The sequence below is a fragment of the Stutzerimonas sp. Brlt_14 genome, from assembly GCF_051948915.1.
GTDB lineage: Bacteria > Pseudomonadota > Gammaproteobacteria > Pseudomonadales > Pseudomonadaceae > Stutzerimonas > Stutzerimonas stutzeri.
Window position 1 is genome coordinate 225,055 of the sequence record NZ_JAYJLM010000007.1, and the last position, 112,041, is coordinate 337,095.

General features: G+C 65.1%; 111 protein-coding genes and 1 pseudogene (2 of these 112 cut by a window edge). 53 read left to right on the forward strand and 59 right to left on the reverse strand.

What is annotated here, in order from left to right; genetic code table 11:
- The 6 genes from cra to VF716_RS18185 all read left to right on the forward strand — a co-directional run.
- Positions 1-275: the 3' end of a catabolite repressor/activator gene (gene cra, locus VF716_RS18160; protein WP_125459596.1), read on the forward strand. The gene continues 715 nt to the left of window position 1, outside the view; 275 of the gene's 990 nt are visible here — the last part of the coding sequence; its start codon lies off the left edge, out of view; the stop codon is at positions 273-275.
- A gap of 66 nt (positions 276-341) precedes the next feature.
- Positions 342-647, forward strand: a complete 306-nt coding sequence (locus tag VF716_RS18165) for a nucleotide pyrophosphohydrolase (RefSeq protein WP_013981886.1) — start codon at positions 342-344, stop codon at positions 645-647.
- On the forward strand, positions 644-1,393 hold the full coding sequence (locus VF716_RS18170; protein ID WP_440552831.1) for a methyltransferase domain-containing protein: 750 nt from the start codon (positions 644-646) through the stop codon (positions 1,391-1,393). Before VF716_RS18165 ends, VF716_RS18170 begins: the two co-directional genes overlap by 4 nt.
- An 18-nt stretch (positions 1,394-1,411) precedes the next feature.
- Positions 1,412-2,020, forward strand: a complete 609-nt coding sequence (locus tag VF716_RS18175) for a DUF4136 domain-containing protein (protein WP_440552832.1) — start codon at positions 1,412-1,414, stop codon at positions 2,018-2,020.
- Positions 2,021-2,093: 73 nt separating this feature from the next.
- Positions 2,094-2,651 (forward strand): DUF4136 domain-containing protein, encoded by a 558-nt coding sequence (locus VF716_RS18180; RefSeq protein ID WP_125865162.1) that lies wholly within the window; start codon positions 2,094-2,096, stop codon positions 2,649-2,651.
- Positions 2,652-2,736: 85 nt separating this feature from the next.
- Positions 2,737-3,186, forward strand: coding sequence for a DMT family transporter (locus VF716_RS18185; RefSeq protein WP_013981882.1), 450 nt, complete (start codon positions 2,737-2,739; stop codon positions 3,184-3,186).
- Between the two features lie 21 nt (positions 3,187-3,207).
- On the opposite strand, the gene VF716_RS18190 is transcribed toward VF716_RS18185, so the two are convergent.
- Complete coding sequence (locus VF716_RS18190) at positions 3,208-4,143, reverse strand: SdiA-regulated domain-containing protein (RefSeq protein WP_440552833.1); 936 nt, start codon at positions 4,141-4,143, stop codon at positions 3,208-3,210.
- Between the two features lie 222 nt (positions 4,144-4,365).
- On the opposite strand from VF716_RS18190, the gene VF716_RS18195 reads away from it, so the two are divergent.
- The 3 genes from VF716_RS18195 to VF716_RS18205 all read left to right on the forward strand — a co-directional run bounded on the left by VF716_RS18195 (position 4,366) and on the right by VF716_RS18205 (position 6,590).
- On the forward strand, positions 4,366-4,659 hold the full coding sequence (locus VF716_RS18195; RefSeq protein ID WP_011912169.1) for a hypothetical protein: 294 nt from the start codon (positions 4,366-4,368) through the stop codon (positions 4,657-4,659).
- A gap of 96 nt (positions 4,660-4,755) precedes the next feature.
- Entirely contained in the window at positions 4,756-6,129 is a 1,374-nt protein-coding gene (locus tag VF716_RS18200) for an MATE family efflux transporter (protein WP_440552834.1), read from the forward strand.
- 2 nt (positions 6,130-6,131) lie between these two features.
- Positions 6,132-6,590 carry a DUF2214 family protein gene (locus tag VF716_RS18205; protein WP_011912167.1) on the forward strand — a complete coding sequence of 153 codons (459 nt, stop codon included), beginning with the start codon at positions 6,132-6,134 and terminating at the stop codon, positions 6,588-6,590.
- A gap of 13 nt (positions 6,591-6,603) precedes the next feature.
- Here the strand turns inward: VF716_RS18205 and speA are convergent, their stop codons facing one another.
- From speA to thiO, 3 genes are all read right to left on the reverse strand, one after another.
- Positions 6,604-8,517, reverse strand: a complete 1,914-nt coding sequence (speA, locus tag VF716_RS18210) for an arginine decarboxylase (protein WP_014595915.1) — start codon at positions 8,515-8,517, stop codon at positions 6,604-6,606.
- Positions 8,518-8,639: 122 nt separating this feature from the next.
- On the reverse strand, positions 8,640-9,011 hold the full coding sequence (locus tag VF716_RS18215; RefSeq protein WP_125865159.1) for a translation initiation factor Sui1: 372 nt from the start codon (positions 9,009-9,011) through the stop codon (positions 8,640-8,642).
- An 81-nt stretch (positions 9,012-9,092) separates the two neighbouring features.
- Positions 9,093-10,214, reverse strand: a complete 1,122-nt coding sequence (thiO, locus tag VF716_RS18220) for a glycine oxidase ThiO (protein WP_125865158.1) — start codon at positions 10,212-10,214, stop codon at positions 9,093-9,095.
- Positions 10,215-10,309: 95 nt separating this feature from the next.
- Here thiO and VF716_RS18225 point away from each other — a divergent pair, with 95 nt between their 5' ends.
- The 8 genes from VF716_RS18225 (at position 10,310) to VF716_RS18260 (ending at position 19,092) form a co-directional block, all read left to right on the forward strand.
- The gene (locus VF716_RS18225; protein ID WP_125865157.1) at positions 10,310-10,816 is read left to right on the forward strand and encodes a GspH/FimT family pseudopilin; all 507 of its coding nucleotides are present in this window, start codon (positions 10,310-10,312) and stop codon (positions 10,814-10,816) included.
- 120 nt (positions 10,817-10,936) lie between these two features.
- The gene (locus VF716_RS18230; protein ID WP_125865156.1) at positions 10,937-11,428 is read left to right on the forward strand and encodes a GspH/FimT family pseudopilin; all 492 of its coding nucleotides are present in this window, start codon (positions 10,937-10,939) and stop codon (positions 11,426-11,428) included.
- A gap of 32 nt (positions 11,429-11,460) precedes the next feature.
- Positions 11,461-11,946 (forward strand): type IV pilus modification protein PilV, encoded by a 486-nt coding sequence (gene pilV, locus VF716_RS18235; protein WP_125865155.1) that lies wholly within the window; start codon positions 11,461-11,463, stop codon positions 11,944-11,946.
- 9 nt (positions 11,947-11,955) lie between these two features.
- Positions 11,956-12,792, forward strand: coding sequence for a PilW family protein (locus tag VF716_RS18240; protein WP_125865154.1), 837 nt, complete (start codon positions 11,956-11,958; stop codon positions 12,790-12,792).
- Positions 12,789-13,307, forward strand: a complete 519-nt coding sequence (locus tag VF716_RS18245; RefSeq protein ID WP_125865153.1) for a pilus assembly PilX family protein — start codon at positions 12,789-12,791, stop codon at positions 13,305-13,307. Before VF716_RS18240 ends, VF716_RS18245 begins: the two co-directional genes overlap by 4 nt.
- A gap of 268 nt (positions 13,308-13,575) precedes the next feature.
- Entirely contained in the window at positions 13,576-14,898 is a 1,323-nt protein-coding gene (locus VF716_RS18250; protein ID WP_125865152.1) for an IS110 family transposase, read from the forward strand.
- Positions 14,899-14,938: 40 nt separating this feature from the next.
- Complete coding sequence (locus VF716_RS18255; protein WP_125865151.1) at positions 14,939-18,685, forward strand: pilus assembly protein; 3,747 nt, start codon at positions 14,939-14,941, stop codon at positions 18,683-18,685.
- Between the two features lie 5 nt (positions 18,686-18,690).
- Entirely contained in the window at positions 18,691-19,092 is a 402-nt protein-coding gene (locus VF716_RS18260) for a type IV pilin protein (RefSeq protein ID WP_125865267.1), read from the forward strand.
- Between the two features lie 205 nt (positions 19,093-19,297).
- Here VF716_RS18260 and ispH read toward each other — a convergent pair whose 3' ends face one another.
- The 6 genes from ispH to murJ all read right to left on the reverse strand — a co-directional run bounded on the left by ispH (position 19,298) and on the right by murJ (position 26,821).
- Entirely contained in the window at positions 19,298-20,242 is a 945-nt protein-coding gene (ispH, locus tag VF716_RS18265) for a 4-hydroxy-3-methylbut-2-enyl diphosphate reductase (protein ID WP_440552835.1), read from the reverse strand.
- A gap of 118 nt (positions 20,243-20,360) precedes the next feature.
- On the reverse strand, positions 20,361-20,798 hold the full coding sequence (locus VF716_RS18270; protein ID WP_125842183.1) for an FKBP-type peptidyl-prolyl cis-trans isomerase: 438 nt from the start codon (positions 20,796-20,798) through the stop codon (positions 20,361-20,363).
- Positions 20,791-21,294 carry a signal peptidase II gene (gene lspA / locus VF716_RS18275; protein WP_014595905.1) on the reverse strand — a complete coding sequence of 168 codons (504 nt, stop codon included), beginning with the start codon at positions 21,292-21,294 and terminating at the stop codon, positions 20,791-20,793. The genes VF716_RS18270 and lspA overlap by 8 nt, the downstream gene beginning before the upstream one ends.
- Before the next feature lie 111 nt (positions 21,295-21,405).
- Positions 21,406-24,237: an isoleucine--tRNA ligase gene (ileS, locus tag VF716_RS18280; protein ID WP_440552836.1), complete on the reverse strand. Its 2,832-nt coding sequence runs from the start codon at positions 24,235-24,237 to the stop codon at positions 21,406-21,408.
- A gap of 1 nt (position 24,238) precedes the next feature.
- The gene (gene ribF, locus VF716_RS18285; RefSeq protein ID WP_003281562.1) at positions 24,239-25,189 is read right to left on the reverse strand and encodes a bifunctional riboflavin kinase/FAD synthetase; all 951 of its coding nucleotides are present in this window, start codon (positions 25,187-25,189) and stop codon (positions 24,239-24,241) included.
- 84 nt (positions 25,190-25,273) lie between these two features.
- A complete protein-coding gene (gene murJ, locus VF716_RS18290; RefSeq protein WP_440552837.1) occupies positions 25,274-26,821 on the reverse strand; it encodes a murein biosynthesis integral membrane protein MurJ in 1,548 nt (515 codons plus the stop codon).
- Positions 26,822-27,043: 222 nt separating this feature from the next.
- On the opposite strand from murJ, the gene rpsT reads away from it, so the two are divergent.
- Entirely contained in the window at positions 27,044-27,322 is a 279-nt protein-coding gene (rpsT, locus tag VF716_RS18295) for a 30S ribosomal protein S20 (RefSeq protein WP_003281567.1), read from the forward strand.
- 87 nt (positions 27,323-27,409) lie between these two features.
- Here rpsT and VF716_RS18300 read toward each other — a convergent pair whose 3' ends face one another.
- From VF716_RS18300 to rplU, 5 genes are all read right to left on the reverse strand, one after another.
- Complete coding sequence (locus tag VF716_RS18300) at positions 27,410-27,874, reverse strand: CreA family protein (RefSeq protein ID WP_440552838.1); 465 nt, start codon at positions 27,872-27,874, stop codon at positions 27,410-27,412.
- Positions 27,875-27,881: 7 nt separating this feature from the next.
- Entirely contained in the window at positions 27,882-29,000 is a 1,119-nt protein-coding gene (gene proB, locus VF716_RS18305) for a glutamate 5-kinase (protein WP_102820552.1), read from the reverse strand.
- 105 nt (positions 29,001-29,105) lie between these two features.
- Positions 29,106-30,320: an Obg family GTPase CgtA gene (gene cgtA, locus VF716_RS18310; RefSeq protein ID WP_440552839.1), complete on the reverse strand. Its 1,215-nt coding sequence runs from the start codon at positions 30,318-30,320 to the stop codon at positions 29,106-29,108.
- 157 nt (positions 30,321-30,477) lie between these two features.
- Positions 30,478-30,735 carry a 50S ribosomal protein L27 gene (gene rpmA / locus VF716_RS18315; protein WP_011912146.1) on the reverse strand — a complete coding sequence of 86 codons (258 nt, stop codon included), beginning with the start codon at positions 30,733-30,735 and terminating at the stop codon, positions 30,478-30,480.
- A gap of 35 nt (positions 30,736-30,770) precedes the next feature.
- On the reverse strand, positions 30,771-31,082 hold the full coding sequence (gene rplU / locus VF716_RS18320; RefSeq protein ID WP_013981863.1) for a 50S ribosomal protein L21: 312 nt from the start codon (positions 31,080-31,082) through the stop codon (positions 30,771-30,773).
- 241 nt (positions 31,083-31,323) lie between these two features.
- Here rplU and VF716_RS18325 point away from each other — a divergent pair, with 241 nt between their 5' ends.
- Positions 31,324-32,292, forward strand: a complete 969-nt coding sequence (locus tag VF716_RS18325; protein WP_061374029.1) for a polyprenyl synthetase family protein — start codon at positions 31,324-31,326, stop codon at positions 32,290-32,292.
- 143 nt (positions 32,293-32,435) lie between these two features.
- Positions 32,436-32,663 (forward strand): PA4570 family protein, encoded by a 228-nt coding sequence (locus VF716_RS18330; RefSeq protein ID WP_053527279.1) that lies wholly within the window; start codon positions 32,436-32,438, stop codon positions 32,661-32,663.
- Between the two features lie 109 nt (positions 32,664-32,772).
- Here VF716_RS18330 and VF716_RS18335 read toward each other — a convergent pair whose 3' ends face one another.
- From VF716_RS18335 to VF716_RS18365, 7 genes are all read right to left on the reverse strand, one after another.
- Entirely contained in the window at positions 32,773-33,390 is a 618-nt protein-coding gene (locus VF716_RS18335; protein WP_013981861.1) for an FKBP-type peptidyl-prolyl cis-trans isomerase, read from the reverse strand.
- A 73-nt stretch (positions 33,391-33,463) separates the two neighbouring features.
- Positions 33,464-33,592 carry a DUF2256 domain-containing protein gene (locus tag VF716_RS18340; RefSeq protein WP_020306566.1) on the reverse strand — a complete coding sequence of 43 codons (129 nt, stop codon included), beginning with the start codon at positions 33,590-33,592 and terminating at the stop codon, positions 33,464-33,466.
- On the reverse strand, positions 33,589-35,121 hold the full coding sequence (locus VF716_RS18345) for a cryptochrome/photolyase family protein (RefSeq protein ID WP_440552840.1): 1,533 nt from the start codon (positions 35,119-35,121) through the stop codon (positions 33,589-33,591). Before VF716_RS18345 ends, VF716_RS18340 begins: the two co-directional genes overlap by 4 nt.
- A gap of 34 nt (positions 35,122-35,155) precedes the next feature.
- Positions 35,156-35,461 (reverse strand): DUF6482 family protein, encoded by a 306-nt coding sequence (locus VF716_RS18350; RefSeq protein WP_440552841.1) that lies wholly within the window; start codon positions 35,459-35,461, stop codon positions 35,156-35,158.
- Positions 35,462-35,548: 87 nt separating this feature from the next.
- The gene (locus VF716_RS18355; protein ID WP_011912140.1) at positions 35,549-36,037 is read right to left on the reverse strand and encodes a TIGR00645 family protein; all 489 of its coding nucleotides are present in this window, start codon (positions 36,035-36,037) and stop codon (positions 35,549-35,551) included.
- A gap of 154 nt (positions 36,038-36,191) precedes the next feature.
- A complete protein-coding gene (locus VF716_RS18360; protein WP_013981858.1) occupies positions 36,192-36,518 on the reverse strand; it encodes a PA4575 family protein in 327 nt (108 codons plus the stop codon).
- Positions 36,519-36,693: 175 nt separating this feature from the next.
- Positions 36,694-39,135, reverse strand: coding sequence for a Lon protease family protein (locus VF716_RS18365; protein ID WP_256045614.1), 2,442 nt, complete (start codon positions 39,133-39,135; stop codon positions 36,694-36,696).
- Between the two features lie 260 nt (positions 39,136-39,395).
- Here VF716_RS18365 and VF716_RS18370 point away from each other — a divergent pair, with 260 nt between their 5' ends.
- On the forward strand, positions 39,396-40,424 hold the full coding sequence (locus VF716_RS18370) for a cytochrome-c peroxidase (protein WP_014595899.1): 1,029 nt from the start codon (positions 39,396-39,398) through the stop codon (positions 40,422-40,424).
- Positions 40,425-40,472: 48 nt separating this feature from the next.
- Here VF716_RS18370 and mscL read toward each other — a convergent pair whose 3' ends face one another.
- Complete coding sequence (gene mscL / locus VF716_RS18375; protein ID WP_014595898.1) at positions 40,473-40,883, reverse strand: large-conductance mechanosensitive channel protein MscL; 411 nt, start codon at positions 40,881-40,883, stop codon at positions 40,473-40,475.
- Between the two features lie 219 nt (positions 40,884-41,102).
- Between mscL and VF716_RS18380 the strand changes: the two genes are divergently transcribed.
- Positions 41,103-41,372 carry a YdcH family protein gene (locus VF716_RS18380; RefSeq protein WP_125842175.1) on the forward strand — a complete coding sequence of 90 codons (270 nt, stop codon included), beginning with the start codon at positions 41,103-41,105 and terminating at the stop codon, positions 41,370-41,372.
- A 57-nt stretch (positions 41,373-41,429) separates the two neighbouring features.
- Here VF716_RS18380 and VF716_RS18385 read toward each other — a convergent pair whose 3' ends face one another.
- Positions 41,430-41,864 carry a CopD family protein gene (locus VF716_RS18385; RefSeq protein WP_011912134.1) on the reverse strand — a complete coding sequence of 145 codons (435 nt, stop codon included), beginning with the start codon at positions 41,862-41,864 and terminating at the stop codon, positions 41,430-41,432.
- A 116-nt stretch (positions 41,865-41,980) separates the two neighbouring features.
- On the opposite strand from VF716_RS18385, the gene radA reads away from it, so the two are divergent.
- Positions 41,981-43,342 (forward strand): DNA repair protein RadA, encoded by a 1,362-nt coding sequence (radA, locus tag VF716_RS18390; protein WP_011912133.1) that lies wholly within the window; start codon positions 41,981-41,983, stop codon positions 43,340-43,342.
- A 3-nt stretch (positions 43,343-43,345) separates the two neighbouring features.
- On the opposite strand, the gene VF716_RS18395 is transcribed toward radA, so the two are convergent.
- From VF716_RS18395 to glyA, 3 genes are all read right to left on the reverse strand, one after another.
- A complete protein-coding gene (locus tag VF716_RS18395) occupies positions 43,346-43,714 on the reverse strand; it encodes a PilZ domain-containing protein (protein WP_013981844.1) in 369 nt (122 codons plus the stop codon).
- A 56-nt stretch (positions 43,715-43,770) separates the two neighbouring features.
- Positions 43,771-44,232, reverse strand: a complete 462-nt coding sequence (locus VF716_RS18400; protein ID WP_279641295.1) for a methyltransferase family protein — start codon at positions 44,230-44,232, stop codon at positions 43,771-43,773.
- Between the two features lie 141 nt (positions 44,233-44,373).
- Positions 44,374-45,627 (reverse strand): serine hydroxymethyltransferase, encoded by a 1,254-nt coding sequence (glyA, locus tag VF716_RS18405; protein ID WP_013981842.1) that lies wholly within the window; start codon positions 45,625-45,627, stop codon positions 44,374-44,376.
- 255 nt (positions 45,628-45,882) lie between these two features.
- On the opposite strand from glyA, the gene ettA reads away from it, so the two are divergent.
- The 6 genes from ettA to gdhA all read left to right on the forward strand — a co-directional run bounded on the left by ettA (position 45,883) and on the right by gdhA (position 53,074).
- Entirely contained in the window at positions 45,883-47,550 is a 1,668-nt protein-coding gene (ettA, locus tag VF716_RS18410; protein WP_017245363.1) for an energy-dependent translational throttle protein EttA, read from the forward strand.
- Between the two features lie 165 nt (positions 47,551-47,715).
- A complete protein-coding gene (gene siaA / locus VF716_RS18415) occupies positions 47,716-49,707 on the forward strand; it encodes a biofilm regulation protein phosphatase SiaA (protein WP_125866560.1) in 1,992 nt (663 codons plus the stop codon).
- Positions 49,708-49,722: 15 nt separating this feature from the next.
- Complete coding sequence (gene siaB / locus VF716_RS18420; RefSeq protein WP_014595876.1) at positions 49,723-50,265, forward strand: biofilm regulation protein kinase SiaB; 543 nt, start codon at positions 49,723-49,725, stop codon at positions 50,263-50,265.
- Positions 50,266-50,282: 17 nt separating this feature from the next.
- Positions 50,283-50,660: a biofilm regulation phosphoprotein SiaC gene (gene siaC / locus VF716_RS18425; RefSeq protein WP_014595875.1), complete on the forward strand. Its 378-nt coding sequence runs from the start codon at positions 50,283-50,285 to the stop codon at positions 50,658-50,660.
- A gap of 12 nt (positions 50,661-50,672) precedes the next feature.
- On the forward strand, positions 50,673-51,458 hold the full coding sequence (gene siaD, locus VF716_RS18430) for a biofilm regulation diguanylate cyclase SiaD (RefSeq protein ID WP_014595874.1): 786 nt from the start codon (positions 50,673-50,675) through the stop codon (positions 51,456-51,458).
- A 278-nt stretch (positions 51,459-51,736) separates the two neighbouring features.
- Complete coding sequence (gene gdhA, locus VF716_RS18435) at positions 51,737-53,074, forward strand: NADP-specific glutamate dehydrogenase (protein WP_043942112.1); 1,338 nt, start codon at positions 51,737-51,739, stop codon at positions 53,072-53,074.
- A gap of 97 nt (positions 53,075-53,171) precedes the next feature.
- Here the strand turns inward: gdhA and VF716_RS18440 are convergent, their stop codons facing one another.
- A complete protein-coding gene (locus tag VF716_RS18440; RefSeq protein WP_014595872.1) occupies positions 53,172-53,948 on the reverse strand; it encodes a ferredoxin--NADP reductase in 777 nt (258 codons plus the stop codon).
- A 93-nt stretch (positions 53,949-54,041) separates the two neighbouring features.
- Between VF716_RS18440 and VF716_RS18445 the strand changes: the two genes are divergently transcribed.
- The 3 genes from VF716_RS18445 to VF716_RS18455 are packed head-to-tail and all read left to right on the forward strand — an operon-like array spanning position 54,042 to position 56,004.
- The gene (locus tag VF716_RS18445) at positions 54,042-55,169 is read left to right on the forward strand and encodes a methyltransferase (RefSeq protein WP_014595871.1); all 1,128 of its coding nucleotides are present in this window, start codon (positions 54,042-54,044) and stop codon (positions 55,167-55,169) included.
- On the forward strand, positions 55,166-55,543 hold the full coding sequence (locus VF716_RS18450) for a MerR family transcriptional regulator (protein ID WP_014595870.1): 378 nt from the start codon (positions 55,166-55,168) through the stop codon (positions 55,541-55,543). The genes VF716_RS18445 and VF716_RS18450 overlap by 4 nt, the downstream gene beginning before the upstream one ends.
- A 56-nt stretch (positions 55,544-55,599) precedes the next feature.
- Positions 55,600-56,004: a carboxymuconolactone decarboxylase family protein gene (locus VF716_RS18455; protein WP_014595869.1), complete on the forward strand. Its 405-nt coding sequence runs from the start codon at positions 55,600-55,602 to the stop codon at positions 56,002-56,004.
- A gap of 35 nt (positions 56,005-56,039) precedes the next feature.
- On the opposite strand, the gene VF716_RS18460 is transcribed toward VF716_RS18455, so the two are convergent.
- Both VF716_RS18460 and VF716_RS18465 read right to left on the reverse strand, forming a co-directional pair.
- Positions 56,040-57,095: a serine hydrolase gene (locus tag VF716_RS18460; protein ID WP_026006582.1), complete on the reverse strand. Its 1,056-nt coding sequence runs from the start codon at positions 57,093-57,095 to the stop codon at positions 56,040-56,042.
- Positions 57,092-58,171 (reverse strand): serine hydrolase, encoded by a 1,080-nt coding sequence (locus VF716_RS18465; RefSeq protein ID WP_014595867.1) that lies wholly within the window; start codon positions 58,169-58,171, stop codon positions 57,092-57,094. Before VF716_RS18465 ends, VF716_RS18460 begins: the two co-directional genes overlap by 4 nt.
- Before the next feature lie 142 nt (positions 58,172-58,313).
- Here VF716_RS18465 and VF716_RS18470 point away from each other — a divergent pair, with 142 nt between their 5' ends.
- Positions 58,314-59,552, forward strand: a complete 1,239-nt coding sequence (locus tag VF716_RS18470) for an acyltransferase family protein (protein WP_239330134.1) — start codon at positions 58,314-58,316, stop codon at positions 59,550-59,552.
- Positions 59,553-59,962: 410 nt separating this feature from the next.
- On the opposite strand, the gene VF716_RS18475 is transcribed toward VF716_RS18470, so the two are convergent.
- The 6 genes from VF716_RS18475 to VF716_RS18500 form a co-directional block, all read right to left on the reverse strand.
- On the reverse strand, positions 59,963-62,164 hold the full coding sequence (locus VF716_RS18475) for a xanthine dehydrogenase family protein molybdopterin-binding subunit (protein WP_440552842.1): 2,202 nt from the start codon (positions 62,162-62,164) through the stop codon (positions 59,963-59,965).
- The gene (locus VF716_RS18480) at positions 62,161-63,147 is read right to left on the reverse strand and encodes an FAD binding domain-containing protein (protein WP_017245375.1); all 987 of its coding nucleotides are present in this window, start codon (positions 63,145-63,147) and stop codon (positions 62,161-62,163) included. The genes VF716_RS18475 and VF716_RS18480 overlap by 4 nt, the downstream gene beginning before the upstream one ends.
- Complete coding sequence (locus VF716_RS18485; RefSeq protein WP_013981825.1) at positions 63,144-63,656, reverse strand: (2Fe-2S)-binding protein; 513 nt, start codon at positions 63,654-63,656, stop codon at positions 63,144-63,146. Before VF716_RS18485 ends, VF716_RS18480 begins: the two co-directional genes overlap by 4 nt.
- Positions 63,657-63,780: 124 nt before the next feature.
- A complete protein-coding gene (locus tag VF716_RS18490; RefSeq protein ID WP_037004528.1) occupies positions 63,781-64,371 on the reverse strand; it encodes an NTP transferase domain-containing protein in 591 nt (196 codons plus the stop codon).
- A 7-nt stretch (positions 64,372-64,378) separates the two neighbouring features.
- Complete coding sequence (locus tag VF716_RS18495) at positions 64,379-65,353, reverse strand: XdhC family protein (protein WP_011912112.1); 975 nt, start codon at positions 65,351-65,353, stop codon at positions 64,379-64,381.
- A 68-nt stretch (positions 65,354-65,421) separates the two neighbouring features.
- A complete protein-coding gene (locus VF716_RS18500; RefSeq protein WP_017245379.1) occupies positions 65,422-65,985 on the reverse strand; it encodes a DJ-1 family glyoxalase III in 564 nt (187 codons plus the stop codon).
- 130 nt (positions 65,986-66,115) lie between these two features.
- Here VF716_RS18500 and VF716_RS18505 point away from each other — a divergent pair, with 130 nt between their 5' ends.
- Both VF716_RS18505 and trmA read left to right on the forward strand, forming a co-directional pair.
- Positions 66,116-67,411, forward strand: a complete 1,296-nt coding sequence (locus tag VF716_RS18505) for an NCS2 family permease (protein WP_011912110.1) — start codon at positions 66,116-66,118, stop codon at positions 67,409-67,411.
- Between the two features lie 93 nt (positions 67,412-67,504).
- Positions 67,505-68,593: a tRNA (uridine(54)-C5)-methyltransferase TrmA gene (trmA, locus tag VF716_RS18510; protein WP_192476034.1), complete on the forward strand. Its 1,089-nt coding sequence runs from the start codon at positions 67,505-67,507 to the stop codon at positions 68,591-68,593.
- A gap of 99 nt (positions 68,594-68,692) precedes the next feature.
- Here the strand turns inward: trmA and VF716_RS18515 are convergent, their stop codons facing one another.
- The 6 genes from VF716_RS18515 to VF716_RS18540 all read right to left on the reverse strand — a co-directional run bounded on the left by VF716_RS18515 (position 68,693) and on the right by VF716_RS18540 (position 74,694).
- Positions 68,693-70,846, reverse strand: a complete 2,154-nt coding sequence (locus VF716_RS18515; protein WP_108241493.1) for an LTA synthase family protein — start codon at positions 70,844-70,846, stop codon at positions 68,693-68,695.
- 28 nt (positions 70,847-70,874) lie between these two features.
- Positions 70,875-71,282, reverse strand: a complete 408-nt coding sequence (locus VF716_RS18520) for a diacylglycerol kinase (protein WP_108241492.1) — start codon at positions 71,280-71,282, stop codon at positions 70,875-70,877.
- Positions 71,272-71,991 carry a lipopolysaccharide kinase InaA family protein gene (locus VF716_RS18525; protein ID WP_440552843.1) on the reverse strand — a complete coding sequence of 240 codons (720 nt, stop codon included), beginning with the start codon at positions 71,989-71,991 and terminating at the stop codon, positions 71,272-71,274. The genes VF716_RS18520 and VF716_RS18525 overlap by 11 nt, the downstream gene beginning before the upstream one ends.
- 2 nt (positions 71,992-71,993) lie before the next feature.
- Positions 71,994-72,671, reverse strand: coding sequence for a class I SAM-dependent methyltransferase (locus tag VF716_RS18530; protein ID WP_011912105.1), 678 nt, complete (start codon positions 72,669-72,671; stop codon positions 71,994-71,996).
- 81 nt (positions 72,672-72,752) lie between these two features.
- Positions 72,753-74,021: a sensor histidine kinase gene (locus VF716_RS18535; RefSeq protein ID WP_125842155.1), complete on the reverse strand. Its 1,269-nt coding sequence runs from the start codon at positions 74,019-74,021 to the stop codon at positions 72,753-72,755.
- Positions 74,011-74,694, reverse strand: coding sequence for a response regulator transcription factor (locus VF716_RS18540; RefSeq protein WP_440552844.1), 684 nt, complete (start codon positions 74,692-74,694; stop codon positions 74,011-74,013). The genes VF716_RS18535 and VF716_RS18540 overlap by 11 nt, the downstream gene beginning before the upstream one ends.
- 102 nt (positions 74,695-74,796) lie before the next feature.
- On the opposite strand from VF716_RS18540, the gene VF716_RS18545 reads away from it, so the two are divergent.
- On the forward strand, positions 74,797-76,755 hold the full coding sequence (locus VF716_RS18545; protein ID WP_394389932.1) for an LTA synthase family protein: 1,959 nt from the start codon (positions 74,797-74,799) through the stop codon (positions 76,753-76,755).
- A gap of 25 nt (positions 76,756-76,780) precedes the next feature.
- Positions 76,781-77,515, forward strand: a complete 735-nt coding sequence (locus VF716_RS18550; protein WP_106442816.1) for a phosphatase PAP2 family protein — start codon at positions 76,781-76,783, stop codon at positions 77,513-77,515.
- An 89-nt stretch (positions 77,516-77,604) separates the two neighbouring features.
- Here the strand turns inward: VF716_RS18550 and VF716_RS18555 are convergent, their stop codons facing one another.
- Complete coding sequence (locus VF716_RS18555; RefSeq protein ID WP_239061214.1) at positions 77,605-78,015, reverse strand: hypothetical protein; 411 nt, start codon at positions 78,013-78,015, stop codon at positions 77,605-77,607.
- A gap of 169 nt (positions 78,016-78,184) precedes the next feature.
- The gene (locus VF716_RS18560) at positions 78,185-79,135 is read right to left on the reverse strand and encodes an SdiA-regulated domain-containing protein (RefSeq protein WP_440552845.1); all 951 of its coding nucleotides are present in this window, start codon (positions 79,133-79,135) and stop codon (positions 78,185-78,187) included.
- 237 nt (positions 79,136-79,372) lie between these two features.
- Here VF716_RS18560 and VF716_RS18565 point away from each other — a divergent pair, with 237 nt between their 5' ends.
- From VF716_RS18565 to VF716_RS18600, 8 genes are read left to right on the forward strand one after another with little or no spacing between them, the layout of a single operon-like run.
- The gene (locus VF716_RS18565) at positions 79,373-80,062 is read left to right on the forward strand and encodes a thermostable hemolysin (RefSeq protein ID WP_394389927.1); all 690 of its coding nucleotides are present in this window, start codon (positions 79,373-79,375) and stop codon (positions 80,060-80,062) included.
- On the forward strand, positions 80,046-81,491 hold the full coding sequence (locus VF716_RS18570; RefSeq protein ID WP_218422260.1) for an AMP-binding protein: 1,446 nt from the start codon (positions 80,046-80,048) through the stop codon (positions 81,489-81,491). The genes VF716_RS18565 and VF716_RS18570 overlap by 17 nt, the downstream gene beginning before the upstream one ends.
- A gap of 15 nt (positions 81,492-81,506) precedes the next feature.
- A complete protein-coding gene (locus VF716_RS18575; protein ID WP_013981810.1) occupies positions 81,507-82,178 on the forward strand; it encodes a TenA family transcriptional regulator in 672 nt (223 codons plus the stop codon).
- On the forward strand, positions 82,165-82,995 hold the full coding sequence (locus VF716_RS18580; RefSeq protein WP_125919585.1) for an SDR family oxidoreductase: 831 nt from the start codon (positions 82,165-82,167) through the stop codon (positions 82,993-82,995). Before VF716_RS18575 ends, VF716_RS18580 begins: the two co-directional genes overlap by 14 nt.
- Positions 82,992-83,642 carry a tetratricopeptide repeat protein gene (locus VF716_RS18585; RefSeq protein ID WP_125912642.1) on the forward strand — a complete coding sequence of 217 codons (651 nt, stop codon included), beginning with the start codon at positions 82,992-82,994 and terminating at the stop codon, positions 83,640-83,642. The genes VF716_RS18580 and VF716_RS18585 overlap by 4 nt, the downstream gene beginning before the upstream one ends.
- Before the next feature lie 60 nt (positions 83,643-83,702).
- Entirely contained in the window at positions 83,703-84,362 is a 660-nt protein-coding gene (locus VF716_RS18590; RefSeq protein WP_045631807.1) for a response regulator, read from the forward strand.
- Positions 84,356-85,828: an ATP-binding protein gene (locus VF716_RS18595; RefSeq protein WP_239330144.1), complete on the forward strand. Its 1,473-nt coding sequence runs from the start codon at positions 84,356-84,358 to the stop codon at positions 85,826-85,828. The genes VF716_RS18590 and VF716_RS18595 overlap by 7 nt, the downstream gene beginning before the upstream one ends.
- A 58-nt stretch (positions 85,829-85,886) precedes the next feature.
- On the forward strand, positions 85,887-86,438 hold the full coding sequence (locus tag VF716_RS18600) for a cytochrome b (RefSeq protein WP_014595849.1): 552 nt from the start codon (positions 85,887-85,889) through the stop codon (positions 86,436-86,438).
- Positions 86,439-86,492: 54 nt separating this feature from the next.
- Here the strand turns inward: VF716_RS18600 and VF716_RS18605 are convergent, their stop codons facing one another.
- The 11 genes from VF716_RS18605 to VF716_RS18655 form a co-directional block, all read right to left on the reverse strand.
- Positions 86,493-87,725: a molybdopterin molybdotransferase MoeA gene (locus VF716_RS18605; protein WP_125872816.1), complete on the reverse strand. Its 1,233-nt coding sequence runs from the start codon at positions 87,723-87,725 to the stop codon at positions 86,493-86,495.
- On the reverse strand, positions 87,722-88,267 hold the full coding sequence (gene moaB / locus VF716_RS18610) for a molybdenum cofactor biosynthesis protein B (RefSeq protein WP_019406546.1): 546 nt from the start codon (positions 88,265-88,267) through the stop codon (positions 87,722-87,724). The genes VF716_RS18605 and moaB overlap by 4 nt, the downstream gene beginning before the upstream one ends.
- 240 nt (positions 88,268-88,507) lie before the next feature.
- Positions 88,508-89,497 (reverse strand): GTP 3',8-cyclase MoaA, encoded by a 990-nt coding sequence (moaA, locus tag VF716_RS18615; RefSeq protein WP_234493275.1) that lies wholly within the window; start codon positions 89,495-89,497, stop codon positions 88,508-88,510.
- Positions 89,498-89,606: 109 nt separating this feature from the next.
- On the reverse strand, positions 89,607-90,563 hold the full coding sequence (locus tag VF716_RS18620) for a peptidylprolyl isomerase (protein ID WP_340066605.1): 957 nt from the start codon (positions 90,561-90,563) through the stop codon (positions 89,607-89,609).
- Between the two features lie 81 nt (positions 90,564-90,644).
- A complete protein-coding gene (gene narI / locus VF716_RS18625; protein ID WP_011912089.1) occupies positions 90,645-91,436 on the reverse strand; it encodes a respiratory nitrate reductase subunit gamma in 792 nt (263 codons plus the stop codon).
- Positions 91,429-92,184 carry a nitrate reductase molybdenum cofactor assembly chaperone gene (gene narJ, locus VF716_RS18630; RefSeq protein ID WP_135265924.1) on the reverse strand — a complete coding sequence of 252 codons (756 nt, stop codon included), beginning with the start codon at positions 92,182-92,184 and terminating at the stop codon, positions 91,429-91,431. Before narJ ends, narI begins: the two co-directional genes overlap by 8 nt.
- Before the next feature lie 3 nt (positions 92,185-92,187).
- Positions 92,188-93,726: a nitrate reductase subunit beta gene (gene narH, locus VF716_RS18635; protein ID WP_013981798.1), complete on the reverse strand. Its 1,539-nt coding sequence runs from the start codon at positions 93,724-93,726 to the stop codon at positions 92,188-92,190.
- Positions 93,727-93,737: 11 nt separating this feature from the next.
- On the reverse strand, positions 93,738-97,496 hold the full coding sequence (locus VF716_RS18640; protein ID WP_011912086.1) for a nitrate reductase subunit alpha: 3,759 nt from the start codon (positions 97,494-97,496) through the stop codon (positions 93,738-93,740).
- A 105-nt stretch (positions 97,497-97,601) separates the two neighbouring features.
- Positions 97,602-99,089 carry an MFS transporter gene (locus VF716_RS18645; protein WP_011912085.1) on the reverse strand — a complete coding sequence of 496 codons (1,488 nt, stop codon included), beginning with the start codon at positions 99,087-99,089 and terminating at the stop codon, positions 97,602-97,604.
- A gap of 14 nt (positions 99,090-99,103) precedes the next feature.
- The gene (locus VF716_RS18650) at positions 99,104-99,562 is read right to left on the reverse strand and encodes a universal stress protein (RefSeq protein WP_011912084.1); all 459 of its coding nucleotides are present in this window, start codon (positions 99,560-99,562) and stop codon (positions 99,104-99,106) included.
- Between the two features lie 15 nt (positions 99,563-99,577).
- Positions 99,578-101,179 carry an MFS transporter gene (locus tag VF716_RS18655; RefSeq protein WP_011912083.1) on the reverse strand — a complete coding sequence of 534 codons (1,602 nt, stop codon included), beginning with the start codon at positions 101,177-101,179 and terminating at the stop codon, positions 99,578-99,580.
- Between the two features lie 267 nt (positions 101,180-101,446).
- On the opposite strand from VF716_RS18655, the pseudogene VF716_RS18660 reads away from it, so the two are divergent.
- The 4 genes and pseudogenes from VF716_RS18660 (at position 101,447) to VF716_RS18675 (ending at position 105,753) form a co-directional block, all read left to right on the forward strand.
- A pseudogene (locus tag VF716_RS18660) lies at positions 101,447-103,423 on the forward strand (ATP-binding protein).
- Positions 103,401-104,009 carry a two-component system response regulator NarL gene (gene narL / locus VF716_RS18665; protein WP_011912081.1) on the forward strand — a complete coding sequence of 203 codons (609 nt, stop codon included), beginning with the start codon at positions 103,401-103,403 and terminating at the stop codon, positions 104,007-104,009. Before VF716_RS18660 ends, narL begins: the two are co-directional and overlap by 23 nt.
- Before the next feature lie 166 nt (positions 104,010-104,175).
- Positions 104,176-104,961: a type IV pili methyl-accepting chemotaxis transducer N-terminal domain-containing protein gene (locus VF716_RS18670; protein ID WP_011912080.1), complete on the forward strand. Its 786-nt coding sequence runs from the start codon at positions 104,176-104,178 to the stop codon at positions 104,959-104,961.
- A 96-nt stretch (positions 104,962-105,057) separates the two neighbouring features.
- Positions 105,058-105,753, forward strand: coding sequence for a Crp/Fnr family transcriptional regulator (locus VF716_RS18675; protein WP_080505040.1), 696 nt, complete (start codon positions 105,058-105,060; stop codon positions 105,751-105,753).
- 3 nt (positions 105,754-105,756) lie between these two features.
- Here the strand turns inward: VF716_RS18675 and VF716_RS18680 are convergent, their stop codons facing one another.
- Entirely contained in the window at positions 105,757-106,296 is a 540-nt protein-coding gene (locus VF716_RS18680; RefSeq protein WP_011912078.1) for a DUF4345 domain-containing protein, read from the reverse strand.
- A 191-nt stretch (positions 106,297-106,487) separates the two neighbouring features.
- On the opposite strand from VF716_RS18680, the gene VF716_RS18685 reads away from it, so the two are divergent.
- Together VF716_RS18685 and ypfJ are read left to right on the forward strand one after the other, a co-directional pair.
- A complete protein-coding gene (locus VF716_RS18685; RefSeq protein WP_013981790.1) occupies positions 106,488-106,922 on the forward strand; it encodes a DUF411 domain-containing protein in 435 nt (144 codons plus the stop codon).
- A gap of 118 nt (positions 106,923-107,040) precedes the next feature.
- Positions 107,041-107,898, forward strand: coding sequence for a KPN_02809 family neutral zinc metallopeptidase (gene ypfJ, locus VF716_RS18690; protein WP_011912076.1), 858 nt, complete (start codon positions 107,041-107,043; stop codon positions 107,896-107,898).
- 102 nt (positions 107,899-108,000) lie between these two features.
- Here the strand turns inward: ypfJ and VF716_RS18695 are convergent, their stop codons facing one another.
- The 3 genes from VF716_RS18695 to VF716_RS18705 all read right to left on the reverse strand — a co-directional run bounded on the left by VF716_RS18695 (position 108,001) and on the right by VF716_RS18705 (position 110,088).
- A complete protein-coding gene (locus VF716_RS18695) occupies positions 108,001-108,591 on the reverse strand; it encodes an HAD family hydrolase (protein WP_041755371.1) in 591 nt (196 codons plus the stop codon).
- Positions 108,588-109,457 (reverse strand): acyl-CoA thioesterase II, encoded by an 870-nt coding sequence (gene tesB / locus VF716_RS18700; RefSeq protein ID WP_013981787.1) that lies wholly within the window; start codon positions 109,455-109,457, stop codon positions 108,588-108,590. Before tesB ends, VF716_RS18695 begins: the two co-directional genes overlap by 4 nt.
- A gap of 76 nt (positions 109,458-109,533) precedes the next feature.
- Positions 109,534-110,088 carry a GNAT family N-acetyltransferase gene (locus VF716_RS18705; protein WP_011912073.1) on the reverse strand — a complete coding sequence of 185 codons (555 nt, stop codon included), beginning with the start codon at positions 110,086-110,088 and terminating at the stop codon, positions 109,534-109,536.
- Between the two features lie 70 nt (positions 110,089-110,158).
- Between VF716_RS18705 and VF716_RS18710 the strand changes: the two genes are divergently transcribed.
- Both VF716_RS18710 and VF716_RS18715 read left to right on the forward strand, forming a co-directional pair.
- Entirely contained in the window at positions 110,159-111,079 is a 921-nt protein-coding gene (locus VF716_RS18710; protein ID WP_011912072.1) for a histone deacetylase family protein, read from the forward strand.
- A 19-nt stretch (positions 111,080-111,098) separates the two neighbouring features.
- On the forward strand, positions 111,099-112,041 hold the 5' portion of the coding sequence (locus tag VF716_RS18715; RefSeq protein ID WP_011912071.1) for a TIGR03862 family flavoprotein. It continues 341 nt past the right edge of the window; only the first 943 of its 1,284 coding nucleotides appear in the window; the start codon lies at positions 111,099-111,101; its stop codon lies off the right edge, out of view.

Below are 112,041 nucleotides of genomic sequence, written 5' to 3' on the forward strand. Positions count from 1 at the left end.
CCGATGCGCTGATCACCACCGCCTATGTGTTGCTGGAAGGCGTGTTCGACGCGCTGCACGAGCGCGACCTGCTCTGGCCCGAACAGCTGCGGCTGGGCACCTTCGGTGATGCGCAGTTGCTGGATTTCCTGCCGATCCGGGTCAACGCGATTTCCCAGCAGCACGCACAGATCGCCGAGCAGGTGCTGGAGCAGGCCATTCGCGCCATCGAACAGGGCGACTACCGCCCCGGCGTGATCGCCATCGAGCGCGAGCTGAAGGTCCGCCGCGGCTGACGCCCTCTTGCGGGCGCCGACGCACTGGCGGAAGCTTGTCGTCTTTCGAACAGCCCGCCTCCCCTGATGAACATCGAACAGATCACCCAGCGCCTGCATGCGATCCGCGATCGCAACGACTGGCAGCGCTTTCACAGCCCGAAGAACCTCGCCATGGCCGCCAGTGTGGAAATGGCCGAGCTGGTGGAAATCTTCCAGTGGCAGACCGAGGACGAGTCGCGCCAGCTATCGGCCGACAAGCTCGAGCACGCGGGCCAGGAGGTCGGCGACATCCTCATGTACCTGCTGCTGATGTGCAGCGAGCTGGGGATCGACATGGAACAGGCGCTGCTGGACAAGCTGGCCGACAACGAGCGGCGCTTCGTCCGATGAGCGACCGCCATTTCGACGAGCTGGCGACGCGTTTCGCCGAGAAGATCTACGGCGGTGCCAAGGGCGCGATCCGCCTGGCCGTGCTGCAGGCCGACCTGGCCGAGATCCTGCCGCCGCGCCCGCTGCGGGTGCTGGACATCGGCGCCGGGCTCGGCCATATGAGCCTCTGGCTGGCGCAGCAGGGCCATGCGGTCACCCTCGCCGAGCCCGCCGAACCGATGCTGCAAGGCGCCCGCCAGCAGTTCGCCGACGCCGGTCAGCAGGCCACCTTCATCCAGGCGCCCTGGCAGGAGGTAGAAACGCATGTCGACGGCCGCTTCGACCTGGTCATCTGCCACGCCGTGCTGGAGTGGCTCGCCGAGCCCCAGGCGATCCTGCCGGTGCTGCACCGCCTGACCGCGGCCGATGGCTGGCTGTCGCTGGCCTTCTACAACCGCGATGCGCTGATCTATCGCAACCTGCTCAAGGGCCACTTCAAGAAGCTGCGCAGCCAGACCTATGCCGGCGAACGGCAGAGCCTGACCCCGCAGCAACCGCTGGACCCACGCGAACTGGCCGCGCAACTCGCGCCGCGCTGGCAGGTCGAATCCAGCAGTGGCGTGCGCGTTTTCCATGACTACATGCCCGCCGATTTCCAGGCCCGCACCGAGCCGGCCGACCTCATCGAGATGGAACTGGCCTACCGCCGCCATCCCACCTTCGCCGACCTCGGGCGCTATCTGCACTGGTTGTGCCGGCCACGCTGAGCCGGCCGGGAGGTTTCCATGTCGACCCGCGCGTTCTTGCCCTTGCTCTGCCTTACCCTCGCGGCCTGCCAGAGCCAGAACCCCTATACCGATGAATCGGCGCCGATCCCGCCCGCCCCTCCGGTGGAACAGATCCAGGCGCCCACCTACCCGGCCGCGCCCCGGGACTTCTCCAGTTACCAGAACTGGAGCTGGCGCAGCCCGCCAGCGGGCACGGCCTCGATCAGCGGTGAAGAACTGCAGGAAATGGTCGCCGGCGCCCTCGATCAACATGGCCTGCGCCCGGCACCGGGCAATGCTCCGGGCGATGTACGGATCAGCGCCAGCGCCAGCAAGGAAACCCGAGTACGCCAGACCTACGACAACTACGGCTACGGCCCGCATGTCGGCGTAGGCCGTTATGGCGGTGGCTACGGCACCGGGTACGGCGTCGGCACCAGCGTGCCCATCGTGCGCAACTACGAGGAGGAAGTCGTCTCGGTGCGCATCGAGATGTTCGATGCGGCTTCCGGGCAATCGGTCTGGAGCAATCGTGCCGAAGCGCGCCTGAGCGGCAGCCGGGCCAAGCAGCAAGATGCGGTGCGCCAGGCCGTCGAGCGGGCGCTGGCCGATTATCCGCCGCGCTGAGTGCGGCAAGTGGCTACGCGCCGAACGAAGGCGCCGGGCCTAGACTGAGCAGACCCTTCCCTGGAGAACGATCATGTTCCGCCGCCTGTTGCTGATTCCCCTACTCCTCGCCCTCGTCGCCTGCCAGGGCCCGCAGGTGCAGCGTGATTTCGATCCGACACGGGATTTCTCCGCCTATCGCGCCTGGAGCTGGAAGGAGCCGGCGCTGCAGTACCGGCCGGATGACCCGCGCATACAGAGCGACCTCACCGAGCAGCGCATCCGCGACGCCATTGCCGAGCAACTGGACCAGCGCGGCCTGCGGCCCGCCACGGAGAGTGCCGCGGCCGGCGTGCAGGTGCAGGCCTGGTACATCGTCGACCAGCGCACCCAGCAATACACGACCACTTCCGGCGCCTGGGGCAACCCCTGGTACGGCTACTGGGGCGGACCGATGTTCACCGATACCCGCACCATCGACTATCAGGTCGGCACCTTGCAGATCGATCTGTATGACGCCGCCGACGGCAAGCTGGTCTGGCGTGGCAGTGCCGAACAGGTACTGCGCAGCCGCCAGGGCACGCCCGACGAGCGCGCTGGCAGCATGCGCGAGCTGGTGGCGCGGGTGCTGTCGCAATACCCACCGCACTGAGCCAAGCGCCTGAACCTGCCGCGGTGCTGGCGAGCGACTGCCGCGCTCGCCATACTGTCGCGCCGCTGATCCTTGGAGACCTGAAATGCCTGCTGTTGCCTGGTGGTTGCTCACCCTGCCGTTCATTGCCGGAGCCATGCTGCCTTTGCAGGCCGGAATCAACGGTCAGGTGGCTCGCCAGCTCGGCAACGTCATGGGCGCGGCGCTGCTTTCCTTCGCTGTCGGCACTCTGGCCCTGTTCCTCATCGTGCTGACCCAGCGCGACCTGCCGGCGCTGCAGTCCCTCAAGGCACTGAGCTGGTGGCAATGGACCGGCGGCCTGCTGGGCGCCTTCTTTATCGCCACCGCCGCCTTCGCCGCACCGCGTACCGGCGCACTGCTGTTCATGGCGTTGCTGCTGGCCGGGCAGCTGTTCGTCGCGCTGCTGCTGGACCACTTCGGCTGGGCCGGTTTCCGCCAGTCGCCCATCAGCCTCGGCAAGGTGGCCGGCCTGTTGCTGATCTTCGGCGGTGTCTGGCTGATCCAGCGTGGCTAGGTTTGCACAGCCAGGTCATTCTCACTGATGCTCGAAGGCGTAGAACAGGTTCGGCTCGCTGACCAGATAAAGATTGCCCTGAGCGTCGAAAGTCATGCCCTCGGCCTGCGGCACGCTGCGCTCGAGGCCGGCGAAACCGCGCCATAGCGAGCGGAAACTGACCAGCTCGCCCTCGGCATCCAGCTCCAGCATCATCTTCGCCTCGTCGCTGAGCAACACGAGGTGACCGGTCTGCTCGTCGAAATGCACCGACGACAGGTCGCTGGCCATGTCCAGCTTGTCGATCCAGCCCTGGCGGTCGATGATCTTGATGTCCATGTCGCCGGCCAGGCTGCGCTTGATGCCGTGGATTTCATAGAGCTTGCGCGGCGAATGCTCCTTGACCACGAACAGACGATCGCCCGCTCGGTCGTAACCGACGCCTTCGAAACCGGTGTTGTCCGCCTCGTTCAGCGCCAGCGTGATGGAGCGTGCATCGGCGCGGCGCAGCGGGCCGGCCAGGTTCGGCACCTGCACCACCACCAGCGCCTGCTGGCGTTCCTCGGTCAGCACCAGCAGGTCGTCACCCAGATAGGTCACCCCCTCGACGTCTTCGAAGCCTTGCAGCGGGTAGCGCGCGATGAACGTCCCATCACGGCCCAGCGCCAACAGCTCCTCGGGGTTGTTGACCACGGCCCACAGGTGACCACGACGCTCGTCGTAGGTCAGCCCGGAAAGGTTGTCCTTCACCGTTGCCACGGGCAACGCATCGATTCTCGCCCGGTATTCCGGCAGCCACAGGCTGCGACGCTCCCAGCTGTTCTCATGCCAGGTGGTTTTCAGTGTGTAGAACAGCCGCTCATCCAGATGCAGCGTGACGGCAAGGTACAGCAGGCAGAACAGCAGCAGGCCACAGGCCCAGCTCAAGGGGCGCAGCGTCGCTAGTCGTCCCAGCTGCGCGATGGTGAGGGCTCGCATGGTGTCTACTCGTTGAAGTCGTGTGGGCAGGCTGCCCGGGACTTGTTGCAGTTGAATGAAGGCATGAATCGCGACGGATGCGTCACGCACTACGCAGGGACATTCCGACCCTCATCCGCCGCGCTTGTTCCCCTCTGACATTGAACTCTCGGCCCCGGCCAGCAGCCCAATGCCCAGGGCTGCGCTTGCGCACCGCAATCGAACGATCTGGGAGAGTGATAGATGCGGGTAGAAGGATTCTTCGAGTGGCTGGGTCAGGCACTCGGCACCGTCATACGTTTCATCGTCGAAGGGCTGGCCGACTTCTTCGGCCTGTTTGCCCGCGCCGGGCACAACTTTCTCGAGGGGTTGTCACGCACGCTGGGGATGGACCGCTCGCTGCTGAGCCTGGTCGCGCTGGTCATCGGCCTGCTGTTGCTGGTCGCGGCCGTTCGCTCATTCTTCCGCGGCTCGATCATCGGCGGACTGGTCTGGCTGTTCCTCGGCTTGTGGCTGCTGAGCTGGCTGATTCACTGATCACGCCGATACATCGCCCGGCATACCCCGGGCACTGCGGTTTTTCCTCTTTTCCCACTGGCCACGTATAGTGCCGGGCCGTCCCGGAGGCCCGTAATGTCCCGCATGCTTGCCGCCTGGCGCCACGCGCCCACGCATCAGAAGGTGTGGGCCCTGGCGGCGCCGATGATCCTGTCGAACCTGTCCGTGCCGCTGGTGGCGCTGGTGGACAGCAGCGTGATCGGCCATCTGCCGCACGCTCACCAGCTGGGCGCGGTGGCGGTTGGCGGCAGCCTGTACACGCTGCTGGTGTGGGTGATGGGCTTCCTGCGCATGGGTACCACCGGCTTCGCCGCGCAGGCAGCCGGCCGCCAGGATGGCGGCGCGCTGCGCCAGATATTGTTGCAGGGACTGTTGGTGGCCGTCGGCTTCGCCCTGCTGCTGGGCTTACTCGGTGTGCCGCTCAAGGGCGCCGCGCTGCAGCTGATGCAGCCCTCGGCGGAACTGAACGACCTGACCCGCGACTATTTCCACACGCGCCTGTTCGGCCTGCCTGCCGCGCTGGCCAGCTATGCACTGATCGGCTGGTTTCTCGGCACGCAGAACGCCCGCGCGCCGCTGGCCATTCTGCTGACGACCAACCTCATCAATGTCGCGCTGGACCTGTGGTTCGTGCTCGGCCTCGACTGGGGCGTGGCCGGGGCCGCGCGCGCCTCGGTGATCGCCGAATGGAGCGGCGCGCTGCTTGGCCTGGGCCTTACTCGCAAGGCGCTGACGCGTTATCCCGGCCGACTCGACACCCGTGCGCTGCGGCACTGGACAAGCTGGCGCCCGCTGATGGCGGTCAACCGCGACATTTTCCTGCGCTCGCTGGCACTGCAGCTGGTGTTCTTCCTGGTCACGGTGCAGGGCACCCGCCTGGGCGATGCCACAGTCGCCGCCAACGCCCTGCTGCTCAACGGCCTTCTGCTGACCGCGCATGCCCTCGACGGACTGGCCCATGCGGTGGAAGCCTTGAGCGGGCATGCCATCGGTGCAGGCGACCGCAACGCACTGCAACGGGTGATGGTGGTTGCCGGGGGTTGGTCATTGCTGGCCAGCACCGCCTTCGGCCTGTTCTTTCTGTTCGGCGGCCAGCTGTTCATCCAGTTGCAGACCGACATACCCGAGGTGCGCCAGACCGCGCTGACCTACTTGCCCTATCTGGCGGCATTGCCGCTGATCGCGGTCTGGAGCTATCTGCTCGATGGCCTGTTCATCGGTGCCACCCGCGCGCGGGAGATGCGCAACAGCATGCTGCTGGCAGTGGCGCTGACGTTGCCGCTGGGCTGGCTGCTGCAGGGGCTGGGCAATCACGGCTTGTGGCTGGCGTTTCTCGCCTTCATGCTGACGCGTGGCATCTGCCTGGGCGTGCTCGCCTTGCGTCTGCAGCGCCGCAGCGCCTGGTTTACCATGAGCACGCCTGGCACCACCCATTCCGAAGGACGCTGAACATGGCCTATGCCATTGCCGCCTACCTGCACTTCCTGGCGATCTTCCTGCTCTTTGCCCTGTTGCTGCTGGAGCATCAGCTGTTCCGCCAGCCGCTGACGCTGGAGCGCGCGCGCAGCCTGTTCCGCATCGACATAGCCTTTGGCATCACGGCCGCGGCTGTGCTGGCGAGCGGCATCGCCCGGGCGGTCTTCTATGGCAAGGGACTGGACTACTACCTGAAGAACAGCTTCTTTCACGCCAAGGTCGGTTTGTTCGTGGTCGTCGCCGTCCTGTCCATCTACCCGACGCTGACCTTTCTGCGCTGGCGCCCCGCTCTCGCGGCAGGCCAGGCACCGACCATCTCGAGCGGCAGCGCCAGATGGGTCAAGCTGACCATCCGCCTGGAGCTGCTGCTGCTCGCGATGATTCCCCTGCTGGCGGCGCTGATGGCACGGGGCTTCGGCGTCATGCCCGGCTGACGCCGGGCACCCATCAGGGCGTCAGGTAGGACGAACGCGTCAGTCCCAGGCGCAGCGCGTCGATGTACTGCGTGCGTTCCTTGGCGCTCAACTTGGCCCCGGCCACCTTGTCGCGGTAGTAGGTCATCAGCTCCTCGGGCGACAGATGCACATAGCGCAGCATGTCCTCGATGGTGTCATGGGTCTCGATGCCGGCGTGGTAGTAGCTACCGTCCTCGCGCTGATAGACGTTCACCGAATCGGTATCGCCGAACAGGTTGTGCATGTCGCCGAGAATCTCCTGATAGGCACCCACCAGGAACACGCCGAGGAAATACTCCTCGCCAGGCGCGACCTCGTGCACAGGCATGCTGCTCTCGATGCTCTGCTCGTCGACGTAGTGCTTGATCTTGCCGTCCGAGTCGCAGGTAAGGTCCTGCAGCACGGCGCGCCGCACCGGCTCCTCGGTCAGCCGCTGCAGCGGCACGATCGGCAGGATCTGGTCGATCGCCCAGGTATCGGGCAGGCTCTGGAACACCGAGAAATTGCAGATGTACTTGTCCGCCAGCTTGTCGTTGAGCTCGTCGAGCACCGCGCGGTGCGAGCGCTGACGGGCCTTGAGCTGGTTGTACAGGCGGCGGCAGATGGCGAAATAGCTCTGCTCGGCCAGCGCCTTCTGTGCCAGGGTCAGCTTGCCGGAGGCGTACTGCGCGCTGGACTCGCTCATGTAGTGGGTAGCACGCCAGTAGGTCTCGGTGACCATCTCCGGGTCGGTCGGCCCGAGCAGATCGGCCAGCGACTGGACGATATCCGGCAGCTCGTCGTAGTTGTCGATCTGCGGTATTTCGTCGTTGTGCCGCTCGACGTCGGTGACCTGCATGACCAGCACCGCGTGGTGCGCGGTCATAGCCCGACCGCTCTCGGAGAAGATGTTCGGATGCGGCAGGCCCTGCGCCTCGCAAAACTCCTTGAGCATGCCGACCACGGTACCGGCGTATTCGTCGATGTCATAGTTGATCGAGCTGGCGTTGCGCGAATGGGTGCCGTCGTAGTCGACCCCCAGGCCGCCGCCGACATCGATGTAATCCACCGGCAGGTTCAACGCCCGTAGCTCGGCGTAGTAACGGATAGCCTCACGGAAGCCCTGACGGTAATCCGCCAGGTTGGCGATCTGCGATCCCATGTGGAAGTGCAGCAGGCGGATGCCTTGATCCATTTCTGCGGCGCGGAAGCGTTCGATCACCGAGAGCAACTGCGCTGCGGACAAGCCGAACTTGGAACGCTCGCCACCGGTATCGGCCCACTTGGACGATGCCAGCGACGACAGGCGCACGCGCAGGCCGACCTGCGGGGTCAGCTTGAGTTCGTTGGCCTCCTCGATCACCAGGCCGACCTCGGACTCCTTCTCGATGACGATGAACACCTTGTGGCCGAGCTTCTGCCCCATCAGCGCCAGCCGAATGAACTCGCGATCCTTGTAGCCATTGCAGACGATGGTGCCGCCCTTCGGCGCCAGCGCCAGCACCGCCATCAGCTCCGGCTTGGAGCCTGCCTCCAGGCCGATGGAAACGTTCTGCGTGGCGATGATGTTCTCCACCACCGCTTCCTGCTGATTGACCTTGATCGGGTACAACGCAGTGTACTTGCCGGCGTACTCCATGCGCTCGATGTTGGCGTCGAAGGCGCCGGTCAGGCGCCGCACGCGGTCCTGCAGGATGCCGGGAAAGCGCACCAGCAGCGGCAGCGACAGCCCCGCCTCGCGCAGCTGTTCGATCAGCCCATTGAACTCGATCGGCTCGCCGCTGGGGCCCTGCGGGCGAACCTCGACGTTGCCCTGATCATTGATGGCGAAGTAACCGGCCCCCCAGTGGCGAATGCCATAGATGCTGCGGCTATCGGCAGCGGTCCACTGGCTACCGTCGTCTTTACGTGTGCGTCGTACAGGCATCGAAGCCTCCCGGAAAGAATTGTACGTTTCGCCGCAAGCAGATGTGCCCGGCGAAGGCTATGCGGCTTCGACAGCCGATATGCGCAAAAAGGTGAAAATTGGTGAGGCTGTCACAGCGGCACTCAGCCGCCGGACTTCTTGGCCTTGAAGCCGCGTTTGCCGAGTTCGTCGAGCAGCAGCTGGACATGATCGCCCTGGATCTCGATGACGCCGTCCTTGAGCGAGCCACCGGTGCCGCACCGACGCTTGAGCGCCGTCGCCAGCGCCTTGAGCTCGGCCTCGGTCAGGGGTACGCCGGTAACGGTGGTGACGGTTTTCCCGCCGCGCCCCTTGGTTTCGCGGCGCACGCGCGCAATCCCGTCGCCGGCCGGAATCACGCTCTGGCCACAGATGCATTCGGCCTGCGGCTTGCCGCAGTCGGGACAGTGCTTGCCGCCGTCGGTGGAGTACACCAGGCCACCCAGGCCTGCGAACGAGGTGGTTTTCTTCGCCACGAAGACCTCATCGAACAGAATGGTGATCGGCCCGGCATCGGGCCCGAAGGGGCGGCAATGTATCAGCAAAGTGTGTCGATGCTAATCCCCGCCCCTGGCCGTCAACGCTCCACCCAGCCGACCGCCCGGCGCGTACGGGGTGGGGTCAACGATCGGCGCCCGCCCGCACATCAGATCGGCCAGCAACTGGCAGGACGCCGGCGCCAGCACCAGGCCGTTACGGTAATGGCCGCAGTTGAGCCACAGCCCCTCGAAACCATCCACCCGTCCTATATAAGGAACGCCTTCGGGCGACCCCGGACGCAGCCCGGCCCAATGACGCACCACCTCGGCATCGGCCAGCGCGGGCAACAGCTCGATGGCGCTGGCCCTGAGGCTGTCCAGCGCGGTATCGGTGGGCCTCTTGTCGAAGCCGGCATGCTCCAGGGTACTGCCCACCAAGATATGCCCGTCGCGGCGCGGGATCGCATAGCGCGTCCTGGCCAGCACCATGCTCGGCAGGAAATCGTCGGCGCACTTGAAGAGAATCATCTGCCCTTTGACCGGCTCGACCGGCAGCTCGAGGCCAAGCGTGGCCAGGAGCTCGCCGGACCAGGCACCGGCCGCGACCACCACCTGATCCGCCAACATCTGCCCCTGCGCCGTCTCCACGCCGAGGATGCGTTCCCCCTGACGGACGAAGCCGCGCACCGGACAGTTCTCCAGCAGACGTACGTTGGGCATCCGCCGCAACGCCTCGCGCAGCGCACGGAGCAACCTGGGATTGCGCACGTTAGCCACGCCCGGCATGTGGATGGCGCTGGAGAACCCCGGCCCCAGCGGCGGAACCGCCCGATGGACCTGCTCGAGGTCCACCGACCGAAGCGGCCGGCCTCCGCGACGCGCCCACTCCAGCGCCTGCGCTTCGTCTTCCAGGTCCAGCCAGTAGAGGCCGGTCACGTGCACCTCGGGATCGACGCCCGTCTGGGCGAGCAGTTGCTCGCCCAGCTCCGGATAGAACGCCTGCGACCAATGCGCCAGGGCCGTCACGGCCGGGCTGTAGCGCCACGGATACAACGGCGAAACGATCCCACCACCGGCCCAGGATGCCTCCTGGCCGACAGCCTGCCGTTCGGCCAGCACGACCTGCGCCCCGTCCCGCGCCAACATCGCCGCGCTGAGCAGCCCGATTACACCGCCGCCCACAACCAGGAACTGCGTCACAAACTTCTCCTTCAATAAACCGTCGAGCGTTGACCTGGCCTCAGCAAAGGCTGAAAAGAGAAAGGCAACCTCATTCGAACCACAAGGACGTGGTCATGAAACGAACCAACACAGGCATGTCGTTGGCGGAGCTGCTTATCGTTGTATGCCTGCTCTGCATCGCGAGCAGCATTGCACTGCCCGCCTTCTCCCACTTTCTTCAACGCAACACGCTCGAAGCCCTCACCGAGCAGTTGCAGGGCCAGCTCGCCCATGCCCGGGCCTTGAGCGTGGCGACTCATCGCGACGTGGAGCTCTGCGGCACCGTCGATGGCAGCACTTGCACCAGCTCCTGGGAAAGAGGCTGGATACTCCGCTCGCCCGCGACCGGGCTCGTCATCAGTCACCATGCGATCGATGTTCCGCGGCAGCTGCGCTGGGCAGGCGCGTCGAAGAAGATCAGCTTCTATCCCAATGGTACGACAAAGATGGGCAATGGCCGATTCTACCTCTGCGATCGGCAGGGCGAGGTCGCCTGGCAGCTCGTCCTCAACAAACAGGGCCGGATCAAGCGCATCCGGGGCCTGGAAAAGAATCAGCAGGTCAGCAAACCTTGCGGTTGAGCACACAACCGACAGCCCGGTTACCGGTCATCGCCACTCAGCCTCCAGTCATCTGGCACTCTAGAGACAAAGACATGGCGCTTGCGCATCATCGCCTCCAGCTAATCTCAGGAGTACCGCATGGACAGCACGAGGAAACCCCAGGGTTTCACTCTGATCGAACTGATGGTCGTCATCGCCGTGCTCGGCGTATTCGCTGCGATCGCAGTTCCCAGCTTCACCCAGTTCGTCAAGAACAATCAGACCCAGTCCGCCAGCAACGAAACCCAGTCGCTGCTGCAACTCGCCCGTGCGACCGCGGTGACCAACCGGGAAATGCTGAGCGTGTGCATCGACGATCAGGTGTGGAGCCTCAAGAAGGACTGCGGCGACAACATCGCAAACGCCTTGCGCGTGGTCGAGCCCCCTAAAAATGTCCTGCTCAGTGCCGACCGAACCTCCATCGCCTTCAACGTGAACGGTACCGCCCCGGCAACCAACATCACCGTTTGCCAGGACGATGACGCGAGCAACGGTTACACCATCAGCATCAAGAGCAGCGGCCACATTCGCCAGTTCGCCCGAGGGAAGGCCAACGCCGAAGGAAACGCCATGAGTACCTGCACGCCATGAACACATCCATGAAATCGCACCTGGGCTTCAGCATGATCGAGGTCCTGATCACCCTTCTGCTGGTCTGTATCGGCGTGCTGGGCATGGTGGCCCTGCAGGGTAAGACCATTGCCTATACGCAGGACTCGGTTCAACGCAACGTGGCGGCGACGCTCGCCAACGACCTGATCGAACTGATGCGGGCCAAGCCGGACGGGCTTCCGGCCAGCTCGGGCTTCTACAAGGCCAGGACGGCCGCCTTCCCCACCACGCCGGCGGCCTGCACACCTCTTCCGGATGAGCAAAGCGCTCAGTTGGCCTGCTGGGCAGAGCGAGCCAAAGCGGCCCTGCCAGGCGCCGCGGAGCTGCTCCAGAGCGAATTCTACGTATGCCGCTCGCTGAGCTCGGGCAATTGCACCAGCAATGGATCGGCAGTGGAAATACAGCTGGCCTGGCGGGTCAAGGCGGGCGAATGCATGGACGCCAACGCCACCGGCGACAACACGATCTGCCGCTACCGGCTGCGCAGCCAGCTCTAGGGAAACGATATGACTTTCAGCAAGCACCAATCCGGGTTGTCCCTGGTCGAGCTGATGATCGCGCTGCTGATCAGCAGCTTCCTGATCCTCGGCGTAACCCAGATCTACATCGACAACAAGCGCAGCTACCTTTTCCAGCAGAACCAGGCCGAGAATATCGAGGCCAGCCGCTACACCCTGCTGGTTTTGCAACAGGAAGTCGGCAAGGCAGGCTATCGCCGCCGCCCCGACGAAACCATTGAGGCCGCATTCCCGGCGTTCAACGCGGCCGACTGCAGCTTCATCGCCGGCGAAGTCACCAAGGCGACCAACTCGCCCGCCGCGTCCCTCTGCATTCGCTACCAGCCCATGGACCCCACCGACAGGGATTGCCTCGGCAACCTGCCGGTAAGGACCTCCGAGATCAACGATCCTTACACCAGTGCCGTAGAGATCGTCGTCGAGCGCATCTACCTGGACCCGGCCGACAAGAGCCTGAAGTGCACCGTCGCCAATACCGACAAGACAGGTTCCACCCTGCGTGCGGCGCAGACCGCCGAGCTGGTTACCGGTGTGGCCGGTCTTCGGCTGGAGTCGGGAATCCCCAACGCCACCGACCCCCGGGCCATCGCTCAGTACACGACCGATCCCTCCACTCAACAGGTCCTGGCCCTGCGCTACACCGCGCTGATGCAGAGCAGTAACCCCAACATGCGCGACGCCGTCGACGTCGACACCGCTCTGGCCAACTGGAAGCAGTTCACCAATGCCTCCGATGACGAAACCAACGCGATAAAGGCCGCCGACAAGGGCGAGCTCTATCAGGTCATGCAAAGCACCATCATGCTCAGGAATCTACTGCCATGAAATCGATGCCAAGGCGCCAGGATGGAGCCACCCTGTTCATTGCACTGATCATCCTGCTGGTCGTGACGCTGCTGGCGGTATCGAGCGTTCGCGAAGTCACCCTCGAATCGCGAATGACCGGCAACTTCGTCGAGCAGCAACGTCTGCTCAACGCCTCCGAGGCAGGCCTGCGCGAAGGCGAAAGCCGTCTGACCGCGCCGATCAAACCGCTGGAGGTTGGCTGCTCCGCGGGCTACTGCCTGCGTGACATCGACCCCACGTACGAGCAGACCTTCAACACCAGCCTGGCCTACAGCCCGGCCGACGGCACGCAGAGCAACTCAGGAACCGCCGTCAGGTGGTATGCCCTGCCCGCCCCCTCGGGCAGCGCCGAAGGCGCCGCGGAAAACCCGGAATACGGAAACATGATGCAAGGCATAGGGGTGTTCCGCTACGAGGTGAACGCCGAAGCGACCAACACCAGTTCGGAGCGTACCACCAACCTGCGCACCACCACCGCCAAAGTATTCAACTGAGCATCCCATCCGCGCGTCCCGCACGCCCGGCGTTCCGGAAGAAACGAATATGGCTTACAAGGAGAACGGCAGCGCCGCGATGACCGACACGTCATTGGTGCGAGCTTGCGGCGTTGGAGGACGCTGTGGAGCAAGCCCGACTCTGAGCATGGTCCGGGAATCGTCGGCGACAGTGGTGAGCACAGCGATGTGCATCCCGTTTGAGAGATCGAGTCGAAATCGACGCTTCCCTTGGCGCTGCCGTTCTTGGACGAGAATGGAGCAGATCATGGCGATGCGCAAGCAAACAGACACGGTGTTTCCGAACGCGGCAGGGATCGATGTGGGTGCTTCGAGCCACTGGGTGGCGGTGCCGCCCGAAGCAGTAGAGGAGTCGGTGCGCGAGTTCGGCGTGATGACGGACGATCTGCACGGCTTGGCCGACTGGTTGCTGGCGTGCGAGGTGGAGATCGTCGCTTTGGAGTCGACCGGCGTGTACTGGATCCCGCTGTTCGAGATTCTGGAGCAGCGCGGACTGCAGGTCTGGCTGGTCGATGCGCGACAGATGAAGTACGTGCCCGGCCGCAAGAGTGATGTGCAGGATTGTCAGTGGCTGCAGCGTTTGATGAGCTACGGGCTGCTGCGTGCGGCATGGCGACCTGCCGGAGAGGTCTGTGAGCTACGGGCGATCGCCCGGCTGCGCGAGACCTTGCTCGCCGAGCAGGCCAGTTGGGTGCAGCGCATGCAAAAAGCCTTGGTGCAGATGAACATTCAACTCACCGAGGTGCTCAGCGACGTGATGGGGATGAGCGGTCAGGCGATCATCCGTGACATCGTCGCCGGCGAGCGCAACCCTGAAGTGCTGGCGCGTCACCGTCACCGGCGGGTCAAGGCCAGCACCGAGGAGGTCATCCGTGCGCTGACCGGGAACTGGCGCCAGGAGCATCTGTTCGTGCTGAGTCAGGCGCTGTCGATGTACGACGACATCGCCCGTCACTTGCGCGAATGCGATGCCCAGATGCAGGTGCTACTCGGGCAGCGGGCGCAGTGCACGATCAACGTAGGCGCAGTGCCTCGGGCCGGCAGCAAGGCGCGCGCTGCCTTCGATGTCCGCCAGATGCTCGCCAATTGGGCAGGGGTCGATCTGACGCGGATCAACGGGCTTGAGGTGAGCTCGGTGATGAAGATCCTGACCGAGATCGGCCCCGACCTCTCCCGCTTTGCCAACGTGAAGCACTTCTGCTCGTGGCTGGGACTGTGCCCGGGGACCAAGGTCAGCGGTGGCAAGGTGCTCTCGGCCGGTACCAAGCGTTCGGCCAACCGCGTGCGCCAGGCCCTGAAGATGGCCGCGATGACGCTATCGCACAGCAACTCCGCCCTCGGAGCGTTCTATCGGCGCCTTTGCAGCCGGATGGACAAACCCAAGGCGAACACCGCAACGGCGCATAAGCTCGCGCGCATGGTGTATTTCATGCTCACCCGCGGCGAGGCCTTCGTCGACCAGGGGCAGCAGCGATACGAAGAACTGCAACGCGAGCGCAGCATCGCTGCACTCAAACGCCGAGCCACCGCGCTCGGGTTCCAGATCAACCCCGTCGGGGCAGCCGCATGAAAACCACCTCGGCTAGTTTTGTTTCTTGAGAGACTCTGAAATGGAAATCAAGACGCGCATTAATCATGCGAAGGCCTTTGCGAGCCTGCTGACCTTCAGCCTGTTGTTTGGCGGCATCCAATCGGCCCATGCAACCCTGCTGGATATCAGCCAGAGGCCGCTTGTGCTGTCCGACAGCGTAGCGCCCAACCTGATCCTGACCCTGGACGACTCGGGCAGTATGCGCTTCGGGTTCGTTCCGGACCTTATCGGTCAAGAGTCCCAGGGACATCGGAATTATCGTCGTACCAAGTCGGCTGTATTCAACAGCATGTACTACGACCCCACTATCACCTACCAGCTTCCATTGAAGATAAACAATGACGGCTCGCAGGCCACGGTGGGGTATGGCACGAGTTTCACTGCTGCCTGGAACAATGGCTTTGATACAGGCAGAGGCTCCGTAAACCTGACCAACAACTATAGGGTATCTTGGGACGTCCCTATCACCGCCGCCCCGTCAGCCTACACCTACTCCAACTCCAGCAACTATTCTGGCAGCGGAACCATCTTCAGGCTGGCTGAGAACCCTGCGTCAGACTTCGCTATAACTACAACCTCGACCTCGGCTACAACTTTTGGCGGCATCGTTTTCTCCATCAGCCGGACCAATTCTGGCTGCACTGCCACAGCAAGTTATGCAAACGTCTTTAGCAATCTAACCGCCGACTGCACAAGAAGCGGCAGCAACTACTCTGTCTCATTGAGGCAAAGATCTGTACCAGCGTACTACTACACGCTAAAACCAAACTGCACGAACACGCTCAACGACGACTGTTACCAGCTGCGGTTCGTAGCTGGTGATGCAGAGCGTCAGAACTTCGCAATCTGGTATTCCTTTTACCGCAACCGTGCACTGGCAACGCTCAGCGCTGCAAATCTGTCGTTCAACCAGCTACCTAACTCGGTTCGCCTGACTTGGCAGACGCTCAACGGCTGCAAGACCTTGAACTCAGCCAATTGCGGCGTCAATTATTTCAGAGCCTTTTCCAATCAGCATCGTGGAAACTTCTTCTCTTGGCTGAGTGGAGTCCCCTTCGACGGGGGCACCCCGCTGCGCGAGGCACTGGGTCGTGCCGGTGAGTTCCTCAGAACCGATGACGCCTGGGCGCATACGCCCAACCCTTTCACCGCCAATGGCGGAAGAGGCACGACAAACCATAGCCTGGACAAGTACAGCTGCCGACCCAGCTACCACATCCTCATGACCGATGGCATGTGGAACGGGAACAATGCGAGCCCCTCACAACTAAAACCCGACCATACCAATACGACGCTGCCGGACGGCAAAACCTACAGCCGACAAAACCCGTTCCAGGACGCCACAACCAATACATTGGCCGACCTTGCCTTCCATTATTGGGCGACCGACCTGTCGACCCTCGCCAACGATGTAAGGCCCTTTACACCTTTTGCCGCCAGCAGCAGCAGCCTGACCAACGCCGAGTACTGGGATCCACGCAACAACCCGGCCAACTGGCAGCACATGGTCAACTTCATGGTGGGGTTAGGCCTGACCTCTTCGCTTCAACAAAGGGGCTTGGAATGGAATGACCAGCTGGGCACTTATGGCGGCACGGGTTACGAGAACCTCAAGAATAACGGGGGCTGGCCTCGCGCTGAAGCCGATAGCAGCAATAACGTCTACGACCTCTGGCACGCGGCGATCAACTCGCGCGGGGAATTCTTCAGCGTTGACGACCCGGACAGCATGGTGGGTGCATTCGACAAGATCATCGCCCGAATCGGTGACCACACCACGTCGGCAAGCCGTCCTGCCGTGACTGCCTCGCAAGTCAACGGTGCCACCTCCCGTGAAGTCTATGAAACCGAGTTTTCCAGCGAAGACTGGAGCGGCGACCTGAAAAAATATGCAATCGACACGGTGGGCGTTCGCACCCAGGCCTGGAGTGCCAAGAGCAGGCTGAACGGTGAGCGCTCGGTAAAGATGGCCGCGGCGAATGGCAGGCAGCTCCAGGAGTTCAGCTGGACCAACCTCACCACCGAACAACGCGCCTATTTCAATGTGGATCCTGACAACATCACCGGCAGGACCGATAACAAGGGCGAAGCCCGGGTGAACTACATCCGCGGTAACCGTAGTAACGAAGGAACGGCGGACGGCACCTTCCGCCTTCGCGGCAGCGTACTGGGCGATATCGTCAACTCGGCCCCGGTAGTCGTGAAGGACGCGCAATATTTGGCGTATCTCGCCGACCGTATCGATGGCTCGCCAGGCGACTACTACCAGTTCCAACAGCGAGTCGCCAACCGCAAGGAAATGATCTACGTCGGCGCAAACGACGGCATGCTGCATGGCTTCAATGCCGCCACCGGTGCCGAGGAGCTGGCATTCGTGCCTAACGCCGTGCTGCCCAACCTGTACCGGCTGACCGGACAAAGCTATCAGTCCGGCGGGCACCGCTACTATGTCGACGGCACCCCCGTGGTATCGGACGTGTACTTCAACAATGCCTGGCACACGGTGCTGATCGGTTCGCTGCGAGGCGGCGGCCGCTCCCTCTTTGCTCTTGATGTTACCGACCCCAACAATATCCGGCCGCTGTGGGAGTTCACCCATGAAAATATGGGCCATACCTTCCCGCAACCTGTCGTAGCCCGGCTGCACACGGGCAAGTGGGCGGTGGTCACCGGTAATGGCTACGGCAACCAGGAGGGCAGCATCGCCGACAAGGCTGTACTCTTCGTGATCGATGTCGAAACCGGTGAACTGGTGCGCGAAGTCGTCGTCGAGGGTGATACCACCAAGGCCAACGGCCTGTCGTCCGTGCGGCTGGCGGACAACGACAGCGACGGCATCGCCGACTATGCCTATGCAGGCGACCTGCAGGGCAACCTCTGGCGCTTCGATCTGTTCCGCGCCAGGAATAGCACCACACCGCCCGGCAACCCCTTCGCGTCCTCGGTCATCGGCACCGCTCAAGCAGAAGATATCGTGGCGTCGTATGGCGGCAAGCCCCTGTTCAAGGCCACCGATGGTACGACCGGTGCGGTTCAACCCATCACGGCGGCACCCTCCCTGGTTCGTCATCCCTCGCAATTGGGCTATCTGGTGATCTTCGGGACCGGCAAGTACTTCGAGGACAGCGACGGTAACGTCAACACCAGCCTGGGCCACAGCGTCTACGCCATCTGGGACCGCAAGACGAAGGCCGAGACCACCGCGACTCCGCCAACCATCACGCGCAACAGCCTGCTGTCCCAGACGATCCTTAGGGAGCTCAGCACGGACATCAACGGTGTCACCAGTGAAAGCCGCCTGGTCAGCCAGAACGTGCCGCAGTGGTACAAAGACAACGCCACGGGCCTCACCGATAGCGATGTCAATCACTGGGGTTGGCGCCTCGACCTGCAGGTGGACGCAACAAGGTCCGGCGAGATGATGATCAACCCGATGGCGGCCCGCGGTCAGGCGCTGATCTTCAGCACCCTCACCCCCAACGACGACCCGTGCAAAGACGGTGTGGAAGCCTGGCTCTACGGTATCAACCCGTCCTCCGGTGGTCGCACTACCTTCAGCGTGTTCGATATGGACGGCAGTGGCGACGTCAATAGCAGTGACACTTATAACAACGAGGTGGTGTCCAGCCGTAAGCTGGATTCGGCCAGCGGATTCAACCTGAACGGCGACACGCTGTTCAGCACCGACGAAAGCATTGTGGTCGATTACGGCCCAACCTCCAGCGGACGCCAGAGCTGGCAGGTCATACCCAAGAGGAACGATTAATGTCCATGCGTAAACAAGGCGGCTTTACCCTGATCGAGTTGATGGTCGTGGTCGCCATCATCGGGATCCTGTCTGCCATCGCCATCCCCAGCTATCAGGATTACGTGTTGCGCGGCAATCGGACCGAAGGCATGGCGCTGCTCAACGATGCAGCGGCCCGCCAGGAGCGCTATCAGGCGCAGAATAATACCTATGCCGACACCCCAGCCAAGCTGGGGCTTCAGGAGAGTTCGAACAACAACCTCTATACCTTGAGCATCAGCAACACCAGCAGCACTGCCTACACCCTGACGGCAACACCCAAGGGCAGCCAGACCAGGGACACCAAATGCGGAACCCTGGGTCTGAACCAGGCGGGCACGAAAACCAAGACAGGAACCGCAGCGCTGAGCGATTGCTGGAAGTAACCTGAGCGACAGCAAAAAGGCCAGGAGCCGCAGGCTCCTGGCCTTTTTTATGGTTCCCACTGTTTTTAAGGTTGCTGATGGAGTGTCGGTCAACGGCCTTGTCGCTTCAGCGGCTCTGGCCCCCGCCAACCCCTTCGCCCGGTGGCCGGCCCGATCGATCACCCAGCGTTTCAGCCCTTTCAGCAGACGAAGGGCAACGGGTCGACTATACGGCCTTAACCCGCAACTCCTTCGGCATCGAGAACGTAACGTTCTCCGGCCGCCCTTCCAGCTCGTCCATCCCAGTGGCTCCCCACTCTTTTAATTGCTCGATCACCCCACGCACCAGCACTTCAGGGGCCGATGCTCCCGCGGTGATGCCAATGCGTTCGATGTTCTCGAACCACTCACGCTTGAGATCCTCGGCCCCATCAATGAGATAGGCCGGTGTGCTCATACGCTCTGCCAGTTCGCGCAGGCGGTTGGAGTTGGAACTGTTCGGGCTGCCTACGACCAGCACCACATCGCACTCGTCAGCGAGCTGCTTGACCGCATCCTGACGGTTTTGGGTGGCGTAGCAGATGTCGTCCTTGCGTGGACCACCGATGCTCGGGAACTTGCTGCGCAATGCGTCTATGACACGGCTGGTGTCATCCATCGACAGCGTGGTCTGGGTGACGAAGGCCAGCGCCTCGGGGTTGCGTACCTGCAACTGGGCGACGTCTTCTTCGTCCTCCACCAGATAAATCGCGCCCCCGTTGCGTGGGTCGTACTGACCCATGGTGCCCTCGACCTCAGGGTGCCCCTGGTGGCCGATGAGGATGCACTCGCGCCCTTCACGACTGTACTTGGCCACCTCCAGATGCACCTTGGTTACCAGCGGACAGGTGGCGTCGAATACCTTCAGGCCGCGTTTTTCGGCTTCCTGTCGAACGGCCTGCGAAACGCCATGGGCGCTGAAGATGACGATGACGTTGTCCGGCACCTGATCCAGCTCCTCGACGAAGACCGCACCGCGGGCACGCAGGTCTTCCACGACGAACTTGTTGTGCACGACCTCATGTCGCACATAGATCGGAGGACCGAAGACTTCCAAGGCGCGGTTGACGATTTCGATGGCGCGATCTACACCCGCGCAGAAGCCGCGAGGGTTGGCGAGTTTGATTTGCATGATGGGTCTCGGCACGCGAAGGCTTGATGACGGGGGAGTGTAACGCGATACGTGCGGGCTTTCTCGGGTGCCCTTCGTCAGCCAGCGGACGCGAACGCCTCCGCCGACTGCGAGCCGGTTACACCGGTTTGACGTTGATGATTTCGACTTCGAACGTCAGGGTCTTGCCAGCCAGAGGATGGTTGAAGTCGACAGTGACCTGATTGTCATCGAAGGCCTTCACCACCCCTGGCAGCTCGGTGCGGGCCGCGTCCTGAAAGCTCACCATCAAGCCTTCGGAGAGCTCCATCCCGGCGAACTGGCTGCGCGGCATGACCTGGACGTTCTGCGGGTTGACCTGGCCGAAGCCCTGCTCCGGAGCAATCTGCAGAGTGCGCTTGTCACCAGCCTTCAGCCCATAGAGCTGCTGCTCGAAACCCGGCAGCAAGTTGCCATCGCCCACCTTGAAAGTGGCCGGTTTCTTGTCGAACGTGCTGTCGACCAGCTCGCCCGTCTCCAGGCCGAGCGCAAAATGCAGGGTGACTTCCTTGTCCGGCCCAATGCGCTGTTCAGTCATGTGCGGATTCTCCGGTCTTGTTGCCCTTGAACATATCCAGCGCCAGCATCACGGCGCCTACGGTAATGGCGCTATCGGCGATGTTGAACGCCGGGAAGTACCAGCGGTTCTGCCAATGCACCAAGATGAAGTCGACCACGTGACCAAGCACCACGCGGTCATAGAGGTTGCCCAAAGCGCCTCCCAATACCAACGCCAACGCAACGGCGAGCCAGGTTTCGCTGGCCTTCAGGCGCTTGAGCCAGACCACCAGCACGACGCTCACGCCAATGGCGATCGCCGCGAACAGCCAGCGCTGCCAACCGCTGTGGTCGGCCAGAAAGCTGAACGCCGCACCGGTGTTGTAAGCGAGGGTCCAGGCGAAGTAGTCGGGGATGACCTCGACCTTCTGGTACAGGCTGAAATTGGCCTCGAACCAGTGCTTGGTGGCCTGATCGAGGGCGATGACCAATACGCTCAGCCAGAGCCAGGCAAGCTTGCCGAAACGCGCCGTCATGCAGCGGCCTCCGCTGAAACACGGCGCGGCACGGAGCGCGCCATTCCAGCAGCAGTGAAGGCCGCATCGTGATGGCGAGCTGCAGCCCAGCCTACGATCGGATGCACGGACTCACGCATAGTGACGGACCTCACCGGCGCCTTCGATGTTTTCCACGCAGCGTCCACAGATTTCCGGGTGTTCGGCATGGCTGCCCACGTCGGGCAAATGGTGCCAGCAGCGGCCGCACTTGCTGTGCTCGGTCTTGCGGACCAGCAATTTGAGACCAGCCAACTCGCTGTCCACGGCCTCGGCGGGCGCCTGCGCCAATGGTGCGATGTCTACCGCCGAAGTGATCAGAACGAAGCGCAGTTCACTACCAAGACGAGCCAGCTCGCCGGCCAGCGACTCCTCGGCATACAGGGTGACTTCGGCCTGCAGGTTACCGCCGATGGCCTTGGCGTTGCGCTGGTTTTCCAGCTCCTTGTTCACCGCCGCCTTGACCGCCATGACCTTGTCCCAGAACGGGCGGCCCAGCTCGAAGCCTTCCGGCAGTTCGGCAAGCCCTTCGTACCAGGTATTGAGCATCACTGACTCGTTGCGCTCGCCCGGCAGGTACTGCCAGATCTCTTCGGCGGTGAATGCCAGGATCGGCGCGATCCAGCGCACCAGTGCCTCAGCGATGTGGTACAGCGCAGTCTGGCAGGAACGCCGCGGTAGACTGTCGGCGCCCGTGGTGTACTGACGGTCCTTGATGATATCCAGATAGAAGCCGCCCAGCTCCTGCACGCAGAAGTTGTGCACTTTCTGATAGACATTCCAGAACTTGTAGGTCGTGTAGGCCTCTTCGATCTCGCGCTGCAGCAACAGCGCACGGTCGATGGCCCAGCGGTCCAGCGCGATCAGCTGATCGTTCGGCGCCATGTGCTGCGCCGGGTCGAAGCCGTCGAGATTCGAGAGCAGGAAGCGCGCGGTGTTGCGGATACGCCGGTAGGCATCGGCGCTGCGCTGCAGGATCTGCTTGGAAACCGCCATCTCGCCGGAATAGTCGGTGGCCGAAACCCACAGACGCAGGATATCGGCGCCCATACTGTCGGTGATTTCCTGTGGAGCGATCACGTTGCCGAGGGACTTGGACATCTTGCGGCCGTTCTCATCCACGGTGAAGCCATGGGTGAGCAAGCCGCGGTACGGCGCGTGGCCATCGATGGCGGCGCCGGTCAGCAGCGAGGAATGGAACCAGCCGCGATGCTGGTCGGAGCCTTCCAGATAGAGATCGGCACGCGGCCCCTGCTCGTGGCCCATGGGATGCGAGCCGCGCATCACGTGCCAGTGGGTGGTACCGGAGTCGAACCAGACATCGAGGGTGTCGTTGGTCTTCTCGTATTGCGCCGCCTCGTCGCCAAGCAGATCGACCGGGTCGAGTTTGAACCAGGCTTCGATGCCCTCGCGCTCGACGCGCTGGGCGACCTGTTCCATGAGCTCGACGGTGCGTGGGTGCAGCTCGCCGCTTTCCTTGTGCAGAAAGAACGGGATCGGCACGCCCCAGTTGCGCTGGCGCGAGATGCACCAGTCAGGACGCCCAGCGATCATGCCGTGCAAACGCGCCTGCCCCCAGGCCGGGACGAACTCGGTCTGCTCGATGGCGTCCAGTGCACGACGACGCAGCGAACTGCCGTCATGGGCAACCTTGTCCATGCCGACGAACCACTGTGCCGTGGCGCGGTAGATCAGCGGTGTCTTGTGCCGCCAGCAATGCATGTAGCTGTGCTGGATCGACTCGTGCTTGAGCAGCGCACCCACCTCGGCGAGCTTTTCGACGATCGCCGGATTAGCCTTCCAGATGAACTGGCCGCCAAAGAACGGCAGATCCGAGACATAGACGCCGTTGCTCTGCACCGGGCCGAGAATGTCGTCATTCTCCATCCCGTAGTGCTTGCAGGAGCGGAAGTCGTCCTCGCCGTATGCGGGCGCCGAATGGACGATACCGGTGCCAGCGCCGGTTTCCACATAGTCGGCCAGGTAGACCGGGGCAAAGCGCTCGTAGAACGGATGGCGGAAGCGGATCAGCTCCAGCGCCTTGCCCTCGCAACGGGCAATGATTTCACCGGCCAGGCCATAGCGCTGCAGACAGGACTCGACCAGTTCTTCGGCCAGCACCAGCAGACGCTCGCCGGTGTCGACCAGCGCATAGACGAACTCGGGATGCACGTTCAGCGCCTGGTTGGCCGGAATGGTCCAGGGCGTGGTGGTCCAGATCACGATGCTGGCAGGCTTGGCCAAATTGGGCAGACCGAACGCAGCAGCCAGCCTGTCGGCATCCTCGACCGCGAACGCGACGTCGATGGCATCGGATTTCTTGTCCTGATACTCGACTTCCGCTTCGGCCAGCGCCGAACCGCAGTCGAAGCACCAGTTCACCGGCTTCAGGCCCTTGAAGACGAAGCCGCCTTCGACCAGCTTGGCCAAGGCGCGGATCTCGCCGGCTTCGTTGGCGAAGTCCATGGTCTTGTACGGGTTGTCCCAGTCACCCAGCACGCCGAGACGGATAAAGTCGGCCTTCTGCCCTTCGATCTGTTCGGCGGCATAGGCACGGCAGCGCTCGCGGGTCAGATCGGCCGGCTGGTTCTTGCCGAAGGTGGTCTCGACCTTGTGCTCGATCGGCAGACCGTGGCAATCCCAACCCGGCACATAAGGCGCGTCGAAGCCGGCCAGGGTGCGCGAGCGGACGATCATGTCCTTGATCACCTTGTTTACCGCGTGACCAATGTGAATATTGCCGTTGGCATACGGCGGGCCATCGTGCAGGACGAACTTCGGGCGACCTTCGCCGATCTGCCGCAGCTTCCGGTACAGGTCAATGCTGTTCCAGCGCTGCAGAATCTCCGGCTCGCGCTGTGGCAGACCGGCCTTCATCGGAAATGCCGTGGACGGCAGATTGAGGGTCGCTTTGTAATCGGTCATTTCAGTCCTGACTCGTCATAAGGGGTGAAGCCCGCCAGTAATCACGGGCAGCGGCGATGTCGGCATCAATCGCCGTCTTGAGCGCCTCCAGCGAGGCAAAGCGCTGCTCGTCGCGCAGCTTGCGATGAAAGGTCACCTGCACCAGACGGCCGTACAGGTCGCCCTGATAATCGAGCAGATGCACTTCCAGATGTGGTTTACCGTCACTCTCGACCGTGGGCCGCATGCCGATGTTGGCGACACCGGCAAGCGATTTTCCATCCAATTCGAGACTGACCAGGAACACGCCACTTAGCGGCGTATTGCGACGCTTGAGCTGCACATTGGCAGTCGGTGCGCCGAGCTGGCGACCTAGCTTTTGCCCATGCATGACCCGACCGGTGATACCGAACGGCCTGCCGAGCAGCGCCTCGGCGCAGGCCAGATCACCCTCTGCCAGCACCTGGCGCAGCCGCGTACTGCTGACCCGCTCGCCATCCACCTCAATGGTGGTCGCGGCCTCAACCGAGAAGCCTTCGGCCGCGCCGGCCTTGAGCAGGAAATCGAAATCGCCGGCGCGGTCGCAACCGAAACGGAAATCGTCACCCACCTCCAGGTGCTGCACTCCCAGCCCTTCCACCAGCGTGGCATGGACGAACTCGGCGGCACTCAGCTCACGCAGGCGGCGATTGAACGCCAGACACAGCACCAGATCGACCCCCTGCTCGCTCAGGAGCTGCAGCTTTTCACGCAACCGGGTGAGCCGTGCCGGCGCCTTGTCCGGCGAAAAGAACTCACGCGGTTGCGGCTCGAAGATCACCACACAACTGGGCAGCCCCAATTCGGCCGCACGCTCGCGCAGCCGCGCCAGGATGGCCTGATGCCCCCGGTGCACGCCGTCGAAATTGCCGATGGTGGCGACGCAACCCCGATGCCGGGGTCGCAGATTGTGAAGGCCTCGAACCAGCTGCATACCGCACTTCTTGCTTGAAAAGTGGCCGATTATACGCATGTGCCGAGCATCCCGGACAGGTTTGCGCCGCCCGTGAATCGTCGATCAATGCCGCAAATGCCGCGGCCGCAGTCCCGTCAGCAGCAGCCCACCGGCAAATGCCGCCAACCCTGCGCAAACGAGAATCCCCAACCGCAGCGCTCGCTGCTGCCAACCCCAGGCAAACCACTCTTGTGCCGGCACATTGAGCCACCAGACCACCGCCACCATTGCCGCGCAGGCAGCCGCCAGGCGCAATCCGAACTGCCACCAGCCAGGCGCCGGGCGATAGACCCCGACCTTGTACAAGCCCCAGAACAACAGCACCGCGTTGAGCATCGAGGATAACGATGTAGCCAATGCTAATCCCACGTGCTGCAACGGCCAGATCAGAATCAGGTTCATCACCATATTTGCGACCATGCAAATGACCGCGACGCGCACCGGAGTCTTGAGGTCCTGACGCGCGAAGAAGCCCGGCGCCAGCACCTTGATCAGCATGAACGCCAGCACGCCCAGCGAGTAAGCCTGCAGGGCCCGTGCCGACTGAACCACTGCTTCCTCACTCATGGCGCCGTAGTAAAACAGGCTGGCAATCATAGGCTCGGCGAGGATACCCAGCGCCAGCGCAGCAGGAACACCGACCAGCAGCACCATGCGCAACCCCCAATCAACCGTCGCCGAGAACGCCTTCGGGTCTTCGCCGGCGTGCTGACGCGACAGGCTCGGCAGGATCACCGTACCAATCGCGATACCGAACGCCCCCAACGGCAACTCGGACAGGCGGTCGGCGTAGTACAACCAGGAGACGCTGCCGGTTTGCAGGAAGGACGCGAGCACCGTATCGAGCAGCAGATTGATCTGACTGACAGAAACCCCAAACAACGCTGGCACCATGAGCAGCATGATACGACGCACCCCCTCATCACCCCATTTGACCCTTGGCCGGGGCAACAGGCCGAGCTTGGCAACGTACGGTAGCTGGAAGGCCAACTGGGCGAAGCCCGCGATGAACACCCCCCAGGCCAGCGCCATGATTGGCTGATCGAAATAGGGCGTAAGAAACACCGCCGAAGCGATCATGCAGACATTGAGCAGCACTGGCGTGAAGCCGGGCACCGCAAAATGCCCATAGCTGTTGAGCACGCCGGAGGTGAATGCCGTCAGCGAGATCAACATCAGGTAGGGAAAGGTGATGCGCAGCAACTCGCCGGCAAGCTGCATCTTCGCCGGATCGTCGTGAAAGCCTGGCGCGAAGACCATCACCACATAGGGCGCGAACAGCACGCCCAGCGCGGTCAGACCGGCAAGGATAAGTCCGAGCATGCCGGCGGTGCGATCCACCAACTGCTTGACGTCGGCCAGCGTGCGCTTGGTGCGATATTCCGACAGCACCGGCACGAAGGCCTGGGCAAAAGCCCCCTCGGCAAACAGCCGGCGTAAGAAGTTGGGAATCTTGAACGCAATGAAGAAGGCGTCAGCGGCAGCTCCAGAACCAAAGTAGCTGGCGACGACCATATCGCGTACCATACCCAGCACGCGCGACAGCAGGGTCATGACACTGACCACAGCGCTGGAACGCAACAATCCGCCCTTGCCGGTTTTTTCGGACATTTGTCTTCCTAGAATTGCAGCGAGATTGATCGACCGAGCGCCTGGCGCCGGCCGGATCGATGGCCAGTTACGACACGAAAAGAGGCGGCGAGTTTAGCCGCACCCCTTCTGTCCGACCAGCTTCTCAAGCCATTCGACCAGGCTTGACAAGCGACCTTCGCGTCGGCATGATTCGCGGCCTTATTTGCTTTGCAATCCCCCAAGTTTTCGAGGAGTTCGACGGTGGCCAACAGCCCTTCCGCCAAAAAACGCGCAATTCAGGCTGAGAAGCGTCGCAGCCACAATGCCAGCTTGCGCTCCATGGTTCGTACCTACATCAAGAATGTGGTCAAGGCCATTGACGCCAAAGACCTGGACAAGGCTCGCACAGCCTACACTGCTGCTGTGCCGGTCATTGACCGCATGGCTGACAAAGGCATCATCCACAAGAACAAAGCCGCTCGTCACAAGAGCCGCCTGAACGGCCACATCAAGGCCCTCGGCGAAGCTGCTGCAGCCTAACTGCAGGTTCTTGAAAAAAACCGGCCTAGCGCCGGTTTTTTTATGCCCCGCTTTTACCCGTCACCACGATGACGGGAAAGACTCAGGTTATGGCGCTATTGGCCAGGGCAGAATCGGAATGGCCGTAACCGCATTTTGCGGGCTACCTTCGATGACACGATCGCTGTAGACGAGATAGACAAGAGTATTGCGCGACTCATCGAAGAAGCGCACAACCTGCATCGTCTTGAAGACCAGCGAAGTGCGCTCCTTGAAGACCACATCACCATCCTTGAGCTTAGCGTTAATGCGAATAGGCCCAACCTGCCGACAGGCGATGGACGCCTCAGCCCGATCTTCTGCGAGACCCAAACCACCCTTTATGCCGCCGGTCTTTCCACGAGAGAGATAGCATGTCACGCCATCAACCAAGGGATCATCGAATGCCTCGACGACTATCCGATGATTCGGCCCAAGCCACTTGAATACGGTATCCACCTCGCCGATCCGCTCGGCAAGCGCGAACTGCGGAATCGTGAGCCCAAGGGCCAATGTCAGAACGGCAAGACGCATCATCACCTCAGACCAAAATCATGTTGTCGCGATGGATAAGCTCCGGCTCATCGACATAACCGAGCAGCTTCTCGATCTCGTCTGATGGCCGCCCGAGAATGCGCTGCGCCTCGGCCGCACTGTAGTTCACCAGACCGCGCGCAACCTCCAAACCTTGCGGCCCCACACAGACAACCATCTCACCACGACGGAATGCCCCCTGCACTGCGCGCACACCAACAGGTAGCAGACTGCGATTGCCCTGGCGCAAGGCATGCACCGCACCGTCATCCAGCGTCAGCGTTCCACGAGTCTGCAGGTGCCCAGCAAGCCACTGCTTGCGCGCCGCATGTCGACTGCACTCCGGCGCCAGCAGCGTCCCCAGACGCTCACCCACCTTGAGGCGCGCCAGCACCCGCTCGATGCGCCCACCGACGATCACCGTATGCGCACCAGAACGCGCCGCCAGACGAGCCGCGCGCAACTTGGTCTGCATACCGCCACGCCCAAGCGCCCCTCCCGTGCCGCCAGCCACTGCATCCAACGCAGGATCGTCGGCGCGCGCCTCACTGATGAGATTGGCTTGAGGATTGAAACGAGGATCGGCGTCGAACATGCCGTCCCGGTCGGTCAGGATGACCAGCAGATCGGCCTCGACCAGGTTGGCGACCAGTGCAGCAAGCGTGTCGTTGTCGCCAAAGCGGATTTCGTCAGTGACCACCGTGTCGTTCTCGTTGATGACCGGCACCACACCGAGATCGATGAGCGTACGCAGCGTGCTGCGCGCATTGAGATAGCGCTTGCGGTCCGAGAGATCGTCGTGGGTGACGAGAATTTGCGCCGTCTGCTGATCGCAGCGAGCGAAGCTGGATTCCCAGGCGCGAATCAAGCCCATCTGTCCGACAGCGGCGGCCGCCTGCAACTCATGCACAGCCTTCGGTCGAGAGCTCCAACCAAGACGACTCATGCCCGCAGCAACCGCACCCGACGACACCAGCACAAGCTCCACACCTGCCTCGCGCAAGGCCACCATCTGATCGACCCAGACCGCCATCGCAGCCTGATCGAGCCCGCGGCCGTCGGCGGTCAGCAGCGCACTGCCGATCTTGACCACCCAGCGCCGCGCACCGCTCACCTTGTCCCGCATCGTTCCCGCCTTCTATACGGCCAAAACACTTCCGGATCGGACTGCGCACGAGGCAGCCCACCGACCACTCGCCTGACCAGGCCGCGCAGCGGCCCGGGGCTCGACTTAGCGCACGTAGATGATCTCGGCACCACCCTCGTCGTCATCGTCGTCGAAGTCGTCATCATCCGCCTCCTCGACCGACTTGACGCCAGCACGACGCAGCGCCCGCTGATCATCGAGCTCCTGCAGCCGAGCCCGCGCCTCGTCCTCGATCTGCCGATCCAGCTCGGCAAGCGCCTCGGCATACTCTGGCTCCTCGGCGATACGCACGGCGCGCTCGTCCAGGTAACGCATGATCGCCTGACTGAGCGCCTCGGTACCCTCGCTCTCCAGCGCGGAGATGACGAACACCGGTCCTTTCCAGTCCAGCCGCTCGACCACGTGCCGGACGCGCTCTTCGCGCTCCTCTTCAAGCAGCTGATCGGCCTTGTTCAGCACCAGCCAGCGATCACGCTGCGTCAGCGCCGGACTGAACTTCTCCAGCTCGTGCAGGATCACCTCAGCGGCATCGGCAGGGTCACTGCCGTCCAGCGGAGCCATATCGACCAGATGCAGCAGCAGACGAGTACGCGCCAAGTGCTTGAGGAAGCGAATGCCGAGCCCGGCACCTTCCGAGGCACCCTCGATCAGCCCCGGGATATCGGCGATCACGAAGCTCTTGTAGCGCCCAACGCTGACCACGCCCAGATTCGGCACCAGCGTAGTAAACGGATAATCGGCAACCTTCGGCTTGGCCGCCGACACCGAACGAATAAAGGTACTCTTGCCGGCATTCGGCAGGCCCAGCAGACCAACATCAGCGAGGACCTTCAATTCCAGCTTGAGGTCACGAGCATCACCCGGCTTGCCCGGCGTGGTCTGCCTTGGTGCCCGATTGGTGCTGGACTTGAAGCGCGTATTGCCCAGCCCATGCCAGCCGCCTTGAGCCACCAGCAGGCGCTGCCCCGGCTTGGTGAGATCGCCCATGATCTCCTGGGTAGCCGCATCGATGATGGTGGTACCAACCGGCACCGGCAGGATAAGGTCTTCGCCTTTGGCGCCAGTGCAATCGGTGCTGCCGCCCTTCTGCCCGTTCTGCGCTTGGAAGCGCCGGGTATAGCGATAGTCCACCAGCGTATTGAGGTTCTCGTCAGCCTCGAGATACACCGAGCCGCCGTCACCACCATCACCGCCGTTGGGGCCACCCTTTTCGATGAACTTCTCGCGACGGAAGCTCATCATGCCGTTACCGCCGTCGCCGGCCTTTACAAAAATCGATACTTCATCGACGAATTTCATGGGAACGCCTCCCGTCGCAGGACGGGCTTAAGAAACAAGAACGTAAGGACCTTGCGAAAAACCGGACGATCGCCAAGCGGTTCTCGGCAAGAGCCTCACAGGATACAGAAACAAAAAAGCCCCGTCGCATGACAGGGCTTTTCCAGCAACGCCGCAGTTAGGCTGCGACGACGCTCACGTAGCGACGGCCAAAAGCGCCCTTCACTTCGAACTTGACCACGCCTTCGACCTTGGCGAAGAGGGTGTGGTCCTTGCCCATGCCAACGCCATAACCTGCGTGGAACTGGGTGCCGCGCTGACGCACGATGATGTTGCCGGCCTTGATGGCCTGGCCGCCGTACATCTTCACGCCAAGTCGTTTGGCTTCTGAGTCGCGACCGTTGCGGGTAGAACCGCCAGCTTTTTTGTGTGCCATGAGTTCAATACTCCTATATGGGGATTCAGGCCCGATTAGCCCTGAATACCGGTGATTTTGACCTCAGTGAACCACTGACGGTGGCCCTGACGCTTCATGTGGTGCTTACGACGGCGGAACTTGATGATGGTCACTTTGTCGTGGCGGCCCTGGGCAACCACTTCAGCGGTGACTTTGGCACCATCGACCACCGGAGCGCCGATCTTCACATCGTCGCCGTTGCCGATCAGCAGAACGCGGTCAAAGGTGACAGCTTCGCCAGTCGGAACTTCGAGTTTTTCAATCTTGAGGTATTCGCCTTCGGCAACCTTGTATTGCTTGCCGCCGGTTACGATAACTGCGTACATCTTGTATCTCCGTTGATCCTGCTCACCCAGCGCTTTGAAAGAATGATTAGTGGCTGGCATGGCTGCATGGGGCCGGAAGGTGACGCCCGTGCAATTGCGTAAGGCAGGGAAATGCCCAGGGGGAAGTTCAGGGTCCGCGATTGTACGCATGCGCCACACCCCGCGCAATAGCCAAAGGGCGTTGCCTTGACAGTGCCAGACCCGCCCCCTAGCATGCCGCGCAATCTGCGAGGAGTCCCCGATGCAACCCCAGCCTTTCTATCAAGTTGTGGCGGACGATTTTGCCGCTGTCGACGGCATCATCCGCAAGCAGCTGACTTCGCGCGTTCCTCTGGTGGAAAAGATCGGGGATTACATCACTTCGGCCGGCGGCAAACGCTTGCGCCCGCTGCTGGTGCTGCTGAGCGGCAGCGCGCTGGGCCATCAGGGCGAGCAATTGCGCCTGCTCGCCGCCATCATCGAATTCCTCCACACCTCCACGCTGCTGCATGACGACGTCGTCGATATGTCCGGCATGCGTCGTGGCCGCTCCACCGCCAATGCGCTATGGGGCAACGCGCCCAGCGTGCTGGTTGGCGACTTTCTATATGCGCGCTCGTTCGAGATGATGGTCGAGCTGGATTCGATGCCCGTCATGCGCATCATTTCCCAAGCGACCCGGGTCATCGCCGAAGGCGAAGTGCTGCAGTTGTCGAAGGTTCGCGACGCCAGCACCACCGAAGAGATCTACATGGAAGTCATCCGTGGCAAGACCGCGATGCTCTTCGAGGCCTCGACGCACAGTGCCGCCACCCTGGCCGGCGCCAGCGAGCAGCAGCGCGAGGCGCTGCGTACCTTCGGCGACCACCTCGGCATCGCGTTCCAGCTGGTGGATGATCTGCTCGACTACCAGGGCGATGCCGAAACCCTCGGCAAGAACGTTGGCGATGACCTCGCCGAAGGCAAACCCACGCTACCGCTGATCTACACGATGCGCGAAGGCTCCGCCGAACAGGCTGCCCTGGTGCGCAAGGCCATCCAGAAAGGCGGACTGGAAGATCTGGAGAGCATCCGCAGCGCAGTCGAGGCGTCCGGCGCCCTGGACTACACCGCCAAGCTCGCCCGCGACTATGCCGAACGCGCCATCGCCTGCCTCGAAGTCATTCCGGCCAATCAGTATCGCGACGCACTGGTCCAGCTTTGCCGCTTCGCGGTAGCCCGCACGCACTGATCACCCTTCTTGACGCTGCGCCAAGCGCGCAGCTCGCCCTCCTATCAAGCCCCTCCCTCCGCTCGCATGAGCGGTGAATAATTGCGCTTGCATATTTGCAAATAACAATTATTCTCATTAACAAACTGAATGGGAGGTGCCGCATGACCTATCTGATCGATGCCTGGCTGGACCGGCCGCAACCCTACCTGCGGATACTCGACCGCAACACCGGCGCGGTGTGCGTTTCACTGGAAGGAGAGGCGCTGGAGGAGCTGCGCGAGCAGGGCGATCTCGACCTGCAGGAGCTCAGCACGAACGAGCCCTGCGTGCTCAAGGAGCAGATCCGCAATCTGTTTCTGTTCAGCTATGCCCTGGCGTTGCGCCCCTGAGCCGATCGAGGCCTGAACGCACGCACCGAGGTGGGAACACGTGCGTCCCGTGGCCAGCGCCGCCGCGCATTGCGCGACAGCTGCCGAGAGACCGTCGAGCGCAACCGCGTCAGAGCACGTCCAGCAGTTCGACGTCGAACACCAGCGTACTGTGCGGCGGGATGCTACCGACGCCCTGCGCACCATAGGCCAGTTCGCTCGGCACATAGAGGCGCCATTTGCTACCGGCATTCATCAGCTGCAGCGCCTCGGTCCAGCCGGCGATGACGCCTCCGACCGGGAACTCGGCCGGCTGGCCGCGCTGGTAGGAGCTGTCAAACACGCTACCGTCGATCAGGGTGCCGTGGTAGTGGGTCCGCACGCTGTCTTCGCGGGTCGGCTTGGCCCCGTCGCCTGCGGACAGCACTTCATACTGCAGACCGGATTCCAGCACCACCACGCCGTCGCGCTTGGCGTTCTCGGCGAGGAAGGCACGGCCTTCGGCAGCGGCGGCCTCGGCCTTCTGCTGAGCTTCGACCTGCATGCGCTGGCGGATCACCGCGAAACTGGCATTCAGCGCCTCGGGGCTGACCTGGCTGGCAGCACCGGCGAACGCGTCGCGAATACCGGCGATCACCGCGTCGAGGCTGACACCCGGCGGCGGGTTGTCACGCAGCTGATCACCCAACTGACGGCCAATGCCGTAGCTGACGCGGGTTTCGTCGGTGGAGAGATTGAGTTCGGTCATGCCGGGCTCCGGTCAGGTAAAAAAGGTCGGCCAGACTAGCACAGCCGAACAGCCGGAGTCGTCGCAGCGTGGCTCACCTGCCCCGGCAGCGCTGCGAGCAGTAACGCACTTCATCCCAGCAGCGCGCCCACTTCCTGCGCCAGGTGAACGGCAGGCCGCAGCGGGCACAAACCTTCGATGGCAGGTCGGCCTTCCTTCTCACAAGGAATCCCCAGCATCCAGCCGTGCCAGCAGCGCCTCGCCACGCTGCCAGAGCGCTTGCTGCCTGGCCTCGTCCATGCGGGTCAAGTTGCGATAGACCATGGTCATTCGTGGATTGCCCTGCAGCGGCTCACGGTGGCGCATCAGGAAATGCCAGTACAGCGCGTTGAACGGACAGGCATTCTCCGTCGTGCTCTCGGCCACGCTGTATGAGCAACCCTGGCAGTAATCGGACATCCGCTTGATGTACTGGCCGCTCGCGCAGTAAGGCTTGGACCCCAGGTAACCACCGTCGGCGTGCAGCACCATGCCCAGCACGTTGGGCAGCTCCACCCACTCGAAGGCATCCATGTACACGGCCAGGTACCAGTCGCACAGCGCCGGCGGCGCGATACCCGCGAGCAGGGCGAAGTTGCCCGTCACCATCAGCCGCTGAATATGATGCGCATAAGCGAGTTCGAGCGTCTGCCCGATTACCTGGCGCATGCAGTTCATCCGCGTGCGGCCGGTCCAGTAGAACTCCGGCAGTGGCCGGTCGTTGCCGAAAGCGTTGCGCCGCGCATAGTCGGGCATCTGCAGCCAGTAGATGCCGCGCACGTACTCGCGCCAGCCGATCAGCTGACGAATGAAGCCCTCGGCCGCGTTCAGCGCCACGTGCCCCTTTCGATAGGCCGCCTCGACATCGGCGCACAGTCGCCGCAGGTCGAGCAGTCCGACGTTGAGCGCGCCGATGCGGGCATGAAAGAGGAAAGGCTCTCCGCTGGCCATGGCGTCCTGATAGTCGCCGAAGGCCGCCAGCCCGAAATCGAGGAAATTCAACCAGAGCCGCTCGGCCTCGGCGTGGGTCACCGGGTAATCGAAGCCATCCAGGCCGCCGTAGTGATGGGCGAAGCGTGAGCTCACCAGTGTCAGCACTTCACGGGTAATGTCATCGGCCGTAAAGGACAGCCTGATCGGGCCATGTAACCCGCGCGGCAGCGCCTTGCGATTGTCGGCGTCGAGATTCCAGACACCACCCTCCGGTGAGCCATCCGGATTCAGCAGCAAGCCGGTTCGACGCCGCATCTCGCGGTAGAAGAACTCCATGCGCAACTGCGATTTGCCCTGAGCCCAACGCGCGAACTCGCTGCGCGAGCAGATGAAACGCCGATCGGCATGCCAGGTGATTGGCAGGCCGCAACCGTTGAGCGTCTGCTCGACGCGCCAGTCGCCGGCCTCGGTGACATGAATCGATCGCGGCCGATGCAGCGTCGCGAAACGGAGCAGCTCGCCGGCCAGCGAGCCACTGTTGGCCGGATCGTCGAGCCGTACATAGTCCACCGCCACGCCGCGCAGGCGCAGTGCCTCGGCAAAGTGGCGCATGGCGCTGAATATGAAGGCGATCTTCTGCGGATGATGCGGAACGTGACCTGCCTCCTCCGCCACTTCCGCGAGCAGCACCCGGTCACGCGCCACATCAAGACCTTCGAGGGCGGACAGCTCGAAGCTCAGCTGGTCCCCCAGCACCAGCCGCAGCGCCGCTACGCTCACAGCGAAGCGCCTTCAGCACACGCCCTGGCGAGCCTCACCACTGCGAACGCATGCCGATGGGTACGCGCAGCGGCCCGCGAACGCCATCCGCCAGGCCGCACATCTCGTCATAAGGGGACTGCTGCACCAGATGGAACGGCAGCTCGGGAACGTCGCGCAACAGGTCGCGCGCGTGCTCGACCGAGCGCAGATGGCAAACGCTGCCGCGCTCGTCGACCAGCGCGTGTCGCTGGCCTTGCAGATAGATGTCGAGGATATAGATGCCGCCCTCAAGGGAAATCAGCTCGAGGGCATCGATACGCCCCGCATTGGCATGCCGGGCGAGGTCGCTCAGGTTCATGGCAAGTACTCAGGAAATAACGATACAGAATATTGAACAAAACAATAATTCTGTACAGCTTTTCCGATGACTGCCACAGGTGAGGTGTCAGTGCTTGGTGATCTTGTCCATGTAACCCATGGCAAAGGCCGACACCACGAAGGTGAGGTGGATGATCACGTACCACATCAGCTTTTCGCTATCGATCTGCTGTACGTCCATGAACATACGCAGCAGGTGGATAGAGGAAATCGCCACGATGGAGGCGGCGACCTTGAGCTTCAGCGAGCTGGAATCCATCTTGCCGAGCCAGTCGAGCTTTTCCTTGCCCTCGTCCACGTCCAGTTGCGAAACGAAATTCTCGTAGCCGGAGATCATCACCATCACCAGCAGCCCACCGACCAGCGCCATGTCGATCAGCGACAGCAGGGTCAGCACCAGATCCGCCTCGCTGATGGAGAGGATCATCGGCAGGATATGGAAGATCTCCTGAAAGAACTTGATCGCCAAGGCCAGCAGCGCAAATGCCAGACCGAAATAGATGGGCGCCAGCAGCCAGCGAGCGGCATACATGGCGTTCTCGAGAATGCGTTCCATGAGGTCTCACAGCGGTAATTGAACGAGGCGCGAGTATACGCAGCAGGGTCGAGCGGACCAAGGCGGGCAAAGGGTCATCGTGACGCCAGGACAGAACCGGGCCGTCACCGGCAGGTCAGCGCCAGAAGGCCGCACATCGATGACGCTGTGACGATCATTCCCAGCCGCTGAGGAAGCGCCCCTGGTTGGCGTTGACCCGCCGCAGCTCGGCCTGCATGTGCAGCTGCCAGATGGAGGGATCGTCCGATTCTCGGTAGCCCTGCCCGACGAGATTGTCGGCGATGGCCTGCAGCACCGACTCAGCCATGGCCGGCCCGTGGAAGGGCCCCTGAACCTTGATCGCGGTGGGCTGACCATCGGCCAGCCCAGCGGCGCAGAGCAGCGTCCATAGGCCATTGCCGCCAGCGAGGGGGCGGATAACGCATTCGATACGGGTAACCAGGCCCAGGCACTGGCGGTTGAGACAAAGGTTGTGCGGCATGACGGCAATCCTCGCGTCGGGCTGACGCGGGAACATCCTGCACGGATGTAGCGCGAGAGCCTGTTTATCCCCTGAAGCTGTGGATAATCCTGTGAATGAAGGGTGCATGCCCTTCTCCACTGCAGACCCGCCGCGCGCCCTATCGTTCCGTTCAAAAACCGCACAATGGCGACGTTCAGCTGCTCCCTTCGGATTTGGCAGCCTCTTGCTCCTGCGCCACCGCCGTCTCGCCCTTGCCTTCCTCTTCCAGTTCGATCTCGGCGATGTCGCGCAGCCGTTCGACTACCCTGGCGTTCACGCTGCCCTTGGGAAAGTGGCCCTGCTCATTGGCCGCGCCCACATCCTCGCCCACCAGCAGCGACAACGCCTCATCCACCTGTCTTACAGCATAGACGTGGAAGCGTTGCTGGCGTACGGCCTCCAGCACGCGCTCATCGAGCATGAGGGTGGTGACGTTGGCGAACGGGATGATCACCCCCTGCTCGCCGGTCAGGCCGCGTGCCTCGCAGAGGCGGAAGAAGCCTTCGATCTTCTCGTTGACCCCGCCGACCGCCTGCACTTCACCGAACTGGTTGATCGAGCCGGTGATGGCGAAGCACTGCTTGAGCGGTGTGCGCGACAGCGCCGAGATCAGCGCACAGCACTCGCCCAGCGAGGCGCTGTCGCCGTCGACGTAACCGTAGGACTGTTCCAGCGCGATGCTCGCGGAAATCTCCAGGGGAAACTCCTGGGCGTAGCGGCTGCCCAGGTAGCCAGTGAGGATCATCACTCCCTTGGAGTGGATCGGCTGGCCGAGGTTGACCTCACGTTCGATGTCGACGATGCCTGAACCACCCGGATAGACGGTGGCGGAGATGCGTGCCGGCATACCGAATGCCGAATCACCGACTTCCAGCACGGTCAGGCCGTTGCACTTGCCGATCGCCGCACCCTCACTGTCGATCAGGATCACGCCGGCGAGGATGTCCTCGAGAATCCGCGCCGAAACGCGGCCCGTGCGCGTGGCCTTGGCCTTCAGTGCACGCTCGATATGGCCGACGTCCGTCACCTCGTCCTTGGCCAGCTGGCGAATGAAGTCGGCCTCGCTGACCAGCTGGAACAGGTCGCCAATGCGCGCCGACAACCGCCCCTGATGCTCGGCCAGACGTGCGCTGTAGGTTGCCAGGCGCGCCACCGCTGCCGAAGTGAGAGGGGCCATGCCCTCTTCCGATGTGCGGGTTTTCATCAGCTGGGCGAACTGCTCGAGGCTGTCCTCGGCCAGCGGGATGTCCTCGTCGAAGTCCACCAGCACGCGGAACATCTCCTGGAAGTCCGGATCCAGGTCCTGCAGCGTGTAATAGAGCTGGCGCGAGCCGATGATGATCACCTTGACGTTCAGCGGGATGACCTGTGGCGTCAGCGTCACCGTGGCCAGGCGACCCAGCTCGGCCAACGGCGACTCCATCTTCAGCTTGCGCGATTGCAGGGCGCGCTTGAGCGCCTCCCAGACGAAGGGCTCGCTGAGCAGCTTCTCGGCCTCCAGCATGAGAAAGCCGCCATTGGCGCGATGCAGGGCGCCGGGGCGCAGCTGGCGGTAGCTGGTATAAAGCGCGCCCTGGTCGGTGCCGTATTCGATACGGCCGAACAGGTTGTCGAAGGTCGGGTGCGGCTCGAACACCACCGGCGCGCCGCCATCGACCGGGTGGCCGACCACCAGGCTCGGGCTGTACTGCTCCTCGAGCAGCACGCGGTTCTGTGCCTCCGGGCGGTTCTCGTCGACCAGCTGCTCGACCACGGTCTTCAGCAGGTTGACCTGCACCGCCTGCAGATAAGCCTCGATGCCGGCGTTCTCGGCATACTTTTCCGAAAGGGGCGCCAGCAGCGGCTGCAGTGCCTGACTGATGGTCTCGTCATTGAGCTGGCGCAACTGGTTGGTGGACTCGCGCTTCCACTGCGGGAGGCTGGCCAGCTCTTCGTTCAGCCGCACTTCCAGCGCGGAAATATCTTCGTGGTAACGCTCGCGCTCGGCTTCCGGCAGCTGAGCGAATTCGGTCTCGTCCAGCGCCTTGCCGTCCTTCATCGGAGTGAAGGCGATATTGGTGCTGTCGCGGTAGAGGGCGATTTCCTTCTCGAGCGCAAGCTTCTCGATGACGTCCAGCGCCTTGTCGTAGCGCTGGTTGAAGGCGCGGTCGATGGCGCTCTTCTTCTGCTGGAAACTCGGATGCTCGAACACCGCCGGAAAGGTCGCCAGCAGGTTGTCGATCAGCTGGTTGATGTCGGCGATGAACCCCGCCGCGCCACCATGGGGCAACTCGAGCACCCGCGGCTCACGGGGCTCGTCGAAGTTGTTGACGTAGACCCAGTCCGACGGCGTCTGCAGTCGCTTGCCTTCGGCCTTCAGGTAACGCCGTACGAAAGAGAAACGCCCGGTGCCCGGCTCGCCCATCACATAGACGTTGTAACCGGGTCGCGGCATGGCAACGCCGAATTGCAGCGCCTCGACGGCGCGCTCCTGACCGAGCACGCCGAGAAAGGGCTCAAGCTCGGCGGTAGTCTTGAAGTTGAATTGGCTGGGCTCGAAGGGACGGGTCAGCGCATCGGGTGCCAGGCGCAAGCCGGCAGCGACAGTTTCAGGCATCGGGAATCCTTGCTGGAGTGGCGCATGCGGCCACGATTGATGGCGTCATTCTGGCGTTGCCTCGGGCGCGCCGCAAGGCTGGCAGCCGGCCCGGGCATCCAGCGGGCGACGGTCCGGTTTCGGCGATAAAACCCGAGCGGCGGCTGTAATGGATACATTTGGCCGCAGCGGACACCGCCCCAGGGCTTGATGCAGATCAAACGGTCGCTTGACGGAAAAGCGCTTCCTAAAGCCAGCCAACACAAAAAGGAGCTTCCGTGATGCGCCCTTCTCTTCCCCTTTTGCTTAGCAGCCTATTGGTCACCGGCGCCGCGAGCGCTGACGATCTTCGCGAACGCGCCAATGCCATCTTCAAGCCGATTCCGGACAAGGTCACCGAGGTGCGTGGCCAGAAGGTCAGCGAAGATCAGGCCATGCTCGGGCACAAGCTGTGGTTCGACCCGCGCCTGTCCAGCAGCCATGTGATCAGCTGCAACACCTGTCACAACCTGAGCATCGGCGGCAGCGACAACGTGCCGACGTCCATCGGCCATGGCTGGCAGAAAGGCCCGCGCAACTCGCCCACCGTGCTGAATGCCGTGTTCAACGCCGCCCAGTTCTGGGATGGCCGCGCCAAGGATCTCCAGGAACAGGCCAAGGGCCCGGTCCAGGCGAGCGTGGAAATGAACAGCACGCCCGAACGCGTCGTCGCCACGCTCAAGAGCATTCCGGAGTACGCCGCCGAGTTCAAGAAGGCCTTCCCGAAAGACAAGGACCCGGTCAGCTTCGACAACATGGCCTATGCGCTGGAAGCCTTCGAAGTCAGCCTCACCACGCCGAACTCACCGTTCGACCGCTTCCTCAAGGGCGAGGACAAGGCCCTGGATGACAAGCAGAAGCAAGGCCTCGCGCTGTTCATGGACGCGGGCTGTTCCGCCTGCCACAACGGCGTGAACCTCGGCGGCCAGGGCTACTTCCCGTTCGGCGTCGTCAAGAAGCCGGGTGCCGAAGTGCTGCCGGCCGGCGACAAGGGCCGCTTCACGGTGACCAATACCGCCAGCGACGAATACGTCTTCCGCGCCGCGCCGCTGCGCAACGTCGCCCTGACGCCGCCGTACTTCCACAGCGGCGAGGTCTGGGAACTGGAGCAGGCGGTGGCCATCATGGGCGACAGCCAGCTGGGCCGTCAGCTCAATCAGGACGAGGTCAGCGCCATCACCGCCTTCCTGCGCAGCGTGACCGGCGATCAGCCTCAGGTAGCCTACCCGGTTCTTCCGGCGAGCACCGCCGACACACCGAAACCGCAGTAACCGAAAACCGCTCCCGACGCCTGCGCCGGGAGCGGACCTCGGCGGCGCTCAACCGCGCCGCTGCTCCTTGAGCAGGTCCCGAATCTCGCTCAGCAAGAGTTCTTCCTTGCTGGGAGCCGGCGGTGCGGATGGCGCTTCGGCCTCCTTGCGCTTGAGGTGATTGATGGCCTTGATCGCCATGAAGATGGCAAAGGCGATGATCAGAAAATCCACCACCGTCTGAATGAACGCGCCGTAGCGCAGCAGCACGGCCGGTGCATCCCCTGCCGCCTCCTTGAGCACGATCGCCAGATCGGAGAAATCCACACCTCCGATCAGCAACCCCAGCGGCGGCATCACGACGCCATCCACGAACGACGACACGATCTTGCCGAACGCGGCGCCGATGATGATCCCCACCGCCATGTCGACGACGTTACCGCGCACGGCGAACGCTTTGAATTCGCTGATCAGACTCATAATTCGCTTCATCCTTCTGGTAGTGGCGGGCTGGCCTGCAACGGTGCGCTACCTCGCGGAGCACCGTCGTAGAGCATAGGCGGGCCGGCCACGACTGACCACACCGATGCGCCTTTCATCGACCGAGGATTGCCAGTGAGGTTCGCTTGATCGCCGTCAACCGGTTCTGCCGGACGGGCGAATAAGGTAGAGCCCTTCCTGACACCCGGAGCGATTTCCATGCACGTCGAACACCATCCCCTGATCAAGGATTTCCCTGAAAAGCGCGAAGAACTGCAGCGGTTGCGCCAGGAAGACCCGCTCTTCGCCCGCAAGGCCGAGGAGTACGAAGCGCTGGACAAGCGCATCTGCCGCATCGAGGACGGCGTCGAAACCCTCGACGACGCCGCGCTCACCGCCCTCAAGCAGGAACGCGTGACCCTCAAGGACGACATCGCCCGCGACCTCCGGCGCGCCTCCGGCAGCTGCTGCGGCGGTTGCTGCGGCTAAGCTCCAGCGAAACGGAAAAAGCCCGCCATTCGGCGGGCTTTCTATTTTCACCTTCGGCTAGAACAGGCCGCCGAAACGAAAGCCCGAGCCGACCCAGACGAACGCCACCGCGGTCAGCGTGATCAGCACGATGTGCAGGCCCAGCTGCGGCAGGCGTTGCCCGTCCAGCTTCGGAATCAACGCCAGCCGCGCATGGGCGCCGAGCAGCGCGGTCAAACCGAGCAGCACCAGCTTGGCCTGCACCAGCCGAGCGATCGGTGTGGTATCGAACCACTGCCCGTGGGGTAGCCAGAGGCTCGCCAGCCAGAAGCCGGTGATGATCTGGATCAGCAGCGCCGGAATGCCGATGCGTTCGTAAAGCTGCTCGAACTGGCGTACCGGCTGCGGATCGCGCTGGCGCATGGCCCTGGGCAGCACGCCCAGCAATAGCACCAGATGGCCGCCAACCCAGACGGTCGCACCCAGCAGATGCAGAAACAACAGATGTCGCATGGCACGCACTCCTGCTCGATTTGTTTACAGTCTGGCTGCTCCGCTTCCGCTTGTGGCTGATGCCAATCAAGTCAGCCGTTATCATGCGACACCCCTTTTCCGACCCGGAGTTTCCCATGGCCAAGGCCAAGCGCATGTATGGCTGCACCGAATGCGGCTCGACCTTCCCCAAGTGGGCCGGCCAGTGCGGCGATTGCGGCGCGTGGAATACGCTGGTGGAAACCGTCGTCGAGGCCACCCCAGCCGCCTCGGGACGCGCCGGCTGGGCCGGTGACCAGGCCAACATCAAGACCCTGGCCGAAGTCAGCGTCGAGGAAGTGCCGCGCTTCTCCACCGCCTCCGGCGAGCTGGACCGCGTGCTCGGCGGTGGCCTGGTGGACGGCTCGGTGGTGCTGATCGGCGGCGACCCGGGCATCGGCAAGTCCACGATCCTCCTGCAGACGCTCTGCGCCATCGCTCAGCGCTTCCCGGCGCTGTATGTCACCGGAGAGGAATCGCAGCAACAGGTCGCCATGCGCGCCCGCCGCCTGGACCTGCCGCAGGACCGGCTCAAGGTGATGACCGAGACCTGCATCGAATCGATCATCGCCACCGCCCGCGCCGAGAAGCCCAAGGTCATGGTCATCGACTCGATCCAGACCATCTTTACCGAGCAGCTGCAGTCGGCACCTGGCGGCGTGGCCCAGGTCCGCGAGAGCGCGGCGCTGCTGGTGCGCTTTGCCAAGCAGAGCGGCACGGCGATCTTCCTCGTCGGCCACGTCACCAAGGAAGGTGCCTTGGCCGGGCCGCGCGTGCTCGAGCATATGGTCGACACGGTGCTCTATTTCGAGGGCGAGTCCGATGGCCGTCTGCGCCTGCTGCGGGCGGTGAAGAACCGCTTCGGCGCGGTCAACGAGCTGGGCGTATTCGGCATGACCGACAAGGGCCTCAAGGAGGTCACCAACCCCTCGGCGATCTTTCTCACCCGTGCTCAGGAGGCGGTGCCCGGTAGCGTGGTGATGGCCACCTGGGAAGGCACCCGGCCGATGCTGGTGGAAGTGCAGGCGTTGGTCGATACCAGCCACCTGGCCAACCCGCGGCGCGTCACCCTGGGCCTGGACCAGAACCGCCTGGCCATGCTGCTGGCCGTGCTGCATCGCCATGGCAGCATCCCGACCTATGACCAGGACGTGTTCATCAACGTGGTAGGCGGCGTGAAAGTGCTGGAAACCGCGGCGGATCTGGCGCTGATGGCTGCGGTGATCTCCAGCCTGCGCAACCGGCCCCTGGATACCGACCTTCTGGTGTTCGGCGAAGTGGGACTGTCCGGAGAGATCCGCCCGGTACCGAGCGGTCAGGAGCGCCTGAAGGAGGCCGCCAAGCATGGCTTCAAGCGCGCCATCGTGCCCAAGGGCAACGCGCCGAAAGAGGCGCCGGCGGGCCTGCAGATCATCGCGGTGACGCGTTTGGAACAGGCGCTCGACGCGCTCTTCGAATAGCCGTCAGGCCTCGCCGAGCGCGGCCAGTTCGCGCTCCAGCAGCGCTTCGTCGCCGAGATTGAGCTCCACCAGACGGCGCAAGTGGGCAATGGAGTCGAGGTCGATGTGCTGGCAGGCGAAACCGATCAGCTCGCCCTCCTCGTGGCTCATCGTCACCTCCATGCGCACCTCGGCATCGTCGGACAGCCGAACCCGCGCCTCGAACGGCTGCCCGGCGTCGGCGCTCCAGCCCGCCGGACGGCGGACCAGCAGACCTTTGAGCGACAGGTCATGCAGTTCGACCGGCCAGCGGCGCTCGCCCTGAACCAGCTCGGTGGCAGCGTCGAACTCGATGCGCTGAAAGCGCCGGCGCTCACTGGACGAATCACTCATGGCATTACTCCGCTAGGTCTGGGTTCACTATAGGACAGCGCCAGCTGAAGTCGTCGTCACAACCAGCGGCGGACGCGCGTGCAGTAGGCCCGATAGTCATCGCCGAACAGCTGCCCTAGCAATCGCTCTTCGTGCACGATCACCCCGCGCTGCATGGTCAGGATCACCAGGGGCAGCAGCAGCCATGGCCACAGCGAGCCCCAGAGCAAGGCGATGCCGCCGTAGATCAGGCTGTCGGCCAGGTAGATGGGATTGCGCGAAAAGCGGAACGGCCCCTCCTCCAGCAATTTCGCGGGCTTGCCGTAGGGATTGACCGTGGTCTTGCGCCAGAGCATCAACAACCCGGCCCAGAGCATCAACAGCACGCCGGCATCGATCAATCCCCAACCGATGTAGCGCGTCCAGAGCGTCTGCGGCATCGCGATGGGCAGCATCGCGTCGAGCAACCAGGCGGCAGCCAGGAACAACAGGTAGATAAGCGGTGGCGGGAGGATCACGCCAGTGGCGTTTTTGAACATGCCAGAACTCCGATGAGCGGTAAGCGGAGTCTAGCGCGGCACAAGCCCGCAGCGACGACCGGGATCAAGCCATCAGCAGTTGCTGGCGCCAGAAAGCAGAAAGCCCGCTTGCGCGGGCTTTCCGTTTGCATCTGGACGAGCTTAGTTGCCGTACACCGGGAACTTGGCGCAGACCGCCTCGACCTTGCCGCGGACCGCGTCGATCACCGACTCGTCGCCCATGTTATCGAGGATGTCGCAGATCCAGCCGGCCAGCTCGCGGCACTCGGTCTCGCCGAAACCGCGGGTGGTGACGGCCGGCGTACCGATACGCAGACCGGAAGTGACGAACGGCGAACGCGGATCGTTCGGCACGCTGTTCTTGTTCACGGTGATGTGGGCGCGACCCAGGGCGGCGTCCGCGTCCTTGCCAGTGATGTCCTGCTTGATCAGCGAGAGCAGGAACAGGTGGTTCTGGGTGCCGCCGGAAACCACGTCGAAACCGCGCTGGATGAATACTTCGGCCATGGCTTGGGCGTTTTTCACTACCTGCTGCTGGTAAGCCTTGAACTCGGGCTGCAGGGCTTCCTTGAAGCACACCGCCTTGGCCGCGATCACGTGCTCCAGCGGGCCGCCCTGGGCGCCCGGGAAGACTGCGGAGTTGAGCTTCTTCTCGATCTCCTCGTTCTTCTTGGCCAGGATCAGGCCGCCGCGCGGGCCGCGCAGGGTCTTGTGGGTAGTGGTGGTGACCACGTCGGCGAAGGGCACCGGGTTCGGGTAGACGCCGGCGGCGACCAGACCGGCCACGTGAGCCATGTCGACGAAGAGATAGGCACCGACCTTGTCGGCGATCTCGCGGAAGCGGGCAAAGTCCAGCTTCTGGGAATAGGCCGAGAAACCGGCGACGATCATCTTCGGCTTGTGCTCGACGGCCAGGCGCTCGACCTCGTCGTAGTCGATCAGGCCTTGATCATTGATGCCGTACTGCACGGCGTTGTACAGCTTGCCGGAGGAGGACACGCTGGCACCGTGGGTCAGGTGACCACCGTGGGCCAGGCTCATGCCGAGGATGGTGTCGCCCGCACTGAGCAGGGCCAGGTAGACCGCGGCGTTGGCCTGGGAGCCGGCGTGCGGCTGGACGTTGGCGTAGTCGGCGCCGAACAGCTGCTTGGCGCGATCGATGGCCAGCTGCTCGACCACGTCGACGTACTCGCAACCGCCGTAGTAGCGCTTGCCCGGGTAGCCTTCGGCGTACTTGTTGGTCAGCACCGAACCCTGGGCTTCCATCACCGCCGGGCTGGTGTAGTTCTCCGAGGCGATCAGCTCGATGTGGTCTTCCTGACGCTTGGCTTCCTGCTGCATGGCAGCGAAGAGATCGGCGTCGAAACGGGCGAGGGTCAAATCACGGCTGAACATGGCAGTCCTCTGAGATCAGCTGGCGGTATAAAAAGAGAGGCGCGGATTCTACCTCATCCGGCCGGCGGCGGGTATGAGCGATAGTCATGTACAAGATGAGCAGCAGGCGCCCCGGAGCCGCAGCCGCGGCGCTGCGGCGGTTTGCCCTGACCGGTGCATTCGGGTAGCTTTGCGCCCTTTACATGCCTCCCTTTTTCCTGGCCCTCGCGGGCTCCGGGGCGGCATCCATCACCACTGTCACGGGCATCTGTTTCCATGGCTCAATACGTCTACACCATGCACCGGCTGAGCAAGGTCGTTCCGCCGAAGCGTGAGATCCTCAAGAACATTTCCCTGTCGTTCTTCCCTGGCGCCAAGATCGGCGTGCTCGGCCTGAACGGCGCCGGTAAGTCCACCCTGCTGCGCATCATGGCCGGCGTCGACACCGAGTTCGACGGCGAAGCCCGCGCCATGCCGGGGATCAATGTCGGCTACCTGCCACAGGAGCCGCAGCTCGACCCGAGCAAGACCGTTCGCGATGTGGTGGAAGAAGCCGTCAGCCAGATCAAGGACGCCCAGGCGCGCCTGGATCAGGTGTACGCCGCCTACGCCGAGCCGGACGCCGATTTCGATGCCCTGGCTGCCGAGCAGGCCAAGCTGGAGGCCATCCTGCAAGCGTCCGACGGTCACAACCTGGAGCGCCAGCTGGAAGTCGCCGCCGATGCCCTGCGCCTGCCGCCGTGGGACGCCAAGGTCGAGCACCTCTCCGGCGGAGAGAAGCGTCGCGTGGCGCTGTGTCGTCTGCTGCTGTCGGCTCCCGACATGCTGCTGCTGGACGAACCGACCAACCACCTGGACGCCGACTCGGTCGCCTGGCTGGAGCGGTTCCTCCATGACTTCCCGGGCACCGTAGTGGCCATCACCCACGACCGCTACTTCCTCGACAACGTCGCCGGCTGGATTCTCGAGCTCGACCGCGGCGCCGGCATCCCGTACGAGGGTAACTACTCCGGCTGGCTGGAAGCCAAGTCCGAGCGTCTGGCCCAGGAGTCCAAGCAGCAGTCGGCCCACGAAAAAGCCATGAAGGAAGAGCTGGAGTGGGTGCGCAAGGGCGCCAAGGCCCGCCAGGCCAAGTCCAAGGCCCGCCTGCAGCGCTTCGAGGAGATGCAGTCGCAGGAATTCCAAAAGCGCGCCGAGACCAACGAAATCTACATCCCGGCCGGCCCGCGCCTGGGCGACAAGGTCATCGAGTTCAAGAACGTGACCAAGGGCTACGGCGACCGCGTGCTGATCGACGACTTGAGCTTCAGCATGCCCAAGGGCGCCATCGTCGGCGTGATCGGTGGTAACGGCGCCGGTAAGTCGACCCTGTTCCGGATGATCATGGGCAAGGAAACCCCGGATTCGGGCAGCATCGAGATCGGCGATACCGTGCAGCTGGCCTGCGTGGATCAGAGCCGCGACGACCTGGACGGCAGCAAGACCGTGTGGGAAGCGGTGTCCGACGGACTCGACATGATCAAGATCGGCAACTACGAGGTGCCGTCGCGCGGCTACGTCGGCCGCTTCAACTTCAAGGGCGGCGACCAGCAGAAGTTCGTCAAGGATCTGTCCGGTGGTGAGCGTGGCCGCCTGCACCTGGCGCTGACCCTCAAGCAGGGTGCCAACGTGCTGCTGCTCGACGAACCGTCCAACGACCTCGACGTGGAAACCCTGCGCTCGCTGGAAGAGGCACTGCTGGACTTCCCCGGCGCCGCCATCGTGATCTCCCACGACCGCTGGTTCCTCGATCGGGTCGCCACTCATATCCTCTCCTACGAGGACGATGGCAGTGTGGTGTTCTTCGAGGGCAACTACACCGAATACGAGGCCGATCGCAAGAAGCGCCTCGGCGATGCCGCGTCCCAGCCCCACCGCGTCAAGTACAAGAAACTGGCGCAGTAAGTCGGTATGCACACAGGAACGGAGCCAATCGGCTCCGTTCCTGCGTCAGAAACACGACAATCGACTAGTAGCAAAACGCCTTATGCCGGATAATTGCCGCCCACTCTGACCCACGGCCGGCAATCGTCTACCGCGCCACGACTTCGTGACAGGAAGGAATTTCGCATGGCAGCCCTGGGATTGCGCGGCAAATCACTGCTGGCCTTGTTGCTTACCTGCCTGCTGGCCTTCGTGTTCGCAGGCTTCATCGGCCGCGAGGCGCTGCTCGGCGTGCAGAACCGCTTCGGCGAAGCCTATGCACGCAACGTGGTGCAACTCAACCGCGAACGCCTGTTCGCGCCGGTGTCTCGCGAGCTCGCACTCGCCCAGCGCCTCGCCGCGTCGCAATTGACCCTTGCCTGGCTCAACGATGAGCGTAATCCGACCAAGCGCGAGACCTTTTTCAAGGAAGCTGCCGGTTACCAGCAAGCCCTGGGCGATCACGCCTACTTTGCCGCGTCGGCACGCAGCAACAGCTACTATTCCAACGGGCCCGACCAGGCGCCCAGCGAGACGCCGCGCTATGAAATGAGCCCGGACAATCCCCGCGACGAGTGGTTTTTTCAGACGCTCCAGGCCAATGCCCCCTACGCACTCAACGTCGACCGCTCGGTGGTCACCGGCGAACTCAAGGTCTGGTTCAACGTGCAGGTACGAGATGGCGATCGGCGCCTCGGGCTGGTCGGCTCGGGCATCGGTCTGCAGGCTTTCCTCGACGACTTCATCGAGTCCAACAAGGTCGGTGTCGAGTCGATGGTGCTCGACGCCTTCGGCTCCATCCTGGTCCACCCCAACCAGAACCTCGTCACCCTGAATGCCGAGACGGCACGGGGGCGCTCGCTGTCCACCAATATCCTCGGCCTGCTTGACGACCTCAGCGCAGCGTCGGCGGTACGCCAGGCCATGGCCGAAAGCCGCGACAGTCCCGGCAGCGTAGCGACCGTTCGGGTCACGCTGGATGGCGCCCCGCGGTTGCTGGCGCTGAGCTGGATTCCGGAACTGCAGTGGTTCGTCGCCAGCGCCGTCGACCTGAGCACCGCGCAGGTGGTCGAGGTGCGTCCGCTGCTGCCGGCCATCGGACTGTTCCTCGTGCTGTTCCTGCTGCTGATCGGCGGTGGCGCCTGGCTGGTGGAGAAGCGCGTGCTCAAGCCGCTGCGCCAGCTACGCCGCAGCGCCCAGGCGCTGGCGGCCGGGCAGTACGACGCGCCGCTGCCGCTGCATCGCCAGGATGAGATCGGCGAGCTCAGTGCAGCCTTCGGCGCCATGGCACAGAAGGTGCGCAGCCACACCAGCGAGCTGGAGAACCGCGTACGCGAGCGCACCCGCGACCTGGAACAGGCCAACCGGGACATGGCCGCGGCACACAAGAAGATCGACGACTCCATCGATTACGCCAGCCTCATCCAGCGCTCGATCCTGCCGAACCGGCAGCTGGTCAGCGCCATGGGCGATCGCCATGCGGTGCTGTGGCGGCCGCGCGATGTCGTTGGTGGTGACTTCTATGTCTATCGCGCCGACAACCACGGCTGTCTGTTTGGCGTGGTCGACTGCGCCGGCCATGGCGTACCCGGCGCCCTGATGACCATGCTGGCCCATGCCGCGATCGATCAGGCACTCGGCAGCACCGGCCTGGCCGATCCGGCCGCGGCGCTGGCGCGTACCGACGCCATCGTGCGCAGCATGCTCAAGGAAGAGGATGATGCCCACGCGCTGGCCACCAACATGGACATCGGCCTGGCCTATGTCGATCTCAAGCGGCGCAAGGTGCATTATTCCGGCGCGAAGATCGCTCTGTACTACTGTGACGGCGAGGACGTTCACGAGGTCAAGGCGGCACGCCGGGCGATCGGCGACAAGCGCGTCGGCGAGTACCACAACACCAGTATCGACCTGCGGTCAGGCCGGTCCTTCTACATGACCACCGACGGATTCCTCGACCAGGCCGGCGGCGACCAGGGCTACGGCTTCGGCAATAGCCGCTTCGCCAGCATGATCCGTGAGCATGCAAGGCGTCCACTGGCTGAACAGGGCGAAGCCTTCAGCCTCGCACTGGCGCGCTACCAGGGAGAATTTCCGCAGCGCGACGACATCACGATGTTATGTTTCCGTTTCGATTGAGACAGGGAGTTGGCCATGGCCCCCATTGATATGTTCGCGATGCGCGAATGCTACAACCAGCAACAGATCATGCTGTGCTTCAACGGCCCCATCTCACGCAGCCTGATCGAAGAAATCGGCAACGCGCTGCGCAACTACATGGCCGAAGAGCAGGCACATCCATCCTCGGCGATGGACGTGTTCGCCGTGTACATCGAAATGACGCAGAACATCCGCCACTACACCCGCGAGAAGAACTGGTCCGATCAGCAGGCCGGCGCCACCGTGGTGGTTTCCCGTGATGACCAGGGCCGCTATGTCGTCTCGGCAGGCAATCTCATCGAAACCGCCGACGGTCAGGTATTGCTCAACGCTGTCGCGGAACTGGCGAAGAAAGACAAAGCCGAACTGAAGGCTCTGTACAAGGAGCAACTGCGCAAGCCACGCGACGAACACGTGGCCACCGGCGCAGGGCTGGGCCTGATCGATATCGCCCGCAAGTCCAGCGAACCGCTCAAGGCTTCGCTGCAGCCGGTCTCCGGCGAACTTTCCTTCATCAGCCTGAGCGCCGTCATCTGAATCCCAAGAGCATCCCCATGAACGACTTTTCCATCCCCGGCAGCCAGTCCACTCCCGCTATCCAGTCCGACTGGGAAAAAGGCATCGTTTCGATGCAGGGCGATTCCTACCCGGAGAATTCCTACGAACTGTTCCATCAGGTCTACGAGTGGATCGAACGCTTCCTGGGCCAGGCCAGCCACCCGCTCAGCCTCGAACTGCGCCTGCTGTACCTCAATACCAGCAGCATCAAGGCGATGATGGACATCTTCGACCTGCTAGAGGCCGCCTTCCAGGATGGCCGCCAGGTGGCGGTCAACTGGTACTACGACGTCCGCAACGAGCGCGTGGTCGAGCTGGCCGAAGAGTTCAAGGAGGACTGCACCTTTCCGTTCTCCATCCTGAGTCACGACTGACAGAAGGTCGATATGCGCGGGCCATCACCGTTAGAGCAAGAAGTAGCCAGCCTTCTCGCCGATCCACAGTTCGAAGGGCATCCACTCAAGGAAGCCCTGAGCCAGCTGTGGAGCGCCCACCACGATCTGCTCGGGCGCATCGAGCGAATCGCCCGCGTCTCCGACGGCTACCAGAGCATTGCCCGCGAGCGTGAACTGAGCCTGGCGGCGCGCTTCGACAAGCAGCTGCGCCAGCTGGAGAAGGTTGCGCGCATCTCCGATCGCTACCAGGCGATGATGCAGGATCTCAACGCCTCGCTACGCGAAGCCTCGATGCTGGACTCGCTGACCGGCATCGCCAACCGCCGCCTGCTCACCGAACGCCTGCGCGAGGAAAGCGAGCGGGCCAAGCGCTACGGACGCCCGCTGGCGCTGGTCATGCTCGACATCGACCGCTTCAAGATCATCAACGATGACTACGGCCACGATGTCGGCGACCGGGTGCTGATCGAGGTGGTACGGGTGATGGAGTCGGAAATCCGCGAGCACGACCTGTGCGGCCGTTGGGGCGGCGAGGAGTTCCTGATCCTGATGCCAGAGTGCACCGCACAGATGGCGCAGACCGTCCTGGGCCGCCTGGGCGCGAGCATCGCGGCACTGGGCGTACGGGTGAACGAGGATCTGCTCGGGGTCACCGCCAGCATGGGCATCGCCGAACTGCGCCCCGAGGAAACCTATTCGAACACCATCAACCGTGCCGATCTCGCCCTGCTGCGGGCCAAGCGCAGCGGTCGCAACCGGTGCGAGCTGGCGGACTGACCGCTTCGCCCGCCACCCGCACAAAAACGATGCATTCGATGCGACATTTCGGCGCAAAGCAGGACAGCGGCAGGGAAATCTTTCTCGGACTTCCCTTGAAAGGCGCACCAGACAAGCGATACGCGCAAAGCATCACCATCCGCCGGCCGCACGCCGCGCACCGCATAAAGGCACCCTCTAGCCACATCGCACTTCCGCGGTGCAAATCAGGTTTGTTACAGTCGCCCGCCAAAAAAATTATCAATGACTGCCAACAAGCGGTCGCCGAGGGCCTACTGATGATCGAAACCGTTGATGCCTTTCTCGCCCGACTGAAGCAACGCGACCCCCACCAACCCGAATTCCACCAGGCGGTGGAAGAAGTGGTTCGCAGCCTCTGGCCATTCCTCGAAGCCCACCCGCACTACATGCAGGCCGGCATCATCGAACGCATGGTGGAGCCGGAGCGCGCCATCATCTTCCGCGTGCCGTGGGTCGACGATCAGGGTCGCGTCCAGGTCAACCGCGGTTTCCGCATCCAGATGAACAGCGCCATCGGCCCATACAAGGGCGGCCTGCGCTTCCACCCGTCGGTAAACATCGGCGTACTCAAGTTTCTCGCCTTCGAGCAGGTCTTCAAGAACTCCCTCACCTCGCTGCCCATGGGCGGCGGCAAGGGCGGCTCGGACTTCAACCCGAAGGGCAAGAGCGACAACGAAGTGATGCGCTTCTGCCAGTCCTTCATGAGCGAGCTGTACCGCCACATCGGCGCCGACCTCGACGTGCCAGCCGGTGACATCGGCGTTGGCGGCCGCGAGATCGGTTTCCTGTTCGGCCAGTACAAGCGCCTGTCCAACCAGTTCACCTCGGTACTGACCGGCAAGGGCCTGCCCTACGGCGGCAGCCTGATCCGCCCGGAAGCCACCGGCTACGGCTGCGTGTATTTCGCCGAGGAAATGCTCAAGAGCACCCACAGCAGCTTCGATGGCAAGCGCGTGGCGATCTCCGGCTCCGGCAACGTCGCGCAGTACGCCGCGCAGAAAGTCATGGAGCTGGGCGGCCGCGTCGTCTCGCTGTCGGACTCCGGCGGCACGCTGCACTTCCCGGATGGCCTGACCGCCGAGCAGTGGGCCTATCTGATGGATCTGAAGAACGTCCGTCGCGGTCGCCTGGAAGAGATGGGCACGCAGTTCGGCGTGACCTACATGGCCGACCAGCGTCCCTGGAGCCTGCCGTGCGATATCGCCCTGCCCTGCGCCACGCAGAACGAGCTGGACGGCGAAGACGCCCGCGCGCTGCTGAAGAACGGCTGCATCTGCGTGGCCGAGGGCGCCAACATGCCGTCGACCCTGGAAGCCGTGGACCTGTTCCTCGAGGCCGGCATCCTCTATGCCCCGGGCAAGGCCTCCAACGCCGGTGGTGTGGCCTGTAGCGGCCTGGAGATGAGCCAGAACGCCATGCGCCTGCACTGGACCGCTGGTGAGGTGGACACCAAGCTGCACGGCATCATGCAGTCGATCCACCACGCCTGCGTCGCCCACGGCGAGGAAAACGGCCGGATCAACTACGTCAAGGGCGCCAACATCGCCGGCTTCGTCAAGGTCGCCGACGCCATGCTGGCCCAGGGCGTCGTGTAACGGCTGCGCCGACCGGCAAGCCTCGGCCAGAAAGACAAAGCCCCCGTCGGATCGTCCGGCGGGGGCTTCTGCTTTGCGGGGCCTCCGCGGCAATCGACTACCAGTAGTTCTCCACTGCCACCTGACCGGGCCTGCGGGTCATCGCCAGGTTCAGATCACGGGCTTTCAGTACCGCACGGGTGTCCTCGATCATCTGCGGGTTGCCGCAGAGCATGATCCGCGAATGCTCAGGCGTCAGCTGCAGATCCGCGGCGCGCTCCAGTTCGCCGTTCTCGATCAGCGTGGTGATGCGCCCATGCAGCGCGCCGGGCACCCGTTCGCGCGTGACTACCGGCAGATACAGCAGCTTCTCGCCCAGACCTTCCAGGTAGTCGCGCTGAGGCAGTTCGGCGATCAGCTGCTGATAGGCCAGTTCGCGGGCTTCGCGCACGCTGTAGACGAGAATGATGCGCTCGAAGCGCTGCCAGGCCTCGAAGTCCTGCAGGATCGACAGAAACGGGGCGATCCCGGTGCCGGTGGCCAGCAGCCAGAGGTCACGACCATCGGGAAAGCGATCCAGCGTCAGGAAGCCGAAGGCCTGCTTGTCCACCAGCAACTCGTCGCCCACCTCGAGCCGGCTCAGCTCACTGGTGAATTCGCCGTCCGGCACCACGATGGAGAAGAAATCGAGAAACTCGTCGTGCGGCGCCGATACCATGGAGTAGGCACGCCAGACGATACAGCCGCTGGGCTTGCGCACGCCGAGGCGGGCGAACTGCCCGGCGGTGAAACGAAAGCCGGGGTCGCGGCTGGTGCGCAGGGTGAACAGGTTGGGCGTCAGCGTCTGCACCTCGAGCAGGCGCTGGCGGGTGAACTTCTCTTCGCTGGCGGTCATACTTCGCTCCCTCCGAGCATCAGTGGACACTTACGTGGCGCCCCGTGAACTCTTGATACTCCTTTCCGACGCCCACAAACACCGCCAGTTCTCATGCCTATTCTCGACACCCCGTACGCCAGCCTCGACCTGATCCGCCAGCCGGAGCAGCCCAACGAGCCGTTGCAGGCCTTCGACGCCGCCGACGAATACGTGCTCGCCACGTTGCATGAACAGCGTCTGCCGGCCGCCACGCGGGTGCTGATTCTCAATGACAGCTTCGGTGCGCTGGCCTGCGCGCTGGCCGCGCATGTCGAAGTGACCAGCAGCGGCGATTCGCATCTGGCCCATCTGGCCCTGCAGAAAAACCTGGCACGCAACGACCTGCCGGCCGAACGCGTGCGTTTCGTTCCCGCCAGCGAGGTCTCCGAGGGCCCGTTCGACCGGGTGCTGATTCGCGTACCGAAGACCCTAGCCCTGCTGGAAGAACAGCTGATCCGTCTGCACGACCAGCTGGCGCCCGGCGCGCAGGTGATCGCGGCGGCGATGATCAAGCACCTGCCGCGTGCCGCCGGCGATCTGCTGGAGCAGTACATCGGCCCGGTGCAGGCTTCGCTGGCGGTAAAGAAGGCCCGCCTGCTCAGCGCCACGCCAAGCGCGAAACCGGTACCGCGGTCGCCCTACCCGACCCGTTATCAGCTCGACCAGCCAAAACTGGAACTGCTAAACCACGCCAACCTGTTCTGTCGCGAAGGGCTGGACATCGGCACGCGTGCCTTTCTGCCGCATCTGCCCAAGGCGCTCGGCGCGCTACGTGTCGCCGACCTCGGCTGCGGCAACGGCGTGCTCGGCATCGTCTACGCGCTGGGTAACCCGCAGGCGGAGCTGACCCTGGTGGACGAGAGCTACATGGCGGTGCAGTCGGCGCGCGAGAACTGGCAGGCGATCCTCGGCGAGCGCCCGGCCGATATCCGCGCCGGCGACGGCCTGGCCGAACAGTCGCCCGGCTCGCTGGATCTGGTGCTGTGCAATCCGCCGTTCCACCAGCAGCAGGTGGTCGGCGATTTCCTCGCCTGGCGCATGTTCACCCAGGCCAAGGCGGCACTGACCAAGGGCGGCGAGCTGTGGATCGTCGGCAATCGCCACCTCGGCTATCACCTCAAGCTCAAGCGTCTGTTCGGCAATGCCGAGCAGGTCGCCGCCACGCCGAAATTCGTCGTTCTGCGGTCGATCAAGGCATGAACGAGGTGCCGGTCCGCCTGAGCATCCGGCAGTTCGCCGCGCGTACCGGGCTGTCCGCCGACACGCTGCGCTATTACGAGAAGATCGGCCTGCTGCGACAGGTCGCTCGGGATTCCAGCGGCTTTCGCGTCTATGGCCCACGCGACCTGGAGTGGATCGGCTTCATCCTGCGCCTGAAAGACACCGGAATGGCGCTGGACGACATCATCCGCTATGCCGATCTGCGCGAATGCGGCGATACCACGCTGGCGGCGCGCCAGGCGCTGCTCGAAGAACATGCGGCGCGGCTGCAGGAACGCATCCAGCGCGACCATGATCATCTCGACGCGTTGCGCGCGAAGATCGCCCTGTATCGCCAGCAAACTTCCGCTTGACCTGGAGCTGACTCCAACCCGCAGGCTTTCCTCTGACCTATTGAGAGGAACGCTCCATGTCTGCATCGACCCGCTACACAGACGGCCTGGCCAAGCTCGAAGAAATTGACGGCGAAGCCGGGCGCAAGGTCATCGACAGCCTGCAAGCCATCGCACCGGACCTGGCCCGCTACGTGATCGAGTTTCCCTTCGGCGACATCTATCAGCGCCCCGGCCTGGACCTCCCCCAGCGCGAGCTGGCGACCGTGGCGGCGCTCACCGCGCTCGGCCACTGCCAACCGCAGTTGGCGGTGCACGTTCACGGCGCGCTGAATGTCGGCTGCACGCCGGAGCAGATCGTCGAAGTGGTCATCCAGATGGCGGTTTATGCGGGCTTCCCGGCGGCACTCAATGGCATGCACACCGTCAAGACGGTGTTCGCCGAACGAGGTTTGCTGCCGACCGGCAACGCCAACGAATGACCAACCGCCGGGCTTGCCCTTGCTGCGGGCGCGGCTCAGTTCGGCGGCGCCTCGCTCAGCAATGCCTTGCTGATCGCCTGGCCGACCTGTTCGAACAGGCTGCCGGCTTCCTTGCCTTCGTCCAGGCCTTCGGCACAGGCCACCACGACGATCGCACGGCGCTCGTCCTGCGGCTCGATCACGCCCACATGGCAGGCGCGTTCCAGCTGCGTGCCGGTCTTCTGGATGAAGGGCACGTCCTCCGGCAGCCCGGCCTCGAGCCGGTAGTTGTCATAGGAATCGAGCTTCATGAAGCCGTACAGCAGATCGCGGCTCTCGGCCGACAGCAACTCCCCGCGCACCAGTTTTTCCAGCATCGTGCCGTAGGCCACCAGGCTGCTGGAGTTGAGCTGGCGGGCGTAGTAGCGCTCGTAGGCCTGCTCCATGCTTGCCGCCTTCAACTCGTCCTGCTGCAGATTGAGTACCCGCGCCAGCGCCTCATAACGCGGCTTGCTGAACGGCGCTGAGGCCAGCTCCACCAGCTGCATGTTGTCCAGCCGGGCGGCATCGGGATGTACCTCGCCGTATACGTCGCGCCGCACCTGGGTAAAGCTGGTGATGGCCTCGAAGTCACCGCCCATGCTCTTGCGGGTGCGCTGGTTGAGCGCATCCTCGCCGACCAGGCGGATCAGCATGTTGGCGGCCGTGTTGTCGCTTTCGATGAGCATTTCCTTGAGCAGATCGCGCAGCGAGTAATCGACGCCGTTGTCCTGCCAGACCAGATCGCCGGAGCCGTCCACCTTGTCCTCCGCCTCCAGCGTCAGCCGCTGATCGAGGCGAAACTCGTCATCGTCGACGCCCTGCAGCACGGCCAGAGCGATCGGCACCTTCACTGCCGAGCCGAGGTACCAGAAGCGCTCGGCGTCGTAGCGCAGCTCGGCGTCCTCGCCCAGATGCTTGATGTACACGCCGAGCTTGCCTGGCGACGCCTCGTCGACGCGGCGCAGCTCCTGCTCCAGCCCATCCTTCCAGGTCGCCTCGGCCTGTTCGGTGCAGGCCGTCAGGCCGGCCAGTGGCAACAGCAGTGCGCCCAACGCGATCAATCTGCTCATCTTCGAATCAACCCCGCTGCAGCGACGGCCTCGCCGGTGCCACGCAATGCCCGCTCGGCCTGGGTGGTGGAGGCCACCCCGCGCACGCAGGCGACAATGATCAGGCGCTGGGACGTCGAGTCCGCCGCGCCTGGCTGGTCCACCAGCCCGGCATCGCAGATGCGCGCGCGCTGGGTGCCGGTCTTGTGCGCGAAGCCGGTGCCGGACGGCAGGCCAGCCTTGATTCGCCGCCCGCCGGTCTCGACCCGGCGCATCACGCTCAGCAGGTACTCGGTGCTTGCCGGCCCCAGCGCGGTGCCGGCATCGAGTGCCGAGAGCAGATCGCCATAGGCCTTCAGCGTGCCGGAGTTGAACGGCGTGGCGTAGTAACGCTCGTAGGCCTCGCCGAGGCTAATGGGCACCAGCGCGCTGCGCTCCACGCCGATCAGCCGCGGCAGCAAGGCCAGGCGGCCGGCGTCGTTCGGCTGCCGCTTGAGGGCGAGAAAATCCTTACCGGACAGGGTGCGCGCCGCCGGATGCAGTTCGCCGTAGATCAGCCGTCGCACATCGGCCAGGGTGGTGATCGGCCCGAAGCCCTCGGGCACCAGCTCGCGGGTGACCGCATTGACCTGCTCGATGCCGACCAGCCTGATCAGCATGTCGCTGGCGGTGTTGTCGCTGTGGATCAGCATCTGGTCCAGCAGATAGCGCACGCTCAGCGCCTTGCCCGGCGCATGGCTGTTGGTCGGGCCGGCACCGTCGACATAGTCGCTGGCAAGCAGGGTCACCGGGCTGTCCAGCGTCAAATCGTCCTGCTCGACACGGCGCATCACCGCGATGGCAATCGGCACCTTGACCGTCGAGGCCAGGTACCAGGCGTCTTCGCCGTGGTAGGAGACCGAGATGCCGGTCTGCATGTCCTTGACGTAGACGCCCAGTTGCCCCGGTGTCTGCCTGTCCACCTGCGCCAGGCGGGCCAGGAACGGGCCGCTCCATTCGATGCTGTCCTGCGCCACGGCGCGCTGGGCGAGCGACAGCGTGATCAGCAGCAGACACAGAGCGGCGAACGGTGAACGAAGCTGGGCGGGCAACAACATGGGCCTCCGGATCGAATGGTGCATTCCCCACCTATCGACCACCGGCGCTGGCGGGCGTGCGCCGGGTCCCGATTACCGGTGCAGCGCAACCGCTGGCGTCGATGCGAGTCCGATGACTATCAACCGACGCAGGAGTGGAGCAGTGGCGCGCACCGAACATTTCATCGGACTGGAGTGGCTGCGCTTTCTGCTGGCCATCTATGTCGTGCTGTTCCATACCGTGCACGCCTACGTCGAGGACGAGCCGACCTGGCTCTCGGAGCTGGCCGGCGTCGGCTTCTTCGCCACCAGCAGCTTCTTCGTCCTCTCCGGCTTTCTGCTGGCGCACGTCTATTGTCGGCAGGGCGAACTGCGCGAGCCGGCGCGGCATTTCCTCGGCAAACGCCTGGCCAACCTCTACCCGCTGCACCTGTTCTCGCTGCTGCTGACGGCCATCGTGCTGACCATCATCGCCAAGCTAGGCATTCCGCCGGACGACGCCAAGGCGAGCCTGCGCTATGTGGTCTACGACACCAACGAGGAGCTCAGCGGCGAGGCCCGCGACGCCCTCGAGTACTTCATGAACAACCGCGAGCTGGCGTTCAACTTCATTCTGCAGCTGCTGATGCTGCATGCCTGGAACCCGCTGTACCTGACGTTCAACCCGCCGCTGTGGTCGATCTCCACGCTGTTCTTCTTCTACCTGTGCTTCCCGCTGCTGGCACCGCGCCTGATGCGCCTGCGCCACAAGGGCTGGTGGCTGCTGGCAATCGCCGCGCTCTACCTGCTGCCGCCGCTGTGGGCAATCCAGCAGGATGCCTACGGCATTCCCGTCACCGGCATGCTGCACCGCATGCCGCTGCTGCGGCTGCCGGAATTTCTAGCCGGCATTCTGCTCTGCGGGCTGTTCCGCGAATGGCGAGCGGCCGGCGGGCAACTCGGCATCGCAGCACGGCTGGCACTGGGGGCCTTCGTGCTGGCGAGCTTTCTGGCCACGGTGTGGCTGCTCAAGGGCGAACGCTACTGGTATTTCCTGTTGCACAACGGCCTGCTGCTTCCGGCGCAACTGGCGCTGGTCTGGCTCTGCGCGCTGATCGCCACGCCACGCAGTGCCGCAGTGGTCGGCTGGTCACAGCGCCTGGGCGCGGCCTCGTTGCCGCTGTTCGTGCTGCATGTGCCGGTGTTCATCCTCTTCTCGCGCTCGGAGAAGCTGCTCGGGGCGGTATCGGCCGAATGCTTCGAGGACTGGGCCGATTGCGTGGCTCAGGCGGGGGAACTGGCGCTGACGCCGGCCTTCTATCCGCTGTATCTGGGATTGTGCATCGTGGTGTGCGTGCTGGCGCAGGAGCGAGCGGTGGTGCCGGTGAGGCAGCTCCTGCTGAGGCGGGTATTGAAGGTTTGATCCCGGGGCGCGTGAAGTCGCATGGCCATGCGCGCCAGAAAAAGCGAAAGATCGCGACCGAAAACCTACAGGCCTACTCGGACCCCATTCCCCGTCAGGAGGCCGAGCGTAGGCGTTGCGTAGGGGGGCGCGAGGCAGGACGCCGAGCGAGGAGCGAAGGGACAGGGACGTCCCTTCGCGACGGCCCCCGGAGCAACGCCGGAGGGAGGGAAGTTTTGCGAAGCAAACCGGGGACGCCTAGTTCGGATGCCGGGTGGTCTTCTTTTTGGTTACTTTTTCTTGGCCAGACAAGAAAAAGTGACTCGCCCAGCAGGGCGAAAACCAAGCCGTCAGGCAACTCGTTATCCTCGTGACGACCCAGCAACCTTTTGCCGCAACGGCGGGCCGAAGCCCACCCAGCGCGCCGGCGACTACAGCAGTTTATCCAGGGTAATCGGCAGGTCCCTTACCCGCCTGCCGGTCGCGTTGTAGATCGCATTGGCCACCGCCGCCGCCACACCGACGATACCGATCTCCCCTACTCCCTTCGACCCGAGCTCGTTGACCACCTCGTCGTGTTCCTCGACGAAGATCACCTCGACCTCCGGAATGTCCGCGTTCACCGGGATGTGGTACTCGGCGAGGTTGTGGTTCATGTAGCGGCCGAGCCGGTGGTCGATCAGCGTCTCCTCGTGCAGCGCCTGGCCGATGCCCCAGACCACGCCGCCGACGATCTGGTTGCCGGCCGTCTTCGGGTTGACGATTCGTCCGGCGGCGATCGCACTGACCACGCGGCTGACCTTGATGGTGCCAAGGTCCTCGTCGACGCGCACCTCGACGAACACCGCCGAATGGGTCGCGGTCGCCCAGGCGTCGCGCTTCTCGTCGGGCTTGACGCTGGCTTCGGCGTCCAGCGCCCCGCTGACCTGGACGATGTCGCGCAGCGCCACGGCATGTTCGCCGGTTTTCAGCCGCAGCTGCCCATCGACGAACTCCACCGCGTCCAGACTCGCCCCGGTGAACGGCGAGGCCGGCGACTGCTGCACGGCGTCCAGCAGCTTCTGCCGCAGGCCGGCGCAGGCCCGCTGCACGGCGCTGCCCACCGATGACACGGTGGCCGAACCGCCTTCCAGCGGCGCCTGCGGCAGGCTGGAGTCGCCGAGACGGAATTCCACCTCGCTCATCGGCAGGCCCATCGCGTCGGCGGCGATCTGGGTCATCGCGGTGTAGGTGCCGGTGCCGATGTCGGCGGTGGCGCTGGTTACCAGCAGCCTTCCGTCCGCGTCGAGACAGGCGCGAGCGGAGGCAGGCATCTGCATCGCCTCCCAGACACCGGTGGCCATGCCCATGCCGACCAGCTGATGGCCGTCGCGCAGACTGCGTGGCTGCGTCGGGCGCCGCGACCAGCCGAAACGCTCGGCACCCTGCTGGTAGCAGGCACGCAGCTCCTTGCTGGAATAGCGCTTGCCCTCGTTACCGTTGGTCTCGGTGTAATTGCGCAAGCGCAGCTCCAGCGGATCGATACCGACTTCATACGCCAGCTCGTCCATCGCGCACTCCAGCGCATAGACGCCAATGGTCGCCCCCGGGGCGCGCATGTCCAGCGGGGTATAGACGTCCAGCGGCGCCAGACGGTAGCCGAGGCGCACGTTGTCGCAGGCGTAGAGCATGCCGGACCACTCCACCTCATGTTCGGTGAAGTCCTCGAAGCGCGAGGTCTGGCCGATGGCCCTGTGCTCGATGGCCTGCAACCGCCCTTCGCCATCGGCGGCGAGCTTGAGCTGCTGGACGGTCCGCGGGCGATAGCCGAAGGTGAACATCTGCTGGCGAGTCAGCTCGACGCGCACCGCGGCCTTGAGCTTGAGCGCGGCCATTACTGCCAGCGGCAGCTGGTACTGCGGGCGCAGGCCGGAGCCGAAGGCACCGCCGACGAAGGGTGACAGCACGCGGATCTTGCCCTCCATGTCGAACACCTGCTCCAGGTAGCGCTGGCAGTTCTGCACGCCCTGGGTCTTGTCGTAGATCAGCAGCTCCCCGCCCGGCAGGTACTGGACGATGGAAGCATGCGGCTCCATGGGGTTGTGGTGTTCCACCGGGGTCTCGTACTCACGGTCGATGCGATTTGCCGCCGCCGCGAACGCCGAGTCGAAATCACCACGCGGCTCGGGCAATTCCGCAGGTGCGTCATGGGCTTGCTCGCGTACCGCCTGCAGATCGGTCTGGTGCGTCTCGGCGTCGTACTCGACGCGCACCAGGCTCGCCGCATGGCGCGCCAGGGCCTGGGTCTCGGCCACCACCAGCGCCAGAGGCTGGCCGCTGTAGAGCACACGGTCGTTGTACAGCGGGCGGAACGGCGAGCCTTCGGCGGCATCGTCGTCCTCGTAGGGCTCGTCGTAGCTGGCCACCGGCGGTCGGTTCTGATGGGTCAGCACCAGGCGCACGCCGGGCAATGCCTCGGCCGCGGCGGCATCGATGCGCGTGACTCGGCCACGGGCGATACGGCTCGAGACCACCGCGCCGTAGAGCAGCCCCGGCACCTCGGCTTCGGCGGCATAGCAGGCCTTGCCGGTGACCTTGAGCGGGCCGTCGACGCGGTCCAGCGGCTTGCCGAGTGGAGAGTTGGCGCTGTTCATCGGACGGTTCCTCCGGCGGCTTCGGTGAGCGCGCGCACGATGGCGCGATGGGCCAGGTCGATCTTGAAGGCATTGTCGGCAAGCGGTTGCGCACCTTGCAGCAGGCGATCGGCCGCCGCAGCGAACCTCGCCGGCTCGGCGCGCTGACCACTGAGCAGGTCTTCGGCTTCCTCCAGGCGCCAGGGTTTGTGGGCCACGCCGCCCAGGGCGATGCGTGCGCGACGGATGACGTCGCCATCAACCTCCAGCGCGGCGGCAACGGAGACCAGCGCGAAAGCGTAGGACGCGCGGTCACGCACCTTGAGGTAGGCGCAGTGGCTGGCGAAGCCCTCCACCGGCAGTTCGACGGCGGTGATCAGCTCGCCTTCGGTGAGCACGTTGTCCAGCTGCGGCTGGTCGCCGGGCAGGCGGTGAAAGTCCACCAGGTCGACACGCCGCTGGCCATGCGGCCCTTCGATGTGCACCCGCGCGTCCAGCGCCGCCAGCGCGACGCACATGTCCGAGGGATGCACGGCGACGCACGCCTCGCTGGCACCGAGGATGGCGTGGATGCGGTTGCGCCCGTCGCGTGCGCCGCAGCCGGACCCCGGCTCGCGCTTGTTGCACGGGGTGGCGGTGTCATAGAAGTAGTAGCAGCGGGTGCGCTGCAGCAGATTACCGCCGGTGCTGGCCATGTTGCGCAGCTGGGGCGATGCCCCGGCAAGAATGGCCTTGCTCAGCAGCGGGTAGCGCTGCTCGATCTGCGGGTGCCAGGCCAGGTCGGCGTTGCTCACCAGAGCACCGATGCGCAGGCCACCCTCGGCTGTCTGTTCGATCTCACGCAGCGGCAGGCCGTTGATGTCGATCAGCTGGCCCGGATGCAGCACGTTTTCCTTCATCAGGTCGAGCAGGTTGGTGCCACCGGCGATATAGCGGCTGTCCGGCCCGTGCAGGGCGATGGCCTGGTCGATACGTTCGGGGCGCTGGTAGCTGAACGGCGTCATTGCGCACCCTCCTGGCCACGTAGCACCGGCAGTGCCTCCTCGATGGCGGCGAGGATGTTCGGATAGGCGCCGCAGCGGCAGAGGTTGCCGCTCATGTGTTCGCGGATCTCGTCGCGGCTGCTGGCGCGGTGCTCGGCCGCGAGCCCGGCCGCCGAGCAGATCTGCCCCGGCGTGCAATAACCACACTGGAAGGCATCGTGCTTGACGAAGGCGGCCTGCAGCGGGTGCAGCGCCTCGGTGCTGGCCAGGCCCTCGATGGTGGTCAGACGCGCGCCGTCGTGCATCACCGCCAGGGTCAGGCAACTGTTGATGCGCCGCCCGTCGAGCAGCACCGTGCAGGCGCCGCACTGGCCGTGATCGCAGCCTTTCTTGGTGCCGGTCAGGCCGAGCTGGTCGCGCAGCAGGTCGAGCAAGGTGGTCCAGGGTTGCACCTGGAGCTCACGGCGTTCGCCGTTCAGCTCCAGGCTGATGGTGCAGGTCTGGCCTGCAGCTGAAGAATGTTCGCTCATGGCAGCCTCACGGTTTGGGCATTGGTGTGCGCTGTCCGTGCGTCTTGGGGTACGACTGGCGTGGCGCCGAAATCGTTCAGCTCCCTGAGCAGGGGCCGGAGCATCGCCGTGCAGGCTTATCGGATCAGCACCGCCGGCGATCGTCCGGGTGGTCGATGTCCTGCAACACGCCGGGGTCGTCCACCTCCAGCTGCTGCACGGCATGCCGGGCGAACAGCGCCTGGGCACCGCGATCGCCATCGAGCTGCAGCAACCGTTCGCGATAAGCGCCACCAATCCCGCGCGGATGGCCGGGCTGCCCCTGATGGACAGGCACCACCAGATTGTCGTGGTCGATCGCCGCGACGATGGCCCGCAGGGTCGCTGGCTGGACATAGGGCATGTCGCCCAGCGCCACCAGCCAGCCGCGGGCCGCCGGTGCATGGGCGACCGCCTGGGCCAGGCTATGACCGAGGCCACGGGTCTCCACCAGCAGCCGCTCGCAGTCCTCGGCATGGGCGCGAAGCCAGTCGTGCAGCGGACCATTGTCGGCGCGGGTCACCACCAGCAGCCGCTCGGCGACGCCGCGCAGGTTCGCCAGCGTGGCGGCGAGCACCGGCGGCGCCGGCGCATCGCTGAGGCTCGGCGCCAGTAGCTTGTCCGCACCACCGGCCGCGCGGTAACGGCTGCCCTGCCCGGCGGCGAGCACGATGGCGCAGACACCGGCACCAGGCACCCTGCGCTCAGGCACAGCGCTGCTGCGCCGACAGGCTCGGCGCCAGGGCGCCATTCTTCAGCGCCACCACCTCGGCCATCAGCGACAGGGCGATTTCCGCCGGCGTGCGGCTGCCGATGGGCAGCCCGATGGGGCCGTGCAGGCGCTGCACCTGGCGCTCGCCAAGGCCCAGCGAGAGCAGGCGCGCCTTGCGCTTCTCGCTATTGACCCGCGAGCCCAGGGCGCCGACGTAGAAGGCTTCGGACTGCAGCGCGGTGAGCAGCGCCATGTCGTCCAGCCGCGGGTCGTGGGTCAGCGCGACGATGGCGGTGTGCGCATCCGGCTCGATGGCCAGCACGGCGTCGTCCGGCATGCCGGGCACGAAGCGCACGGCGGCCGGATTCCAGTCGTGGGCATAGCCTTCGCGTGGGTCACAGATCAGCACCTCGAAGCCGAGGCCGTGAGCCAGGTCGGCGACATAGCGCGACAGCTGCCCGGCGCCGATCATCAGCAGGCGCCAGGCGGGGCCAAATGGGGCGCGCAGGGTATGCCCGTCGAACTGCAGCACAGCCTCACGCCCGGCGGGCTGCAGGACGACCGCGCCGCTGGCCATGTCCAGCCGGCGCAGCAGCCGCTCGTGTGCGGCACAGCGCGACAGCAGCTCGTCGATCCAGCCGGCATCGCGCAATGGCTCCTGCAGCAGGCGCAGGGTGCCACCGCAGGGCAGGCCGAAACGCGCGGATTCTTCCTTGCTCACGCCATAGGTGATCAGCTGGCAGGTCGACGGTGGCTCATCGGCCATGACCCGGGCGAGCAGGTCGTCCTCGACGCAGCCACCGGACACCGAGCCCTCGACACGGCCGTCGCCGCGCAGCGCCAGCAGCGAGCCCACCGGGCGCGGCGCGCTGCCCCAGGTTTCGATCACCGTGTAGAGCACCACCGCGTGACCGTCACGCAACCAGTCGCGGGCACGCCGCAGCACTGCCAGATCGACACTGTCCATCGTTCTCCTCGAATTCACTGTTTGCACCGGCTGGCCGGCATGCAAGCAGTGACCGATGGGCTGCGTGGTTAGTTCGTCGCCGGCACCAGCATGGCGTCGGCCACCTCGCGCCGCTTGCCCCGTCCGGCCAGGCGCTCCACCAGGGTCAGGGCGAATTCCAGGGCGGTCGCTGGGCCCTGGCTGGTGATGCAGTTGCCGTCCACCACCACCGGCTGGTCGAGGAAATGCGTGCCGGTGAGGTTGTCGCTCATGCCCGGGTAGCAGGTCACCTGGCGGCCCTTGAGCACGCCGTAGGGGTGCAGCGCCACCGCCGGCGCGGCGCAGATCGCCGCGTAGTCCAGTCCGGCGCGGGCCTGCTGGCGTACGCGCTCGGCCAGTGGCTCCAGCTCGCCGAGGGTCTTCGCGCCGGGCATGCCGCCGGGCAGCACGATGAGGTCGAAGTCCTGCGCCAGCACGTCGAGCAGCATGGTGTCGGCAGTGATCCGGGTGCCGCGCGCACAGGTCAGCATGCGCCGTTCCTCGACGCTGGCCACCACCACGTCGAACTCGGCACGGCGCAGCACGTCGATCAGGGTGACGGCCTCCAGGTCTTCGGAACCGTCGGCGATCGGAATCAGGACACGTTTGCTCATGGCGTTCACCTGCTCAATGGAAATTCAACCGCGCTGCCGGCCGGTGTAAGATGCCCGGCTTTTGCGACGACAGGCCAGCCGCCCGCCAGAGGCGACGGCCCCACACTTAACCGGCACAAGAGGATCGACCATGCTGGAAAAGCTGTTTCAACTCAAGGCGCACAACACCACGCTGCGCACCGAGATCCTGGCCGGCATCACCACCTTCCTGACGATGGCCTACATCCTCTTCGTCAACCCGAGCATCCTCGCCGAGACCGGCATGGACCACGGCGCGGTGTTCGTCGCCACCTGCCTGGCGGCAGCCATCGGCTCGGCGATCATGGGTCTGGTCGCCAACTACCCGATCGCGCTGGCACCGGGCATGGGCCTGAACGCATTCTTCACCTACACCGTGGTGCTGACCATGGGTTACACCTGGCAGACCGCGCTGGGTGCGGTGTTCCTCTCCGGCCTGATCTTCTTCGGGCTGTCGATCTTCAAGATCCGTGAATGGATCATCCACAGCATTCCGCTCGCCCTGCGCGCCGGCATTGCCGCCGGTATCGGCCTGTTCCTGGCGATCATCGCCCTGAAGAACGCCGGCATCGTGGTGGACAACCCGGCCACCCTGGTCGGCCTCGGCGACCTCAGCGCCGGCGGCCCGCTGCTGGCGTGCCTGGGCTTCTTTCTGATCGCCGCGCTGGCCTACCGCAAGGTCACCGGTGCGGTGATGATCGGCATCCTGGTGGTCACCGGCCTGTCGATCCTGCTCGGCCTGTCGCAGCTCAACGGCGTGGTGTCGATGCCGCCGTCGCTGGCGCCGACCTTCATGCAGCTGGACATCATGGGCGCGCTGGATATCGGCCTGATCAGCGTGATCTTCGCCTTCCTCTTCGTCGACCTGTTCGACACTTCCGGCACCCTGATCGGCGTGGCGCAGAAAGCCGAGCTGCTGGACAAAGACGGCAAGATGCCGCGCCTGGGCCGCGCCCTGCTCGCCGACAGCACCGCCACCATGGCCGGCGCGGCGCTGGGCACCTCGACCACCACCAGCTACATCGAATCCGCCGCCGGTACCGCTGCCGGTGGCCGCACCGGCCTGACCGCCTGCGTGGTCGCCCTGCTGTTCCTGCTCAGCCTGTTCTTCGCCCCGCTGGCCGGCGCCGTGCCGGCCTATGCCACCGCCCCGGCGCTGCTGTTTGTCGCCGTGCTGATGATGAGCAGCCTGGCCGGGATCGACTGGGACGACCTCACCGTCGCCGCGCCGGTGGCCATCGCCGCGCTGGCCATGCCGCTGACCTTCTCCATCGCCAACGGCATTGCGTTCGGCTTCATCGCCTGGACCGCCATCAAGCTGCTGGCCGGCCGCTGGCGCGAGCTGAGCCCGGCGATGTGGGTGCTCTCGGCACTGTTCGTGGTCAAGCTGGGCTGGTTTACCGGCTGATCAGACCGTACACGTTCGCGGCCGCTCCCCCACTGTCCGCCCGGAAGTGGGCTTGGCCGCGAAGCTCCTGAAACCTCTGCACGAAGCCCTGCCATGCCGCTGCCCCAGCTCGACCCCGCCCAATACGACGCCCAACTCGCCGAAAAAGCCGCCCGGCTGGAGGAGCTGCTGGCACCGTTCGATGCACCGGCAGCGGAAGTCTTCGATTCGCCGCGCGAGCATTACCGCCTGCGTGCCGAGTTCCGCCTGTGGCGCGAAGACGGCCAGCGCCATTACGCGATGTTCGAGCAGGGCGACAAGCACAAGGCGATCCTGATTGACGACTTCCCTATCGCCAGCCGCCGCATCAACGAGCTGATGCCGCAACTGAAGGCCGCCTGGCAGGCCTCGGAAGTACTCAGCTTCAAACTGTTCCAGGTGGAATTTCTCACCACCCTGAGCGGCGATGCGCTGATCACCCTCGCCTACCACCGCCCATTGGACGAGGCCTGGCAGGCCGAAGCCGAGCAGCTCGCCGCAGGCCTCGGCGTCAGCCTGGTCGGCCGCTCCAAGGGCAAGCGCATCGTCATCGGGCGCGATTACGTGGAAGAACAGCTGGTGGTCGCCGGCCGCAGCTTCCGCTACCGCCAGCCGGAAGGCGCCTTCACCCAGCCCAACGGCGAGGTCTGCCAGAAGATGCTGAACTGGGCGTACGAGGCGCTCGGCGAACGCGATGACGACCTGCTGGAGCTGTACTGCGGCAACGGCAACTTCACCCTGCCGCTGGCCACCCGCGTGCGCCGCGTACTGGCCACCGAGATCAGCAAGACCTCGGTCAACGCTGCGCTGGCCAACATCGAAGACAACGGCCTCGATAACATCGAACTGGTGCGCCTCTCCGCCGAAGAACTGACCCAGGCGCTGAACGAGGTGCGCCCGTTCCGCCGCCTGGCCGGGATCGACCTGAAGAGCTACAGCTTCGGCAGCGTCTTCGTCGACCCGCCACGCGCCGGCATGGACCCGGACACCTGCGAACTGACCCGTCGCTTCGAGCGCATCCTCTACATCTCCTGCAATCCGGAGACCCTGGCGCAGAACATCGCCCAGCTCGCCGATACCCATCGCATCGAGCGCTGCGCGCTGTTCGACCAGTTCCCCTACACCCACCACATGGAAGCCGGGGTGCTGCTGGTTCGCCGCTGAGGCAGCAGCGCACTCGCCAGCCCCGGCACACCACTTGCTGCTCGGCGCTTCGCGGGCGCGGCCTGGCCGCGCGGGCGAGCGCTCGGCGCACTTGAGCCCTCAGCCCTCGCGGGGGCCGCGCTGGCCCTTCGGCGCAATCGGTGGTTCACCGTCGGCGGCAGCGCGCGCCAGCGTTTCTCCGGTTGCCGTCTCCTTCCGCTCACGATCGCCCGCGGTGTTGGCCAGCAGGCTGCCGGTGGCCACCTGCAGATAGGCCTGCAGCTGGCGCAGCATCGACGCCGCGTTGTCGGCATCCTCGATCCGCTGGGCGCTGGCATCGGCACCGAGGCGATACCGGTACAGGCGCGGCTCGAGGTCCTTGGGCTGTACCAGGATCTGCTCGCCGCGGATCATCGCCACGGTCTGGTCGCTGCCCGAGGGCTTGATGATGCCGAAGCCCGGGTCACGTTCATCCAGTGCCAGCAGGTCGCGACCCCAGCACTGATGGCGCACCTCGCCCCCGAGGCGGCCCATGATGGTCGGCACCACGTCGACCTGGGTACCCACCACTTCGCGCCGGCTGCCGAACTGCTCGGTAATGCCCGGAGCGATCAGCAGCAGCGGCACGTGGAAGCGGAACAGATCCATCTCGGTGAGCTGTTCCGGCGCGCCGAAGCCATGGTCGCCGACCACCACGAACAGGGTGTCCTTGTACCAGGGCTGGCGCTTGGCCTGCTCGAAGAAGCGGCCCAGCGCCCAGTCGGAATAGCGCATGGCGGTCAGGTGCGCATCCTGCGAGCCATGGCCGGTGACCGCCGGCACCGGCAGCGGGTCCGGCAGCGCATAGGGTGTGTGGTTGGACAGCGTCTGCAGCAGTGCATAGAAGGGCTCGCCCGGTGCCAGCGCGCCGAGCTCCTGCACGGCGCGGTCGAACATGTCCTGGTCGGAGACGCCCCAGGTCGGGTCGGCCACTACCGGGTCGACGTAGTCGTTGCGCCCGACGAAACGGGTCATGCCCTGGTTGCCGAAGAAGCCGGCCTGGTTGTCCCAGGCGAAATCGCCGTTGTAGACGTAGACGTCATTGAACGCCCGGGCGCTGAGCAGCTGCGGTAGCCCGGAGAAGCGGTTGCCGCCCTCCGGTGACTGCATCAGGTACTCGAACCCCGGCAGATTGGGAAAGCACGCCATGCTGGCGAACATGCCCTGGTGGGTGTGGGTGCCGTTGGCGAAGAAGCGCTCGAACAGCAGGCCCTCACCGGCCAGGCGGTCGAAGTGGGGTGTGATGCCGTCGCGGCTGCCCAGCGCGCCGACATAGCGCCCGGCGAAACTCTCCATCAGGATGACCACCACGTTACGCACCGGCAGGCGCCCGGCCTCCGGCGCCCGATAGTCGCGGCGCACAGCGGCCAGCTCCGGGTCGGCCAGCTGGTCGTTGCCGGTCAACAGCAGCTCGCGGGTAACCGCCAGGGCCTCGTCCTCGGGCAGCACGGCTTCCCAGGCGTTGTCGCGATGATCGGAATAGCGGTTCTTCGCCGCCTCGTAGAGGGTCAGCGCCGGGTTCAGGCCGAGCTGGTTGATGAACACCGAGTCGGTGGTGAAGGCATCGCCCCAGCGTAGCGGCGGGCCCTGACGCAGGGTGCCGCGAGCGGCGACCACGCTGATTAGGACCAGCACCAGCAGCGTGGCGCCACGCCAGTGCCAGGCCAGCGGCGGACGAGTTGGCGAGCGGCGCATTTGGCTGACGCCGCGCGGCCGGCAGCGACCGTCGAGCCAGCGGAGCAGCAGCGCCCAGACCAGCGTCAGCCCGCCCCAGACGCTCAACAACGTGACCACCGGAAAGCCGTGCCAGAGCATGCTCAACACCGTGGCCGGGTCCTCGCCGAGGTATTGGAAGACCAGCGCATTCAGCCGCTGATGAAACTCCTGATAGAAGTTCAGCTCGATCACGCCGAGCAGGATCGCCAGACTGGCGCAGGTGGTAAGCCAGATTCGCTGCAGCCCGCGCGCGGCCATTGCGTGTGGGCTAAGCACCGCCAACGACAGCGGCACGAAGATATAGACCAGCACGCGCAGGTCGAAACGCAGGCCGTTGCCGAAGCCTTCGAGCAGGATCGCCAGCGAGGCATCACCAAGCAGCTCGCGGTTGAACAGCAGCAGTGCCAGGCGCAGCAGGGCCAACAGCGTCAGCAGTGCGAGCGCACTGCCAGCCATGAACAGCAGGTGGTGGCGTAGTCCGGGCTGGACAGCCTGCGCGCGGGCGGTTGCGTCGGTCATGGGAAAGTCCTGGGTAAATGGAAGAAATTCAGAGGAGGATCACCGCCCAGATCAGCGCGATCAGCAGCATGGTCAGCATCTGCGCCGCGCTGCCCATGTCCTTGGCGCGCTTGGACAGCGGGTGCAGCTCCAGCGAAATGCGGTCGACGGTGGCCTCGATGGCCGAATTGAGCAGCTCGACGATGGGCGCCAACAGCACCACGGCGATCAGCACGGCGCGCTCGACCCGACTGACCTCGAGCAGGAATGCCAGCGGCATCAGCAGCAGGCAGAGCAGCACCACCTGGCGGAACGCCGCTTCACCGCGGTAGGCGGCCCGCAGGCCGGCCAGCGAATAGCCCCCGGCGAGCCACAGCCGCATCAGGCCGCTGCGCCCCTTGAGCGCCGCGCCATCGGCCACTGTGCTGCCGCTTTCGGATGAGCATTCAGGCGACATCGCAGCGCACCTCGCGATAGCCGGCATGGGCGGTCAGCAGCCGTTGCCAGTCCGGTTCGCTCATGGCCGCGCAATGACGCCTGAGCTGGCGCAGGTCATGCCGGGCGGCGGCGTGACGGCGCAGCCGACGCCGGCTCTTTTCCAGATCGAGCAGGCCCACCTCGACCTGCGCTCCATCGTCTTGGCCATGGACCCTGAGGAAAATGTGCTTGGGGTAACAGCAACCATGCTGCCAACGCGCGTGGTGGAGACGCCCGAGGGTGCGGCCGACCGCATCCAGCATGCGTGCCTGCACGACGCTGCCGTAGTAGCCCGGCATGCCCTCGTCGTACCAGTCCTCCAGGCTGACGAAGCCCTGCAGTTCGGCCGTTACCAGCAGGGCCTGCCACTGCCCTGCCTGCTGCCGCGTACCGCAGTAGATCAGCTCCGGCACGCGCACCCCGAGATCACGCAGGGCCTGCAGCGCGTGGCACTCGCGCAGCACCGTGGGCCGGCCGAACGGATGCAGCGGCGAGCGGTACAGATGGCCGATCTGGCGCTTGCAGTAGAGCAACGGCTGCTGCAGATCGCGCGGGCGAATCCGCTGCACGCCGCTTTCGCCGGCGCGTCGCCGGTTGGGCTCCTCGACCCACTCGCCACGCATGTCCCACCAGCGCTGAAAGGTGCTGGTCCGCGCCTCGCGGGCCGGCAGTACGAAGGCTCGGCTCATGCTCAACCCCGCTTGCGCAGTACGTAGACCCGCCACATGGCGTAGCCCGGGAGGAAATCGCTGCGGTCGAGGATGTCGAAACCGGCCTCGGCGAACTCCGCCTCGATCACCGAACGGGCGACCACGAAGCGGTTCTGGTTGTCCTTGGCCGGCCGCCGACGCTCCAGGCGCCTGCGCTTCCAGGCCTTGTAGTTGCCGTCCACCCACAGCGAGACGATCAGCGTGTCGCGCGTGACGCGGTGGAATTCGCGCAGCATCGCCAGGCGATGCGCCGGGTCGGCGATGTGATGCAGCAGGCGCATGCAGAAGATGCTGTCCACCGCGTTGTCGCCCATGTCGATGGCGAAGGCCGAGGTCTGGAAGGTCTCCACCCGCTTGACCACCTCCAGCGGCTGCGCGGCCTCGGCGATGGCCAGCATGTCGGCGGAATTGTCCGCGGCGAAGATCATCCGGCTCGGGTGCTCGGCCAAAAGGGGCCAGAAGCGCCCGGCCCCACAGGGCAGATCGAGGACCAGATCGGGCTCGCCGGCGATTTTCAGCGCGCGTCGCGCCATCTGCTCGTCACGCCAATGCGACAGCCGTCGGGCGAGGCCGTCCTGGTGCTTGTGCAGGTATTCGTAGGCGTGCTGGCGGTCGTACTTGCGCGAGAACTCAAGTTCGATGGGGCTCGATGTCGGCATGTCGGGCACTCCGGGGGAAGACGGAGCGCCAAACTAACCGGCCGGACATCAACGGGTTGTCAAAGAGATGTGAAAAAAACGTCAAGACGCCAGGCGGACGGCAAAGCAGCTGCCGCAGGGTTCGCGGCCATGCACTTCGACCGCCCAGCCCTGGTGCGCACAGATTCGCCGCACCAGCGACAGCCCCAGGCCGAGCCCTTCGCCGCGCCCCTCGGCACCCCGCACGAAGGGCTGGAACATGCGCTCCTGCTGATCTACCGGAATCCCCACGCCGGTGTCTTCGACGCGGAAGCCGCCGTGCTCGAGCACCAGCCGCACCTGCCCGTGCTCGGTGTAGTGCAAGGCGTTGCGCAGCAGGTTGGACATCACCGTGCCGAGCAGCGTGTGGTTATAGGTCTGCTGGTCATCGCCTTCGCGCACCACCTCGAACGCCAGTCCCTTTTCCCGCATCGGTGGCCCCCAGCGCTCGCTCTGCTCGCGGGCCACGTCAGCCAGGCCGGCGCTACCACCGAAGACCTCCTGCTGATCGGGTCTGGCCCGCGCCAGCAACAGGAAGGTGTCGACCAGCGCCTGCATCTCCTCGGCCGCGCGCTGGATGCGCTCGGCCTGGCGCCGCGAGCGCTCGGGCAGGTCGCCGGCGAGCAGCAGCTCGCAGGCGCCGAGCACCACCATCAGCGGCGTGCGCAGCTCGTGGCTGACGTCGGCGGTGAACAGCCGCTCGCGCTCCAGCGTCTGGCGCAGCTGGCCGAGGGTGCTGTCGAACGCAGCCGCCAGATGGCCCACCTCGTCATCCACATACTGCAGCGCCAGCGGCGGTGCCAGCGGATGCAGCTGGTCGCGGTGGCGTACCTGATTGGCCAGCCGGCTGACCGGGGCCATCACCTTGTGCGCCATCAGCCGGCCGAGCAGCCAGGCGCCCAGCACGCTCAGCAGGAAGCCGGCGAGCACTGTCTTGAACAGAGCGTTCTCGCGCTCCTCGAACTCGTTCTGGTCTTCCATCAGCACGTAGCGCTCGCCGTCCAGGTCGCGAACGTAGACGTAGTAGGCCTCGTCGCCGCGGACCACCTCGGTGAAGCCCTCGGGCAGCGTCGCGAAGCCTTCGGGCAGCGGATAGTCCGGCAGCGCGGTGCTGAAGAAGCGTGTCTGGGCGTCGAGGCGCGGTGGGCGTCCGCTGGGCAGGTCCTCGTGCAACACGATATCCAGCTCGCGACTCAGCTCCCCGGTCACCAGCTGTGACTCGACGAAGTAGACCACCGCGACGATCCCCAGCGAGAACACGCCGCTGACCACCAGGGTCATCAGCGTGAAGGCAATGACGATGCGTCGGGCGAAAGGCTGCTTAGCGAGCATCGCTCTGCTCCGCCAGGCGGAAGCCGACGCCATGCACCGTGTGCAGCAGCGGCCGCTCGAAGGGTTTGTCCAGCGCCTGGCGCAGCTGGTGGATGTGGCTGCGCAGGCTGTCGCTGTCGGGCACGTTGTCGCCCCATAGGGCTTCCTCGAGCGCCTCGCGCCGCACCACCGCCGGGCTGCGCTGCATGAGGATGGCGAGCAGCTTGTGGCCGATGGGGTTGAGCCGGATCGGCACACCGCCGCGGCTCACCGCCAGGGTGTCGAGGTCATAGACGAGGTCGCCGACCTGCAGCTGCCGGCGCCGGGAACCCTGACTGCGGCGCAGCACCGCTTCGATGCGGGCGACCAGCTCGGACAGGGCGAAGGGCTTGATCAGGTAGTCGTCGGCGCCAGCCTCGAGCCCTTTGATGCGATCGGGCAGCGCATCGCGGGCGGTGAGCATGATGATCGGCGTGTCGCGCCGCGCATCGTCGCGCAGGCGCTGGCACACCTGATAGCCATCGATGCCGGGCAGCATGATGTCCAGCACGATGAGGTCGTATTCCTGGGTCGCGGCCAGGTGCAGGCCACTCAGCCCGTCCTGCGCACAGTCCACCAGGTAGCCCTTGAGCTCGAGGTAGTCGAGCACGTTGGCCAGGATGTCACGGTTGTCTTCAATGACCAGGATGCGCATATCGATTCACGGCTATGACGTTTTTTTCACGGCTTCTTGACGAAGGGCTCACGGACTCGAACGCAGACTGCGCCGCGTTCGTCCTCAGCCGTGGATCATACGATGCCTTTTCTCCGTCATGCTCAGCTTCGCTATCTCGTCCTGCTCCTGGGCCTCTGGCTCGGGGTATTCCTGTTGACCCGCTCGGTGCTGCTGGCCGCACATTGGCAGGAAGCGACCGCCGGCCCCCTGGAGCTGCTCAGGATCTATCTCGAAGGCACAGTGTACGACCTGGCCTTCCTCGCATTCGCCGCCGTCCCGCTGGCCCTCTACATACTGCTCTGCCCTCGCCGCCTGTGGGGCAAGCGCTTCCATCGCCTCGGCCTGCACCTGCTGGTGGGGCTGAGCCTTTACCTCATGCTTTTCACGGCGCTGGCCGAATGGCTGTTCTGGGATGAGTTCGGGGTGCGCTTCAACTTTATCGCGGTGGATTACCTGGTCTACTCCGACGAGGTGCTGCACAACATCATGGAGTCCTACCCAGTCTACTTCCTGCTGAGCCTGATCGCCGTGCTGGCCCTGCTGATCGACCTGGCCCTGCAGCGCCCGGTGAGCCGGGCGCTCGATGCGCCGAGTCTGTCCTGGCGCGGTAGTGCCGTGGCGCTGGCCGGTATCGCCAGTCTGGCGCTGGTCAGCGCCATAGTCGTCGGCCAGGATTTCCCCCGTAGCAGCGGCGGCAATGCCTACCAGCGCGAGCTGGCGAGCAATGGCCCGTACCAGTTCTTCGCCGCCTTTCGCAACAACGAGCTGGACTACCCGCAGTTCTACGCAACCCTGCAGGACGACGAGATCGGCAGCCGCCTGCGCCGGGAAGTCGCCGAGCCAAATGCGCGCTTCCTTGGCAGCGACCCGCAGGACATTCGCCGGGCAATCGACAACCCCGGTCATCCACGTCGTCTAAATATCGTGCTGGTGACCATCGAGAGCCTCAGCGCCAAGTACCTGGGCAGCTTCGGCGACTCCCGCGGATTGACCCCCAACCTCGACGCACTGCGCAAGCAGAGCCTGTTCTTCACCAACTTCTACGCCACCGGCACCCGCACGGACCGCGGCCTGGAAGCGATCACTCTGTCAGTTCCGCCGACCCCGGGCCGCTCGATCGTCAAGCGCATTGGCCGCGAAAGCGGCTTCGCCAGCCTCGGTCAGCAGCTCGGCGCACAGGGTTACGACAGCGTGTTCCTATACGGTGGGCGCGGCTATTTCGACAACATGAGCGCCTTCTTCGGCGGCAACGGCTACCGGGTGATGGACCAGAGCAGCGTCAAGGAAGCCGACATCCGCTTCAAGAACGCCTGGGGCATGGCCGACGAAGACCTCTACACGCTGGCCCTGCGCGAAGCCGATGCCGACCACGCCGCGGGGACGCCCTTCCTGCTGCAGCTGATGACCACCTCCAACCACCGTCCCTACACCTACCCGGACGGCCGCATTGACATTCCCTCGGGCGAAGGCCGCGAAGGCGCAGTGAAGTACACCGACTTCGCCATCGGCCAGTTTCTCGAACAGGCTCGGCGCAAGCCCTGGTTCGCCAGCACCCTGTTCGTCTTTGTCGCCGACCACACGGCCGGCAGCGCCGGCTCGCAGGACCTGCCGGTGGCCAACTACCACATCCCGCTGTTCGTCTACGCACCGGGGCTGGTCGAGCCGGGCGAGTTTTCCGGCGTGGCCAGCCAGATCGATATCGCGCCGACCCTACTCGGCCTGCTCAACATGGACTACGTCTCGACCTTCTTCGGCCGCAACCTTCTGCGTGAGGACGCCGCGCCGGGCCGCGCGCTGATCGGCAACTACCAGCACCTGGGCCTGTTCGACGGCCGCGACCTGGCGATCTTAAGCCCGCGCCTGCGGGTACGCCGCCACGACGAGGCGCTTCGTTCGAGCCGCGAGTCCGAGGCACCGCTGAGCGATCCGCTGGTGCAGCGCGACATTGCCTACTACCAGGGCGCAAGCCATGACTACCACCAGGGCCTGCTGAGCTGGCAAGCACTGACGCCGCACCACGGCCAACTCAGCCAACGCTAGCCCGCATGGCCACTGGAGAGTCCCGATGTCTGCTCTATCCGACCACTACGGCAGTAGCCGGCCGTTCAATTTCGTTCTGGGCTTCGCTGCCCCCGCCGCCCTGATGCTGGCGCTGCTGATCGGCGACCCCAGCCAGCTCGACTTCGCCTTCTCGCGACTGTTCTACCAGCCGGGCGTCGGCTTCGTCGGCCGGCACAGCTGGCTGCTGGAAGATATGCTGCATGATCGCGTCAAGCAGGCGGTGATCTTCCTTGGCGTGCTGGCCCTGGCCAGCTTCCTGGTCAGCCTGTTGACGACGCGTCTGGCTCGCTGGCGCCGCCCACTGGGTTATCTGGTTCTCGCGCTGGGTATCTCCACCAGCATCGTCACCCCGCTGAAGGCGTTGACCGGCGTGCACTGCCCCTGGAGCCTGAGCGAGTTCGGCGGCCGCGAGACCTTCACGCCCCTGCTATCCGAGCGAGCGCCGACGCTCAAGCCCGGTCGCTGCTGGCCCGGCGGCCATGCCTCGGCCGGCTTCTCACTGCTGGCGCTGTTCTTCGTGTTGCGGGACCGTCGCCCGCGACTGGCGCGCTACGCGCTGGGAATGGCCCTCGCGCTCGGCGTGGCGATGTCGCTCGGGCGGGTGATGCAGGGTGCGCACTTTCTCTCGCACAACCTCTGGACGCTGCTGTTCGATTGGACCATCTGCCTGGCCTGCTATCGGCTACTGCTCTACCGCCCGGCACCCGAACCGGTCGCCTTGGCCGACCCGGCGATCTAGCGCTGCCAAGGCCGCTCCCACCAGGTTGAATCGCGTCCGCGGCGCCCCGAGGGAGCGGTCTCAACCGCGAACGGACACGGCAGCGCAGCTCAGCGACGCAGGGCCTGGGCCCTGGCCTGGTCGATATGACGGCGCCATTCGCGGTCGCGCTCACGCTCCAGGGCCGTGCTGCGCCAGCTATCCAGCCCACCACTGCCGGCCTGCATCGCCTGGCATTGCCGATAGCCGTCGTTCCAGCCCTCGGCATACAGCGGCTGGCTCATGTACCGCGGCACGTCCTTGCGAAACTGCGCCAGCGCACCGGCCGCCTGGCGCCCGCTGGCGCAGCCTGCGCGAAAGCCCTCGGCATACTCGGGCGGATAGTCGTCACCGGTCGACAGGTCTGGCGCGCTCTGGCAGCCATTCAGGGAAAAGGCGGCAAGCAGCGCGGCGAGCAACGCCCCGCGTTGACGTGAGGATGCACGGCGCCGGCCGGCGCGAGGATACGGTCGAGAGGACATCGAAGCACCTGACGCATGGGAAATGGAATCACCGGCGTGGCGAGGCCGCCACGCTGACAGTTGCAGTCTGCGTCGACGGTTGTCAGGGATTCGTCAAACCCGCGTGAATGATTCGTGAAGACGGGCCGGCAGTCTTCCCGCCTGTCGCGCCGACATCGTTGCGGCCTGCCTAGCCCTCCTCGCGGCGGAAGCTGTAGAACAGGTTCGGCTCGCTGACCACGTACAGCGTGCCGTCATTGTCCAGGGTCACGCCTTCAGGCTGCGGTGCCGAGCGGCCGAGGTCGCTGAACAAGCCGTTGAGGCTGCGGTAGCTGAGCATGCGGCCGTCGGCGCCGAGCTCCATCACCAGCCGCGACTCGTCGCTGAGCAGAATCAGGTGGCCGGTCTCGGCATCGAAGTGGATGTCGGAGAGGTCGGTGGCAAACACCTGACTGGCGATCCAGTCACTGCGATCGTGAACGGCCAGTTGCAGCTGACCGTCGAGGCTGGCGGCGACGCCCCGGACCTCGTAGAGCTGGCGCGGGTCGCGCTCCTTGACGATGAACAGGCGGTCGCCCACGGCATCGTAGGTCACCCCCTCGAAGCCCTTGTTGCCGTTGAGGCCGATGCCCAGGGAGAAGAACCTGGCCTCGGACACATTGATGCTGCGCGCCAGTGTCGGCAGCTGGAAGATGCTGATCCGCTGGTCACGCTCGTCGGACACCGCAACCCGGCCGCCACCCATATAGGTCAGCCCCTCGATATCGCCGAAGCCTTCCAGCGGGTAGCGCTCGAGCAGCTCGCCGCGCTTGCTCAACGCGACGATTTCCGTCGGCCCGCCATTGATCACGCCAAGCAGCCGGTCGAGATCGCTGTCGTAGGTGATCGCCGAGAGGTTGCGGCTGATGCCCTCGATCGGTCGGGCGTCGATGGCTACCCGATAGCCCGGCAGCCAACGCAGCGCCGGATCGTGCGCGCTGACGTTCCACTGATGGGTCAGGTGGAAATACAGCCGCTCGTTCCAATGCAGCGCGATGCTCGCGCCCAGGCCGATCAGCAGCAATGCGAGCAGGCCGAACAGCCGGTAATGGCGGCCCGAGCCTGTGGCCGGGCGTGGCGCGGGGTATGGATGAATCTGCATCTGCTGGCCTTCCTCTTAGCGGCTCGCTCTGCTTGCGATAGCTGCTTCGGTGGTCGGCCGGCCAGCGTTCGATGGGCCTCTGACGCAGCTGGAGCACCGGTGGCTCGACCCCGAGCGCCGCGACCATAGCCCAGCGAATGTGAAGAAAATGTCAGCGTTCTGACGGCTTCGGCGACTTAAGACTGCCTTAAGTTTGCCCACCAACAATCGGCCCAGGCTTCTAACCGAGGTTCCCCAATGGAACTGCCCTGGGTTGATCACACCGACATACTGGCCCGCATCGGCCGCGAGCCCTCGCTCTGCCTGCAACTGACACAGGCCGGCGAGGACCCGCGGCGCGTGGCCCTTGAAGACTTCATTCGCCAGCGCTTCGCCGAGCATTACAGCGCGCGGGTGCGTCACTTCATGCCCTGCCTGCTCGGCCTGCATGGCGACAACGGCCAGGTGCAGGGCGCGGTCGGCCTGCGCAGCGCGCAGCGTCGCCCGCTGTTTCTCGAACGGTACCTGGACGAACCCATCGAGCTGGCCGTTGCCCGCCGCAGCGGCCGCCCGGTGCCGCGCGAGGAGATCGTCGAGGTCGGCAACCTGGCGGCCTTCGGCAGCGCCTCAGCGCGGCTCCTGATCGTCGCGCTGACCGATCTGCTGGTCGCCCAGGGCTTTCGCTGGGTGGTGTTCACCGGCACGCCGGCCCTGCTCAACAGCTTCCAGCGCCTGGCCCTGGAGCCACTGGCGCTGGCCCCGGCCGACCCGGCGCGCATGGGCGAGGAGCTGGCCGACTGGGGCAGCTACTATGCCAGCCGCCCGCAGCTGATGGCCGGCGAGATCCTGCCCGGCCACCAGCGCCTGCTGCAGCTGGGCATCTACGCCCGACTTGGCTACCAACCGTTGTTCGACGCCTCGGAGGTGCCGCATGCAGCCTGCAGCTGAACGCTTCTGGACAGTCCTGGAACAGCACAGCGGCATCGCCCTGGGCGAAGGGCCGCGCCAACTGAGCTACGCAGAATTGCGCCACGAGGTGGCCGCACGCGCCAGTCAGCTGCAACAGCTCGGCGTGCAGCGCGTCGCCCTGGCGCTGGACAACGGCCTGGAGTGGGCGCTGTGGGATCTCGCCCTGCTGCGCGCCGGGCTGATCTGCGTGCCGCTGCCGGGCTTTTTTTCCCCGGCACAGCAGGAGCATGTGCTGAATCACGCCGGCATTGACTGCCTGATCGGCACGCCAGGCGCGCTCGCCGAGCGCTGCGACTTCCAATCCGCTGAAGCCGGCCTGCTGCTGCTCCAGCCGCAGACAGTCGCGCCGGTGCCGGCCGGCACCAGCAAGATCACCTACACCTCCGGCACCACCGGCCAGCCCAAGGGCGTCTGCCTGGATGCCGAGGCGCAGCTGGCGGTGGCCGGGAGCCTGTGGCAGGTCAGCCTGCCGTGTGATGTCCGGCAGCACCTGTGCGTGCTGCCGCTGGCCACCCTGCTGGAAAACATCGCCGGGCTCTATGCGCCGCTGCTGGCCGGTGCCCGGATCGAGTTGCGGCCGCTGACGCAGATCGGCTTCTCCGGCAGTGCCGGCTTCGACCTGCCGCGCTTTCTCGCCACGCTGAACGAAAGCCGGCCGCAAAGCCTGATCCTGCTGCCGCAGCTGTTGCTGGCGCTGGTCAGCGCCGCGGAACAGGGCGTACCGCTGCCCGCGTCGCTGCGCTTTATCGCCGTGGGTGGCGGCCGCGTGGCGCCGCAACTGCTTGAACGCGCCGAGCGACTCGGCCTGCCGGTGTTCGAAGGCTACGGGCTGTCCGAATGCGCCTCGGTGGTCTGTCTGAACACACCCGAAGCGCGGCGCATCGGCACGGTCGGCCGGGCGCTGCCGCATGTCGAACTGCGCCTGGCCGACGACGGCGAGGTTCTGGTCCGGGGCCCGCACATGCTCGGCTACGTCGGCGAGCCGCCGCCGGCCCGCGAGTGGCTAGCCACCGGCGACCTCGGCCATTTCGAGGACGGTTTTCTGGTCCTGCACGGGCGCAAGAAGCACCAGTTCGTCACCGCCTACGGGCGCAACGTCAACCCGGAATGGGTGGAGGCCGAGCTGGTCCAGCAGGCGCCGATCGCCCAGGCCTGGCTGCATGGCGAGGCGCTGGCGCAGAACGTCGCGGTGCTGGTGCCGCGGTATCCCGAGCTCAGCGATGCCGGACTGCAGGCGGCAATCGACCGGGTCAACGCCGGCCTGCCGGACTACGCCCGCGTACACCGCTGGCTGCGTGCCGACGCGCCGTTCGGCGCCAGCAACGGCCTGGCCACTGCCAACGGCCGGCTGCGCCGCAATGCGCTGTTCAACCATTACCAATCGGCGATCAACGCCATTCAGCCCTGACTTTCGAGGTTCACCATGGAATTCTTCGACCAGCTGCAACAGCAGACCAGCGCCGAGCGCGACTACCTGTTGGCCGCGCCGATCATCCATTCGGCGCTCGCCGGCACCGCGACCCGCGCGCAATACATCGCCTTCCTTACCCAGGCCTACCACCACGTCAAACACACCGTGCCGCTGCTGATGGCCTGCGGTGCGCGCCTGCCGGAGCGGCTGGAATGGCTGCGCGAGGCCATCGCCGAATACATCGAGGAAGAGATCGGCCACCAGGAATGGATCCTCAACGACATCCGCGCTTGCGGCGGCGATGCCGAGGCGGTGCGCCATGGCCAGCCGGCGCTGCCCACCGAGCTGATGGTCGCCTACGTCTACGACCGCATCGCCCGGCACAACCCGGCGAGCTTTTTCGGCATGGTCAACGTGCTCGAAGGTACCAGCATCGCCCTGGCCACCCAGGCCGCCGGCGTGCTGCAGGACAAGCTCGACCTGCCGGCCAAGGCGTTCAGCTACCTGACCTCCCACGGCAGCCTGGACCTGGAGCACATCGAGTTCTTCAAGCGCCTGATGAACCGCCTCGATAACGAGGACGACAAGGCCGCCGTGGTGCACACCGCGCGGGTGGTCTACCGCCTCTATGGCGACATTTTCCGCAGCCTTCCCGCGGCGGAGCACGACCATGCACTTGCCTGACGCGCGCCTCCTGCTCACCGGTGCCAGCGGCGGTATCGGCCAGCTGCTGGTGGAACGGCTCTGCGCCGGCGGTGCCCGGCTGCTGCTGGTGGGGCGCGACAGCATTGCGCTGGAAAGCCTGGCCCGCCGTTACCCTGGGCAGATCAGTCTGGTTGTGGCAGACCTCACCCAACGCAGCGGGCGACAGCTGGTGCTGGAGGCCGCGCGCCGCTTTGGCGGGCTCAACGGTGTGATCAACGCCGCCGGGGTCAATCAGTTCAGCCTGCTCGAACAGCAGGACGAGGACGCCATCGCCCGGCTGATCGGCGTCAACGTCACCGCCACCCTGCAGTTGACCCACCTGCTGCTGCCCTTGCTGCGCCAGCAGCCGCGAGCGCTGCTGGTCAATCTCGGCTCGACTTTCGGCTCCATCGGCTACCCCGGCTTCACCGCCTACTGCGCCAGCAAGTTCGCCTTGCGCGGCTTCTCCGAGGCGCTGCGCCGCGAGCTGGCCGACAGCCAGATCAAGGTGCTCTATATCGCGCCGCGCGCCACCCGTACGGCGATGAACAGCGCCGACGTGGTAGCGATGAACGACGAGCTGAAGGTGGAGATGGATGATCCGCAAGAGGTCGCCCGGCAGATCGTCCATGCCATCAGCGCCGAGCGAGAGGAGTTCTATCTCGGCTGGCCGGAAAAACTCTTCGTGCGCCTCAACGGCGTGCTGCCGCGGCTGGTCGACCAGGCGCTGCGCAAGCAATTGCCGGTGATCAAGCGCTTTGCCCGTGCCGAACAGCCACCCGCACCGCAACCCACCTCTCCCGGAGAACACCCATGAAGCCTCTGTTAGGCCTTTGCGCCCTGATGCTGGCCCTGGCCAGCCAGCCCTCCTTCGCTCTCAGCCCGGCCGGCGAGTCGTCGTTGCGTCAGATCCAGACGCGCTGGGCCGAGATCAACTACCAGACGCCCGAGACCCAGCGCGAAACCGCCTTCGCCAGGCTCGCCTCGGAGGCCGAAAGCGCGGTGATCGGCGAACCGCAGGCCGCCGAACTGCATATCTGGCATGGCATCGTGCTCAGCACCTGGGCCGGCGCCAAGGGCGGGCTCGGCGCGCTGGGGCTGGTCAAGCAGGCCAAGGCCGAACTGGAAAAGGCCATCGAACTCGACCCCGCGGCACTCGACGGTTCGGCCTACACCAGCCTCGCCAGTCTCTACTACCAGGTGCCCGGCTGGCCGATCGGCTTCGGCGACGAAGACAAGGCCGAGGCGCTGTTCAAACAGGCGCTGGCGCTGAACCCGGACGGCATCGACCCCAACTACTTCCACGGTGACTTTCTGCTGCGCCAGAAGCGCTATGGCGAGGCGCAGGCCGCGCTGCAGAAGGCCCTCGCCGCACCCGATCGCCCCGGCCGTGAAGTGGCCGATGCCGGCCGCCGCGAGGAAGCCCGCGCGCTGCTGGCCAGGGTCCAGGAAAAGCTGGAATAAACCGAGACGGCGGCGTTGAATGCACAGCAACGCCCAGCGGCGGAGAACGACAGGAACGACATGCGCATTCTGCTGGTGGAAGACGATCGCGCCCTTGGCGAGGGCATCCGCACCGCGCTCAAGCCGGAGGGTTATACGGTGGACTGGCTGCAGGACGGCGCCAGTGCGCTGCATGCGCTGAACCATGAAAGCTTCGAGCTGGTCATCCTCGACCTCGGCCTGCCGCGCCTGGACGGGCTGGAGCTGCTCAAGCGCCTGCGCGCTGCCGGCAAGCCGGTGCCGGTGCTGGTGCTCACCGCGCGCGATGCCACCAGCGACCGCATCGCCGGGCTGGACGCCGGCGCCGACGACTACCTGGTCAAGCCGTTCGACGTCGCCGAACTCAAGGCCCGCCTGCGTGCCCTGCTCCGGCGCAGCTTCAATCGACCGGAACCGGTGCTGGAATACCGCGGCATCCTGCTCGACCCGGTCAACCAGCAGGTCAGTTACCAGGGCACGCCGATCAACCTGCCGCGCAAGGAGTTCGTCCTGCTCCACGAGCTGCTCGCCCAGCCCGGTCGCGTGCTGACCCGCGATCGCCTGCAGCAGGTGCTCTACGGCTGGGACGAGGACGTCGAGAGCAATGCGCTGGAGGTGCACATCCACCACCTGCGCAAGAAGTTCTTTCCCGAGCTGATCCGCACCGTGCGCGGGGTCGGCTATCTGGTGGACAAATGCTGAAGCGCTCGATCCGCCAGCGCACCCTGGCGCTGCTGCTCGGCACCCTGCTGGTCTCGCTGAGCCTGATCTCCTGGCGCAGCTACCGCGACGCGCGCCACGAGATCGAGGAACTGTTCGACGCCCAGCTGGCGCAAAGCGCGCGGCTGGTGCAGGGCCTGGTGATGCGCGAGATGGAGCCGCAGGCCCGTCAGGCCCTGCAAACCGCGCTGGATGCGGCGGTGAACGCTCGCCGCGATCAGGGCGTGCCGGGGCACGACTACGAGACCAAGCTGGGTTTTCAGGTCTACGCCGAGGACGGCAGCGGCGTGCTGCAGTCGGCCGGCGCACCGAACGGCGCCCTGCAGCAGCTGGCCGCGGGTTCGGCGTCGCCGTTCAGCCACCTGGCCGGCGGCTATCACGAGGTGCTGCTCGACGGCCATGCCTGGCGCCTGTTCCTGCTGCACGACCGCGAGGACGCGCTGTGGATTCTGGTCAGCGAGCGCGGCGATGTGCGGGGCGAGCTGGTGGGCAAGATCGCCCGGCGCAGCCTGTTGCCCGACCTCGTCGGCCTGCCACTGCTGGCGTTGCTGATCTGGCTGGCGGTGGGCTGGGGCCTGCGCCCGCTGGCACGCATGGCTCAGTTGCTCAAGAGCCGCGACCCGGACAACCTCGCGCCGCTGTTGCTCGCACCGCTGCCGCAGGAGCTGGAACCGGTGGCGGCCTCGCTCAATCGCCTGCTGCAACAGGTCAATCAGCTGATCGAACGGGAGAAGCGCTTCATCGCCGACGCCGCCCACGAACTGCGCACACCGCTGGCGGTGCTGCGCATCCACGCCCAGAACGCGCTGCAGGCCGCCAGCGAGGAGGAGCGCGAACGGGCTCTCGAACAGCTGATCGCCGGCGTCGACCGCACCACCCGAGTGGTCACCCAGCTGCTGACCCTGGCGCGCCTGGAACCGAGTGCCCAGCGCCTGGGCCTGACCGACCTCGATCTGCTGCCGCTGTGTCGTGAAACCCTCGCCGAGCTGACACCCCTGGCGCTGGCCCGCGGCCAGGAGCTGACGCTGGATGTCGACGAGCTGGCCGATTTCCACCTCAGCGGCGATGCGGCGAGCCTCGCCACGCTGCTGCAGAACCTGGTCGGCAACGCCCTGCAGTACACCCCCGACGGCGGCCAGATCCAGGTCGGCCTGCAGGCCACCGCTGCCGCGATCACGCTACAGGTGGACGACAGCGGCCCCGGGGTGCCGGCGACGCAACGGGACAAGCTGTTCGAGCGCTTCTATCGACAGGGTGACGGCCAGGGTGCGGGCCTCGGCCTGGCCATCGTCGCGCGCATTGCCGAGCTGCACGGCGCCAGCATCGAGCTGGCCGACTCGCCGCTCGGCGGGCTGCAGGTCGCCGTGCACCTGCCCCGCCAGCCTCTCAGCACGACCACCGGCGCGCAGCCGCGACCGCACGCCACAGGCGCAACGGGCATTCGCTAAGGTTCGCTTAAGCCTGGCGCCCTAGACTGCCGCCATTCCCCTACACGGAGTGCGTGAAATGTCTGTGACCACCCCCCTGCCGCGTTACGGCCGGCTGAGCATCGCCCTGCACTGGCTGATGCTGCTGCTGATTGCCGCCGTCTACGCCACCATCGAACTCAAGGGCAACTTCGCCAAGGGCAGCGAGCCACGCGAGCTGCTCAAGCACTGGCATTTCATGCTCGGCATGACGGTGTTCGCGCTGGTCTGGCTGCGGCTGATCGCCCGCTGGTTGCACCCGGCGCCGCGCTCGCTTGCCGGCGCGGGATGGGAACAGGCGCTGGCCAAGCTGATGCACCTGGCGCTGTACGCGCTGATGATCGGTCTGCCGCTGCTCGGCTGGCTGACCCTGAGCGCGGCGGGCAAGCCGATCCCCTTCTTCGGCCTCGAGCTGCCGGCGCTGATCGGCGCGGACAAGGCGCTGGCCGGCGATTTCAAGGAGCTGCATGAAACGCTGGCGGTGGCCGGCTACTGGCTGATCGGCCTGCATGCCGCAGCCGCGCTGTTCCACCAGTATGTGCGCCGCGACGGCACCCTGTTGCGCATGCTGCCGCAGCGCCACCAGGCCTGAGGCGCAGACGCGACAACGCCCGGCCGATTCGCATCGACCGGGCGTTGTGGCGTTTCAGCCGAGCAGTTCGCTGAACGGCAGGTACTGCACCAGCTCGCCTTCGGCGAGGGTGCGCTGGCACTCGACGATGGCCAGGCCATCCGCCCAGGTCGCCGAGGTCAGCATGGCCGAGCCCTGGCGCGGGAACAGACGCACCTCGAGCCGGCCATCGACCGCTTCGAGCCGCGCGCGCAGGAACTGCTGGCGCACGTTGGCCTTGCGCCAGGCGAAGCCGGCAGGCAGGCGCAGCGGCGTGACCTGCACCTGCGTGCAGCCCTGGGCGCGCAGCAGGAACGGCCGAGCCACCACCAGCGAGGTGACCAGTGCCGCCGCCGGGTTGCCGGGCAGGCCGATCCACGGCGTGCCGTTGACTTCGCCGAAGGCCAGCGGCTTGCCCGGCTGGATCGCCAGACGCCACAGGTGCAGCTCGCCCAATTCGCGAATCGCCTGCTTGAGGTGATCCTCCTCACCCACCGAAACACCGCCCGAGGTGATGATCAGGTCGAAGCGGCTCGCCGCATCGGCCAGCGCGTCACGGCTGGCGCCCAGATCGTCGATCAGGATCGGGTAGTCGTGCACTTCGCAGCCGAGGCTCTGCAACACGCCGAGCAGGCTGTAGCGGTTGGAGTTGTAGATCTGCCCGGCGTCCAGCGGCTCGCCCGGCTCGCGCAGTTCGTTGCCGCTGGACAGCAGCGCCACGCGCAGACGCCGGTACACCTTCACCCGCGCCACGCCGAAGGTCGCCAGCAGGCCGAGCTCCTGCGGGCGCAGACGCTTGCCGGCGTCGATCAGACGCTCGCCAGCCGCGGTTTCCTCACCCAGGCAGCGCACGTTGTCACCGGCGTTCACCGCCGGCAGCCAGATGCGATCGCCTTCGATACGGCAGTTTTCCTGCGCCACCACGGCGTCCGCGCCCGGCGGCAACGGCGCGCCGGTGAAAATGCGCACCGCATGCCCGGCCGGCAGCTGCTGACTGGCGGCGTCGCCGGCGGCGATGCGTCCGGCCAGTGGCAGCGCACCGCCTTCGGCCGGCAGATCGGCGGCGCGCAGGGCGTAGCCGTCCATCGCGCTGTTGTCCCAGGGGGGCACCGGAAAGCTGGCATCCAGCGGCTCGGCGAGCACGCGACCGAGGGCATCGCGCAGCGTGACCTCTTCCACCGCGGGCGGCGCCGGCACCCGCGCCAGCAGCTCGGCGATGGCCTCGTCGACCGGCTTCAGCCCGCCGGTATCGCAGCCGCAAGCGCTCATGAGCGTGGCCCGCAGTTGTCCACCGCGGCCGCCTTCAGGTGCGGGACGAAGTTGCAGGGTTTGGTACGGCTATCCAACTGCTCGACGAGGATCTTGTTCCAGGCGGTGCGGCAGGCGTTGGTCGAACCCGGCAGGCAGCAGACCAGCGTGCCGTTGCTCATCCCGGCCAGCGCGCGGGACTGCACGGTGGAGGTGCCGATCTCGCCCAGCGATACATGGCGGAACAGTTCGCCGAAGCCGTCGACGTCCTTGTCCAGCAGCGGCTGTACGGCCTGCGGGGTGTTGTCGCGGGCGGTGAAACCGGTGCCGCCGGTGATCAGCACCACCTGCACGTTTTCGCTGGCGATCCAGCTGCACACCCGGGCGCGGATCTGCCAGATGTCGTCCTTGACGATGGCCCGTTCGGCCAGCGTATGGCCTGCGCTCTGCAGGCCGTCGATCAGCGCCTGGCCGGAGGTATCGGTGTCCAGGTTGCGGGTATCGCTCACCGTGAGCACGGCGATGTTCAGAGGCTGGAATTCGGTGTTGGACAGGTGAGCCATGGCTCGAAACTCCCTTGAAGATGTGTGCGCAGGCTGCACCGGCGCCGCGGGCCAGCCCATTCCTCGTTGGAGGTAGGCGCGCGGCAGGCGGTGCCGGCAGGTCGACCAACGCGCATGGCGTTGGTCAGCGAGCGTTGCGACAAGCCCGACTGCAACGCAGCGGGGCATGGGTCAGACCGGCAGTGCCGGCCGATGGTAGCGAATAAAACGGTCGGCCCGCAGCCCGTTCGGCGCGGGCAGTCAACCGCCGCTGGCGTTCATGAAGCGCAATACCTGGACCTCGCCGCCGCTGGAGAATTCGTGGCGCAGCGGTTTGCGTTGCAGCGCGGCGTGAATGGCGTCGATCACCGGCTGGTCGCTGGTCGGGTGGCGGCGCAGCAGTGCACGCAGGTCGATGGAATGCTCGTGGCCCAGGCACAGCAGCAGGCGACCTTCCACGGTCAGCCGCACGCGGTTGCAGGTGGCGCAGAAGTTGTGCGAATGCGGCGAGATGAAGCCGATGCGCGTCTGCGGGTGCTCCGGCAGGCGCACATAGCGCGCCGGGCCGCCGCTCTGCTCGGCCGAATCGATCAGCGCGTGACGCTCGGCGATCAGCGCCTTGACCTCGTCGCTGGAGCAGAAGCTCTCGCCGCGCGAACGGCCGACATCGCCCAGCGGCATTTCCTCGATGAAGCTCAAGTCCAGCCCGCCGGCGATGGCGAAGTCCACCAGGTCGGCGACTTCCTCTGCGTTGCGGCCCTTCATCACCACGGCATTGAGCTTGATCCGCTCGAAGCCGGCGGCGCGCGCCGCATCGATGCCGTCGAGCACCTGCTGCAGCTGGCCGGTGCGGGTAATGGCGTGGAATTTCTCGGCGTCCAGGCTATCCAGACTGATGTTCAGCCGCTTGACCCCGGCCCGTGCCAGCGGTGCGGCGAGCCTGACCAGCTGCGAGCCGTTGGTGGTCATCACCAGTTCACGCAGACCGGGCAAGGCCGCGATGCGCTCGCAGAGACCGACGATGCCCTGGCGTACCAGCGGCTCGCCGCCGGTGAGGCGGATCTTCTTCACGCCCAGCCCGACGAAGATGCGCGCGATGCGCTCCAGCTCCTCCAGACCTAGCACCTGCTGGCGCGGCAGGAAGGTCATGTCCTCGGCCATGCAGTAGACGCAGCGGAAGCCGCAGCGGTCGGTGACCGACATGCGCAGGTAGTCGATCTGACGGTTGTGGGCATCGCGTAGTTGAGTCATCGATAACACCTCTGAAGCCTCGTAGGGTGGATGACGCTTATTCATCCACCGTGGGCCCCGCGCGGTGGGTGGTGAAGCATCATCCACCCGACGCAGGGCCAAGCCGCCGTCATTGCATCAGTGGCGCTTCCGCGCCCTGCAGGTGGATTCCCTCGATGTTCGCCGCCCCCACCAGATTCTGCAGGTACTGGCTGACGCCGATCTGCCAGACACGCTGGTTGAGTTCGGCGCGAATCGTTCCGGCGACGATCTCATAGGGCAATTGCTCGCCCTCGATACGCTGGTCGACGAACACCAGATGGTAGCCATAGCGGCTTTCCAGCGGCTGCTGGCAGAGGCCGACCGGCAGACGGAACAGCTGGCGCTCGAACTCCGGCACGGTCTGGCCCTTGCTGATCTGCCCAAGCGCCCCGCCCTGCTCCTTGGACGGACAGGCCGAATGCTGCAACGCGAGTTCGGCGAAGCGTTGCGGCGCCGCCTGCAGTTGCCGCAACAGGCCCAGCGCCTGTTCCCGCGCCAGGCTGCGCGCTTCGGCGTCATCCGCCGGACAGGCCAGCAGGATGTGCCGCGCGGCCAGCAGCGGCGCGCTGAAGAAGCGCTGACGGTTGCCGTTGTAGTACTGCTGACAGGCCGCCTCGTCGGCCAGCGGCAGCGGCACTTCCTGTTCGATCAGCGTGCGGGTGGCCGCTTCTTCCTCGCTTTCACCGGATTCAGCACGCACCACCAGGCCGAGTTCGGCGATGCGCTGCTGCAACAGCTCGCGCACCACCAGTGCCTGGGTCGCCAGAAAGACCGCCTCGTCGCGGCTCTCGGCGGGGTGATACTGCAATTCCTGGGCGATGGCCTGGGGCGCGATCGCCACCCCGTTGACCCGCACCCGCGGCCACTCCTGCTCGCTGCTGGCGATCAGCAGCGGCTCGCCGGAGGCCTGCTCCTCGGCGGGCTGGTGTTCTTCTTCATGCGGTAGCTCCTCGAACAGAGGGGCCTCGGCCGGCACTTCGATTTCCGGGCGGGCGCCGCCACCGCAGCCGCCACCACCCGTGCTTCCACCACATCCACAACCCATGATGATTACCTCGATAAGACGCTTGAAGCTTCGATCCGATCGACCAGACCGGCTGACGCGTGGGGCGTCAGCCGGCAAGGGTCATACCGGGCTCTTGCTCTTTGCCGTGGCAGGCACGGCGGACGGCACGGCGGTTTCGCGTACCGGTGCTTCATAGGTGCGCGGGCGCTGCGGACGCGGCATGGCCGGCTTGACGCCCTTCTGCCGGACGATCTGGTAGCGCCGGCCCAGGTACCACACCGGCGCACTGACGATGTGCACCAGACGGGTGAAGGGGAACAGCACGAACAGGGTCACGCCGAGGAACACGTGCAGCTTGTAGATCACGCTGACCGACTCGATGGCGCCTGCGGCCTTGACCGGCTGCAGGGTGACCAGACTCTGCGCCCAGGTGCCCAGCAGCACCATCACCGAACCGTCCAGGTGGCCGGTGGAGGCGACGATGGTCAGCAGCCCCAGCACCAGCTGCGCCAGCAGCACGAACAGGATCATCACGTCGCTGGTGTTGGAGGTGGCCCGCACGCGCGCGTCGGTCAGCCGGCGATGGATCAGCATCACCAAGCCGATCAGGCAGAGGATGCCGAAGAAGCCACCGGACACCATCGCCACGATCTGCTTCTGACCGCTGGTGATGAAGTGGTGATACAGCGCCTCGGGCATCAGCAGGCCGACGAAGTGACCGGCCAGGATGAAGATGATGCCGACGTGGAACAGGTTGCTCGCCAGGCGCATGCGGTTGTTCGACAGCATCTGGCTCGAGCCGGCCTTCCAGCTGTATTGCGACAGGTCGAAGCGCGCCCAGCTGCCGATCAGGCAGATGGCCAGGGCGATGTAGGGGTAGACCCCGAACAGCAGGAAATTGAAGTTAGACATTGCGCACCTCCTGGGCGAGCGCGGCGGCCTGCCCGTCATGCTTGAAATCGGTCCAGTGCAGCGGCACCGGGCTTTCCTCGCGAGCCTTACCCGGCCCGCTCGGCATGGATGGGCAGCGATCCTGCTGCTCGGCCTGGAGGAAGTTGACCTGCTCCTCCTCCCAGATCTTGTCCAGCGCCTCCAGCGAGTCGTCGCGCTCTTCGGCGGCGACCTGCTCCTGCAGGCTGGCCAGGGTTTCCTGCACCGGCTCGCCGGCGATCTGCAGCAGTGCGGTGAAGCACGCGGCATGCGGGCTCTCGCGTTCCTGCAGACGCGCTGCCAGCAGAGCCAGCAGGTGCGACACGTCGGCCAGACCCTCGCGGGCCTCGAGGTCTTCGCGGGTGGCGAGGTACTCGAGGTACAGCGGGATGTAGTCCGGCAGCTCGCGTACGCCGATTTCGAAACCGGCCTCGGTGTACTGCGCCATCAGGTCGACCATGGCCTGGCCGCGATCGCGGGACTCGCCATGCACGTGCTCGAACAGCAGCAGCGACAGTGAACGGCCGCGGTCGAACAGGTCGGTGTAGCGCTCCTGCACGTCCATCAGGTCGTCTTCGGTCAGCTCGTCGAGCAGGCGGCGCAGCGCGATGCGCTGCTCCGGGCTGATCTCGCGGGCCGAACCGATGGCCTGGGCCAGTTCGGCATGGCCGTCGCGCAGGTGCTGGTCGGGATAGTCCAGCAGCAGGGAAATCACTTTAAGGATGCGCATGGCTCAGTCCTCCCACAGCTGGACGGTCTTGATGATGTCGCGGCGGTTGGCCTTCCTGGCGCCGAACATGTTGGTGTCCGAGGCGCCCGAGCAGCCGCTGCCGAAGCTGAAGCCGCAACCGGAGCGCTCGGCGAAGGCATCGCTCATGGCCTCTTCGCGGTGCGCGGTCGGGATCACGTAGCGGTCCTCGTAGTTGGCGATGGCCAGGTAGCGGTACATGTCCTCCACCTGGGCCACCGACAGGCCGACGCTCTCCAGCACCTTGAGGTCCTGCACACCATCGACCTGCTCGGCGCGCTTGTAGGCACGCATGGCGAGCATGCGCTTGAGCGCCAGCTTGACCGGCTCCTCGTCACCTGCGGTGAGCAGGTTGGCCAGATAGCGCAGCGGGATGCGCAGGCTGTCGACGTCCGGCAGCACGCCGTCCATGCTGACGTGACCGGCGCTGGCGGCGTTCTGGATCGGCGACAGCGGCGGCACGTACCACACCATCGGCAGCGTGCGGTATTCCGGGTGCAGCGGCAGGGCCAGCTTCCAGTCCACCGCCATCTTGTAGACCGGCGACTTCTGCGCGGCTTCGATCACCGACATCGGAACGCCGTCGTTGAGCGCCTGCTCGATGACCTTCGGGTCGAACGGATCGAGGAAGATCTCCAGCTGCTTGGCGTACAGGTCCTGCTCGTTGACGGTGCTGGCCACTTCATGGATGCGGTCGGCGTCGTACAGCAGCACGCCGAGGTAGCGGATGCGGCCCACGCAGGTCTCGGCACAGACGGTCGGCATGCCGGCCTCGATGCGCGGGAAGCAGAAGATGCACTTCTCGGATTTGCCGCTCTTCCAGTTGAAGTAGATCTTCTTGTACGGGCAGCCGCTGATGCACATCCGCCAGCCGCGGCACTTCTCCTGGTCGATGAGGACGATGCCATCCTCCTCGCGCTTGTAGATCGCACCGCTCGGGCAGGACGCGGCGCAGGCCGGGTTCAGGCAGTGCTCGCACAGGCGCGGCAGGTACATCATGAAGGTGTTTTCGTACTGGCCGTAGATATCGGCCTGCACCTTGTCGAAGTTCTTGTCCTTGCGCCGCTTGGCGAACTCGGTACCGAGAATCTCCTCCCAGTTCGGGCCCCACTCGATCTTTTCCATGCGCTGACCGGAGATCAGCGAGCGCGGACGCGCCACCGGCTGATGCTCGGAGATCGGCGCGGTGTGCAGGTTCTGGTAGTCGAAGTCGAACGGCTCGTAGTAGTCGTCGATCGTCGGCAGGTCCGGGTTGGCGAAGATGTTCGCCAGCACGCGGAACTTGCCGCCGATCTTCGGGTTGATGGTGCCGTCGCCGTTGCGCACCCAGCCGCCCTTCCACTTGTCCTGGTTTTCCCACTCCTTCGGGTAGCCGATGCCGGGCTTGGTCTCGACGTTGTTGAACCAGGCGTATTCCATGCCTTCGCGGCTGGTCCAGACGTTCTTGCAGGTGATCGAGCAGGTGTGGCAGCCGATGCACTTGTCCAGGTTCAGGACCATGCCTACTTGTGAACGAATCTTCATGGCCTTATTCCTCAGATGTCTTGCGGCAGGGGTTGCGGCAGGTCGTTGCCGTTCGGGCCGTCGAGCCAGTCGACCTTGGCCATCTTGCGCACCACGACGAACTCGTCACGGTTGCAACCCACGGTGCCGTAGTAGTTGAAGCCGTACGCCTGCTGGGCGTAGCCGCCGATCATGTGGGTGGGCTTGAGCACCACGCGGGTCACCGAGTTGTGGTGGCCGCCGCGGGTCTTGGTGCTCTCGGCGCCCGGCACGTTCACGATGCGTTCCTGGGCGTGGTACATCATCACCATGCCTTCCATCACGCGCTGGCTGACCACCGCGCGGGCGGTCAGAGCGCCATTGGCGTTGAAGCACTCGATCCAGTCGTTGTCCTCGATGCCGGCCTTCTTGGCGTCGACTTCGGACATCCACACGATCGGGCCGCCACGGCTGAGGGTGAGCATGATCAGGTTGTCCGAGTAGGTGCTGTGGATGCCCCACTTCTGGTGCGGGGTGATCCAGTTCAGGACGATCTCGGGGTTGCCGTTGCTCTTCTTGCCCTTCACGTAATCGATGGTGCGGGTGTTGATCGGCGGCCGGTAGCTCATCAGCTGCTCACCGAAGGCCTGCATCCAGGGGTGATCCTGGAAGAACTGCTGGCGACCGGTGATGGTGCGCCACGGGATGTACTCGTGGACGTTGGTGTAGCCGGCGTTGTACGACACATGCTCGTCTTCCAGGCCTGACCAGGTCGGGCTGGAGATGATCTTGCGCGGCTGCGCCTGGATGTCACGGAAGCGGATCGCCTCGTGCTCCTTGGGCAGCGCCAGGTGGCTGTGGTCGCGGCCGGTGAATTCCGACAGCGCGGCCCAGGCCTTCACGGCAACGTGACCGTTGGTTTCCGGTGCCAGGCTGAGGATGACCTCGGCAGCATCGATGGCCGATTCGATCTGCGGACGCCCTTGGCTGACGCCCTCGTCGCGCACCTTGTAGTTCAGCTCGCCGAGGAAATCGACTTCATCCTGGGTGTTCCAGTTGATGCCCTTGCCGCCGTTGCCGAGCTTGTCGAGCAGCGGGCCGAGGGAGGTGAACTTCTTGTAGGTGGCCGGGTAGTCGCGCTCGACCACGGCCATGTTCGGGCAGTTCTTGCCCGGCTGCGGATCGACGCCAGCGGTCTTCCAGTCGGTACCGCCGAACGGCTGCGCCAGTTCGCCGGGGCTGTCGTGCAGGAGCGGCACGGTGACCAGGTCCTTCTCCACGCCCAGCTGACCTTCGGCCATCTTCGAGAAGGCCTTGGCGATGCCCTTGTAGATCTCCCAATCGGACTTGGCTTCCCAGGCCGGGTCGATCGCCGCCGACAGCGGGTGGATGAAGGGGTGCATGTCCGAGGTGTTCATGTCGTCCTTCTCGTACCAGGTCGCGGTCGGCAGAACGATGTCGGAGTACACGCAGGTCGAGGACATGCGGAAGTCGAGGGTGGTGACCAGATCGAGCTTGCCGATGGCGCCCTCGTCCTGCCATTCGGCCTCGGTCGGCTTGAAGCCGTCGGCGCGCTTGCCCAGGTCTTCGTTCATCACGCCGTTCTTGGTGCCCAGGAGGTACTTGAGCATGTACTCGTGGCCCTTGCCCGAACTGCCCAGGAGGTTGGAGCGCCAGACGAACATGTTGCGCGGGAAGTTATCCGGATTGTCCGGCTGTTCGCAGGCGAACTTCAGCGATCCGTCCTTCAGCGACTGGGTGACGTAGTCCACCGGCGACATGCCGGCCGCTTCGGCATCACGGCAGATCTGCAGCGGGTTGCGGTTGAGCTGCGGTGCGCTCGGCAGCCAGCCGGCGCGTTCGGCGCGGATGTTGTAGTCGAGCATGTGCTCGGGGAACTGCGACTTGTCGGCCAGCGGCGAGAGCACTTCGTGGATGCTCATCTTCTCGTGGCGCCACTGCGAGCTGTGGTTGTAGAAGAAGCTGGTGCCGTTCATCTGGCGCGGCGGACGGCTCCAGTCGAGGCCGAAGGCAAGCGGCAGCCAGCCACACTGCGGACGCAGCTTTTCCTGACCCACGTAGTGCGCCCAGCCACCACCGGTCTGACCGACGCAACCGCACAACATCAGCATGTTGATCAGGCCGCGGTAGTTCATGTCCATGTGGTACCAGTGGTTCATCGCCGCACCGACGATGATCATGGACCGGCCATGGGTCTTGTCGGCGTTGTCGGCGAATTCACGGGCGATCTGGATGGCCTTCTCGCGGGAGACGCCAGTGATGACTTCCTGCCAGGCCGGGGTGCCGGGCACGCTGGCGTCGTCGTAGCTGGAAGCGACGTTGCCGCCACCCAGACCACGGTCGATACCCAGGTTGGCAGCCATCAGGTCGAACACGGTGGCGACCTTGGTGGTGCTGCCGTCGGCCAGGGTGATGGTGCGGACCGGCACGCGGCGCAGCTGGATGCTTTCGCCTTCGGCGTGCTGGAAGTGCTCGTGGAGGATGCCGCCGAAGTACGGGAAGGCGACCTCGGCCGTCTCGCCGCCCTCGATCTGGGTCAGGGAGAGGTCGACATCACGACCGTCCTTGCCTTCGCGGGCCTCGATGTTCCATTTGCCCTTCTCGCCCCAGCGGTAACCGATCGAACCCAGCGGCGAAACCAGCTCGCCGGTGCTGCCGTCGACGGCGATGGTCTTCCACTCGGGGTTGTTTTCCTGGCCGAGGTTGTCGGCCAGGTCGGAGGCGCGCAGGAAGCGGTCGGCGATGTAGCTGCCGTCCTTCTCGTTCAGGCGCACCAGCACCGGCAGGTCGGTGTAGCGCTTGGCGTAGTCGCGGAAGTACTCGCTCGGCTTCTCCAGGTGGAATTCCTTGAAGATGACGTGGGCGAAGGCCTGGGCCAGCGCGGCGTCGGTGCCCTGCTTCGGATTGAGCCAGAGGTCGGTGAGCTTGGCGACTTCGGCGTAGTCCGGGGTGATGGCGACAGTCTTGGTGCCCTTGTAGCGGACCTCGGTGAAGAAGTGAGCGTCCGGTGTACGGGTCTGCGGGACGTTGGAGCCCCAGGCGATGATGTAGTTGGAGTTGTACCAGTCGGCCGATTCCGGCACGTCGGTCTGCTCGCCCCAGATCTGCGGCGAGGCCGGCGGCAGGTCGCAGTACCAGTCGTAGAACGACAGGCACACGCCGCCGATCAGCGACAGGTAACGGCTACCGGCCGCGTAGGAAACCATGGACATGGCCGGGATCGGCGAGAAGCCGATGACGCGGTCCGGACCGTACTGCTTGACGGTGTAGACGTTGGCCGCGGCGATGATCTCGTTGACTTCGTCCCAGCTGGAGCGGATGAAGCCGCCCATGCCGCGCTTGCTCTTGTAGGACTCGGCCTTGGCCTTGTCCTCGACGATGCTGGCCCAGGCGTCCACCGGGGTCATGTTGCGCCGTGCTTCACGCCACAGCTTGAGCAGCGGCTTGCGCACCTTGGGGTACTTCAGGCGGTTGGCGCTGTAGATGTACCAGCTGTAGCTGGCACCGCGCGGGCAGCCGCGTGGCTCGTGGTTGGGCAGGTCGTTGCGGGTGCGCGGGTAGTCGGTCTGCTGGGTTTCCCAAGTGATCAGGCCGTTCTTGACGTAGATCTTCCAGGAGCAGGAACCGGTGCAGTTCACGCCGTGGGTCGAGCGCACGATCTTGTCGTACTGCCAGCGCGAGCGGTAGACGTTCTCCCAGTCGCGGGATTCGATGCGGGTTTCGCCATGACCATCGGCGAACTCGCCTTGCTTCCTGTTGAAGAAGCGCAGTTGATCGAGCAAGTGGCTCATCGTTTTCTCTCCTCACTCCGGTTGCGAACCACTGGCCCGACCGGTCGGCTTATCAATCTCGGCTTGCGCCAGCCGGCGTGGCTGGCGCATTCGTTCGGTGAAATCTCAGGACGCGAGCTTCTGGCGGGCCTCCAGCTCACGGTCGACGCTGGATACGTAGTACTCGTCGGAGAACGCGCCCTCGGGCTCCTTCAGCCAGAGCAGGCAGAGCCCGAAGCTGACGAAGGCACCGGCGGCGATCACCATGAAGAACTGCGATGGGGTCACGAAGGTGAACAGAGTCAGGTAGCAGACGGCACCGACGTTGCCGTAGGCCCCGGCCATGCCGGAGATCTGCCCGGTGACGCGGCGCTTGATCGACGGGATGATCCCGAAGGTCGCGCCCTCGGCGCCCTGGACGAACACCGAGCAGAGCACGGTGATCGCCACGGCCACGATCAGCGGCCACTTGGAGTTCATCAGGCCCATCAGCAGGAAGCCGACGGCGATGCCCAGCATGTACGCCAGCATGACGAAGCGACGGTTACCGAAGCGGTCGGAGACCAGGCCGCCCATGGGCCGCGCCACCAGGTTCACGAACGCGAAGGAGGCGGCGATGATGCCGGCGGTGGTCGGCGTCAGCCCCCAGGTCTGCTCGAAGAACATCGGCAGCATCGACACCACGGCCAGCTCGGCACCGAAGTTGGCGAAGTAGGTGGAGTTCAGCGCAGCCACGGTGTTGAAGGGGTACTTGTCGTCTTCCGGCACGCCCTTTTTCAGGATCGGTACGTTGACCCGCAGGATCTGCACGATCTGGAAGATCACCACCAGGGCGATCACCGCGTAGCAGATCATGGCGCCGGTGGAGCCCAGGTAACCCAGACCCTCGATACGCCAGACCAGGATGCCGAGCACGCCGACCATGGGGATCGTCCAGATGATCAGCTTGACCATGTCCGCCCAGGTGCTGACTTCCAGCGCGCTGGCCTTGTGCGGCTTGCGGTGCACGGTGCCGGCCGGGCCGTCGGTAAGGGCGAACCAGTAGTACACGCCGTAGACGGCCATGATGATCGCCGAACTGGCGATCGCCCAGCGCCAGCCTTCCGGACCACCGAAGGCATGGATGGCGATGGCCGGCAGGCTCATGGCGGCGGCGGCGGAACCGAAGTTGCCCCAGCCGGCATAGAAGCCTTCGGCGAAACCGATGTCCTTGGGCTTGAACCACATGGCGGTCATGTGGATGCCGACCACGAAGCTGGCGCCGATGGAGCTGAGGATCAGGCGCGAGACCAGCAGCTGGGTGCGGCTGTCACCGAAGGCGAAGAACAGGGCCGGGACCGCCATGACCACCAGCAGCACCGAGAACACCCGACGCGGCCCCCAGTGGTCGAGCGCCATGCCGACCAGGATGCGCGCCGGGATGGTCAGCGCCACGTTGGCGATGGCGAACAGCTTGAGGTCTTCGGGCGTCAGCCAGTTCACGCTTTTCAGCATGCTCGAGGCCAGCGGCGCCATGCCGAACCAGACGAAGAAACAAATGTAGAAGGCGATCCAGGTCAGGTGCAGAGCCCGGATCTCGGGGCGCTTCCATTCGAACAGCGTAGAAACTCTCATGATGAGCTCCTCACTCAGGGGCAGGCTTGAATCAGGACCGGGCAAGGCGCCCGGCGGGCCAGGAAGGCGCTGACGCTGCCGAAGGTCATGTAGTCGAGCTCGTCGACCAGCAGATTCAGCGAGCGGGAAATGAAGCCGCCGTCCGGTTCGTTTGAATGTCGCGCGATGACCAGCAGGTCCGGCTTCTTGTGCTCGGCAGCCTTGAGGATCATCTTGCGGGCGTCGCCTTCGGCGAGGATCACGTCGACGTCCAGGCCGAAGGCGCTGACCTTGGCCGCCGCCTCCTGCAGGAAGGCCTGGAATTCGCGACGCTCACGCTCGTACAGCTCGACCGCCGAATCGCTGGTGTCACGGGTCTCTTCCACCACGCCGATCAGCATGATCAGCGGCTTCAGCGGACCGAACATCTCGAGGGTGGCGTCCAACGCTTTGCGGGCGTTACGCGAGTTGTCGTAGGCAATCATGATGTTCATGGCAGCTCTCCAGACTCAGGGGTTCTTCACGTAGGCGTTGGGGCGCAGGTAGAACCACCAGTTGAGGATCAGGCACAGCGCGTAGAACACCGCGAAGCCGTACATCGCCACTTCGGGGGTACCGGCCTTGACCTGCTCGCCGATCACGATGGGGGCGACGAAGGAGCCGTAGGCGGCGACGGCGGAGGTCCAGCCGAGGACCGGGCCGGCCTTCTCGCGGTCGTAGATCACGCCGATGGTGCGGAAGGTGGAGCCGTTGCCGATGCCGCTGGCAGCGAACAGCACCAGGAACAGCACCAGGAAGAGGAAGAAGTACTCCTCGGGCTGGGCCGAGCCGTAGGCCTGGTGCATCACGTAGCCGGCGGCGACCGAGGCGATGACCATCACCACCGAGATCACCTGGGTGACGATGGAGCCGCCGACCTTGTCGGAGATCCAGCCGCCCAGCGGACGGATCAGGGCGCCGATGAAGGGGCCGATCCAGGCGTAGGTCAGGGCGCTCGGTGCGTTGGGGTTGGCGACGCGGGTGATGGTGCCGTCGGCGGCCACTTCGTTCATGAAGCCGAAGATCACCGTGATCGACAGCGGCAGCGCCATGGAGAAGCCGATGAACGAGCCGAAGGTCAGGATGTAGAGGATGCTCATCGACCAGGTGTGCTTGTCGCTGAAGATGGTGAACTGGCGCTTGATGTTCGGCTTGATGCTGCCCGGCAGCATGCGCAGCATGCCGAGGGTCAGGCCGATGGTGAGCAGCATCACGCCCCACATGTTCAGCACGCCGAGGCCGGTCGGTGCAGGCAGGTAGAGGTACAGACCGAGGGCGGCGGCGACGAAGGCCACGGCGTAGAGGCCGAGAATCTTGCCGAAGGCGTTCAGCGGGTAACCCGGTGTTGGCGAGATCACCAGCAGGTTGTTCATGCCGAACCAGCCGGCGAAGGCCAGCGGGACGAGGAACAGCAGCCAGACCCAGCCGGCGTTCTGAATCCAGGTTTCGGTACCGGCAGAGATCTTGCCGATCAGCGTGCCGCTGTCCTTGATCAGCTCCATCGGCGCACCGGCCATCGCGCCGAACACACCGGCGGTCATCACCAGCGGGATGAGGATCTGCATGGTGGTCACACCGAAGTTACCGAGGCCGGCATTCAGGCCCAGGGCCAGGCCCTGCTGGTTCTTCGGGAAGAAGGTGCTGATGTTGCTCATCGAGCAGGCGAAGTTGCCGCCACCGATGCCGGAGAGGAAGGCCAGCAGCTGGAACACCCACAGCGGGGTGTCCTGGCTCTGCAGCGCGATGCCGGCGCCGGCGGCCGGGATCATCAGCAGGGCGGTGGTCAGGAATATGGTGTTGCGCCCGCCGGCGATGCGGATCATGAACGACGCCGGGATACGCAGCGTGGCGCCGGTGAGACCGGCGATGGCGGTCAGGGTGAACAGTTCGGCCGGCTCGAAGGGAAAGCCCAGATTGAGCATCTGCACCGTGACGATGCCCCACATCAGCCAGATGGCGAAGCCCATCAGCAGACTCGGGATGGAGATCCAGAGGTTGCGATTGGCGACCCGCTTGCCGGTGGTGTCCCAGAATGTCTGGTCCTCCACGTCCCACTTTTCGATATTGCTCATGGTCGATCCTCTTGGCGCCAAGGCCCTGCTGACAAACGCAGCGGGGTCAGGAATGGCTCGCACGCTAAGCGGAGGGGACCGTCCCGAATTTGACTCAGGTCAATACACGACAGCCGGCAATTTGCTTTGGGGTACCTTTCTACCTCTTTCGGGATATTCCGATTTTCACGATAAAAATCATTACTTATCAATAAGTTAAGAATCCATCAAACAACCGGTTGTGGCACCAGGCATAACCCCGAAAGCATTGGGAGTACACCCCTCACCATGGCAAGCGAATGCCACAAGGCGCAGAATGCGTCATCGCCGCCCGACGAGCCGACCATGCCCCAATCCGAACGAGACCAGCTCTCCACGCGCCACTCGATCGTGTTCAACACGCTGGTGGCGTTCGTGGTGATCATCGGTTTTTCCCTGGTCAGCATGCTGGCCAGCCTGTACCTGGCCGACGCCCTGGAAGGTGATGCCGAAGCCATCAACCAGGCCGGCAGCCTGCGCATGCAGGCCTACCGCCTGGCCTTCACCGCCGAGCATGGTCCGCAGGCGCTGCTCGAGGAGCGCATCGACATTCTGGAGCGCACGCTGCGCTCGGCGTCGCTGCGCTCTGCCCTGCACCGCCATGGCGACACGCCTCTGCCGGGCCTGCATGGCGGCGTGCTGCAGCACTGGCAGGAGCGCATGCGCCCGCTGCTCGATGCCCAGCCGCCGCGGCTGGACGATTACCGTCGCGAGGCCCCGGAATTCGTCAGTGAGCTGGACGTGTTCGTGCGCACCCTGCAGGAAGCCTCGGAAGGCAAGCTCGGGGTGATCCGTGCGCTGCAGGCCGGCACCCTGTTCATCATCGTGCTGATCGCCTTCGTGCTGATCTACGGGCTGCACAACAACCTGGCCACCCCGCTGCGCAGCCTGACCAAGATGGCCCGCGACATCGGCAAGGGGGATTTCAGCGGCCGCGTGGAAATCCCCGGCGACACCGAACTGAGCCTGCTGGCGCGCACGCTCAACCAGATGAGCCAGGAACTCGCCGGCCTCTATGCCGAGATGGAGCAGAAGGTCGACGACAAGACCGCCGCGCTGACCCGCAGCAACGCCACCTTGCAGCTGCTGTTCAACAGTGCCCGGATGCTCTACAGCCAGCCGGACGACCCCTCGCTGATGATGGGTTCGCTGCTCACCAAGGTGCAGGAAGTCCTCGATACCGGGCCGATCTCGCTGTGCCTGAACCGCTCCGCGGAGGCCGGCAGCCACACGGCGATGACCTCCAGCGACCTGCAGCCGCCGGATTACTGCAAGCTGCCCCAGTGCGAGGTGTGCCCGGTCAACCAGAGCGGGCGACTGCCCAGCGGAGAGGAACTGGTCACCTTCGAGCTGCGCTCCGGACAGGACGATCTCGGCTCGCTGCGCGTCGCCCATCCTGCCGGCGAGCCGCTGGAGTCCTGGCAGACCCTGCTGCTGACGACATTGGCCGATCTGTTCGCCGCTTCCCTGAGCCTGGCGCAGCTGGGGCAGAAACAGGCCCGACTGGCGCTGATGGAAGAACGCGCGGTGATCGCCCGCGAGCTGCACGATTCGCTGGCCCAGGCGCTGTCCGCGCAGAAGCTGCAACTGGCGCGTCTGAAGCGGCTGATGCAGAAGGAAAGCGGTCAGGCGCAGCTGGATGACAGCGTGCAGCAGATCGACCGCGGACTGAATTCTGCCTACCGCCAGCTGCGCGAGCTGCTCACCACCTTCCGCATCAAGGTCAACGAACCGGGGCTCAAGCCTGCACTGCAGGCCACCATCGAGGAGTTCGGCGCCAACTCCGGGCTGCACATCGAGAGCGACTTCCAGCTGGACCACTGCCCACTGACGCCCAACGAGGAAGTGCACTGCCTGCAGATCATCCGCGAGGCGCTGAGCAACGTGGTCAAGCACGCCGAGGCCGAGCATTGCTGGCTGCGCCTGACCCAGGACGGCATCGGCACCATCAACGTCTAGATCGAAGACGACGGCATCGGCATCAGGCCCGAGGAGCAGCGCACCGGCCACTATGGCCTGATCATCCTGCGCGAGCGCGCCAACAGCCTGAATGGCAGCATCAGCATCGGGCTGCGCCCCGGCGGCGGCACCCGGGTACACCTGCGCTTCCCGCCCGCCTATCGCCACATTCCCCTGATACAGGAGCCTGTCACGCATGAACGAAGGGACAACCACACGAATCCTGCTGGTCGACGACCATCCCATGATGCGTCGGGGTCTGCGTGACCTGCTGGAGCTGGAAGACGACCTGGAGATGGTCGGCGAGGCCGGCAACGGTGAGGACGCCATCCGCCTGGCGCAGCAGATCGAGCCCGACCTGATTCTGATGGACCTCAACATGCCGGGCATCGACGGCCTTGAGACCACCCGACGCATGCGCGATGCCGATATCGACGCGCGCATCATCATGTTCACCGTCTCCGACGAACAGAGCCACGTGCTCGAAGCGCTGCGCAACGGCGCCGACGGCTACCTGCTCAAGGACATGGACGCCGAGGAGCTGATCGAGCAGATCCGCATCGCCGCCACCGGACGCATGGCCCTGAGCCCGGAGCTGACCCAGGTGCTCGCCGAAGCCATCCGGGTGCGCCCCAAGCCCACCGGGCAGGTGCAGTTCTCCAGCCTGACCAAGCGCGAGAAGGAAGTGCTGCGGCAGATCGCCAAGGGCCAGAGCAACAAGATGATCGCCCGCAAGCTCGGCATCACCGAGGGCACGGTGAAGGTCCATGTGAAGAACCTGCTGCACAAGCTGGGCCTGCGCTCACGGGTCGAGGCCGCGGTCTGGGTGCTGGAGAACGAGGCGAAAGGTTGAGCCACCGCCAATCGCTCGCATTCTGTGCGTGAGCGCGCAAGGCGCGATGCCGTGGCCGCCCCCTTGACGATCATCAATGTCATCCACGTGAAGCGCTCTATCGTCTCGTCCTCGTCGAACTGACCGGCTGGTCAGCATCGCGCCCGCCCGGACGTAAGGAGCGCCCATGTTCAAGATCCTGCTACCCACCTCCCTGCTGCTCGGCCTGCTCGCCGGCAGCCTTTCCTGCCAGGCTGCCATCAGCGACGCCGAAGCGGTCAACCGCGCCGGCATGCAGCGCATGCTCAGCCAGCGCATTGCCAAGAATTACCTGATGATCGGCACCGATACCCGCGTCGACCTCGCCGCCAGCCAGCTCGACAGCAGCATCGCCAGCCTCGAGGAAAACGCCCAGCTGCTGGGCGACTATGCGCCCAGCGACGGCATCCGCAAGGCCCTCGACGAGACTACCCAGACCTGGCACCAGTACCGCCAGCTGGCGTTGAGCCGTCCGGACCGCGAGCAGTCGGCCGAGCTGCTGCGCCTGGCCGAGCGCTTCCTCGCTCAGAGCGAGGCTCTGGTTCAGGAAATCGAGCGCCACAGCGGCAACCACGCGGCGCGCCTGGTCAACCGCAGCGGACGCCAGCGCATGCTCAGTCAACGCATCGCCATGCTCTACCTGGCCATGAGCTGGAAACTGCCGGAGCAACGTCTGCGGGAGGACTTCGATGCCGCGGTCGCGGAGTTCGAGCGAGGCCTGGAGGAGCTGAACAAGGCGCCGCAGAACACCGAGGCAATCAACCGCCAGCTCGAACAGATCGCCGCACAGTGGCGCTTCGCCCGGGCCGGCTTCAGCCTCGCGGACGACTCCCGCTTCGTCCCTACGGTGATCGTCACCACCAGCGATTCGCTGCTGCGCAAGATCGAGCAGCTGACCCTGGACTACGAGCGCCTCGCCGGCAGCAGCCGCTGAGCGCGACTACCTCCTTTGCCCATAAAGAGGTATGGCTTAGGGGAAATGGGATAGCGGCACCGTGCAACCTAGCATGCCCCCATCAAAAGGAGGGGGATGGCCATGCTGACAGGCTCCGCAGTGCTCAATACGTTGCGCCGTCATCATCTGTTCCGCGGGCTGTCGGAAACGGCCCTGCAGAACATCGCCACGCACACCACGGCCAGGCATCTGCCGGCCGGTTGCACGTTGTTCCATCAGGGGGATGCGGCCGAGCATTTCCATGTGCTGATCAACGGCCAGGTCAAGCTGCACCGCGTCACCTGCGATGGCCAGGAGAAGGTCATCGAGGTGATCCGTCCGGGCGAGGCCTTCGCCGAGGGGATGCTCTTCAACAAGCTCGCCGAACATCCGCTGAGCGCTACCACGCTCAAGGAGAGCCTGGTACTCAACGTGCAGAACAGCCACTACCTGCGTCTGCTGGAGACCCAGCCGCAGCTGTGCATGCAGCTGCTCAGCAGCCTGAGCGCGCGGCTCAACCAGCGCCTGCACCAGATCGACAACCTGACCTCGTCCAACGTCTGCCAGCGCGTCGTGCGCTACCTGTTTCAGGAGCGGCAGACGGCGCGCAGCGACGTCATCGACCTGGACCTGCCCAAGCGCCTGATCGCCTCGCAACTGGGCATCCAGCCGGAGACGCTGTCACGCATCCTGCACCGGCTGACCGATGCCGGGCTGATCGCCGTGCAGCGGCGACGCATCGAGATTCTCGACCAGCACAGCCTCTCCGCCTATCTCGAGGCGGCTGCCTGAGACTCACTCGGATGGATCGCCACGACGAAACGGCTGCGCAGCCGGCTCGGCCGGGGCCGGCTCGAGCGTCGGCGGCACTTCGCCGAGCTGGAAGGGTTTCGGCGGCTCGCTGACGCGCCTGCGCGCAGCCGGCTCGATGCGCTCGGGCTCCGGCTCCGGACGCTCACGAATGACGTACCAGGCGACCGCCGCCAGGGCGGCAGCGAAGATCCGGTAGACCAGCGAGGCCAGATCGAAGCCGACCAGCTCGCCGCCATCCAGCCAGAGCGACACCAGTCGCCCGAGCACCAGTGCCGTCATGGTGATCATCAGCATCATCAGGGCCGGCCGCGCCCGCTCCGGCGCCCGCGCAGCCCAGATCAGGAACAGCGCCAGGCCCAGCTGCAGGCCGCCGTAGTAGACCCGCATATGGCTGACGGACGCGCCTTCCATCAACAGCATGCCGTTCAGATTGGCCATCTCGTAGGGGCGAAACCAGTAGGCCAGGCTGAGACTGGCCATCACCAGTGCCTGCGCGAGCAGAACGAAACGGGCAAAACGCATCGAAAACTCTCCTGATGTGCGACTCGCTATCCCGGTTGGCATGGGACTGTGCTGCGCCCGTTTTGTTTCGCGACCGCGATGTCGACCGACCGTCCGAAAGCGTCTTACGGCGTGACAATTGCGCGCGGGGTGCGGCTTGGGAATGGCGTCGCCCCAGCGTATTCTGGGCCTCTCGCTCGTTGGAGATTCCCATGCGCCGTCTTCTGCTCGCCCCCCTCCTGTTCGCCGGTTTCGCCCAGGCGGCCGACCCCATCGCCATCGACGTCTACCGTGACCCCAACTGTGGCTGCTGCAAGGCATGGATCGAGCATCTGGAAGACAACGGCTTCGCCGTGGCCGATCACGTGGTCAACGACATGACCTCGGTGAAGATGGAGCATGGAGTACCGCACCGCCTCGGCTCCTGCCACACCGGTGTGATCGACGGCAAGTTCGTCGAAGGCCACGTGCCGGCGGCGGACATTCTCAAGCTGCGCGCACAGCCTGACCTGATCGGCGCCGCGGTGCCGGGCATGCCGGTCGGCTCACCCGGCATGGAAATGGGTGAGCGCAAGGACGCCTTCCAGGTGATCGGCGTCAGCAAGCAGGGCAAGGAGAGCGTGATTTCCGAGTACCCCGGCAACTGATCGGTACCCGACAGCCAACATCCGCTGCAGCGTTTTGCCCGGTGCACGGGTCTGAGAGGAAAGCGCTGGCCGCTTCGCTGCGGCCGGCGCTCCCATCCATCCACCCGAGGGGCAACTCATGCGCTGGAATCGAGCCCGACGCAGCGACAACGTAGTGGACGCCAGAGGCCGCAGCGGCATGCGGCTGGGCGGCGGCCTCGGTCTGGGCGGCATCGCCATCGTGGTGGTGATCGGTCTGCTCTCGGGCCAGGATCCGCTGCAGATTCTCGGCCAGCTGGCCAACCAGGGCGGGCCCGCAGTCTCTCAACAAAGCCAGCGCCCGGCTGGCGACGATCCGCAGGTGGAATTCGTCCGCGCCGTGCTTGGCGACACCGAAGACACCTGGCGCGCCCTGTTCCAGCAGAACGGCGTGCAGTACCGCGACCCGACCCTGGTGCTGTTTCGCGGCGGCGTGAACTCGGCCTGCGGCTTCGCCAGTTCGGCAGTCGGCCCGTTCTATTGCCCCGGCGATCAGCAGGTCTACCTCGACCTGCAGTTCTTCGACGAGATGGCCCGGCGCTTTTCCGCCGCCGGTGACTTTGCCCAGGCCTACGTAATCGCCCATGAGGTCGGTCATCACGTGCAGACGCTGCTCGGCGTTTCGCAGCAGATGCAGGCGGCCCGCCAGCGTGGCGCGCGGATGGAAGGTGACAACGGTCTGCTGGTGCGCCAGGAACTTCAGGCCGACTGCTATGCCGGCGTCTGGGCCTATCACGCCCAGCAACGCCACGACTGGCTGGAGGAAGGCGACCTGGAAGAAGCGCTGAACGCCGCCAATGCCATCGGCGACGACAACCTGCAGAAGCGCAGCCAGGGCCGCGTGGTCCCGGATGCCTTCACCCACGGCACCTCGGCGCAGCGGGTGCGCTGGTTCCGAGATGGCTTCGAACACGGTGATCCGGCGCGCTGCGACACCTTCAAGGCGGCGCGGCTGTAGGTGCTTCCGGGCGTGCCCCCACCCTGAGGGGCGGGCACGCCTGCGAGGGCCGTTGCAATGACTGGTGGGCTTGAGCCCACCTCCAGGCGCCGATGTCCGCTCTCAGCCCAGCATGCCGTGCAGCGCACGACAATCAGGCACGTACAGGTCGGCCAGCTCCGGCCATTCATTGTGCGGCACGTTGACCAGCACCCCGCGCGCGCCAGCGGCCCTGGCGCATTCCAGGTCGAAGCGGTAGTCCCCCACCATCAGCATCGACGCCGGCGCCACGCCCCAGCGCTCCGCCAAATGCAGCAGCCCGCCCGGATGCGGCTTGGGCGGTGCCTCGTCGCGACCGAGGATGTCCTCGGACAGAAAACAGTCGCCCATGCCCACCGCCTGCAGGGTCACCAGCGCCAGTTCGTGGGCATTGCGGGTCAGCACGCCGAGGCGGCAGCCGCGCTCGCGCAGCGCATGCAGCAGCTCGCGGGCGCCTACGGCCGGGCGTGCGGCGTAGGCGAGTTCGCGTTCGTGCTCCAGCAGCCAGGCGCGCTTGGCCGCCGCTTCGTCGGCCGGCAGCGCAGCCAGGTGATGGAGGATGTCGTCCTCCTCGGGAATCTCCAGGGCGCGGCGGATCGCGGCGAAATCGTGCACGGCGATGGTCAGGGTGCCGTCCATGTCGAACACCCAGTGCCGCACCTCGGCGATATTCACATCCAGTCCTCGCGCACGCGGATCAGGCCTTCCTGGGCCACCGAGGCAACCAGCTCGCCCTGGCGGTTGAAGATGCTGCCACGGGCGAAGCCGCGGGCATTGCCGGCCCAGGGGCTGTCGATGGAGTACAGCAGCCAGTCGTCCATCTTCACTTCGCGGTGGAACCAGATGGCGTGATCGAGGCTGGCCAGCTGGATGAACTTGCTCCACGAGCTGACGCCGTGGGGCTGCAACGCGGTGCCGATAAAGCTGAAATCCGAGGCGTAGGCAAGCAGGTACTTGTGCAGCGCCGGGCTGTCGGGCAGCGAGCCGTCGGCGCGGAACCACAGGTGGCGGACCGGTTCGATCGGCTGCGGGTTGGCCGGATCGACCAGGGTGACCGGGCGAATCTCGATGGGCTTGGGCCGGCGCAGCTTCTCCATCACACGTTCCGGCACCATCGGCGAAAGCTTGTGCAGCAGCTCCCACTCGTTGGGCAGGTCGTCCGGCCCGATCACATCCGGCATCGGCAACTGGTGCTCGTAGCCCGTTTCCTCGGCCTGGAACGAGGCGATGCCGGTGAAGATGGTCTGGCCCTTCTGGATCGCGCTGACCCGTCGCGTGGTGAAGCTGCCTCCATCGCGCACGCGATCGACGTCGTACACCACCGGCTGGTGCGAGTCACCGGGACGCAGGAAATAGCCGTGCAGCGAATGCACATGGCGCTCCGGCGTCACCGTCTGGCTGGCTGCGGAGATCACCTGGCCGAGCACCTGCCCGCCGAACAGCTGGGGAAAGCCGAGGTCCTGGCTGGCGCCACGGAACAGGTTTTCCTCGATGCGTTCCAGGGTCAGCAGATTGACCAGGGCGTCGAGTATCTGGGTCATTTCGGCATCCTTGATAAGGGGGGCGGACAGGCGCGCCATGTTACGGATTTCGCCGGCAACGCTCCAGCAACAGGGCTTATTGTCGCCAATCGCCCCGCTGCAGTCGGTAGAGCAGCTGCTCGTGCAACGGGTGCCCCGCCGCCAGCTCCGGGTGGGCAAAGGACGCAGCCTGATCGGCGCGCATGCCCAGCTCCGCCACCAGCTGCTTGGCCGGCTCGTTGATCTGCGCCATGCAGGCGACCACCTCGGGCAATTGCAGGGTGACGAAGGCATGCTGCAGAACCGCCCGTGCCGCCTCGAGCACCAGGCCCTGGCCCCATTGTTCACAGGCCACGCCCCAGCGCAGCTCCACCGCCGAGCCCGGCACCGACGACGGCGCCCAGACCAGCCCGCAGTAGCCGATAAAGGCACCACTGTCCTTGCGTTCCAGCGCCCACAGGCCGAAGCCGTGCCGCAGCAGATGAAGGCGACTGCGCACCATCAGCGCGGCGCACTCATCCCGCGACAGCAGGGCCGGGTCGTAGCGCATGACTTCCGGGTCGGCGCACAGCTGCGCCAATGGCTCGAGGTCGTCGTCATGCCAGCTGCGCAGCCGCAGACGCGAGGTTTCGAGGGCGATTCGATCGACCATCCTTGCTCCTTGAGCGCGTCGACGGCCAGCCTGCATACTGCGGCGCACATCTGTCGAACACGCGTGGTTCATGTCCCTCCCCCTGGTCTATCACGACGATTACAGCCCGCCGCTGCCGCCGGGCCATCGATTTCCCATGGAGAAGTTTCGTCTGCTGCGTGACCATCTGGTCACTCTCGGTATGACCACGGACGCAGCGCTATTGCGCCCGTCACTTTGCAGACGCGACATCCTGACTCTGGCCCATGACGCCGATTATGTCGCGCGCTACTGCAGCGGCGAGATGGGCCGCGACGAGCTGCGCCGGCTCGGCCTGCCCTGGAGCCCGGAGCTGGCGCAGCGCACCGTGCGGGCGGTAGGCGGCTCGCTGCTGGCGGCGGAGCAGGCGCTGCAGCACGGTCTGGCCTGCCATCTGGCTGGCGGCACGCACCATGCGCATCGCGATCACGCCTCAGGCTTCTGCATCTTCAACGACCTGGCGGTGATCGCGCTGTACCTGCTGGAAAGCGGACTTGTCGGGCGCGTGCTGATCTTCGACTGCGACGTGCACCAGGGTGACGGCACCGCGCGCATCCTGGAGAACGTGCCGGATGCGGTGACCGTCTCGCTGCACTGCGAGAAGAACTTCCCCACCCGCAAGGCCCATAGCGACTGGGACATCCCGCTGCCGCCGGGCATGGGCGACGAGGCCTACCTCCAGGTCGTGCACGACACGCTGAACTACCTGCTGCCGATCTATCAGCCGGACCTGGTGCTCTATGACGCCGGCGTCGACGTCCACCGCGACGACGCCCTGGGCCTGCTCTCGCTGACCGACGCCGGGCTCGCCGCGCGCGACAGCGCGGTGCTCGATCACTGCCTGGGTCGAGACATTCCCGTGGTAGGGCTGATCGGCGGCGGCTACGACAAGGACCGCGCCCTGCTCGCCCGTCGTCATGCGACCTTGCATGTCAGCGCCCACTCGGCCTGGCAGCGCCACGGGCTCGGCTGAGCAACCGTCAGCAGCTACAATGCCCGCCCCGCTCGCCTGCCCGGTTGCCACCATGCCCCAGCCCTCCTCTTTTCGCGTCGCCATCATCGGTGGTGGTCCGGCCGGCCTGATGGCCGCCGAGGTGCTCGGCCAGGCAGGCGTGAATGTCGACCTGTATGACGCCATGCCCTCGGTGGGGCGCAAGTTCCTGCTGGCCGGCGTCGGCGGCATGAACATCACCCATGCCGAGGACTACGCCGCGTTCGTCAGCCGCTACGGCGAGCGCGCCGGCGACCTGCGACCGCTGCTCGATGCCTTCTCCCCGGATTCACTGCGCGAATGGATTCACGGACTGGGCATCGACACCTTCGTCGGCAGCTCCGGCAGGGTGTTTCCTAGCGACATGAAGGCCGCGCCCCTGCTGCGCGCCTGGCTCAAGCGCCTGCGTGAAAGCGGCGTGCAGCTGCATACCCGCCAGCGCTGGCTGGGCTGGGACGAGCATGGCGCGCTGCGTATCGCCGGGCCGCAAGGCGAAACCCAGGTCGAGGCGGACGCCACCCTGCTCGCCCTCGGCGGCGGCAGTTGGGCCAGACTGGGTTCGGATGGCGCCTGGGTGCCCTCGCTGCAGAACCGCGGGATCGCCATCGCGCCGCTGCAGCCGGCCAACTGTGGCTTCGAGGTAGCCGGCTGGAGCGAGCACCTGCGGGAGAAATTCGCCGGCGCGCCGCTGAAGACCGTCAGCCTGGCGTTGCCCGGCGAAGCACCACGCAAGGGCGAGTTCGTGCTCACCGCCACGGGCATCGAGGGCAGCCTGGTCTACGCGCTCTCGGCGCCGATCCGCAACACGATCAACCGTGACGGCGCTGCCACGGTACTGCTCGACCTGCTGCCGGATCGCACCCTGACACAGATCGCCAGCGCCCTGGCCAGACCGCGGGGCTCGCAGTCCATGGCCAAGCACCTGCACCGCCAGCTGAAGCTCG

Coding starts and splice junctions, on each gene's coding strand:
- VF716_RS18165 (WP_013981886.1), top strand. CDS start 342: ATGAACATCGAACAGATCACCCAGCGCCTGCATGCGATCCGCGATCGC.
- VF716_RS18170 (WP_440552831.1), top strand. CDS start 644: ATGAGCGACCGCCATTTCGACGAGCTGGCGACGCGTTTCGCCGAGAAG.
- VF716_RS18175 (WP_440552832.1), top strand. CDS start 1,412: ATGTCGACCCGCGCGTTCTTGCCCTTGCTCTGCCTTACCCTCGCGGCC.
- VF716_RS18180 (WP_125865162.1), top strand. CDS start 2,094: ATGTTCCGCCGCCTGTTGCTGATTCCCCTACTCCTCGCCCTCGTCGCC.
- VF716_RS18185 (WP_013981882.1), top strand. CDS start 2,737: ATGCCTGCTGTTGCCTGGTGGTTGCTCACCCTGCCGTTCATTGCCGGA.
- VF716_RS18190 (WP_440552833.1), bottom strand. CDS start 4,143: ATGCGAGCCCTCACCATCGCGCAGCTGGGACGACTAGCGACGCTGCGC.
- VF716_RS18195 (WP_011912169.1), top strand. CDS start 4,366: ATGCGGGTAGAAGGATTCTTCGAGTGGCTGGGTCAGGCACTCGGCACC.
- VF716_RS18200 (WP_440552834.1), top strand. CDS start 4,756: ATGTCCCGCATGCTTGCCGCCTGGCGCCACGCGCCCACGCATCAGAAG.
- VF716_RS18205 (WP_011912167.1), top strand. CDS start 6,132: ATGGCCTATGCCATTGCCGCCTACCTGCACTTCCTGGCGATCTTCCTG.
- speA (WP_014595915.1), bottom strand. CDS start 8,517: ATGCCTGTACGACGCACACGTAAAGACGACGGTAGCCAGTGGACCGCT.
- VF716_RS18225 (WP_125865157.1), top strand. CDS start 10,310: ATGAAACGAACCAACACAGGCATGTCGTTGGCGGAGCTGCTTATCGTT.
- VF716_RS18230 (WP_125865156.1), top strand. CDS start 10,937: ATGGACAGCACGAGGAAACCCCAGGGTTTCACTCTGATCGAACTGATG.
- pilV (WP_125865155.1), top strand. CDS start 11,461: ATGATCGAGGTCCTGATCACCCTTCTGCTGGTCTGTATCGGCGTGCTG.
- VF716_RS18240 (WP_125865154.1), top strand. CDS start 11,956: ATGACTTTCAGCAAGCACCAATCCGGGTTGTCCCTGGTCGAGCTGATG.
- VF716_RS18245 (WP_125865153.1), top strand. CDS start 12,789: ATGAAATCGATGCCAAGGCGCCAGGATGGAGCCACCCTGTTCATTGCA.
- VF716_RS18250 (WP_125865152.1), top strand. CDS start 13,576: ATGGCGATGCGCAAGCAAACAGACACGGTGTTTCCGAACGCGGCAGGG.
- VF716_RS18255 (WP_125865151.1), top strand. CDS start 14,939: ATGGAAATCAAGACGCGCATTAATCATGCGAAGGCCTTTGCGAGCCTG.
- VF716_RS18260 (WP_125865267.1), top strand. CDS start 18,691: ATGCGTAAACAAGGCGGCTTTACCCTGATCGAGTTGATGGTCGTGGTC.
- ispH (WP_440552835.1), bottom strand. CDS start 20,242: ATGCAAATCAAACTCGCCAACCCTCGCGGCTTCTGCGCGGGTGTAGAT.
- VF716_RS18270 (WP_125842183.1), bottom strand. CDS start 20,798: ATGACTGAACAGCGCATTGGGCCGGACAAGGAAGTCACCCTGCATTTT.
- lspA (WP_014595905.1), bottom strand. CDS start 21,294: ATGACGGCGCGTTTCGGCAAGCTTGCCTGGCTCTGGCTGAGCGTATTG.
- ileS (WP_440552836.1), bottom strand. CDS start 24,237: ATGACCGATTACAAAGCGACCCTCAATCTGCCGTCCACGGCATTTCCG.
- ribF (WP_003281562.1), bottom strand. CDS start 25,189: ATGCAGCTGGTTCGAGGCCTTCACAATCTGCGACCCCGGCATCGGGGT.
- murJ (WP_440552837.1), bottom strand. CDS start 26,821: ATGTCCGAAAAAACCGGCAAGGGCGGATTGTTGCGTTCCAGCGCTGTG.
- VF716_RS18300 (WP_440552838.1), bottom strand. CDS start 27,874: ATGCGTCTTGCCGTTCTGACATTGGCCCTTGGGCTCACGATTCCGCAG.
- proB (WP_102820552.1), bottom strand. CDS start 29,000: ATGCGGGACAAGGTGAGCGGTGCGCGGCGCTGGGTGGTCAAGATCGGC.
- cgtA (WP_440552839.1), bottom strand. CDS start 30,320: ATGAAATTCGTCGATGAAGTATCGATTTTTGTAAAGGCCGGCGACGGC.
- rpmA (WP_011912146.1), bottom strand. CDS start 30,735: ATGGCACACAAAAAAGCTGGCGGTTCTACCCGCAACGGTCGCGACTCA.
- rplU (WP_013981863.1), bottom strand. CDS start 31,082: ATGTACGCAGTTATCGTAACCGGCGGCAAGCAATACAAGGTTGCCGAA.
- VF716_RS18325 (WP_061374029.1), top strand. CDS start 31,324: ATGCAACCCCAGCCTTTCTATCAAGTTGTGGCGGACGATTTTGCCGCT.
- VF716_RS18330 (WP_053527279.1), top strand. CDS start 32,436: ATGACCTATCTGATCGATGCCTGGCTGGACCGGCCGCAACCCTACCTG.
- VF716_RS18335 (WP_013981861.1), bottom strand. CDS start 33,390: ATGACCGAACTCAATCTCTCCACCGACGAAACCCGCGTCAGCTACGGC.
- VF716_RS18350 (WP_440552841.1), bottom strand. CDS start 35,461: ATGAACCTGAGCGACCTCGCCCGGCATGCCAATGCGGGGCGTATCGAT.
- VF716_RS18355 (WP_011912140.1), bottom strand. CDS start 36,037: ATGGAACGCATTCTCGAGAACGCCATGTATGCCGCTCGCTGGCTGCTG.
- VF716_RS18360 (WP_013981858.1), bottom strand. CDS start 36,518: ATGCCGCACAACCTTTGTCTCAACCGCCAGTGCCTGGGCCTGGTTACC.
- VF716_RS18365 (WP_256045614.1), bottom strand. CDS start 39,135: ATGCCTGAAACTGTCGCTGCCGGCTTGCGCCTGGCACCCGATGCGCTG.
- VF716_RS18370 (WP_014595899.1), top strand. CDS start 39,396: ATGCGCCCTTCTCTTCCCCTTTTGCTTAGCAGCCTATTGGTCACCGGC.
- mscL (WP_014595898.1), bottom strand. CDS start 40,883: ATGAGTCTGATCAGCGAATTCAAAGCGTTCGCCGTGCGCGGTAACGTC.
- VF716_RS18380 (WP_125842175.1), top strand. CDS start 41,103: ATGCACGTCGAACACCATCCCCTGATCAAGGATTTCCCTGAAAAGCGC.
- VF716_RS18385 (WP_011912134.1), bottom strand. CDS start 41,864: ATGCGACATCTGTTGTTTCTGCATCTGCTGGGTGCGACCGTCTGGGTT.
- radA (WP_011912133.1), top strand. CDS start 41,981: ATGGCCAAGGCCAAGCGCATGTATGGCTGCACCGAATGCGGCTCGACC.
- VF716_RS18395 (WP_013981844.1), bottom strand. CDS start 43,714: ATGAGTGATTCGTCCAGTGAGCGCCGGCGCTTTCAGCGCATCGAGTTC.
- VF716_RS18400 (WP_279641295.1), bottom strand. CDS start 44,232: ATGTTCAAAAACGCCACTGGCGTGATCCTCCCGCCACCGCTTATCTAC.
- glyA (WP_013981842.1), bottom strand. CDS start 45,627: ATGTTCAGCCGTGATTTGACCCTCGCCCGTTTCGACGCCGATCTCTTC.
- ettA (WP_017245363.1), top strand. CDS start 45,883: ATGGCTCAATACGTCTACACCATGCACCGGCTGAGCAAGGTCGTTCCG.
- siaA (WP_125866560.1), top strand. CDS start 47,716: ATGGCAGCCCTGGGATTGCGCGGCAAATCACTGCTGGCCTTGTTGCTT.
- siaB (WP_014595876.1), top strand. CDS start 49,723: ATGGCCCCCATTGATATGTTCGCGATGCGCGAATGCTACAACCAGCAA.
- siaC (WP_014595875.1), top strand. CDS start 50,283: ATGAACGACTTTTCCATCCCCGGCAGCCAGTCCACTCCCGCTATCCAG.
- siaD (WP_014595874.1), top strand. CDS start 50,673: ATGCGCGGGCCATCACCGTTAGAGCAAGAAGTAGCCAGCCTTCTCGCC.
- gdhA (WP_043942112.1), top strand. CDS start 51,737: ATGATCGAAACCGTTGATGCCTTTCTCGCCCGACTGAAGCAACGCGAC.
- VF716_RS18440 (WP_014595872.1), bottom strand. CDS start 53,948: ATGACCGCCAGCGAAGAGAAGTTCACCCGCCAGCGCCTGCTCGAGGTG.
- VF716_RS18445 (WP_014595871.1), top strand. CDS start 54,042: ATGCCTATTCTCGACACCCCGTACGCCAGCCTCGACCTGATCCGCCAG.
- VF716_RS18450 (WP_014595870.1), top strand. CDS start 55,166: ATGAACGAGGTGCCGGTCCGCCTGAGCATCCGGCAGTTCGCCGCGCGT.
- VF716_RS18455 (WP_014595869.1), top strand. CDS start 55,600: ATGTCTGCATCGACCCGCTACACAGACGGCCTGGCCAAGCTCGAAGAA.
- VF716_RS18460 (WP_026006582.1), bottom strand. CDS start 57,095: ATGAGCAGATTGATCGCGTTGGGCGCACTGCTGTTGCCACTGGCCGGC.
- VF716_RS18465 (WP_014595867.1), bottom strand. CDS start 58,171: ATGTTGTTGCCCGCCCAGCTTCGTTCACCGTTCGCCGCTCTGTGTCTG.
- VF716_RS18475 (WP_440552842.1), bottom strand. CDS start 62,164: ATGAACAGCGCCAACTCTCCACTCGGCAAGCCGCTGGACCGCGTCGAC.
- VF716_RS18480 (WP_017245375.1), bottom strand. CDS start 63,147: ATGACGCCGTTCAGCTACCAGCGCCCCGAACGTATCGACCAGGCCATC.
- VF716_RS18485 (WP_013981825.1), bottom strand. CDS start 63,656: ATGAGCGAACATTCTTCAGCTGCAGGCCAGACCTGCACCATCAGCCTG.
- VF716_RS18495 (WP_011912112.1), bottom strand. CDS start 65,353: ATGGACAGTGTCGATCTGGCAGTGCTGCGGCGTGCCCGCGACTGGTTG.
- VF716_RS18500 (WP_017245379.1), bottom strand. CDS start 65,985: ATGAGCAAACGTGTCCTGATTCCGATCGCCGACGGTTCCGAAGACCTG.
- VF716_RS18505 (WP_011912110.1), top strand. CDS start 66,116: ATGCTGGAAAAGCTGTTTCAACTCAAGGCGCACAACACCACGCTGCGC.
- trmA (WP_192476034.1), top strand. CDS start 67,505: ATGCCGCTGCCCCAGCTCGACCCCGCCCAATACGACGCCCAACTCGCC.
- VF716_RS18515 (WP_108241493.1), bottom strand. CDS start 70,846: ATGACCGACGCAACCGCCCGCGCGCAGGCTGTCCAGCCCGGACTACGC.
- VF716_RS18520 (WP_108241492.1), bottom strand. CDS start 71,282: ATGTCGCCTGAATGCTCATCCGAAAGCGGCAGCACAGTGGCCGATGGC.
- VF716_RS18525 (WP_440552843.1), bottom strand. CDS start 71,991: ATGAGCCGAGCCTTCGTACTGCCGGCCCGCGAGGCGCGGACCAGCACC.
- VF716_RS18530 (WP_011912105.1), bottom strand. CDS start 72,671: ATGCCGACATCGAGCCCCATCGAACTTGAGTTCTCGCGCAAGTACGAC.
- VF716_RS18535 (WP_125842155.1), bottom strand. CDS start 74,021: ATGCTCGCTAAGCAGCCTTTCGCCCGACGCATCGTCATTGCCTTCACG.
- VF716_RS18540 (WP_440552844.1), bottom strand. CDS start 74,694: ATGCGCATCCTGGTCATTGAAGACAACCGTGACATCCTGGCCAACGTG.
- VF716_RS18545 (WP_394389932.1), top strand. CDS start 74,797: ATGCCTTTTCTCCGTCATGCTCAGCTTCGCTATCTCGTCCTGCTCCTG.
- VF716_RS18550 (WP_106442816.1), top strand. CDS start 76,781: ATGTCTGCTCTATCCGACCACTACGGCAGTAGCCGGCCGTTCAATTTC.
- VF716_RS18555 (WP_239061214.1), bottom strand. CDS start 78,015: ATGTCCTCTCGACCGTATCCTCGCGCCGGCCGGCGCCGTGCATCCTCA.
- VF716_RS18560 (WP_440552845.1), bottom strand. CDS start 79,135: ATGCAGATTCATCCATACCCCGCGCCACGCCCGGCCACAGGCTCGGGC.
- VF716_RS18565 (WP_394389927.1), top strand. CDS start 79,373: ATGGAACTGCCCTGGGTTGATCACACCGACATACTGGCCCGCATCGGC.
- VF716_RS18570 (WP_218422260.1), top strand. CDS start 80,046: ATGCAGCCTGCAGCTGAACGCTTCTGGACAGTCCTGGAACAGCACAGC.
- VF716_RS18575 (WP_013981810.1), top strand. CDS start 81,507: ATGGAATTCTTCGACCAGCTGCAACAGCAGACCAGCGCCGAGCGCGAC.
- VF716_RS18580 (WP_125919585.1), top strand. CDS start 82,165: ATGCACTTGCCTGACGCGCGCCTCCTGCTCACCGGTGCCAGCGGCGGT.
- VF716_RS18585 (WP_125912642.1), top strand. CDS start 82,992: ATGAAGCCTCTGTTAGGCCTTTGCGCCCTGATGCTGGCCCTGGCCAGC.
- VF716_RS18590 (WP_045631807.1), top strand. CDS start 83,703: ATGCGCATTCTGCTGGTGGAAGACGATCGCGCCCTTGGCGAGGGCATC.
- VF716_RS18595 (WP_239330144.1), top strand. CDS start 84,356: ATGCTGAAGCGCTCGATCCGCCAGCGCACCCTGGCGCTGCTGCTCGGC.
- VF716_RS18600 (WP_014595849.1), top strand. CDS start 85,887: ATGTCTGTGACCACCCCCCTGCCGCGTTACGGCCGGCTGAGCATCGCC.
- VF716_RS18605 (WP_125872816.1), bottom strand. CDS start 87,725: ATGAGCGCTTGCGGCTGCGATACCGGCGGGCTGAAGCCGGTCGACGAG.
- moaB (WP_019406546.1), bottom strand. CDS start 88,267: ATGGCTCACCTGTCCAACACCGAATTCCAGCCTCTGAACATCGCCGTG.
- moaA (WP_234493275.1), bottom strand. CDS start 89,497: ATGACTCAACTACGCGATGCCCACAACCGTCAGATCGACTACCTGCGC.
- VF716_RS18620 (WP_340066605.1), bottom strand. CDS start 90,563: ATGGGTTGTGGATGTGGTGGAAGCACGGGTGGTGGCGGCTGCGGTGGC.
- narI (WP_011912089.1), bottom strand. CDS start 91,436: ATGTCTAACTTCAATTTCCTGCTGTTCGGGGTCTACCCCTACATCGCC.
- narJ (WP_135265924.1), bottom strand. CDS start 92,184: ATGCGCATCCTTAAAGTGATTTCCCTGCTGCTGGACTATCCCGACCAG.
- narH (WP_013981798.1), bottom strand. CDS start 93,726: ATGAAGATTCGTTCACAAGTAGGCATGGTCCTGAACCTGGACAAGTGC.
- VF716_RS18640 (WP_011912086.1), bottom strand. CDS start 97,496: ATGAGCCACTTGCTCGATCAACTGCGCTTCTTCAACAGGAAGCAAGGC.
- VF716_RS18645 (WP_011912085.1), bottom strand. CDS start 99,089: ATGAGAGTTTCTACGCTGTTCGAATGGAAGCGCCCCGAGATCCGGGCT.
- VF716_RS18650 (WP_011912084.1), bottom strand. CDS start 99,562: ATGAACATCATGATTGCCTACGACAACTCGCGTAACGCCCGCAAAGCG.
- VF716_RS18655 (WP_011912083.1), bottom strand. CDS start 101,179: ATGAGCAATATCGAAAAGTGGGACGTGGAGGACCAGACATTCTGGGAC.
- narL (WP_011912081.1), top strand. CDS start 103,401: ATGATGCGTCGGGGTCTGCGTGACCTGCTGGAGCTGGAAGACGACCTG.
- VF716_RS18670 (WP_011912080.1), top strand. CDS start 104,176: ATGTTCAAGATCCTGCTACCCACCTCCCTGCTGCTCGGCCTGCTCGCC.
- VF716_RS18675 (WP_080505040.1), top strand. CDS start 105,058: ATGGCCATGCTGACAGGCTCCGCAGTGCTCAATACGTTGCGCCGTCAT.
- VF716_RS18680 (WP_011912078.1), bottom strand. CDS start 106,296: ATGCGTTTTGCCCGTTTCGTTCTGCTCGCGCAGGCACTGGTGATGGCC.
- VF716_RS18685 (WP_013981790.1), top strand. CDS start 106,488: ATGCGCCGTCTTCTGCTCGCCCCCCTCCTGTTCGCCGGTTTCGCCCAG.
- ypfJ (WP_011912076.1), top strand. CDS start 107,041: ATGCGCTGGAATCGAGCCCGACGCAGCGACAACGTAGTGGACGCCAGA.
- tesB (WP_013981787.1), bottom strand. CDS start 109,457: ATGACCCAGATACTCGACGCCCTGGTCAATCTGCTGACCCTGGAACGC.
- VF716_RS18705 (WP_011912073.1), bottom strand. CDS start 110,088: ATGGTCGATCGAATCGCCCTCGAAACCTCGCGTCTGCGGCTGCGCAGC.
- VF716_RS18710 (WP_011912072.1), top strand. CDS start 110,159: ATGTCCCTCCCCCTGGTCTATCACGACGATTACAGCCCGCCGCTGCCG.